This window comes from Parcubacteria group bacterium, assembly GCA_016186325.1.
In the GTDB taxonomy this organism is placed as follows: domain Bacteria; phylum Patescibacteriota; class Minisyncoccia; order UBA10092; family UBA10092; genus JACPHB01.
The window spans coordinates 1-114,455 of the sequence record JACPLW010000010.1; the positions used below are offsets into that span (position 1 = coordinate 1).

At 42.3% G+C, this 114,455-nt stretch carries 118 protein-coding genes, 13 tRNA genes and 1 pseudogene; 104 read left to right on the forward strand and 28 right to left on the reverse strand.

Features of this window, described 5'->3' with window-relative positions:
- From HYW79_02915 to HYW79_02955, 9 genes are all read left to right on the forward strand, one after another.
- Positions 1 to 1,073, forward strand: a 1,073-nt coding sequence (locus HYW79_02915; GenBank protein MBI2635472.1) for a hypothetical protein, incomplete at its 5' end; no start/stop codon positions are given.
- A gap of 472 nt (positions 1,074 to 1,545) precedes the next feature.
- Positions 1,546 to 1,632, forward strand: a tRNA-Ser gene (locus HYW79_02920).
- A gap of 59 nt (positions 1,633 to 1,691) precedes the next feature.
- A complete protein-coding gene (locus HYW79_02925) occupies positions 1,692 to 2,177 on the forward strand; it encodes a DUF4446 family protein (protein MBI2635473.1) in 486 nt (161 codons plus the stop codon).
- Between the two features lie 52 nt (positions 2,178 to 2,229).
- Positions 2,230 to 3,747 (forward strand): translation initiation factor IF-2, encoded by a 1,518-nt coding sequence (gene infB, locus HYW79_02930; GenBank protein ID MBI2635474.1) that lies wholly within the window; start codon positions 2,230 to 2,232, stop codon positions 3,745 to 3,747.
- On the forward strand, positions 3,744 to 4,091 hold the full coding sequence (gene rbfA / locus HYW79_02935; protein MBI2635475.1) for a 30S ribosome-binding factor RbfA: 348 nt from the start codon (positions 3,744 to 3,746) through the stop codon (positions 4,089 to 4,091). Before infB ends, rbfA begins: the two co-directional genes overlap by 4 nt.
- Positions 4,092 to 4,311: 220 nt before the next feature.
- A complete protein-coding gene (locus tag HYW79_02940) occupies positions 4,312 to 5,316 on the forward strand; it encodes a DHH family phosphoesterase (GenBank protein MBI2635476.1) in 1,005 nt (334 codons plus the stop codon).
- A 37-nt stretch (positions 5,317 to 5,353) separates the two neighbouring features.
- Entirely contained in the window at positions 5,354 to 6,121 is a 768-nt protein-coding gene (locus HYW79_02945) for a hypothetical protein (GenBank protein MBI2635477.1), read from the forward strand.
- Positions 6,104 to 6,176: transfer RNA gene (locus tag HYW79_02950), tRNA-Cys, on the forward strand. The genes HYW79_02945 and HYW79_02950 overlap by 18 nt, the downstream gene beginning before the upstream one ends.
- 7 nt (positions 6,177 to 6,183) lie before the next feature.
- Positions 6,184 to 6,270 (forward strand) — tRNA-Leu (locus tag HYW79_02955).
- Here HYW79_02955 and HYW79_02960 read toward each other — a convergent pair.
- A complete protein-coding gene (locus HYW79_02960) occupies positions 6,249 to 7,799 on the reverse strand; it encodes a recombinase family protein (GenBank protein MBI2635478.1) in 1,551 nt (516 codons plus the stop codon). The genes HYW79_02955 and HYW79_02960 overlap by 22 nt on opposite strands.
- Positions 7,800 to 8,182: 383 nt before the next feature.
- On the opposite strand from HYW79_02960, the gene HYW79_02965 reads away from it, so the two are divergent.
- The 3 genes from HYW79_02965 to HYW79_02975 all read left to right on the forward strand — a co-directional run bounded on the left by HYW79_02965 (position 8,183) and on the right by HYW79_02975 (position 13,303).
- Entirely contained in the window at positions 8,183 to 8,392 is a 210-nt protein-coding gene (locus HYW79_02965; GenBank protein ID MBI2635479.1) for a helix-turn-helix transcriptional regulator, read from the forward strand.
- Between the two features lie 5 nt (positions 8,393 to 8,397).
- Positions 8,398 to 12,297, forward strand: a complete 3,900-nt coding sequence (locus HYW79_02970; GenBank protein MBI2635480.1) for a hypothetical protein — start codon at positions 8,398 to 8,400, stop codon at positions 12,295 to 12,297.
- A gap of 226 nt (positions 12,298 to 12,523) precedes the next feature.
- Positions 12,524 to 13,303 (forward strand): hypothetical protein, encoded by a 780-nt coding sequence (locus HYW79_02975; GenBank protein MBI2635481.1) that lies wholly within the window; start codon positions 12,524 to 12,526, stop codon positions 13,301 to 13,303.
- 16 nt (positions 13,304 to 13,319) lie between these two features.
- On the opposite strand, the gene HYW79_02980 is transcribed toward HYW79_02975, so the two are convergent.
- Positions 13,320 to 15,938: a right-handed parallel beta-helix repeat-containing protein gene (locus HYW79_02980; GenBank protein MBI2635482.1), complete on the reverse strand. Its 2,619-nt coding sequence runs from the start codon at positions 15,936 to 15,938 to the stop codon at positions 13,320 to 13,322.
- A 99-nt stretch (positions 15,939 to 16,037) separates the two neighbouring features.
- Here HYW79_02980 and HYW79_02985 point away from each other — a divergent pair, with 99 nt between their 5' ends.
- The 13 genes from HYW79_02985 (at position 16,038) to HYW79_03045 (ending at position 27,680) form a co-directional block, all read left to right on the forward strand.
- Positions 16,038 to 19,052 (forward strand): hypothetical protein, encoded by a 3,015-nt coding sequence (locus HYW79_02985; protein MBI2635483.1) that lies wholly within the window; start codon positions 16,038 to 16,040, stop codon positions 19,050 to 19,052.
- A gap of 209 nt (positions 19,053 to 19,261) precedes the next feature.
- A complete protein-coding gene (locus HYW79_02990) occupies positions 19,262 to 19,450 on the forward strand; it encodes a peptidoglycan-binding protein (GenBank protein ID MBI2635484.1) in 189 nt (62 codons plus the stop codon).
- A gap of 164 nt (positions 19,451 to 19,614) precedes the next feature.
- On the forward strand, positions 19,615 to 20,037 hold the full coding sequence (locus HYW79_02995; GenBank protein MBI2635485.1) for a hypothetical protein: 423 nt from the start codon (positions 19,615 to 19,617) through the stop codon (positions 20,035 to 20,037).
- Positions 20,038 to 20,101: 64 nt separating this feature from the next.
- Complete coding sequence (locus HYW79_03000) at positions 20,102 to 20,755, forward strand: RlmE family RNA methyltransferase (GenBank protein MBI2635486.1); 654 nt, start codon at positions 20,102 to 20,104, stop codon at positions 20,753 to 20,755.
- A 278-nt stretch (positions 20,756 to 21,033) separates the two neighbouring features.
- A complete protein-coding gene (nusA, locus tag HYW79_03005; protein ID MBI2635487.1) occupies positions 21,034 to 22,407 on the forward strand; it encodes a transcription termination/antitermination protein NusA in 1,374 nt (457 codons plus the stop codon).
- Positions 22,408 to 22,412: 5 nt separating this feature from the next.
- Complete coding sequence (locus tag HYW79_03010) at positions 22,413 to 23,000, forward strand: ATP-dependent Clp protease proteolytic subunit (protein ID MBI2635488.1); 588 nt, start codon at positions 22,413 to 22,415, stop codon at positions 22,998 to 23,000.
- A gap of 206 nt (positions 23,001 to 23,206) precedes the next feature.
- Positions 23,207 to 23,743, forward strand: a complete 537-nt coding sequence (locus HYW79_03015; protein ID MBI2635489.1) for a class I SAM-dependent methyltransferase — start codon at positions 23,207 to 23,209, stop codon at positions 23,741 to 23,743.
- An 8-nt stretch (positions 23,744 to 23,751) separates the two neighbouring features.
- The gene (locus HYW79_03020; GenBank protein MBI2635490.1) at positions 23,752 to 25,071 is read left to right on the forward strand and encodes an extracellular solute-binding protein; all 1,320 of its coding nucleotides are present in this window, start codon (positions 23,752 to 23,754) and stop codon (positions 25,069 to 25,071) included.
- Between the two features lie 37 nt (positions 25,072 to 25,108).
- Positions 25,109 to 25,603, forward strand: a complete 495-nt coding sequence (locus HYW79_03025) for a hypothetical protein (GenBank protein ID MBI2635491.1) — start codon at positions 25,109 to 25,111, stop codon at positions 25,601 to 25,603.
- An 80-nt stretch (positions 25,604 to 25,683) separates the two neighbouring features.
- The gene (locus HYW79_03030) at positions 25,684 to 25,980 is read left to right on the forward strand and encodes a hypothetical protein (GenBank protein ID MBI2635492.1); all 297 of its coding nucleotides are present in this window, start codon (positions 25,684 to 25,686) and stop codon (positions 25,978 to 25,980) included.
- Positions 25,981 to 26,057: 77 nt separating this feature from the next.
- Positions 26,058 to 26,408: a hypothetical protein gene (locus tag HYW79_03035; protein ID MBI2635493.1), complete on the forward strand. Its 351-nt coding sequence runs from the start codon at positions 26,058 to 26,060 to the stop codon at positions 26,406 to 26,408.
- A gap of 153 nt (positions 26,409 to 26,561) precedes the next feature.
- A tRNA-Leu gene (locus HYW79_03040) sits at positions 26,562 to 26,642 on the forward strand.
- Positions 26,643 to 26,873: 231 nt separating this feature from the next.
- Positions 26,874 to 27,680, forward strand: coding sequence for a hypothetical protein (locus HYW79_03045; protein ID MBI2635494.1), 807 nt, complete (start codon positions 26,874 to 26,876; stop codon positions 27,678 to 27,680).
- A 184-nt stretch (positions 27,681 to 27,864) separates the two neighbouring features.
- On the opposite strand, the gene HYW79_03050 is transcribed toward HYW79_03045, so the two are convergent.
- The 5 genes from HYW79_03050 to HYW79_03070 all read right to left on the reverse strand — a co-directional run bounded on the left by HYW79_03050 (position 27,865) and on the right by HYW79_03070 (position 32,725).
- Positions 27,865 to 28,323: an Hsp20/alpha crystallin family protein gene (locus HYW79_03050; GenBank protein ID MBI2635495.1), complete on the reverse strand. Its 459-nt coding sequence runs from the start codon at positions 28,321 to 28,323 to the stop codon at positions 27,865 to 27,867.
- 177 nt (positions 28,324 to 28,500) lie between these two features.
- On the reverse strand, positions 28,501 to 29,265 hold the full coding sequence (locus HYW79_03055; GenBank protein MBI2635496.1) for a PrsW family intramembrane metalloprotease: 765 nt from the start codon (positions 29,263 to 29,265) through the stop codon (positions 28,501 to 28,503).
- A gap of 1 nt (position 29,266) precedes the next feature.
- The gene (locus HYW79_03060) at positions 29,267 to 31,471 is read right to left on the reverse strand and encodes a valine--tRNA ligase (protein MBI2635497.1); all 2,205 of its coding nucleotides are present in this window, start codon (positions 31,469 to 31,471) and stop codon (positions 29,267 to 29,269) included.
- The gene (gene tsaD / locus HYW79_03065; protein ID MBI2635498.1) at positions 31,468 to 32,643 is read right to left on the reverse strand and encodes a tRNA (adenosine(37)-N6)-threonylcarbamoyltransferase complex transferase subunit TsaD; all 1,176 of its coding nucleotides are present in this window, start codon (positions 32,641 to 32,643) and stop codon (positions 31,468 to 31,470) included. The genes HYW79_03060 and tsaD overlap by 4 nt, the downstream gene beginning before the upstream one ends.
- A 7-nt stretch (positions 32,644 to 32,650) precedes the next feature.
- Positions 32,651 to 32,725, reverse strand: a tRNA-Glu gene (locus HYW79_03070).
- A 149-nt stretch (positions 32,726 to 32,874) separates the two neighbouring features.
- Here HYW79_03070 and arc point away from each other — a divergent pair.
- From arc to HYW79_03090, 4 genes are all read left to right on the forward strand, one after another.
- Positions 32,875 to 34,728: a proteasome ATPase gene (gene arc / locus HYW79_03075; GenBank protein ID MBI2635499.1), complete on the forward strand. Its 1,854-nt coding sequence runs from the start codon at positions 32,875 to 32,877 to the stop codon at positions 34,726 to 34,728.
- An 89-nt stretch (positions 34,729 to 34,817) separates the two neighbouring features.
- Positions 34,818 to 36,584 carry a proteasome accessory factor PafA2 family protein gene (locus HYW79_03080; GenBank protein MBI2635500.1) on the forward strand — a complete coding sequence of 589 codons (1,767 nt, stop codon included), beginning with the start codon at positions 34,818 to 34,820 and terminating at the stop codon, positions 36,582 to 36,584.
- A 134-nt stretch (positions 36,585 to 36,718) separates the two neighbouring features.
- The gene (locus HYW79_03085; protein MBI2635501.1) at positions 36,719 to 38,215 is read left to right on the forward strand and encodes a proteasome accessory factor PafA2 family protein; all 1,497 of its coding nucleotides are present in this window, start codon (positions 36,719 to 36,721) and stop codon (positions 38,213 to 38,215) included.
- A 76-nt stretch (positions 38,216 to 38,291) separates the two neighbouring features.
- Complete coding sequence (locus tag HYW79_03090; protein MBI2635502.1) at positions 38,292 to 39,848, forward strand: glycosyltransferase family 2 protein; 1,557 nt, start codon at positions 38,292 to 38,294, stop codon at positions 39,846 to 39,848.
- Positions 39,849 to 39,854: 6 nt separating this feature from the next.
- On the opposite strand, the gene recG is transcribed toward HYW79_03090, so the two are convergent.
- The 9 genes from recG to HYW79_03135 form a co-directional block, all read right to left on the reverse strand.
- Positions 39,855 to 41,963: an ATP-dependent DNA helicase RecG gene (gene recG, locus HYW79_03095; GenBank protein MBI2635503.1), complete on the reverse strand. Its 2,109-nt coding sequence runs from the start codon at positions 41,961 to 41,963 to the stop codon at positions 39,855 to 39,857.
- 3 nt (positions 41,964 to 41,966) lie between these two features.
- A tRNA-Arg gene (locus HYW79_03100) sits at positions 41,967 to 42,038 on the reverse strand.
- A 65-nt stretch (positions 42,039 to 42,103) separates the two neighbouring features.
- Positions 42,104 to 42,682, reverse strand: a complete 579-nt coding sequence (locus HYW79_03105; protein ID MBI2635504.1) for a hypothetical protein — start codon at positions 42,680 to 42,682, stop codon at positions 42,104 to 42,106.
- A 96-nt stretch (positions 42,683 to 42,778) separates the two neighbouring features.
- Positions 42,779 to 42,865: transfer RNA gene (locus HYW79_03110), tRNA-Ser, on the reverse strand.
- Between the two features lie 86 nt (positions 42,866 to 42,951).
- Positions 42,952 to 43,191, reverse strand: a complete 240-nt coding sequence (locus HYW79_03115; protein ID MBI2635505.1) for a hypothetical protein — start codon at positions 43,189 to 43,191, stop codon at positions 42,952 to 42,954.
- Between the two features lie 137 nt (positions 43,192 to 43,328).
- Positions 43,329 to 44,255: an aspartate carbamoyltransferase gene (gene pyrB / locus HYW79_03120; protein ID MBI2635506.1), complete on the reverse strand. Its 927-nt coding sequence runs from the start codon at positions 44,253 to 44,255 to the stop codon at positions 43,329 to 43,331.
- A 727-nt stretch (positions 44,256 to 44,982) separates the two neighbouring features.
- Positions 44,983 to 45,057: transfer RNA gene (locus tag HYW79_03125), tRNA-Lys, on the reverse strand.
- A gap of 89 nt (positions 45,058 to 45,146) precedes the next feature.
- Positions 45,147 to 45,220 (reverse strand) — tRNA-Arg (locus HYW79_03130).
- Positions 45,221 to 45,431: 211 nt separating this feature from the next.
- The gene (locus HYW79_03135) at positions 45,432 to 47,009 is read right to left on the reverse strand and encodes a 2,3-bisphosphoglycerate-independent phosphoglycerate mutase (protein ID MBI2635507.1); all 1,578 of its coding nucleotides are present in this window, start codon (positions 47,007 to 47,009) and stop codon (positions 45,432 to 45,434) included.
- Between the two features lie 172 nt (positions 47,010 to 47,181).
- Between HYW79_03135 and cas2 (HYW79_03140) the strand changes: the two genes are divergently transcribed.
- From cas2 (HYW79_03140) to rplC, 12 genes are all read left to right on the forward strand, one after another.
- Complete coding sequence (gene cas2, locus HYW79_03140) at positions 47,182 to 47,751, forward strand: CRISPR-associated endonuclease Cas2 (protein ID MBI2635508.1); 570 nt, start codon at positions 47,182 to 47,184, stop codon at positions 47,749 to 47,751.
- 182 nt (positions 47,752 to 47,933) lie between these two features.
- Complete coding sequence (gene def / locus HYW79_03145) at positions 47,934 to 48,482, forward strand: peptide deformylase (GenBank protein ID MBI2635509.1); 549 nt, start codon at positions 47,934 to 47,936, stop codon at positions 48,480 to 48,482.
- Positions 48,483 to 48,607: 125 nt separating this feature from the next.
- The gene (gene rpsL / locus HYW79_03150) at positions 48,608 to 49,018 is read left to right on the forward strand and encodes a 30S ribosomal protein S12 (GenBank protein MBI2635510.1); all 411 of its coding nucleotides are present in this window, start codon (positions 48,608 to 48,610) and stop codon (positions 49,016 to 49,018) included.
- Positions 49,015 to 49,482, forward strand: a complete 468-nt coding sequence (gene rpsG, locus HYW79_03155) for a 30S ribosomal protein S7 (protein ID MBI2635511.1) — start codon at positions 49,015 to 49,017, stop codon at positions 49,480 to 49,482. The genes rpsL and rpsG overlap by 4 nt, the downstream gene beginning before the upstream one ends.
- Positions 49,476 to 51,611 (forward strand): elongation factor G, encoded by a 2,136-nt coding sequence (fusA, locus tag HYW79_03160; protein MBI2635512.1) that lies wholly within the window; start codon positions 49,476 to 49,478, stop codon positions 51,609 to 51,611. Before rpsG ends, fusA begins: the two co-directional genes overlap by 7 nt.
- A gap of 12 nt (positions 51,612 to 51,623) precedes the next feature.
- Positions 51,624 to 51,860, forward strand: a complete 237-nt coding sequence (locus tag HYW79_03165; protein MBI2635513.1) for a hypothetical protein — start codon at positions 51,624 to 51,626, stop codon at positions 51,858 to 51,860.
- A gap of 61 nt (positions 51,861 to 51,921) precedes the next feature.
- Complete coding sequence (locus HYW79_03170; protein ID MBI2635514.1) at positions 51,922 to 52,125, forward strand: hypothetical protein; 204 nt, start codon at positions 51,922 to 51,924, stop codon at positions 52,123 to 52,125.
- A gap of 96 nt (positions 52,126 to 52,221) precedes the next feature.
- Complete coding sequence (locus HYW79_03175; GenBank protein ID MBI2635515.1) at positions 52,222 to 52,398, forward strand: type II toxin-antitoxin system mRNA interferase toxin, RelE/StbE family; 177 nt, start codon at positions 52,222 to 52,224, stop codon at positions 52,396 to 52,398.
- 138 nt (positions 52,399 to 52,536) lie between these two features.
- Positions 52,537 to 53,097 carry a hypothetical protein gene (locus HYW79_03180; protein MBI2635516.1) on the forward strand — a complete coding sequence of 187 codons (561 nt, stop codon included), beginning with the start codon at positions 52,537 to 52,539 and terminating at the stop codon, positions 53,095 to 53,097.
- A gap of 285 nt (positions 53,098 to 53,382) precedes the next feature.
- A complete protein-coding gene (tuf, locus tag HYW79_03185; protein MBI2635517.1) occupies positions 53,383 to 54,576 on the forward strand; it encodes an elongation factor Tu in 1,194 nt (397 codons plus the stop codon).
- A gap of 46 nt (positions 54,577 to 54,622) precedes the next feature.
- On the forward strand, positions 54,623 to 54,949 hold the full coding sequence (gene rpsJ, locus HYW79_03190; protein ID MBI2635518.1) for a 30S ribosomal protein S10: 327 nt from the start codon (positions 54,623 to 54,625) through the stop codon (positions 54,947 to 54,949).
- An 89-nt stretch (positions 54,950 to 55,038) separates the two neighbouring features.
- The gene (rplC, locus tag HYW79_03195; GenBank protein MBI2635519.1) at positions 55,039 to 55,635 is read left to right on the forward strand and encodes a 50S ribosomal protein L3; all 597 of its coding nucleotides are present in this window, start codon (positions 55,039 to 55,041) and stop codon (positions 55,633 to 55,635) included.
- A gap of 117 nt (positions 55,636 to 55,752) precedes the next feature.
- Here the strand turns inward: rplC and HYW79_03200 are convergent, their stop codons facing one another.
- The gene (locus HYW79_03200) at positions 55,753 to 56,424 is read right to left on the reverse strand and encodes a hypothetical protein (GenBank protein MBI2635520.1); all 672 of its coding nucleotides are present in this window, start codon (positions 56,422 to 56,424) and stop codon (positions 55,753 to 55,755) included.
- A gap of 143 nt (positions 56,425 to 56,567) precedes the next feature.
- On the opposite strand from HYW79_03200, the gene rplD reads away from it, so the two are divergent.
- From rplD to HYW79_03360, 32 genes are all read left to right on the forward strand, one after another.
- Positions 56,568 to 57,203, forward strand: a complete 636-nt coding sequence (gene rplD, locus HYW79_03205) for a 50S ribosomal protein L4 (GenBank protein MBI2635521.1) — start codon at positions 56,568 to 56,570, stop codon at positions 57,201 to 57,203.
- A complete protein-coding gene (locus HYW79_03210; GenBank protein ID MBI2635522.1) occupies positions 57,187 to 57,585 on the forward strand; it encodes a 50S ribosomal protein L23 in 399 nt (132 codons plus the stop codon). Before rplD ends, HYW79_03210 begins: the two co-directional genes overlap by 17 nt.
- A 1-nt stretch (position 57,586) precedes the next feature.
- On the forward strand, positions 57,587 to 58,417 hold the full coding sequence (gene rplB, locus HYW79_03215) for a 50S ribosomal protein L2 (protein MBI2635523.1): 831 nt from the start codon (positions 57,587 to 57,589) through the stop codon (positions 58,415 to 58,417).
- 2 nt (positions 58,418 to 58,419) lie between these two features.
- A complete protein-coding gene (rpsS, locus tag HYW79_03220) occupies positions 58,420 to 58,776 on the forward strand; it encodes a 30S ribosomal protein S19 (GenBank protein ID MBI2635524.1) in 357 nt (118 codons plus the stop codon).
- 8 nt (positions 58,777 to 58,784) lie between these two features.
- Positions 58,785 to 59,339 carry a 50S ribosomal protein L22 gene (rplV, locus tag HYW79_03225; GenBank protein MBI2635525.1) on the forward strand — a complete coding sequence of 185 codons (555 nt, stop codon included), beginning with the start codon at positions 58,785 to 58,787 and terminating at the stop codon, positions 59,337 to 59,339.
- A gap of 1 nt (position 59,340) precedes the next feature.
- Entirely contained in the window at positions 59,341 to 60,042 is a 702-nt protein-coding gene (gene rpsC, locus HYW79_03230) for a 30S ribosomal protein S3 (protein MBI2635526.1), read from the forward strand.
- Between the two features lie 6 nt (positions 60,043 to 60,048).
- On the forward strand, positions 60,049 to 60,462 hold the full coding sequence (gene rplP, locus HYW79_03235) for a 50S ribosomal protein L16 (protein MBI2635527.1): 414 nt from the start codon (positions 60,049 to 60,051) through the stop codon (positions 60,460 to 60,462).
- A 5-nt stretch (positions 60,463 to 60,467) separates the two neighbouring features.
- Entirely contained in the window at positions 60,468 to 60,698 is a 231-nt protein-coding gene (rpsQ, locus tag HYW79_03240) for a 30S ribosomal protein S17 (GenBank protein ID MBI2635528.1), read from the forward strand.
- Positions 60,699 to 60,707: 9 nt separating this feature from the next.
- The gene (gene rplN, locus HYW79_03245; GenBank protein MBI2635529.1) at positions 60,708 to 61,073 is read left to right on the forward strand and encodes a 50S ribosomal protein L14; all 366 of its coding nucleotides are present in this window, start codon (positions 60,708 to 60,710) and stop codon (positions 61,071 to 61,073) included.
- 7 nt (positions 61,074 to 61,080) lie between these two features.
- The gene (locus tag HYW79_03250; protein ID MBI2635530.1) at positions 61,081 to 61,389 is read left to right on the forward strand and encodes a 50S ribosomal protein L24; all 309 of its coding nucleotides are present in this window, start codon (positions 61,081 to 61,083) and stop codon (positions 61,387 to 61,389) included.
- Positions 61,386 to 61,919 carry a 50S ribosomal protein L5 gene (rplE, locus tag HYW79_03255; protein MBI2635531.1) on the forward strand — a complete coding sequence of 178 codons (534 nt, stop codon included), beginning with the start codon at positions 61,386 to 61,388 and terminating at the stop codon, positions 61,917 to 61,919. The genes HYW79_03250 and rplE overlap by 4 nt, the downstream gene beginning before the upstream one ends.
- 22 nt (positions 61,920 to 61,941) lie before the next feature.
- On the forward strand, positions 61,942 to 62,127 hold the full coding sequence (locus HYW79_03260) for a type Z 30S ribosomal protein S14 (GenBank protein MBI2635532.1): 186 nt from the start codon (positions 61,942 to 61,944) through the stop codon (positions 62,125 to 62,127).
- The gene (gene rpsH / locus HYW79_03265; GenBank protein MBI2635533.1) at positions 62,115 to 62,501 is read left to right on the forward strand and encodes a 30S ribosomal protein S8; all 387 of its coding nucleotides are present in this window, start codon (positions 62,115 to 62,117) and stop codon (positions 62,499 to 62,501) included. The genes HYW79_03260 and rpsH overlap by 13 nt, the downstream gene beginning before the upstream one ends.
- A 55-nt stretch (positions 62,502 to 62,556) precedes the next feature.
- Positions 62,557 to 63,102, forward strand: a complete 546-nt coding sequence (gene rplF / locus HYW79_03270) for a 50S ribosomal protein L6 (protein MBI2635534.1) — start codon at positions 62,557 to 62,559, stop codon at positions 63,100 to 63,102.
- 22 nt (positions 63,103 to 63,124) lie between these two features.
- The gene (locus HYW79_03275; GenBank protein MBI2635535.1) at positions 63,125 to 63,478 is read left to right on the forward strand and encodes a 50S ribosomal protein L18; all 354 of its coding nucleotides are present in this window, start codon (positions 63,125 to 63,127) and stop codon (positions 63,476 to 63,478) included.
- A 7-nt stretch (positions 63,479 to 63,485) separates the two neighbouring features.
- The gene (gene rpsE, locus HYW79_03280; protein ID MBI2635536.1) at positions 63,486 to 63,989 is read left to right on the forward strand and encodes a 30S ribosomal protein S5; all 504 of its coding nucleotides are present in this window, start codon (positions 63,486 to 63,488) and stop codon (positions 63,987 to 63,989) included.
- A 107-nt stretch (positions 63,990 to 64,096) separates the two neighbouring features.
- Positions 64,097 to 64,537 carry an uL15 family ribosomal protein gene (locus HYW79_03285; protein ID MBI2635537.1) on the forward strand — a complete coding sequence of 147 codons (441 nt, stop codon included), beginning with the start codon at positions 64,097 to 64,099 and terminating at the stop codon, positions 64,535 to 64,537.
- On the forward strand, positions 64,534 to 65,805 hold the full coding sequence (gene secY, locus HYW79_03290) for a preprotein translocase subunit SecY (GenBank protein MBI2635538.1): 1,272 nt from the start codon (positions 64,534 to 64,536) through the stop codon (positions 65,803 to 65,805). The genes HYW79_03285 and secY overlap by 4 nt, the downstream gene beginning before the upstream one ends.
- Before the next feature lie 154 nt (positions 65,806 to 65,959).
- The gene (locus tag HYW79_03295; GenBank protein ID MBI2635539.1) at positions 65,960 to 66,586 is read left to right on the forward strand and encodes a nucleoside monophosphate kinase; all 627 of its coding nucleotides are present in this window, start codon (positions 65,960 to 65,962) and stop codon (positions 66,584 to 66,586) included.
- A gap of 164 nt (positions 66,587 to 66,750) precedes the next feature.
- Entirely contained in the window at positions 66,751 to 67,515 is a 765-nt protein-coding gene (gene map, locus HYW79_03300; protein MBI2635540.1) for a type I methionyl aminopeptidase, read from the forward strand.
- Positions 67,516 to 68,002: 487 nt separating this feature from the next.
- Positions 68,003 to 68,440, forward strand: coding sequence for a pre-16S rRNA-processing nuclease YqgF (locus HYW79_03305; GenBank protein ID MBI2635541.1), 438 nt, complete (start codon positions 68,003 to 68,005; stop codon positions 68,438 to 68,440).
- Positions 68,441 to 68,825: 385 nt separating this feature from the next.
- Positions 68,826 to 69,548, forward strand: a complete 723-nt coding sequence (locus HYW79_03310) for a glycosyltransferase family 2 protein (protein ID MBI2635542.1) — start codon at positions 68,826 to 68,828, stop codon at positions 69,546 to 69,548.
- Entirely contained in the window at positions 69,538 to 70,560 is a 1,023-nt protein-coding gene (gene galT, locus HYW79_03315; GenBank protein MBI2635543.1) for a galactose-1-phosphate uridylyltransferase, read from the forward strand. Before HYW79_03310 ends, galT begins: the two co-directional genes overlap by 11 nt.
- Entirely contained in the window at positions 70,561 to 71,208 is a 648-nt protein-coding gene (locus tag HYW79_03320; protein MBI2635544.1) for a VTT domain-containing protein, read from the forward strand.
- A gap of 10 nt (positions 71,209 to 71,218) precedes the next feature.
- Positions 71,219 to 71,971 carry a triose-phosphate isomerase gene (locus HYW79_03325; protein ID MBI2635545.1) on the forward strand — a complete coding sequence of 251 codons (753 nt, stop codon included), beginning with the start codon at positions 71,219 to 71,221 and terminating at the stop codon, positions 71,969 to 71,971.
- On the forward strand, positions 71,964 to 72,983 hold the full coding sequence (gene mltG / locus HYW79_03330; GenBank protein ID MBI2635546.1) for an endolytic transglycosylase MltG: 1,020 nt from the start codon (positions 71,964 to 71,966) through the stop codon (positions 72,981 to 72,983). Before HYW79_03325 ends, mltG begins: the two co-directional genes overlap by 8 nt.
- Positions 72,984 to 73,127: 144 nt before the next feature.
- Positions 73,128 to 73,367, forward strand: a complete 240-nt coding sequence (locus tag HYW79_03335; protein ID MBI2635547.1) for a hypothetical protein — start codon at positions 73,128 to 73,130, stop codon at positions 73,365 to 73,367.
- A gap of 407 nt (positions 73,368 to 73,774) precedes the next feature.
- Positions 73,775 to 74,209 carry a hypothetical protein gene (locus HYW79_03340; protein ID MBI2635548.1) on the forward strand — a complete coding sequence of 145 codons (435 nt, stop codon included), beginning with the start codon at positions 73,775 to 73,777 and terminating at the stop codon, positions 74,207 to 74,209.
- 169 nt (positions 74,210 to 74,378) lie between these two features.
- Positions 74,379 to 76,379 (forward strand): NAD-dependent DNA ligase LigA, encoded by a 2,001-nt coding sequence (gene ligA / locus HYW79_03345; protein MBI2635549.1) that lies wholly within the window; start codon positions 74,379 to 74,381, stop codon positions 76,377 to 76,379.
- Positions 76,380 to 76,383: 4 nt separating this feature from the next.
- Positions 76,384 to 76,683 carry an Asp-tRNA(Asn)/Glu-tRNA(Gln) amidotransferase subunit GatC gene (gatC, locus tag HYW79_03350; protein ID MBI2635550.1) on the forward strand — a complete coding sequence of 100 codons (300 nt, stop codon included), beginning with the start codon at positions 76,384 to 76,386 and terminating at the stop codon, positions 76,681 to 76,683.
- Positions 76,680 to 78,158 carry an Asp-tRNA(Asn)/Glu-tRNA(Gln) amidotransferase subunit GatA gene (gatA, locus tag HYW79_03355; protein ID MBI2635551.1) on the forward strand — a complete coding sequence of 493 codons (1,479 nt, stop codon included), beginning with the start codon at positions 76,680 to 76,682 and terminating at the stop codon, positions 78,156 to 78,158. The genes gatC and gatA overlap by 4 nt, the downstream gene beginning before the upstream one ends.
- Positions 78,151 to 78,684 carry a hypothetical protein gene (locus HYW79_03360; protein MBI2635552.1) on the forward strand — a complete coding sequence of 178 codons (534 nt, stop codon included), beginning with the start codon at positions 78,151 to 78,153 and terminating at the stop codon, positions 78,682 to 78,684. Before gatA ends, HYW79_03360 begins: the two co-directional genes overlap by 8 nt.
- A 253-nt stretch (positions 78,685 to 78,937) precedes the next feature.
- Here HYW79_03360 and HYW79_03365 read toward each other — a convergent pair whose 3' ends face one another.
- On the reverse strand, positions 78,938 to 79,240 hold the full coding sequence (locus tag HYW79_03365; protein ID MBI2635553.1) for a hypothetical protein: 303 nt from the start codon (positions 79,238 to 79,240) through the stop codon (positions 78,938 to 78,940).
- Positions 79,241 to 79,568: 328 nt separating this feature from the next.
- Here HYW79_03365 and HYW79_03370 point away from each other — a divergent pair, with 328 nt between their 5' ends.
- Complete coding sequence (locus HYW79_03370) at positions 79,569 to 79,784, forward strand: hypothetical protein (protein ID MBI2635554.1); 216 nt, start codon at positions 79,569 to 79,571, stop codon at positions 79,782 to 79,784.
- 85 nt (positions 79,785 to 79,869) lie between these two features.
- On the opposite strand, the gene HYW79_03375 is transcribed toward HYW79_03370, so the two are convergent.
- A tRNA-Asp gene (locus tag HYW79_03375) sits at positions 79,870 to 79,944 on the reverse strand.
- Between the two features lie 3 nt (positions 79,945 to 79,947).
- Positions 79,948 to 80,019 (reverse strand) — tRNA-Met (locus HYW79_03380).
- Between the two features lie 42 nt (positions 80,020 to 80,061).
- On the opposite strand from HYW79_03380, the gene HYW79_03385 reads away from it, so the two are divergent.
- Positions 80,062 to 80,135: transfer RNA gene (locus HYW79_03385), tRNA-Met, on the forward strand.
- A gap of 94 nt (positions 80,136 to 80,229) precedes the next feature.
- On the opposite strand, the gene HYW79_03390 is transcribed toward HYW79_03385, so the two are convergent.
- Entirely contained in the window at positions 80,230 to 80,379 is a 150-nt protein-coding gene (locus tag HYW79_03390) for a hypothetical protein (GenBank protein ID MBI2635555.1), read from the reverse strand.
- A 3-nt stretch (positions 80,380 to 80,382) separates the two neighbouring features.
- On the opposite strand from HYW79_03390, the gene HYW79_03395 reads away from it, so the two are divergent.
- From HYW79_03395 to rplK, 5 genes and pseudogenes are all read left to right on the forward strand, one after another.
- The gene (locus HYW79_03395; GenBank protein MBI2635556.1) at positions 80,383 to 81,549 is read left to right on the forward strand and encodes a hypothetical protein; all 1,167 of its coding nucleotides are present in this window, start codon (positions 80,383 to 80,385) and stop codon (positions 81,547 to 81,549) included.
- A 3-nt stretch (positions 81,550 to 81,552) separates the two neighbouring features.
- Positions 81,553 to 83,483 (forward strand): annotated as a pseudogene (gene gyrB, locus HYW79_03400) (DNA topoisomerase (ATP-hydrolyzing) subunit B).
- 85 nt (positions 83,484 to 83,568) lie between these two features.
- A complete protein-coding gene (gene secE / locus HYW79_03405; protein MBI2635557.1) occupies positions 83,569 to 83,763 on the forward strand; it encodes a preprotein translocase subunit SecE in 195 nt (64 codons plus the stop codon).
- Between the two features lie 21 nt (positions 83,764 to 83,784).
- Entirely contained in the window at positions 83,785 to 84,327 is a 543-nt protein-coding gene (gene nusG, locus HYW79_03410) for a transcription termination/antitermination protein NusG (protein MBI2635558.1), read from the forward strand.
- Positions 84,328 to 84,378: 51 nt separating this feature from the next.
- Positions 84,379 to 84,804 (forward strand): 50S ribosomal protein L11, encoded by a 426-nt coding sequence (gene rplK / locus HYW79_03415; GenBank protein ID MBI2635559.1) that lies wholly within the window; start codon positions 84,379 to 84,381, stop codon positions 84,802 to 84,804.
- 52 nt (positions 84,805 to 84,856) lie between these two features.
- Here the strand turns inward: rplK and HYW79_03420 are convergent, their stop codons facing one another.
- Positions 84,857 to 85,504: a transposase gene (locus HYW79_03420; protein ID MBI2635560.1), complete on the reverse strand. Its 648-nt coding sequence runs from the start codon at positions 85,502 to 85,504 to the stop codon at positions 84,857 to 84,859.
- 148 nt (positions 85,505 to 85,652) lie between these two features.
- On the opposite strand from HYW79_03420, the gene HYW79_03425 reads away from it, so the two are divergent.
- The 8 genes from HYW79_03425 (at position 85,653) to HYW79_03460 (ending at position 92,643) form a co-directional block, all read left to right on the forward strand.
- The gene (locus tag HYW79_03425) at positions 85,653 to 86,204 is read left to right on the forward strand and encodes a hypothetical protein (GenBank protein ID MBI2635561.1); all 552 of its coding nucleotides are present in this window, start codon (positions 85,653 to 85,655) and stop codon (positions 86,202 to 86,204) included.
- Positions 86,204 to 86,782 (forward strand): hypothetical protein, encoded by a 579-nt coding sequence (locus HYW79_03430; protein MBI2635562.1) that lies wholly within the window; start codon positions 86,204 to 86,206, stop codon positions 86,780 to 86,782. Before HYW79_03425 ends, HYW79_03430 begins: the two co-directional genes overlap by 1 nt.
- A 12-nt stretch (positions 86,783 to 86,794) precedes the next feature.
- Positions 86,795 to 87,436, forward strand: a complete 642-nt coding sequence (gene tmk, locus HYW79_03435) for a dTMP kinase (GenBank protein ID MBI2635563.1) — start codon at positions 86,795 to 86,797, stop codon at positions 87,434 to 87,436.
- Positions 87,426 to 88,364, forward strand: coding sequence for an FAD-dependent thymidylate synthase (gene thyX / locus HYW79_03440; protein MBI2635564.1), 939 nt, complete (start codon positions 87,426 to 87,428; stop codon positions 88,362 to 88,364). The genes tmk and thyX overlap by 11 nt, the downstream gene beginning before the upstream one ends.
- A gap of 99 nt (positions 88,365 to 88,463) precedes the next feature.
- Complete coding sequence (locus tag HYW79_03445; protein MBI2635565.1) at positions 88,464 to 89,501, forward strand: hypothetical protein; 1,038 nt, start codon at positions 88,464 to 88,466, stop codon at positions 89,499 to 89,501.
- Positions 89,495 to 90,715: a nucleoside monophosphate kinase gene (locus tag HYW79_03450; GenBank protein ID MBI2635566.1), complete on the forward strand. Its 1,221-nt coding sequence runs from the start codon at positions 89,495 to 89,497 to the stop codon at positions 90,713 to 90,715. Before HYW79_03445 ends, HYW79_03450 begins: the two co-directional genes overlap by 7 nt.
- 186 nt (positions 90,716 to 90,901) lie before the next feature.
- Positions 90,902 to 92,404 (forward strand): Asp-tRNA(Asn)/Glu-tRNA(Gln) amidotransferase subunit GatB, encoded by a 1,503-nt coding sequence (gene gatB / locus HYW79_03455; protein MBI2635567.1) that lies wholly within the window; start codon positions 90,902 to 90,904, stop codon positions 92,402 to 92,404.
- A 41-nt stretch (positions 92,405 to 92,445) separates the two neighbouring features.
- Positions 92,446 to 92,643, forward strand: coding sequence for a hypothetical protein (locus tag HYW79_03460; protein ID MBI2635568.1), 198 nt, complete (start codon positions 92,446 to 92,448; stop codon positions 92,641 to 92,643).
- Positions 92,644 to 92,660: 17 nt separating this feature from the next.
- Here the strand turns inward: HYW79_03460 and miaA are convergent, their stop codons facing one another.
- On the reverse strand, positions 92,661 to 93,734 hold the full coding sequence (miaA, locus tag HYW79_03465; GenBank protein MBI2635569.1) for a tRNA (adenosine(37)-N6)-dimethylallyltransferase MiaA: 1,074 nt from the start codon (positions 93,732 to 93,734) through the stop codon (positions 92,661 to 92,663).
- Positions 93,735 to 93,795: 61 nt separating this feature from the next.
- On the opposite strand from miaA, the gene HYW79_03470 reads away from it, so the two are divergent.
- Positions 93,796 to 93,999 (forward strand): DUF2384 domain-containing protein, encoded by a 204-nt coding sequence (locus HYW79_03470; GenBank protein MBI2635570.1) that lies wholly within the window; start codon positions 93,796 to 93,798, stop codon positions 93,997 to 93,999.
- 308 nt (positions 94,000 to 94,307) lie between these two features.
- A complete protein-coding gene (locus HYW79_03475) occupies positions 94,308 to 94,463 on the forward strand; it encodes a hypothetical protein (GenBank protein ID MBI2635571.1) in 156 nt (51 codons plus the stop codon).
- Between the two features lie 1,002 nt (positions 94,464 to 95,465).
- On the opposite strand, the gene HYW79_03480 is transcribed toward HYW79_03475, so the two are convergent.
- From HYW79_03480 to HYW79_03490, 3 genes are read right to left on the reverse strand one after another with little or no spacing between them, the layout of a single operon-like run.
- Complete coding sequence (locus tag HYW79_03480) at positions 95,466 to 95,732, reverse strand: hypothetical protein (protein ID MBI2635572.1); 267 nt, start codon at positions 95,730 to 95,732, stop codon at positions 95,466 to 95,468.
- A gap of 18 nt (positions 95,733 to 95,750) precedes the next feature.
- Entirely contained in the window at positions 95,751 to 96,965 is a 1,215-nt protein-coding gene (thrS, locus tag HYW79_03485; GenBank protein MBI2635573.1) for a threonine--tRNA ligase, read from the reverse strand.
- Between the two features lie 5 nt (positions 96,966 to 96,970).
- Positions 96,971 to 100,216: a DNA polymerase III subunit alpha gene (locus HYW79_03490; protein MBI2635574.1), complete on the reverse strand. Its 3,246-nt coding sequence runs from the start codon at positions 100,214 to 100,216 to the stop codon at positions 96,971 to 96,973.
- 205 nt (positions 100,217 to 100,421) lie between these two features.
- Here HYW79_03490 and HYW79_03495 point away from each other — a divergent pair, with 205 nt between their 5' ends.
- From HYW79_03495 to HYW79_03555, 13 genes are all read left to right on the forward strand, one after another.
- On the forward strand, positions 100,422 to 100,763 hold the full coding sequence (locus HYW79_03495) for a hypothetical protein (GenBank protein ID MBI2635575.1): 342 nt from the start codon (positions 100,422 to 100,424) through the stop codon (positions 100,761 to 100,763).
- A gap of 151 nt (positions 100,764 to 100,914) precedes the next feature.
- A complete protein-coding gene (cas2, locus tag HYW79_03500) occupies positions 100,915 to 101,463 on the forward strand; it encodes a CRISPR-associated endonuclease Cas2 (protein MBI2635576.1) in 549 nt (182 codons plus the stop codon).
- A gap of 188 nt (positions 101,464 to 101,651) precedes the next feature.
- A complete protein-coding gene (gene rpmF / locus HYW79_03505; protein ID MBI2635577.1) occupies positions 101,652 to 101,957 on the forward strand; it encodes a 50S ribosomal protein L32 in 306 nt (101 codons plus the stop codon).
- 97 nt (positions 101,958 to 102,054) lie between these two features.
- Positions 102,055 to 103,119 carry an IPT/TIG domain-containing protein gene (locus HYW79_03510; GenBank protein ID MBI2635578.1) on the forward strand — a complete coding sequence of 355 codons (1,065 nt, stop codon included), beginning with the start codon at positions 102,055 to 102,057 and terminating at the stop codon, positions 103,117 to 103,119.
- 21 nt (positions 103,120 to 103,140) lie between these two features.
- Positions 103,141 to 103,365: a hypothetical protein gene (locus HYW79_03515; protein ID MBI2635579.1), complete on the forward strand. Its 225-nt coding sequence runs from the start codon at positions 103,141 to 103,143 to the stop codon at positions 103,363 to 103,365.
- A gap of 910 nt (positions 103,366 to 104,275) precedes the next feature.
- Positions 104,276 to 105,964, forward strand: coding sequence for a fibronectin type III domain-containing protein (locus HYW79_03520; GenBank protein MBI2635580.1), 1,689 nt, complete (start codon positions 104,276 to 104,278; stop codon positions 105,962 to 105,964).
- Positions 105,874 to 106,413 (forward strand): peptidoglycan-binding protein, encoded by a 540-nt coding sequence (locus tag HYW79_03525; protein ID MBI2635581.1) that lies wholly within the window; start codon positions 105,874 to 105,876, stop codon positions 106,411 to 106,413. Before HYW79_03520 ends, HYW79_03525 begins: the two co-directional genes overlap by 91 nt.
- A gap of 27 nt (positions 106,414 to 106,440) precedes the next feature.
- The gene (locus HYW79_03530) at positions 106,441 to 106,809 is read left to right on the forward strand and encodes a hypothetical protein (protein MBI2635582.1); all 369 of its coding nucleotides are present in this window, start codon (positions 106,441 to 106,443) and stop codon (positions 106,807 to 106,809) included.
- 20 nt (positions 106,810 to 106,829) lie between these two features.
- Positions 106,830 to 107,057, forward strand: coding sequence for a hypothetical protein (locus HYW79_03535; protein MBI2635583.1), 228 nt, complete (start codon positions 106,830 to 106,832; stop codon positions 107,055 to 107,057).
- Positions 107,057 to 107,506 carry a hypothetical protein gene (locus HYW79_03540; protein MBI2635584.1) on the forward strand — a complete coding sequence of 150 codons (450 nt, stop codon included), beginning with the start codon at positions 107,057 to 107,059 and terminating at the stop codon, positions 107,504 to 107,506. Before HYW79_03535 ends, HYW79_03540 begins: the two co-directional genes overlap by 1 nt.
- A 7-nt stretch (positions 107,507 to 107,513) precedes the next feature.
- Positions 107,514 to 109,379, forward strand: a complete 1,866-nt coding sequence (locus HYW79_03545) for a DNA primase (GenBank protein MBI2635585.1) — start codon at positions 107,514 to 107,516, stop codon at positions 109,377 to 109,379.
- On the forward strand, positions 109,369 to 110,601 hold the full coding sequence (locus HYW79_03550; protein MBI2635586.1) for a sigma-70 family RNA polymerase sigma factor: 1,233 nt from the start codon (positions 109,369 to 109,371) through the stop codon (positions 110,599 to 110,601). Before HYW79_03545 ends, HYW79_03550 begins: the two co-directional genes overlap by 11 nt.
- A 975-nt stretch (positions 110,602 to 111,576) precedes the next feature.
- Positions 111,577 to 112,455, forward strand: coding sequence for a hypothetical protein (locus HYW79_03555; GenBank protein MBI2635587.1), 879 nt, complete (start codon positions 111,577 to 111,579; stop codon positions 112,453 to 112,455).
- Positions 112,456 to 112,478: 23 nt separating this feature from the next.
- On the opposite strand, the gene HYW79_03560 is transcribed toward HYW79_03555, so the two are convergent.
- A complete protein-coding gene (locus HYW79_03560; GenBank protein ID MBI2635588.1) occupies positions 112,479 to 113,051 on the reverse strand; it encodes a D-alanyl-D-alanine carboxypeptidase family protein in 573 nt (190 codons plus the stop codon).
- A 235-nt stretch (positions 113,052 to 113,286) separates the two neighbouring features.
- Between HYW79_03560 and HYW79_03565 the strand changes: the two genes are divergently transcribed.
- A tRNA-Asn gene (locus HYW79_03565) sits at positions 113,287 to 113,358 on the forward strand.
- Here HYW79_03565 and HYW79_03570 read toward each other — a convergent pair.
- Entirely contained in the window at positions 113,320 to 114,393 is a 1,074-nt protein-coding gene (locus HYW79_03570; protein MBI2635589.1) for a recombinase zinc beta ribbon domain-containing protein, read from the reverse strand. The two genes, HYW79_03565 and HYW79_03570, sit on opposite strands and share 39 nt — an antisense overlap.
- Between the last annotated feature and the right edge of the window lie 62 nt (positions 114,394 to 114,455).

Here is a 114,455-nt window from a genome sequence, read left to right on the forward strand (position 1 = left end):
CGGCCGCAAGGCATTTCACTTGTTTTGAAAAACAGTGCCGAGAAGTGGCCGGGTCAGGAGCGAATACTTGCGGTACTGGCGGACTTGTATGCGGAGCGCTCGCTACGTACTTGCCCGACCTGGTTGTGTCGCATACGCCGGAAGTAGAAACCGGCGCGTTCGAAATCGGCCGTACTGCGACGATAAGCGGGAAGATTCGGAATAACAGCACGATTCCCATAACAGTGCCTTTTGACAACGCATTCCTGATTGATCTAAACAATAACGGAACAATTGATTTGACTCTGAACGCCAAGTTCTATGTCGCGTCGCGAAAAGGCATTCCACGGATTCTTGCTTCGGCCGCCCTTCCTCCGGCAGACCTTAATTTGCCGCTTCCTCCGACGGTGGGTCAACTTGGTTCGGAAACCGAGGTAAAGGTTATCTCTGGTAATTGGAGCAACATTCCGGCCGGGACCCATCGGATTTTCCTTTGCGGCGATTCAGGCGGCGAGGTTACCGAATCCAATGAGACTAATAATTGTAGTTCATTTATCGCCGAAATTACTGCGCCACTTACCAGCGGGCCTCTGAATATCGATTCATGTTCCGCATCGCCTTCAAGCGTTGGAGCAGGGGACGAGGTATTGTGGTCGGCAACGGTCAGCGGCGGAACCGGTCAGTATGCGTTCTCTTGGTCAGGTAGCGAGCCGCTTGAGGGCAGAAATACTAACCCGGCGCTTGTGACGTATTCCGCGGCAGGTACTAAGTCGGGGTCTCTTACGGTTACTTCCGGCAGTGAAACGGCAAATCGGGGTTGCGGTACGGTGTCAGTAGTTGCTGGAATTGTGAGCTTTACTGCAAGCCCATTAAACATTGTCCCCGGCCAGTCGTCCACTCTTTCGTGGAATTCCGACGGCCTTGGCAATTGTGTTATCAATCAAGGAATAGGACCGGTTTCTTCCCCGACCGGCACCAGGATCGTGAGTCCGGAGAACACGACGACCTACACGCTTACCTGCGACGGTGCGTCTCGAAACGCGACAGTTACGGTTGGTTCTGTTCCGTCGTTTGAAGAGGTGCCGCCGGAATAAAAGCGCTCGCCATATGTCGGAATTTTTCAGCCTGCGGTGTAAACAAATCCTCCTTGGAGTTTCATAAAATGAATAAGAGGAATGCGAAATAAGCGCATTCCTCTTATTTTATTTCAACTCCTTCGTCGATTTGTAGTTACACCTCCGTCAATGAAAAATTCCGACATACGGCTCGCTTTGGTCATACGAAAACGTTATGTCAAAACATATGCGATAGCAAAAGTTTTGACATATTTTGTCATCACATCTCCGCAATAGAAAATTTTAGGAATGGCTCGCTTCGGACATAATGAAAAATTTGGGTACGCAGCTCGTTTTTCTAAGGTTGATTTTTTGCAGTAATGGTTTATTGTACAGAGTAGTTTCGGGGAGGCGAAGGCAGGTATTTTTCAGCAAGGCGCCGGCTCGTCCCGTTAGAAATGGCGGGGTGCCAGAGAGGCTGAATGGGACGGTTTCGAACCCAGCACATAACGGTGAGGTGGCCGAGTGGTTTAAGGCGCTGGTCTCGAAAACCAGTTGGGGAGAAATCCTCTCGTGAGTTCAAATCTCACCCTCACCGTTATGTGCTGGGCGAATCTCACCCCCGCCGTTTCTAACGGGATCGAGAAAAACCGTTTTATGGCTCAACTTTTTTTTCAACAATCGTTTTTTATTTTTGTTGCCGCCGGTGTTCTTGCGGTAGCCGCTCTTTTTTGGCTCGTTATCGACATAAGGATGAAGTGGAAAAGTGTTTTTGGTAAAAGCGGTTTATCCGGCCGGGCGGGTTTTACGGAAGGGAAATTGCTGGAGGATCTGTTACGGCGCGTTAAGTCCGTTGAGGGCGGCATGATTTCTTTGGAAAGCCGTGTTGTTGAACTTGAAGGGATAGGGAGGGCGAGCATTCAGAAAGCGGGGTTTCTCCGTTTCAATCCTTTTTCGAGCACCGGCGGCGACCAGAGTTTTTCGTTGGCGCTTTTGGACGGCAAGAACGATGGAGTCATTATTTCCAGCCTGTATTCGCGCGAGGGTACAAGGACATACGCGAAGGCCGTTAAGGTCGGCAGGGCGATACAGCAGCTTTCGGAAGAAGAGCGAAAAGTGTTGGAAGAAGCCCTTCGCGGTTGAATTATGAATCAGGAATTTCGTAATTCCTTATCCATGATTTTTTACTTGACATATGCAAACAGCTGTTCAAAAAGAGAAAAAAACAGATGGTCAGGAAAGGCCCCCCATTGTTGTGGTGATGGGTCATATTGATCACGGCAAGACGACGCTTCTTGATTTTATCCGTAAGGCAAAAGTTGCCGAGAAGGAAACAGGCGGAATTACCCAGCACATCGGCGCGTATGAGGCCGAGCATAAAGGTAAAAAAATAACATTTATTGACACGCCGGGGCATGAAGCTTTTGGGAAAATGCGTTCACGCGGAGCCAACGTTGCGGACATCGCGATCCTGGTTGTTTCCGCCGAAGAGGGAGTAAAGCAGCAGACAAAAGAGGCGATTGCCATCATCCAGGGTGCTGGCGTGCCTTTTGTGGTTGCCGTGAATAAAATCGATAGGCCCAATGCTGATTCGGCGCGTACCCGGAAGGATCTTGCCGAGAGCGGCATTTTGGTGGAAGAGTATGGCGGTAAAATTCCGGCCGTAGACATATCTGCAAAGACCGGGAAGAATGTTGATTCTCTTTTGGATACCGTGCTTCTTATGGCGGAGCTTGAGGAATTGCGTTGGGATCCGGCATTGTCGGCTTCCGGCGTTGTCATTGAGTCCCATACCGACCCGAGAAGCGGGAAAGCGGCGACACTCCTTTTAAAGGAGGGATTTTTGAAGCGTGGCATGTTTGTGTTAATGGGTGAGGCAGTAGCATTCGTCCGGGCGCTTGAAAATTTTCGCGGTGAGCCGGTTGACTCGGCCGTTGCCGCCATGCCTGTTGTTGTATCCGGCCTTGCCAAAGAAGCGGAGCTCGGCGACGAATTTAAGGCGTTTTCGAATAAAAGCGATGCCGAAGAATATGCAAATCTTCGAGGCGCCGATCGAGTCGGCGGTTTGAAAGAGACTCGCGCCGAAGAAGGGAAGATGATGCTCTCGATTATTCTCAAGACCGATGTAAGCGGATCGCGCGAAGCGGTCGAGCATGTGGTCGAGCGGCTGCAGTTTGAAAAAATCGGAGCGCGAATTTTAAAAAGCGAAACCGGAGATGTAAGCGAGTCCGATTTTAAGCTCGCCGGATCCGGCCCCAATGTTGTCATTGTCGGTTTCCGGGTAAAAGTTCCGCCATCACTTCGCGAGATCGCCTCTTTGCACGGGGTCACGCTTATTATCCGTGATGTGGTCTATGAGCTCGAAGACGAAATAAAGGAGGAAATGGCGAAGCGCATTCCGGCTGAGATGCAGCGCGCCGATACGGGCCGCGCTCGGATTTTGAAGTTATTCAAAAAGGAAAAAAACAGGCAGATTATCGGCGGGCTTCTCTCGGAGGGATTCGTTCGACGGGGAGCGCAGTTTGAGGTCCTTCGCAATAAGATGAAAATCGGTTCAGGAAAAATTCTCGGCCTTGAGCGCGAGAAACAATCTGCTGATGAGGTGAAAGAAGGGTTTGAATTCGGCCTTGCTGTCGAGGCAAGCATTGACATCGCCCCCGCCGACATTCTTTCGTTTTTCGAAGAGGAGAAAAAGATTCCAGCCCTTCAATGAGCAGAAGAATTGAGAAAGTAAACGAACTTTTAAAAGAGGTTATTGCCGACATTGTGTTGCGGGAGGTTCAGTTTTCCGGGGGCGCGCTGGTAACCGTTACCCGCGTGAATGCTTCATCGGATCTTCATTATGCGGATGTATTTGTAACTATTTTCGGCAAAGACCGCGAAGCGCAACGGGAGGCGCTCTTGCTTTTGAAAAAGAGCACGAGAGGAGTCCAACAGCGGTTGAACCGGAAGCTCCGGATGCGGCCGGTGCCGCGGATTTTATTTTTGACTGATGAAGAAGAGGAGAGAAGGGAAAGGGTGGAAGAGCTGCTGGCAAGAGATCGTCAGAGCGGCTAAAACCCGGATCCTAAATTTCAAATCAAGCATAGAGCAAATTGTCAATTCTCAACCAAAGCAGTGTGCATAATGCGAATCTCGCGAATGATGTATGCGAATAATGCTAAAACGATTCGCGTCATTAGCATCGGGTATTCGCATATTTCGCATTATAACAAGCAAGAAGTTAGTCATTTAAAATTGATAATTTCATGCTTCAGGTATTTTAGTTTTCTGTATAATGGACCCCCTTGCTGAAAAATTCGATGAAGCGCTTTCGCGAATTAAATCGGCGCGGCGCATTTTGCTTGCGACCCATGAAGATCCCGATGGCGACGGGCTCGGGGCGCTTCTTGCGGCATTACTTTGGTTGAAGGATATGGCCGGCGGCAAAGAAGTTGTAGCGCTAACGCGAGGAGAACTTTCTTCATCTCTTTTGTCCCTGCCGGGAATTGAGTTCTGCCGTTCAGAAACACCGGAGGGACCGTTCGACCTTTTGTTCGGTTTTGATTACGGTGATTTTAAAAGGTTGGGCCTTGACGAATGGATTTCTCGGCAGCCGCAAATTTCTACGATTACTTTTGACCATCATCCGTTGGGAAGACATGCGGGCGATCTTCTTATTGTCGATCCTGCGGCGCCCTCGACGACATCTCTTGTTTTTCGTTTTCTTTCTCATGCGAGGGCTTCAATCTCTCCGGCAATGGCGACGTGCATCCTTTTCGGTCTCGTGGTTGATACCGGAGGGTTTATGCATGCGAATACGACGGGCGAAGCCTTCTCGGTTGCCGGTGAGGTAATGAGAAAAGGAGGCGATCTTCAGCGGGCAGTCAGAGCCGCATTCCGGAAAAAAGATCCGCAAGGGCTTCGGCTTTGGGGCGAAGCGCTTTTAAGGGTTTGTCTTGATCGGGAAAGCGGGCTTGCAGTGTCCCGGGTGACGGCGGATGATTTGAAAAAGCACAAAGCCAAAAGGGAGTTGATGGTTGAGTTTTCCGGGGTGCTGAATACTATTGAAGGGGCGCGCTCGGCCGTGTTTTTGAGTCAAGATTCTGATGACGCAGAACACATAAAAGGCAGTCTCCGTTCCGAGGAATACAAAGGCGTTGATGTATCACGGCTTGCTCTTGCTTTCGGGGGCGGTGGACACAAGCTTGCTTCCGGCTTTAAAATAGAGGCAGAGTGGAAAGAAGTTGTTGCAAAGTTAATTGATGAGGCGAGGAAAGTTGCTATTAAGGATAACCATTAATGCGGGCCATTTGTTCATTAAAAATCGTGTGTTATACTTGCAGTATAAGATATTAACTCCTAAGATGGGCGTAAAATATTATGTTAATGCAAAGTTTTTTGATAATTGGTCTTCAAGAATGGCCTACGTTCTTGGCTATTGGTATGCTGACGGCAGTCTTGAGAATACGCCTTACAATCGGGGTAAATATATTCGTGTTACGAGTGCGGAGAGGCACATTATTTTTAAAATTAGGAGATGGCTTAGTTCAAAACATAATATAACCGTCGCTAGACCAACGTGGCCGAACGGAGAGAGTTGTTATGTCCTGCGAATCGGGAGCCATACATTATATGATGCTTTGACTGATCATGGTCTATATCCTAAGAAATCACTCACCATAACATTTCCGGATATTCCCAAAGATTACTTAAATGATTTCATTCGCGGATACCTAGATGGCGATGGTTGTGTTTATTTACAGCTGACCAGAGGAAAGACGAAGAAAAAAATTGTTAAAAAACTTAGTGTAATTTTTACAAGCGGCAGCAGAGTTTTTCTTCAACAGTTGAGTTCTCTTTTAAAAAGAGTTCTCGGTGTACGTCAGAATAAAATTTACAACGGGCACCGCTCTTTTCAACTAAGATATTTTACGGCCGATAGCATCTTAATATTTAAATTTTTGTATAAAGATGTGTTGCATGAGCTATATTTTAAACGAAAGGCAAAAATTTTTCTTAAGTATTTCAAATTACGTCCCTCGAAAATTGATCAAGATATTATTAATATATTAAAGCACTTGAATAGTGGCCACGTGGTGAAGTAGCAAACACAGCGGTCTGCAAAACCGCGATTCGCGGGTGCAAGTCCCGCCGTGGCCTTTGTAAAGCCCGGGTGGCGAAATCGGCATACGCGGCAGACTTAAGATCTGCTGTCCGCAAGGACGTGAGAGTTCAAGTCTCTCCCCGGGCACCAGAAGTAACTTGTTCAGAATTGACTGCTCCGCGCGGCGAGTACGCCGCGCTCCGCAGGGCAAAATCCGCTTTTGTTTTCGCCGTAAAATCCCAGAGTTCGCCCCAATTGATTGAAAGCGTTTTGTCCTTGATTTGTGGGTTAGAGCCGAGAGAACGGAAAAAGTTGCGCCAGTCGGCGTAATTTTTTGTGTGCGCCACTTTTTCCGCTTCTTTCAAGGACAAAACGAAACTCCGCAAGGGTTCGAACCGATTCTTTCCCTGTTGCCCAAAATCTCCCAAACTTTCCTCCAGCTTCGCTTTTTGACGCAGGAGAGTGTCTTTCTTCGTCAGATACAAGTCGCGCTCAATATCGCCGTCCAAGTAGAGTGACACAAGTCGGTCTAGCTTCTCCTGCGTCTCGGAAAGTTTGGATTTCAGATTTTGGGCAATTTCTCCTCTCGAAGAAATTGACTCGCTTTCCCATGTGTTTATTTGCCTTTCCATAACTTCAATTTCTTCGAGAGGAAGCGACACTGATTGAAGCAGTGATTGGAATTGAGCGACGAGTGCGTCGGCTCCAATATACGGCTGTGCGCACTTTCCCTGCTTCTTGGTGCAACGATAGTAAGTGTAGCGAGTGCCGAAACGGTTAGTGGCATATTGCGCCGTGATCATATTGCCGCACTCGCCGCACCGTGCAAACTGAACAAACGGAAAATCATATCGTTCTTTTTGTTTGCGCGGTCTCTGTTTACTTTTCAATACTTTCTGTACTGCTTCAAACAGTGTCGGGGAAAGAATCGGCTCAAAGTTTCCGTCGTGATATTCGCCATGAAATTTCACAAATCCTAAATACGCCCTGTTCGTCAGCATTTTCACGACGGAAACTTTGGCAAGTGGCGTTCCTTTCTTTTGGACAATGCCATGTTCCGCCAAAAACTCCGCTAGAGAAACAAGGGTATATTTTCCGGTGGCGTATTCTTCAAACACTCGCTTAATGACGCGAGAATTGTTAGGGTGCGGCTCTATGTTTCGCGTCTTGTAGTTGTTTATATATCCCAAAGGAGCGAGCGTTAGCCATTCTCCACGGCGGAGTTTTTGGCGGATACCGCGCTTCACATTTTCCACCAAGTTGTCAGAAAAGTATTTGCTCTGCCCGAACGCCACTTGCAACATGAATTTTCCTTGCGGAGTTGGCTCAAACCAAAATTGCGGAAAGCGCAAAGAAGTAATAGCTCCGGTGTCTACAAGGTAAATAATTTTGCCACCATCCACGCTATTACGGGCGAGACGATCCGGGTGCCATGCCAAAATGCCGAGCGGTTTTTTGCTCGTTTCAATCATTGAAAGCATTTTGGCAAATTCGTCTCGCCCGGGCTTCTTTGCGCTTTTCGCTTCCGTGAACTCACGGATTATCTCAATGCGTTCTCGCTCGGCAAATTCGCGCAATTCAAAAAGCTGTGCCTCAATAGACATTATTTGCTGGTCATCTTCCTCGGTTGATTTCCGAGCGTAGAGAACGCATTGAGTTTTTGGTTTGAGCTCTTTCATATTGTTATTGGGGCGAACTCTGGGATTTTACGGCGAAAACAAAAGCGAATTTTGCCCTGCGGAGCGCGGCGTACTCGCCGCGCGGAGCAGTCAATTCCGACAAAGTTAATTCTGGTGCTGTAATTATACACTTCGCTCGAACCTACTTTGAACGGAACTAAGGAAACCGCCCCGCCGCCTTGCTCGGGCATGGCGGAATCCGCCGCACTCTCGATCGCACGGACGGAATTTTTGGCGGCGACAAGATACTTTTCCTTGCCCAATCCTCCCTGCGCGGAAAAGATTAAGGAACTCCCTTTGTATAAATCAAAATATTTTGGTAACATTATATTGTGTTTAGGGCTTTCAATAAGTATACCACAATTTAATGTTACTAATCTATTATGGCAGAGTCAAGTAAAACAAATATAGGCAAAACAGTAAAGAAATTGAGAGAAAAGCTGGGCATATCGCAGGAAAAACTTGCGCGCCTTGCCGATGTTTCCAACAATACAGTTGTTAATATTGAAGCGGGCAAACAAGATAATCCGACTATTGATACACTCAAAAAAGTAGCGAAAGCATTGGATATTCCGGTTGAGGATTTAATTTAACTACTATGGAGGGCGAAAAATACAATTTAGCGAGAGCGCAAGATGAAGCAGAGAAACTTCGCAAGAAAGTGGAATCTGGCGAGGCATCAAATTATGGTGATGCAGAGGAAATTGCGACGATAGAAAAACTCAAAAAGATGATTCAGAATGATAATTATTTTGGGCTCGCTGATGAAATGACAGCGTTGGTTAATATTCCTATAGATCTAGATCGCTTAAAAACAGCACTGGAACAAACCGTAAAAGAGGCCATAGCTAATCAGAGTTCCGCTAGCATTGGCACCTTGGTGAAATTTATTAATAGATTTGAAATCCTTGATTTAAATTCTTCGGAAGTAACTGAACTAGCTCTCCAAGGATTTGAAAAATGCCTGTCTAAAAGGAGTGATTACGTTGCAAACTACTATTTAGATCTATTTCCATCTTTAGAGAATTATTTGAGAAATAATCCAATGCAGATTGGTAATAAGTTAAAACAAGCGGCCATTGATATTTTAATGGGAAAGAATGACGATGGCGGTCGGCTCATTGGTGTTGATGGCATATGTAAACTTATCAGGCGTATCGGCTTGCAGGCAGAAATGGCCGAAGAGCGAGATTTTGCTGATGCACTCGCCTTTTGTCTAAAAAGGGGCTTTCGGAATTATTCACACTGGGTCGTTGAGAAATTGAGGTTGTTGTCCGAAACCTTTCCTTCGGCGGTGTCTCAAATAACGCAACTACCTGATGTTTCTAAAAATTTAGGATTTGCCCTAGGGGAACAGATCTTAGAGGGCAAGAGTATTGATGAACTGAGATTATTTAATCCTTCAGGGTCGCAAATTGCAGACGCAATTCTAACTGCGATTGAAAGGAAAAGATTTTTTATCTCTCAAGAAAAAAACTATGCGAAAAATATTCTCAATAATATTCTTTCAGCAAGCAAATCGTTAGAATTACCTCAGCAAGTTTTCGAACAAGCCAGCTTGATTATATTGAAAAATATGTCTGTATCATGGTTATTGGAAAGCATATTTCCCAATTTTCCAATTCCTCAATATGTGGTTGATAAGGCGGTAAAAGAAAAGATTCTTACGTTGAGCGCCAAAGATTTTTTTGAAGTATCTGACATATCAAAATTGCCGGTCTCCGAAAGTGTTTTCAAGGATCCAATAATTGTAGAAAAGGGTTACCATTTATGGAATGATGCGATTAAAGCAGGTTCTATTAATTACGCAAATGATATCAGAATCACTTTTCATCTAAGCCCCCAGATAATAGCTGATCCAAAGGCGCAAGAGGTTATACAGAAAGAAATCGGTTCAAAATTGTCCGGTTTAAGAGGAGGCGAATTAAAAAAACTCCATGAATTTTTAGAAAACTATCCTCTACCTACGCAAGCGTTTAATCAGGCGGAAATTTTAGAGAAGGGGAAATCCGATCTCATATATTTACTATCAGAACCGAAAATTGAATTTGCAGACATTATAAATCTTGCCGAGAAATTGCATCTTGCACGGGAAATAATTTTACAAAGCGCAGATGTTGCGCTAGATCAATTATTCAATTTATACCTTGACGTAAAAAACGTAGAAACGTTCGCCAAGCGTCTAAATGATATTTTCCGAAATTTTGGAGAGTTAAGACCAAAGTTATCTAACCTCCTCAAAGAGCACTGTGTAGCTTTATTAGCCACGCAGAAAGCTATCGATTTAGCATTGAAAATCGGCGAACGCGTGGACTGGTTTGATTCAATAAAAACGAAAGTAGATCATTCGGCGGCAGGCGCTTTAAATGGAAATTTATCGGTGTATATAAAATATCTTGGTGATGAACATCTAGCCAGCATATTTCCTGCAACCCTTGCAAAGGCCGAAGAAATGATTTTTGCTAAATTAACAACAGATCAAGATTTGGCCGATTACTTCGTTGAAAATCTTGATAAATACTATCAACAGCCGTGGGTAGCGGAAAATGTTGCTAAAGCGATTCAACAGTATTCCGTAGCACAAAAATTTATCTACGCCGTTGAAAACGATCAAACAACTTGGAAAAACGAATTATGGGTTGCTGACATTTTTGCAAAAGCAGAGATTATTGTTGAGGAACATCAGAAACAGTTTCAACAAGATGACGATGGGCAACAGGATGAATACGGATATAGTCATGGCAATGAAGGGTTTAGCGAATCTGATCCATTTGAAAATCATCCGTGGCGTTTTGGTAGACAACAAGTTCGTATGGCTTCCGCTCTTTCTGATGTTATTGATGGGAAACTTACAGCTATTCGGGGATTGGAAGAAGAATTAAAAAAATACGGAGTCTATTCACAAGAAATTCAAGAGTCGCTTGCCGAAGTTCATGAAAAGATTAATCAAGCATATCGAGAGTTTTTAAGTTCGGTCCGCTTGAATCCAAATATCAAAGACGAGGATAAACAGGCATTACTCAATCCAGAGTCAAGCTCTGTTAAGATAACCTCATTACTCAATAATATCCGCTCGTTTATTGCTAGGTATTTTGTACAGAGTATTGAAGGAGACGTTGCGAGGCTTTCAGAAATTGGAAACTTAAGTAGCGATTTGGATCGTATTTTAGCAGAAGGATTTAGACGATATATTAAAATTCATGAAGTTGATGTTCCACTCTATGACAAACTTTACGAAGAATTTGATAATTTACGAGAGACGGGACGATATCCGCTTGAAGTATATCTAGGTCGCGATGGAATTTACGCTTGGGTTGGCAGACGAACTCAAGATGTCGCGCGCCGCCGTAAAATGGGTCTTGAGGAAAGAAAACAACTCAAAGCAATGGGTGAAGTTATTGAAATTCATCCGCTATATACTGTATACCCACGCTACTTCCGCGATAATTTGAATTATGAAACTAAACGACAATTTTTGGAACAGGAAGGAATCAGTCCCGACGCTGACCCGCTTTTCTATGACACCGGCTATACTGGCACCATTCCCGAACAAATTATGCGAGTGATGGATTTTAGCGATGAAGATATCGAGCAGAGAATCCGCCTGCTTTCTGCCCCTTCTGTTCATCGTCGTGTCAAAGGTATTTCCGAGAATGCTCGGTCAGAAATTATTGAATATATTGAACACAATGCAAAAATTGAGGAGGTTGCCGAAGGGCTTATCATTGATGAAAAAACTGGCAAGATTCGCCACATTGCTAAACCCACGAATCCCGAAGAACAGTTTTACTTCATGATGGTTAAACAAGCTATTGGACGGCATTACTGGCTGAAGGAGCAATTGCACCATGAACCATCCGGGAATATCAATCTCGATTCAGAACATTACACAATTCGCATTCGGCAAGACTATGCGAAACTCTTACCTCCAGAATTTCTTCGTGATCCCAAAGTCTTTTTCACCCAACATAGCGAATTATTGAAGGGAAGTAAGGGGAAGGGGAAGTACCCAGATGAGGAAGTTGTACTCTTTATGCTCAGCGATGGCACCGAAATTGTCGCTAAGCGCGTAGAGCTTCGCAAAGCAAAAGAGGCGCGAAAAGAATTTTCTATTTTAATTGCCGCCAAAAAAGCCGGACTACCAACTGCCGAGCCCGTTGGTTTTCTTTCCGGTAAAGAAAAAGACGATGGTAATTATCTCTTGATGAAAAAACTGGAAGGCCGATCTGGTAGAAAGTTTGAAAAAGAATTAATACAATCAGGAAAATATTCTGACGAACAAATTAAATCCATCATGCGCGTTGTCGCAGAGAAAAATAAAGAGATGGCAGACCTATTCCGGACAACACTTAAGATTGATAAGCGATGGAGAATCAAAGACACGATTATTGAATTTAATGAAGAAACCGGAGAAGTTGAGAGTGTTGTCCCAATTGACTGGGAGCGAGCGCAAAACTATAATCCAAGCACACCGAAAGAGATAGACGAAATCGCATAAGCCCTCCAAAAATTCCGTCCGTCCGATCGAGAGTGTGGCGGAAGGGGGGGTGGGGGGGGGGAATTCCGCCATGCCCGAGCAAGGCGGCGGGGCGGTTTCCTTAGTTCCGTTCAAAGTAGGTTCGAGCGAAGTGTATAATTACAGCACCACGTAGGAAATTGTAAGTTCGAAAGGTTCACGAGTTGGCGGTTTCGCATTTTCTTTAGGGGTAAGATTTTTTAATTATATGAGTCAGAAGAGATTTGTAAATATTGCAATAATTATCGGAGTAATTGTTATCGCTGGAATAATCGGGTATTTTGTTTTGAGCCAACAAACAACGACCCCGCCAGTATCGACTCCTGCCTCAACAGTTTCGTTAGGGCAAGAGTTCACTTTAAAAAAAGGTGAAACTGCTCGCGTGAAAGGTTTGAATGTTTTTTTGGAGGTAAAAGATTTCATATATTCTCCATGTCCGGAAGATTCTCAGTGTGTATGGAGCGGACTTGCCGTAGTTTACGAACTTACCGTTGACGGAAAAGTTTACGGTAGTTCATTTGATAATCCGCCCCACGAAGCTCCATATGATGTTTTTGTTAAGAAAACCGATTACAAAACTTACGCTACTTTCATAATCAACACTCCGCAAGTTAGTTGCGTTAGCCGAAGCGGGGTATCACAAGACGAGTGCTGGCGCGAATTGTCAAAAAGATTTAGCGATCAAAATTACTGCAGCAAAATCCAAAATCTTCTCACCAAAGATGCTTGTTTCGAAGATTTAGCAGAACAACTAAGCAACAATAATCTGTGCCAAAGTGTTACATCTCCAAAACATTACTGCCAGTACTTAAAATTGGTTTCGCAAAATGCTTTAGCGCAATGCGACAGCATAATTATTTTCCACTGGCGTGTTAGTTGCTTCAAAGAAATTACCAAGAAAACCGGTCAAGGAATAAATGCCTGCGACGTTTTGGAACCTAGCAAAGCGATAATTTGCAGGGAAGCAATTTCCGGACCGGATTACTAGAATTTGCTGCCAAGGACTACCACAACATAAAGTCCTGTACTTTATTACCGATGTCGTACAGGATCTCTTGGAATACATCTAGCGGGGCGGAGACAATACCGGCAATGAGGTTAAGGACGGATGAACCAGACGCGGACGCGGGTGGAATTACAGTAATTTGCAACGTATGCTGCTGCAAAACTTCGTTGTTGGGGTCCAATGCTCTTAATCTTGCTCTGACGATTTGTTGTTGACCGGTTGTGTTTTCAAATTCAACAGTCTGAATTCCGCTCGTCTTTATGACCTGCCCCTTGTTGCACAGGTCTGTGCCGGCTGTTTTTATGCCGTTCGGACAAACATATCTGAGCTGCACTTTTTCATATTGATTAACGGAGTGGAATACCGCGATATTTTCACCGGGCGCTCCTCTGGTATCGGGAATGTAGAGAGATAACATTGGAGTGTCGCTCGGACCTACTCGCATGATTTTACCCGCCCGTTCAGCAACTCCGGTTGCAGAAATTCTGACTCTCGAACGCTGTCCTACCCCGCTTGTTCGTTCCGGAGCATATTGGAGCGTAAGCGGTATTAGATTTGCCGCCGTACTGACATCAACCGTAATGGTGAACTCCCTGCCTTCTCCTCCGTCTCGAAGCAGCATCTCTGGAATTTCGATAACTGCCGATTCCGGGCCAGTTTCCGCCACTTTTTGGCCACGGTGCCATACAGCTATTTTTTCTACAACCTGTTTTTCCGTTTCGTTAAGACGGAGAGCAATTTTGCTTAACATAATATCCTCGCCTCTGGCTGAAACCTGTATTCCGGCTATCGGTACGTTTTTTGCGCCGGCAGGAATAGTAAGAGCGCGAGGAGGCGAAGTGACTGCTTCCACCTGCATCGTGCCGGGCTCTAAAATAGTTTTTGAAACGGTTACTTGTATCTCATTGCTTTTTCTATTTTCGATTGATACATAAACCTGATATTTTCCCGGTATCGTGACAGTGGGGATAGTGAATCTTATAGTTTTACCGTCAGGAGAAATATCATTTGGTGTCAGAGAATTGCCGTTAAACACTACCGTTGATCCGGTCTCAAAGCCGGAACCTGACAACGTTAATTCCGAACCGGCGTATGCAGGTGAAGGCGAAGCTCCCGAGATGGTAATTGGAGTCGTGGTTGCGAGGTCAGAGGTTAACCACGGCTGGAAGGAAAATGTTCCCGACCCTGTCCCGCTGCAGTTTGTGGAAGCATTATAGAGTTTGCCGCCTGTCCCTTGGGGATTTGAAGGATGCGCCGGTCCGCTTGCGTTTCCCCACCAGTTGGACCGGACATCCAGCGCGGTGTTGTAACACAGGCGTATCGCGGTGCCATTTGCCGTGAAGGAGTTATTTTTAATAGTGGGAGTATTGTAGGCGTTATCAAGACGGATTGCATCCTTGAATCCATTTAACCTGTTATTTCGTAGCGCGGCTTTCGAGTTCATGGGAGGAGACCAGTATTGGCTGCCGTGGAACCAAAATCCAATCGTGACCCAAGAGATACCGTTAAAAATATTATTTTCAGCGGTCACCGTCCCGCCACGAAGCATCACGGCAACTGAACTTGCTAGATAAGCAACTTCTCCCTCAAAAACTCCATCATTACTTGTTGTATTATTGGTGATTGCGCCTGTGAAACCCCTATTTCCGTAAATCCAGATTCCAGCTTGACAATTAGTTAAGGTGTTGTTTTCGATCTTATACCAATCGGCATCGGGGGGAACATTGATATTTGAAAAACTGATGCATCGCGCCCGAATCGGGTCTCTGTCGGTAGGGAATGTTCGATACCCAAAACCCTGTATGGTATTGCCGGAGATATTGGCTAGGGCGTTGTACTCGACATCAATTCCTGTCTGGCCGTTCTTGATAAAAGTTTGCCCTTCAACTACCGTGCCGGGATTGGTAATCCGTGATGGCCCTGCGCCGATGATTTCGTTATTGGAAATAATGGCTTTGTTTCCCGCGCCTTCAACTCTTATTCCTTTGCCCCCAAAGTCCAAGATCCTGTTATCTTTGATGGTCGCATCTGCCGTGGCCCCTGTCCTGTCGCCTATCCGGAGTGCCGTGCCTCCTCTGCCGTCTGTTAACCCCGGTCCCTTAATGATGTTGCCTTCGATTTGCGCCCGCCCTCCCAAGTGTATGTAAATTGCGGCTGTTAGGGTGGTAAAATCTCCCTCAATTTTTAACTTTTTCAACGTCGCTACCCCTCCCGTTTCTCTAATCTCTACGATCGCCGGGCGGGAGATGCCCGTCGGGCGGCGCAGGATTGTCGTGTTGACGTTTGCTCCCTCAATCGCAACGACTTTATTGAGTAGTACGTATTCATTATACGCGCCGGGCGCTACCAAAATTGTTTGTCCCCTGGAAGCGGCATCAATAGCCCCCTGTATAGTTCGATACGTCGTCCCATCGTTGCAAAGCGGCGTCGCCGGAGTGGAGTCCGGGCAACTTCCGTTCACATTTAACGAAGTTACCTGGGCGTCGGCTTTTGAGAAAAGGAAAAGAATGCTTGAGAAACATGCGATGAAAAAAAGGCTAGCCGAGACATATTGCGTTAAGCCAAGTTCGGTGCGTAATTTCTTGATATTTTCCCTAATTACTTTTTCACTTGTCATGCCTGTGTACTATTAATAGTAAAATGAGATTATTACCCTTATTACCATACTATAAAATACTATAAAATAAAATAAATTTAATCAAATTTGGTGTAGTATTTGCTGTGGACAATAAAATGTCCTTCTTTATGGTATATTTTTAGCATAAGAAAAATGAGAAATTTTTTGCTTCTTTCAACGCTGTTTTTTGCCCTAGGCATCTTTTCTGCCCCGCTCTATTCCTCTGCCCAGGAACTTATTAAAAACAACAGCTTTGAGACGGTGATCGGTACTCGTTCCGACGGCAAGGGCCATAACTTTTCGGACTGGGTCGAATCGCCCCAAACCGGCCGAACGGACGCTACAAGCGACGCGCAAAGCGGCGCGCGGGCGATAAAAATTACCGATGGGACGAGCACGAATCCTGTCGTGCGGCAGGCAGTGACGCTCGCTCCGCTTACTTCTTATATTCTTGAGTGGTTCGGAAAGACCAGTGCGGCAGGTACGCTTGACACGGGTATCTCCTACACGATAGGCGGCGACAACTACTTTCTTCAGGATTCCGCAGACGCCTCAACTTGGAATACGACCGTAAATGCAATTCTCGATGCCTTAAGAATTGTTTCCTCGCCTTCTTGGGTCAAAAGAACACTGAGCTTTACGACGCCGAATTTTTCGGGAAGTTACACATTCCACTTCCGCTCTATCGGTGGGAATGGAACATACGGAATTCTCGATTCCGTTTCTCTCATCAAACAGAGTACAGCCCCAGTTTTCTCCTCTGTCTCCGTCACGAACGTGACTGATTCTTCTGTCCGGGTAACCTGGACCACTAATATCCCCGCCTCATCGCAAGTTGAGTGGGGATATACGACAGATTACGGGTTCAGAACCTCATTCGACGGGACACTTTCCACATCGCACACCGTAACCGTTACGAATCTACCGCCGAATGTTCCGCTGAATCTCCGGGCGATCTCGAAAGTCGGAAGCGGGCCGGAGGGGAAGAGCACGAGTCAGACCTTTCGGACGCAGCGGGCGTACATTTGCGGTGACGGCGTATGTTCGACGAGTAAAGGAGAGAACGAACTCGTATGCGGAAGGGATTGCCGAACTGCGAATAGCTGCACAAAAAATCTAGTCGGCGCTTATGGCGTTGGGACGGATCCGGAAGGACCTCCCGGGCCTTCCTCCACTGCTCGCCTTGCACATGAGCTTGGTGTCCGATTCGCAATGACACGTGCCGATGATCTTGGAATTGACGCGGAAAATTATGACATAGGTGCTCTCATGAGCGTCGTAAGATTCATCATCAAGATGCAGGTCCGGTCAAATATCAGCGCGACAGATAGAACAATCCCCGTAGAATCGGTCGCGCGGGGAGCGACGCCTGCAGAATTGTTTTCTTTTCGTCCCCTGTCTCTGCCCGCAGAGTTCAGCATCGAATGGGAAGAAGTTCGCTGCGCCGGATTTACCAATGCGCCGGTAAGCAGCTTTACCGATTGTGAACGAGGTATAAACGGAACCTACGCGAAATCGCACACAGAAAAGACGGTCATATTGCCCCATAAAGAATTGGAGGATTTTATGCGGGAAAATGCGAATGGGGGCCAGATCGGGTACTACGCAAAAGACGATAGTCCGCATGGACCATATATGGCTGCCTCCCAGAAAATGTACGCGATCATCAAGCGGTTCGATAATAAGCCAGTTTTTTCGGGACACGGCACGGGAGCAGTATGTAATAACAACTTACGGAACAACACCGGACATGGGATGTTCGACGGTATTGCTACCTATATTTATCCGGGAAGCAATGCTTTTGACGATGACGCAAGGTGCGGACATGAGGACCGAACGACTGCTACCCAGTTCGTACTGGACCAGTACCAATCACTCTTCCAGCAAAAACTTGGCTATATGCCTCCGGTCATCGGCATCTATCAAGGCTTTGCACGAGGAAATGACTATTTGATGCCGTCGCTTGCACAGATGAAACAACAAATTGATACATATTTTACTCGTGGAGCAAACGCGATTGGATTCTTTACTATTTATCGAGCGAGAGAAGGACATGAGAATCCCTACAATAACTCCTCGATCCGCGAGATGGTGCGGGAGGCAAATAAGTACGCCGTCCAGAAATTCTGTCCCGCTTCGAGCGTTGTCGTGCCCCAAATTCTTTCTCCGCAAGCGGGACAGGCAGTCTCCACACCTGTTCAGCTTCGTTTCAAGCCGAGCGGAACATTTGGTTCGTACAAGTGCGAAGTGAAATTGAACGATACGCCCAAAAACGTCGTAAGCGCTCAGAATAACGTCGTCTCCGAAGTAAATATCGCGACATCGGAGACCGGAAATTCCGCAATCATCGTCCGCTGTTGGAATGGCTCGGCGCAGAATGAATCGAGAGTCTCTTTCCAAATCAGCGGATCTACTATAACCCCCGTCATTTCCTCCATCTCCGCCTCTTCGATCAGCTCCACAACCGCATCGATAAACTGGACGACCAATAAGCCCGCCACTTCAATAATCGAATACGGAACTTCCGTCTCCTACGGAAAAACCATCTCAAGCTCCGTTTTGGTGAACGCGCATTCTCTCCCCCTCATCGGCCTCCTTCCGAACACCCTCTACCACTACCGGGTAAAGTCCAGAGATGCTTCCGGCAATGAAGCCGTCTCCCCGAACTATACCTTCCAGACTTTAGCCGGAACAACAGCAGACACCACCCCTCCCCAAATATCTGATATAAACGCCGCAGTCTCCACCTCTTCCGTTACCGTAACCTGGACGACGAATGAGTTTGCGGACTCGAAGGCGGAGTACGGACTGTCCGCTGTTTACGGCTTCCTCGTTTCTTCTCTTACCCTCACATCCTCCCACTCTCTCGTTCTTCCAAATCTCTCTCCAGACACCCTCTATCACTACCGGGTAAAGTCCAAAGACGCGTCAGGAAATGAATCCCAATCTTCGAACAATACCATCCGTACTGTTTCCGACACCCCAGGGAGTTGCACTCCAAGCTCAATCAACAACGGAACAGTCTCTCCCTATCCCTCCTGCGTGTATATCAGGGAGGAGGGAATCCGCCACCGCCTCCTCCACAACCCCCGACTCCCAATCTCGATGCAGTAAGGCTTGAAATCCTATCCGTCCAGAGAGCGGTTCTTGAAATAGCCGTACTCTCCCGGACAAATCCCCGTGATCCAACTTTGGCCTCCCGCATTGCGGAAGCGAGAACGAGAATCCAGGCGATTCTGGTTCAGCTTGCGTCTCTGACTCCATCCCAGGCCCGGTTCACGAGAAACCTCTTTGTGGGATCGAGTGGAGCGGATGTGAAGCTCTTGCAGGAGATCTTGATACGGGAGGGAGTCTACTCGGGATCCGCAACCGGATACTTCGGAAGCTTAACGAGAGAGGGAGTTAAGGCCTTCCAGAGGAAATACGGTATTGTCTTTTCAGGAGACGAGCGAACAACAGGATATGGCATGGCGGGACCGAGAACGAGGCAGAAATTGGAGGAGAGGAGGTAGAGAAGATTTTTCATGAATCGAGAACGCGCTTGAGGCGCGTTCTTGCTTGGGAGTTGTAGGGCGAGTCTACGGCGGCGCTTTCTTTTAACGGAGATTGACAAGAATTCGAAAAATGAGTAGTTTATGGTAAAGAAAAATTTTAGTTCTTTAACAAGGAGGTTGAAATGGCAAAAAGCAAGAATAAGCGCGGGCCTCCGTTAAGCGGTGATCATTTAGTTGATTGGCATTTTCGGCTGATACTGGATGCTATTCACAGGCAAATGGTTTCGGTTAAAAAGAAAAAGATTTTAACCAATCCGGATCATAAAGATCCTCAAAAAAGACGCGAGACTCTTTATGGTCTTTATGACTACGAAACAAAAGAAGTTTTTATTAGCGCGTCAAAGTGCAAACATCCGACAAAAATGAGCATGGTCAGAGCTTTAATTCATGAAATTTATCACAAAATAACTCCCGATGTTTTGGAAAAAAGGGTTTACCGAATTGAAAATATTCTAATGATAAGATTTACCGATGAACAAAAAAGATATTTAAAAAAGTTTATACCCAGACATGAAGTTAAAAAGGGGCCTACACCCAAAGAATAAAATAAATCCCGCCCTTCGATAAACTCAGGGCGGGGTTATTATTTTTTTGATATACTACAACAATATGATTTACATCCCTCTTGATAAATGGGCCCTGCGGGCTCAAAAAGAAGGCTATGTTGCCCGTTCGGCTTATAAACTGCTTGACATTGACCGCCGTTTTCACATATTTAAAAAAGGCGACTCGGTTTTAGATTTGGGGTGTTCTCCCGGAAGCTTCGTTCAGGTGGCAGCGGAAAAAATTGGTTCGAAAGGATTTATTGTCGGAGTTGATACCGAACCGCTTAAGGTAAATCCCCGCACTAAAAATTTGAGAGTGGGGGCGCGCTTTCTTTTTATAAAGAAAGATGTCTACGACAGTGACTTGATTGTCAAAATAAAAGAGATAGCAACTAAGAAGTTTGATGTCGTTTTATCTGATCTCTCGCCAAAAACTTCCGGCCAAAAGGATATTGACCAATGGAAATCCCATGAATTGGCTTTGAGGGTTTTAGATATTGTAAAAACGGAATTAAAAGAAAATGGCAGAGCTGTTATAAAAATTTTTGAAGGTCCGGATACGCCGGAAATTATTAAGCTCTGCAAAGAAATTTTTAAAAGTGTCGTCTTAATAAAGCCGGAAGCGTCGACCAAGGGAAGTAAGGAGGCATATATTGTAGCTATTGACCCCGTTAGAAGTCCGACAAGTCGGCAGACGCCGTCGGCGTCTTACTTCTAACGGGGTTGACAAAAGATAAAAGGTATAATAGACTCCTAAGTGGAGTTCAGCTCCGACGCTTTCGGTCGGAGCTCCGACCTTTGACGCATTTGGTCAAAGCGTCGGAGTAATGACCTTTGGTCCGCCGGTGCGCGGGCTTTAATTTAATCCCCCACCCTTTCTTGATTCGCTTTCAATAATTCCAAGCATATGAAAAAAATAAAGTCCAAAATTTCAGCAAATAAATTTAAGCCTTTTATAAAGGTCGCAAACTTTAATTTATCAAGAAAGGGTGGGGGATGGATTTAAAACAATTTGCTTCGGCTTTAAACCAGATTTCGGAGGAAAAGGGCATTTCACCGGAAAAGGTTATTGAAACTATTGAGATGGCTTTGGCCGCAGCTTATAAAAAAGAATACGGCGAAAAAGGCCAGATTGTCCGCGCCAAATTTGATTCCAAAACCGGCGACGTAACATTTTCGCAAATAAAGATCGTGGTTGATGAGTCAATGCTTAAACCGGAGGAGGAAGGCGAGGAGTCGGAATCTTCCTTCGCTCCCGCCTATGCCGAGGCCTCGGCGGGCAAGGAATCTGTGGAGGGCGAGAAGAAAATCCGTTTCAATTCCGAGCGGCACATCATGCTTGATGAGGCGAAAAAAATCAAAAAGGATGTTGCCGTCAGAGATGAGTTGGAGTTTGTGCTGGAAGCCCATGAAGATTTCGGCCGCATTGCCGCTCAAACCGCCAAACAAGTAATCATTCAAAGAATTCGTGAAGCGGAAAGAGAAGCGATTTGGAATGAATATAAAGACAAAGAAGGCGAACTGGTAAGCGGCATTGTTCAGCGCGTTGAACTTCGCAACATTTTCATTGATTTGGGCAAAACGCTGGCTATTTTGCCGCGCGAAGAACAGGTTTTGGGAGAAAAATATAACATTGGCGTCAGAATGAAATTCTTCCTTTTATCGGTAAGCTCCGATCCCAAGGGTCCGGGCATTGTTTTGTCGCGTTCGCATCCAAAAATGATTTCTCGCCTTTTTGAACTTGAAGTTCCGGAAATTGTGGCAGGAACAGTTGAGATAAAATCAATCGCCCGAGAAGCCGGTAATCGGACTAAGATTGCCGTAGCGTCAAGCGAAGAAGGTATTGATCCGGTGGGCTCTTGCGTCGGCCAGAAAGGTACGAGGGTATCTGCCGTGATTTCTGAAATCGGCAGTGAAAAAATAGATATTATTGAATGGTCGGAAGATCCGGAAGTCTTTGTCGGCAATGCCATGTCGCCGGCTAAAGTTACTAAAACCGAAGTTATGCCGCGCCGCCATACGGCCAGGGTTTTTGTCCCGGAAGACCAAATATCTTTGGCTATCGGCAAGGCCGGACAAAATGTGAGATTAGCCGCCAAGCTTACCGGCTGGAAAATAGATGTAGCGGGCGCGACACTTACCGCGGCCGGAATTAAAGAAGGCGCCGCCCTTAGTGACTTGAAAGGTGTCGGAGAAAAAACTGCCGAGGTCTTGCGCGAGGCCGGCCTTAATACTCCCGAAGACATTGGTAGTTCTACGATTGAAGATTTGACTAAGATTGAAGGTATCGGAGAAAAGACGGCGGAAAAAATAATGGAATCAGCCAAAAAATTATTGGAAGATAAAAATTCAGCGGAAACAAAGTCATAAGCCCTATGGATACCCTAATACCATTCGTAATTGAAAAGTCGGGCGGCGCCGAACGCGCTTACGATATTTATTCCCGTCTTTTGAAAGAAAGAATAATTTTTCTTACCGGGCCGATTAACGATGCTGTTGCCAACACGGTTATTGCCCAGTTGATTTATCTTGATAATGAAGACTCCAAAAAAGATATTTATCTTTACATTAATAGCCCCGGGGGAATAGTAACGTCGGCTTTGGCGATTTATGACACGATGCAGTTTATCAAGCCGGATGTGGCCACGATTTGCGTCGGCATGGCGGCGAGCGGCGCCGCTCTTATACTTAGCGGCGGGAAACACGACAAAAGATTCGCTTTACCAAACGCCGAAATACTGCTTCATCAAGTTATGGGAGGCGCGCAAGGGCAGGCGGTTGAAATGGAAATTGCCGCGCGCCAAATTATTAAAGTTAAAAACCGTATCAACCAGATTTTAGCCAAACACACCGGCCAGCCGCTTAAAAAAATAGAAAAAGACACCGATCGGGATTTTTACATGACGCCGGAAGAAGCCAAATCCTACGGCGTAATTGATAAAATAATAAAAACGGTAAAATAAAAAAACAATAAAAATACTTTCCGAAGCTTATGAAAGCGTTTTAGTACGGTTTCACCCCGCAGTTGCGGGGTGAATAAAATACTTTCATCGGACAGCGAGTCCCGCGCTGGCGGGACGAGCGCGCGAGGAAAGTATTTTTATTGTTTTTTTATTTAATATTTAATTGTGGATAGTTTATTTTGCGGTTTTGTCATATAATTATCAGTATGCTTGATAAGGAATTTTTAAATGTTGATAAAGTAATTAACCAGTTTGATATTGAATCGAATGCGATTATTGCCGATTTTGGCGCGGGGCACGGATTTTTTACCATTGCTTTTGGAAAGATTGCGGCGCCTTCCGGCCAGGTTTTTGCCGTAGACGTTTTACCACAGGCGCTTGAGGCTGTAAAATCAAAGGCACGGCTTGAGGGGCTTTTTAATATAAAAACAATACACGCCAATTTGGAGAAGCCGAACGGTTCGACATTAGAAGGTGAAAGCTGTGATTTTGTTTTTATTGCCAATGTTTTGTTTCAGGTTCCGGATAAGCCAATGCTTTTAAATGAAGCGCGTCGGATTTTAAAGCCTGACGGTCGGCTGGCTGTTATTGAATGGAAGCCGTTCACTTCAGTCGGGCCAAAGAAAGAATATCGCTTAACCGAAGAAGACTTAAGGCAAATAATTTTGGCGGCCGGTTTTAATGAGATTAAAACAATTGATGCCGGCAGTCATCATTATGGGTTTATATTTAAAAAGATATAAGCAATTTTATGAATATAGGTAACTACCAAATAACCAGGGGCCAAATAGTGATTTTCGGTGCGGTTTTTATTATTGTCATCCTTCTTATTTTAGGGTTTATTGTCGGCTCAAAGCCGCCGGCACAGCAGGTAGTAAATCTGGAATTTTGGGGCCTATACGATGACGGCTATTCCATTTGGCAGCCGTTTTTTGATGCCTATCGCAGAGAAGGTAGTGCCAATGTTTTTATCAATTACACCAAAATGAATCCCGATACTTACGAACGTGATTTAATTGAGGCCCTGGCTAGCGGCAAGGCGCCCGATATTATAGCGTTTCATTCTTCCTGGCTTCCCAAGCATGGGAATAAGGTTTCTCCTGTTCCAGAGACTCTAATGACGCTAAGGCAGTTCCAAGAAACGTTTCCCGATGTTGCCGTTACGAACTTTATTTCTAAAAATCAGATTTATGCCATTCCGGTCTGGACCGACGTTTTAACAATGTTTTACAATAAAGATTTATTTAATACTGCGGTAATTGGCACGCCGCCCAAAACATGGGATGAGTTTATAAAAGTAATACAAAAACTTTCTGTAAAAGATAAATTCGGCAATTTTACAAAATCCGGAGCGGCACTCGGTACCGCGGATAATGTAAATAACGCCGCCGATATTTTAAGTTTGCTGATGCTTCAAATCGGCGCCAAGATGGTAAGCGACGATGGGCAAGGAGCGACTTTTGACCAGAGCGTTACGGTTAACGGTAATTTATTTCTTCCGGGAGAATCGGCGTTAAGATTTTATACCGATTTTGCTAATCCAAAATCCAGCGCCTACTCTTGGAATGACAAAATGCCGGATTCTTTTGAAGCTTTTATCACCGGGAAAACCGCCATTATTTTTGACTACGCGGTTAATATGCCGGAAATAAAAAAGAGGGCGCCGAATTTGCGCTTGGGCATAGCAGCAATGCCTCAGCCGGCCAATGCTTCAAGGGATGTTAATTACGCCAGCTACTGGGGCTATGCCGTGCCGCTGGCCTCAAAAAATTCTCAAGCCGCTTGGCAATTTCTCCTTTATTTGACCAGGAAAGATATAAATCAGTCATTTTCAAACGCAGTTCTGCGGCCGGCTTCAAGAAGAGATGTAATAAGCGAAGAACAAACATCCGCTGATTTGGGCATTTTTGCCGAAGAAATTCTTTCGGCAGTCAGCTGGTATCAAGTTGACCCAATGGCAATTAAAAAAATCTTTAAAGATATGATAGATGCCGTTGTATTGAGCGGCGATAAGCCAGCCGATGCCTTAAGAGACGCGGCGAGCAAGGTAACGTTTTTGATGAGGAGGTAGTGCAAATTTCTAATTTCTAATTTCTAAACAAATCCCAATGTCTAAATTGAAAAATCTAAAATTGTTTGCCGTTCTTTTTCTTTTTGCCATCGCGATAGCTGTGCCGGCGCAGGCGCAGGTTATCGGTAATCTTGATTTTCTCAAGGGTATTGTGCCTTGTGGGACTTCTTATACTGGCAATACTCCATGTACGGTTTGCCATTTTTACAAACTGCTTCAGAATATCATCAACTTCATGCTTTATGTAACGGCGTCGCTTGTCACGCTGATGGCGGTTTATATCGCTTTTCTTTTCCTTTTTTCCGGAGGGTCGCCATCAAAAATTACGGATGCTAAAAGCAAGTTATGGCTTCTCGTTTGGGGCACCGTTGTTGTTTTGGGTTCCTGGCTATTGATAAATACCGTTTTAAACTTTGTGGTTAATCCGCAGGTGTTTCCCATGCCCTGGAATCAAATTAGTTGTGAGATTAGCCAATTACCAAGTAGAGAAAACTTTGTGTCGCCATTGCCTGTTAATAACTATTACTTGTAATTATCCAGATAGTGTGCTATAATGGACCCTATAGACATATGAAGCGGATTCTTATTTCATTCTTTTTGTTTTTTTACTTTATGGTTGCTATCGTTACGGTATCGGCTCAAACAATTAGTATTCCCAATCCTCTGGTATCCGGCGACATCCCGACTTTAATTGATAAAATCGCCTCCTGGCTTTTGGGAATAGGGACGGTCTTGGCGACTATCGTGATTTTATGGGCGGCCTTTCTCTTTATGACTTCCGGCGGGAACAAAGACAAGGTGACTCAAGCCAGACAGACATTGTGGTACGCGGTAATCGGCCTTACGGTTTTACTTTTAGCTAAAGGCGCGACACTGTTTATTCAAAATACTTTAAGCGGTAATTTCTAACCCATTCGACAAGCTCGGGGTTATACTGTAAAATCGAAGTATAAATTAAAAAATTATTAAAATTAAAGTAATATATTATGAAAGAAAAATTTTTTAAGGGAGCGATCGTTGGCGTCGGTTTGGGCATGGCTTTATTGCCGTTTCTAGCGTTAGCAGCTACAGTGCTGCCGGGACCGATTATAACCAACCCCACACAGATTTCTGTATTGATTCAAAAAATTCTTAGTTGGATAGCCGGTATTATAATGGTGATTGCCGTGATTATGCTGCTTTTTTCGGCAATTTTGTACTTAACGGCCGGTGGCAGCGAAGATAGAGTTGGAAAAGCCAAAAGCTATTTGCTTTACGCTATTGTTGGCATTGTGGTGGCGCTTCTCACTTTCTCGGTTCAGCCATTTATTACTGCTGTTTTAGAGGGAAGGTTTTAATCAAGGCAGACAAAAACCAACCCCGCCCCGAGCTTTGTCGAGGGGCGGGGTTTTGTTATCCCCATTTTGTCCCCAAAACTATTGATGTCGGACATCAATAGTTTTGGTGGGTTTACAAAACAGCAGAAAATGGTATAATTTTACTCTAAATATGCGCCCGTGGTGAAATGGCAGACACGCTAGCTTTAGGAGCTAGTGCCGAAAGGCGTAGAGGTTCAAATCCTCTCGGGCGCACTTTCATCGTCTCGTTGCCTGTATAGAGAAATGGAACTTTTTGTTGGTGAAAAATTAAATCTTCTGAAAAAGAAACAGGTTTTGAGGTGGTTGAAGAGAGGTTCTAATTAGCTATTGCAAAACCAAATTTGTTATGGGACATTAGAATAAGTTTGGGCTCTTTTGAAAATCAAGAAAGGATAAGGGATGTGGATAATAATTCTCATTCTGTTACTTTTGGGAGGTTGTACGGTGGGTAAAACTCAGGACCTTTTTGAGGGAGAGTTTGTGATCAAATCCGATGGTATCTATACCTATGCTCATTATTACGGACGCCCGGAAAGTAAACGAAGCGTCGTAATCGTAGGCATGAACCACGGCGGCGATAAGGAATACTTTGAGCAAATAGTAAAGCTTCTTGCAGATGTAGAGATTGTGTTGTATGAGGGTTTACCGCCCGAACAAGAAGAAACAGCTGAGGAAATTGAAAAAGAGGAACAGGAAGATTTGCTGAATCTTGCGAGTGAAGATGTAGACGAGGCATTCTATGCTGCTATAAGGAGTTATTTCCGAAAAGCCCATAAGTTTTTACGGCTAGTTGGGGAGGGCAGTGCCTTTGATTATTCAAAGACCGGTTGGGAGTCTGGAGATGCGGAGTTTTTCGTGAGACTGAAAAATGATGAAAAATTGCAGAAATTTATGGCGGAACGCAGGAATGATCTTGCTCAGTTAACACCAGAGCGGAAAAGAGAAGTGGTAGAATTTGTCAGGAAAGCTTTGAAAAGCATTGAGAGTGGGCAGTTCACAAAAAAGGATTTTGGTGATGGCTTTGTTTTTTTCTGGTCTGATCAGAAACTCGCGAGCATATTCCTTGATGCGCTTGGCAAACCACGCGACGAGATTGTAATGGAACATTTTGACAGGATCATAAGCGAGAAAAATCCACACACCATTGGAATTAAGTTTGGAGCGGCACACATCGCTTATCAAAGGAAGTTGTTAGAACAGCACGGATACATCCTGAAGCGTTCGGTCGAACTAAAAAACATTGCTTTTTGAGAACGGCACTGCCCGTTCTTTTCTTTTTTATGAATGAGCTTTATGTATGTAGTGCGCATCCCGCCATAGCGGGACGCCGCAAGGCATGGGAGTTCAAATCTCCCCCCGAGCACAAAATAAGAATAACCCCGCAGCTCCGACGCATACTGGTCGGAGCCCCGACTACAACGTCGGGGCTGCGGGGTTATTCTTCATGGTGTTTTATTTCTATCTTTTTGGTTTTGGTTCTTTCTGATTTCGGGAGTTTTATAGTGAGTACGCCGTTTTTCAGAGTAGCAATTGATTTATCGGTTTGAACGTCAACCGGCAGAATTATTGAACGGGAAAACGGTCCCCAATAACATTCCTGATAAAAATAATCATCTTTGATTACAGACTCCTCTATTTCCCGCCGACCGCGAACGGTCACCATATCATTAGTAATAGCAATGTCTAAATTTTCCGGTTTGACTCCGGCAATGGTGGACTTTATTACAATATCGGCGGGCGTCTGATAAACATCAATAGAGAGCTGTCCCTCTGTTTCGCCCGATTCCCAATTATTGATTTTTTCCATCTCTTCTTTTTCTTTCATAATTTTCTTTTCGTTTTGGCCGTTATCAGAGGCATTTATCGGACCGATTAATTTTTCTAAAAAAGACATAATGCTAAAAGTTTCTCTCGCTTTGCGAGATCTGGCGAAGCCAGATAAATCCTAATTCCTAATTTCTAAACTAATTATACTTTCTGTTCGGCCGCCGCGTCAACCCCGTTAGAAGTTTATTTTCAAAAACATTAAATATTTTAATGTTTTATCAGTTTTAACTGAATCAACTCTATTTTAATTATCTGTTAGATTTCTAACGGGGTCAACTGTTATTTGTTGATAAGTTTTATAGTGCTTGAGGCGATGGAAAAGATAGATAACTAAAGCCGCGGCACCGCCCAAGGTAATACCGGTTAAAAATACGCGCAAAAAATCATTCTCATTAGTTATGAGAAAATTGTAAATGCCATGAAGAATTACAGCACTAAAGAGTCCAACAAGAATTAAGCGCGCGTCTTTTTTTACGAAATAATAGACAGCGAAAAAGTATCCCGCAATCCCGGATGCCAAGCCGTGCAATGCTACGGCACTTATAAATCGTAAAGATACAAAATTAAGGGTTTCGCTTACGTAGCCGGGCGTGCCAAGCGGTATGTATGAAAAAATAGCAAAAACATTTTCTATTGCCGCAAAGCCTAAAGCGGCGGTAATGACGTAAATCATGCCATCAACCGGCTCGTCTAAAATCGGATTTTTGTTTAAAGCAAGATGAACCGCGCCGTATTTTGACGCCTCTTCTACTAGCGGCGCGATAAAAATCAAAAGCAGGATGCTTTCTATAGCAGGCAACAACTCAAAGTAACCGAAAAATCTCGACAGAACCATTTCAAGAAAAATTACAAGCGGCGCCAAAGCGACGCCCATTAAAAATATTGTAAAAAGCCAATATCGCGGCTCCGGGTGGTCGTCTTCCCTAAGATAAAAAAGTAGCCAAATCAAACTGGGAAGAACGGCTAGAATTATCGTTGGTATTAATGCGGACGGTTCTTGATTAAGCATTTTATTTCGGCCATTCTTCAATCATAATCGGTTTTCCCCGACGCTTTCGGTCGGGGCTCCGACCCCCGCTTTGCGGGGCGTCGGAGTTATTCAATATTCCCCAAATTTCTTCGGTTAAAAAAGGAAGAAAGGGGTGGAGCAGTTTCAATAAATCTTCGTGGACTTTTATAAGGACTTCTTGAGTTTGCTGTCTTGCTTTTTCATCGGCAAGCTCCGACGCTTTGGTCGGAGCTCCGACTTCTTCAGAACGTCGGAGCTGTTTTTTTGCGGTTTCAATATAAATATCGGCGTATTCGTGCCAGAAAAAATCGTAAAGTTTATGAAGTGCCTGTCCAAACTCGTACTTTTCTATCCTGTTGCCGACTTCAACAATTGTTTTTTTGAGACCACTTAAAATTTTCTTATCCGCTTCAGTTAAATTTTGATTTTTGCTTGCCCGCCGAAGCCTTGGCGTAGGCGGGATTTTTGAATTCACGTTTTGTTTTACAAAACGCGTGGCGTTCCATATCTTATTACAGAATTTTTTGCCGGTTAACATCGCATCTTCATTAAACCGAATGTCCTGACTGCCGAGATTTTGGTACATCATACCGAAGCGAGTAGCGTCAGCACCGTATTTTTCAATTAAATCAATCGGGTCAACACCGGTACCTCGAGATTTAGACATTATTTTACCTTCTTTATTAAGAACCGTAGCGTGAATGTGTGTGGTGTTAAAAGGTGATTGGCCTGTAAATTCCAATCCTGAAAAAATCATTTTGGCAATCCAAATATCTCGAATATCTCTTGCTGAAGTAATAAAGTCGGTAGGATGGTATTTTTTAAGGTCGTTTGTTTTGTTGGGCCAGCCAAGTGTCGCAAAAGGCCAAAGCGCCGAAGAAAACCAAGTATCCAAAACATCGGTTTCTCCCTCTAAAGGAATTTTGTGACCCCACCAAAGTTGGCGGGAAATATTCCAGTCCCTTTCATTTTTAAGGCGATTTAATAAAACTTTCTCCCATTTTTGCGGGTGAATAATTGTTTTTTTCTTTTTTATTGCGTCAATTGCCAGTTTGGCAAGCTTTTCCATTTTCAAAAACCATTGCTCGGACGGCAGAGGTTCAATGACCGAGTTACAGCGGTCGCAGCGGGCGATATTGTGCTCGTAATCTTCTATTTTTTCAATTAACCCGATGGCTTCAAGGTCTTTAACTATTTGTTCGCGCGCTTCAGTCACTTTCATTCCCTTATAGCGCAAGCCGGCGTTCTCGTTCATTCGGCCGTGTTCATCAATTATAGTGATTGAAGGTAAGTTATGACGTTCCGCGATTTCAAAATCCGTTATATCGTGCGCCGGCGTAACCTTAATAATGCCGGTTCCAAATTCCGGGTCCACAGATTTATCTGCTATTACCTTTATTTTAATTTTTTTGGTTTTAGCCGGCTGATTATTCGGCAAATCGTTGTCTATAGATTCTATCTCCAAATCTTTTCCCCAGTATTTTTTGTAACGTTTGTCATTAGGGTGTACCGCTAAGGCAGTGTCGCCAAGTTTAGTTTCCGGTCTAGTCGTGGCGAGGGTGAGCGGTCCGTATTTGATAAAATAAAGTTTTGCGTGCTCCGGTATGTAGTCAACCTCTAGATCAGAGATTCCCGTGGCGCAGCGGACGCACCAATTAATAACGCGCTTGCCGCGATAAATCCAACCTTTTTTATAATAATGATTAAATGCTTCCACGACGGCTTTGGAGTAATCAGAATCCATAGTATATCTGGTTCGTGACCAGTCCGAGGATATGCCCAGCAATTTTAATTGGTCAAAAATAATATTGCCGTATTTTTCTTTCCACTCTTTAACTTTCTCAACAAATTTTTCCTGGCCTAGATCTTGGCGGCGCAAACCTTCTTTGCGAAGTTCTTTTTCAACAACATTTTGGGCAGAAATGCCGGCGTGGTCTATGCCCGGAAGCCAGAGCGTTTTAAAGCCCTTCATTCTTTTCATTCTCACCAAAATATCAACCTCGGTATTTTCCAAGACGTGGCCCATATGGAGCGAGCCGGTGATATTTGGCGGCGCCATCATCACCGAAAATTTCTTTTTTCTTTTTACGGCTTGCCCCGAAGAAGGCGGCGGCAGTTTATCAGGATTAAAAAAGCCCGATTCTTCCCAGAGCCGGTAAATTTTATCTTCAACTTCTTTTGGGTTATACGGAGAATCAAAGTTCATAGCCTAAGGTTAGCATCTGCGACTATTTTTTTCCATGAATCTTTTTGCGGTTTTTTCTTGAGATAATTAAAATAGCCGGCGGCGGCAATCATCGCGGCATTGTCGGTGGTGTAAGACAAATCGGGAACAAGCAACGGGATTTTATAGGATGCGATTTTTTTCGCCATTTCTTCGCGCAGTTTTCTATTGGCGGACACGCCGCCGGCAATCATTACTGATTTTGGATTGAAATTTTTCACCGCTTTAAGCGTTTTAGCGATTAAAACATCAACTATCGCATTCTGAACTTCAAAAGCCAAAGTCGGTCTGATTTTAGAAATCGGATATTTTTTTATCAAATCATTATACAGATACAAAACTGCGGTTTTAAGTCCTGAAAAAGAAAAGTTATGATTATCAGAATTTATCATCGGCCGAGGGAGTTTAATTTCGAATTTAGAATTTCGAATTTCGAATTTGTTTGTGATTTGTGATTTGTGATTTGTGATTTTTGATGCTTCGGTGGCGATAGCGGGACCGCCGGGGTATCCGAGGCCTAGAAGACGCGCCGTTTTATCAAAAGCCTCTCCGGCCGCGTCGTCAAGTGTTTGGCCTACAATTTTATATTGGCCGTAGTTTCTCATTAAAACCAGCTCAGTGTGCCCGCCGGAAACGATAAGAATTAACGCGGGAAATTCAATTTTTTTTGAGATTTGTCTCCCTTCGGTAGATCCCCCGTAGGGGGAAGATTTGTCTCCCTTCGGGAGATCCCCCGTAGGGGGAAGATTTGAGATTTTTCCAATTGGCGGCAGCCAATTGGAATAGATGTGTCCCTCGATATGATTGACGCCTATAATAGGTTTTTGCCACCTATAAGCTGGGGCCCTAGCGAAATTGACTCCGATTAAAAGCGACGGCACTAGTCCCGGTCCCCGCGTTACCGCAATCAGGTCAACTTTCTCACTATTGATGTCGGACATCGATAATGCGGCGTTGATTGTGGGGCCGATTTTTTCAAGATGGGCACGACTAGCGAGATTGGGAACGACTCCCCCGAATTTCTTGTGAATCGCCACCTGGGAATAGGAAACATTTGATAAAACTGAAAAATAAGGGTTATCAAATCCTCCCTTTGCTTCTATAATCGCCGCGGCAGTGTCGTCGCATGAAGTTTCAATCCCTAGGATATGCATACATTTGTAGCGCCAGCGGGATTTGAACCCGCGTACTCAGCTTGAAAAGCTGATGTCCTGGACCAGGCTAGACGATGGCGCCATTCCGTCTATTTTATCGGATTTTTTTAATTTTGACAAATTGCTTTTTTAAAATTATTATGTGTAAGTGCAGTTGACGCCGGTGTATTTTTATGTAATGATTTCTGGTACTTTGACGGCTCTTTTACAACCTGAAAAGAGGGGAGCAAAATGCCTGAAGAACTTGACCGATCTGATGGGCCGATTAATGTGGAGCAACTCTTATTAGAGCTTCGCGATATTAACCTAAAAATTCCCCATGTTAAGCCGACAGAAATTCAAGAGCAGCTTCGTGAGTCGGCGAAAAAATTGCGCGCGAAGTTAGAAGAGCTTTTTAAGAGAATTGAAAACGATCATGAAAGGCGAGTTCATCTTACGCAGGCTTTAGAGAGGGCTTCGGCTGAAATTGAAAGACTTACGGCTCCGCCCCTTCCTTATGGTTATGTGGATCGCATTCACGATGATGGCACGATTGATGTTTTTATTAACAAGGATAATAGAAGGCGCGTTAATGTCTCTCCAGAAGTTAATGTTAAAGAATTGAAAACCGGTCAGCGGGCGCTCTTAAGTAATATAAACTACACCATTTTAGAAATTGATGAGGAATGGGAAAAGATTGGAGAAGAAGGCAAGGTCTCTGCTCTTCTAGGTGAAGACATAGTGAGAGTGGTCACTCATCTTGATGAAGTTCATGATGTAATCTTAGCCGCGCCTTTGAGAGAACAAAAAATTCGCGAAGGCGATTCCCTTCTCATTTTTGGAAATTTTGCTTTTGCTAAGTTACCCAAAGCAGAAACCGATGAGCTTCTGCTTGAAAAAGTGCCCGAAATTGGTTTCGCCCAAATCGGCGGCTTGAAAAATCAGGTTGAAATACTGCTTGAGGCCATTGAATATCCGGCGCTTTATCCGGAATTGTTCGCGCTTCATAAGCTCAAGCCGACTAAGGGCGTCTTGCTTTACGGGCCTCCCGGTTGCGGCAAAACACTTTTGGCCAAAGCCGTGGCTAACTTATTGGCGCAGAAGACGCGTAAGAAAATAGGCGATGCAAATATCTGTGCTTATTTCATCAATATTAAAGGTCCGGAACTTCTTAATAAGTGGGTTGGCGAAACAGAGAGAAAAATCCGCGAAGTATTCCAGCGTGCCAGAGAAAAGGCGGTAGAAGGCTCCCCCGTTATTATCTTTTTTGACGAATTTGATTCTCTTTTCAGAACCCGCGGTTCGGGGATTTCTTCCGATATTGAGTCAACTGTCGTGCCACAGTTTTTATCCATGTTGGATGGCGCTGAGGAGCTTAATAATGTCATTGTTATAGGCGCCTCCAATAGGCAAGACCTAATTGATCCAGCGATACTGCGCCCCGGCCGTTTTGATATCAAGATTAAGGTTGACCGGCCTGATGAACTTGGCGCCAAAGAAATTCTTGGAATTTATGTTACTCCCGATTTGCCTTGGGGCGAAGATTCCGAAGGCAAGTCGTATGTTGGCCAGAAATTTCATTCGGTTGTTAACCGTTTGCATGGCAATAAACCATATAGCGTTGATTTAAGTACGCCGGAACTAGTAGTTGAACACATGATCAAGGTTATTGTTGAATATTTGTATTATGTCGGTCCGCCGATTGCTTGGACTGACAGGCGCGGCAACCAGCATGAATACAACACCGAATGCATTGAAATTACTTGGGCCGATGGAGAAAGGAAAATGTTATATGTTAAGGATATTTTGGTTTCCGGTGCCATGATTGAAAGCATCGTAAATCGCGTTAAGAAAATAGCCATTAAACGCGCCGTCACTGGTAAAGGAGGCATTAAAATGGTTGATTTTTATACGGCCATAAGAGACGAAATCAAAGAAAGCAGTGACTTGCCGAATACCAATAATCCTGATGATTGGGCCAAGATCATCGGCCAGCGTTCGGAGAGCGGCCAGCGGATTGTTAATGTCCGCCCCATTATTGGGACACAGAGGGTGGCTAGTTCCCGGAGTACAGAACATGTTGTTACTACCGGCCAATATTTGTAATAAAGTAAACATCCGCGCAAATTGCGCGGATATTTTATTTCTGATACCATGTTTTAAGTGATTTGTACTTTTAAAAGAGGAGAAATCAAATGCAGGTCCTTGTTTCAGATATCGACTATTATGATGGCTACGGAGATTTTTCAGACCTTTTTTATCGATGTTTGCCCAGACGCCGTTTTAACCGGATACGCTATGAGCTTCCTATGGTTTTTGGAAGCGAAACAGAATTTGGTTTGACATACAGCAGGGTACTCGATAAAGAAAAGGCAAAATTTTTTCCGGTAGATTCTCCGGAGACAGTTTTTCTCCATATTATTAAGAAAGTTGCCGAAAAAACAAAAGCCTTTGCGCGCGATCCGGCATCGCCATGGTTAAGAAACGGACTAAATCATTTTGATCGGATCAGCATTGGTAAAATAACCGAAGCGGCGATTTCAGACGATATTTCCTGTCTTCCCGTTAAGCTTAAAAAAGCAGTTGAAAGAACAGGACTATCGGCTAAAGATTTTTATTTGGGAGAAACAGGAATATTTTTAGAAGAAGGCAGCCGTCTTTACATCGACGGTCCGCATTTAGAATCGTCTATCAGTGAATGCCGGGAACCGGGCGAAGTAGTTTGTCATGAAAAAGCAATGGAGAATATTATTACCGGAGTTTTACCTGAACTGGAAAATGAGATCGGTCGTGAAATTGTTATTCTTAAGGATAATACCGATAGGCACGGCAACAGTTATGGCTGTCATACAAACTATCTGCTTATGCTGGAATTTTTCAATCGGCTTTACGTAAAAAACGAATGGAGCGATGCTTGGTTAAGTTTTATTACCTCCGGCATAATTGTTACCGGCAGCGGTAAGGTCGGCTATGAATGCTATAGCGAGCCGTGCGACTACCAAATTTCTCAAAGAGCCGATCATTTTATGAGAATTTTAGGCAGCGGTACGATGTATTTTCGTCCGCTTATCAACTTTAGAGACGAACCGTTGGCCGACAGAGCGAAATACGGCCGTTTTCATGTAATTTTAGATGATTCCAATATGGCCGAATGGTCCATTTATCTTAAAATTGGCACTAAAGCGCTGGTTTTAAATATGCTTCAGCATCAATTTTTCGAAGGTGGAAAAACTATCAAGTATAAAGAGCTTTTTATAGATAATCCGATTGAATCTCTAAAATTCATTTCCAGGGATTTGACGTGTAAGAAGAAAGTCCTGTTAGCGGACGGCAGTGAAAAATCAGCTCTTGAAATTCAAGAGGAATGGCTAAGTATTGTTGAAGATTTTTATTCAGGTTCTGATTCTTATCCTTTTTGGATTTCGGATGTTATAGCAAAATGGAAATTAACTCTACGGTGGATTAGAGATGATGATGACAATCTTGATTCGGTTTTGGACTGGCGGATTAAACTTTCCCTCATCAAAGGTATAAAAGAAAAATATGCCAAAAGAGGAATAACTCTTGATTGGCGAGATGGTCGGATTAAAGATTTAGACTGCCTTTACCATAGTTTGGGTCCCAAAGGTCTTTACAATTGCGCTTTAAAAGCGGGTCACATTGAAAGAATTGTAACAGATGAACAAATTGAAATAGCTAAAACTGAGCCACCCGAAAACACCAGAGCATGGCTGCGCGGCCGGTTTATAAGGCACTTTTTGCCACATCTTGTCGATGCCAGCTGGGAGCTCCTGTCTTTTTATATTAAAATCGGTGATTTTGAAACATTGGTGTCGCTTAAGATGGACCCGCTCTGCAGTACGCGCCATAAGGTGGGCGAGTTGTTTACAGAAACAGACAGTTATGAAAGTTTTTGCAAGAGGTTTCTTTCCATGTATTTAAGTGGTAGGAGTCTTTTTTAAAGTTTTAAACCCCTTCGTTTCGAAGGGGTTTTACGTATAAAAACCAGGATATGGCAATTTTCTTAAAGCTACGTTAAGATATAAAAAGTCATTTTTATTCTTTAACAACTTATTAAGATAGGAATGAGAGTGCTATGAGAGATCGAGTCATGGGAGGCGAAATCGAATGGCTTGGTAACTTTAGGCCCAATCCTAACTGCCGATGGCAGGAAGCCGGGAACCTGTTTGAATCAATTAAAGCATTTCTTTGCAAAAAATATAGTATTAACAATTCTGGAGAGTTATTTCTTCCAAACGGCTCTCGTTTTTACCATGAGTCAACGGGTAATCATATTGAGACCACGACCCCCGAATGTGGAAGCGCAAGAGATGTCTTAAAATACGAAAAATGGCAAGAGCGCTTTATGTGCCGACTTTCAAAAGAACTGAAGGACAGTCTGGGAGAATTCGTGTTTCAAAAAAAGAACAGCAGTGATAATTTAGCCGATACCCGCGGCTCTCATGAGAGTTATTTGTCCGATAAAATGTTTAGTGATTTACTGAGTTCTGCTCAAGCAAGATTATATTCTATGCCCCCCACTATGGACCCGCGGCTTAATTATCTTATTCTGTTTTTAATAACACGTCAGATTTTTACCGGTAGCGGCGGCGGCATTTTAAGCTGCCAAGACAACAGTCGCAACGATTATGTAATTTCTCCTAGGGCTTATTTCATTGAGACGATTTTTAGCTCTTCATCAACCAGCTCGCGGCCGATTATTCACATTCGCAAAGAAGCGTTAGCCGATGACTCCAAATATTGGCGCAATCATTTTATTTTAGGCGATGCTAATATGGCCGACCTTTCAATCTTTCTTAAATTCGGAACGACAAGCGCCGTTTTGGAGATGATCGAGGAAGGTTTTTACGATAAGACATTGAATATGTTTGATCCTCGTGAAGCTGCCAATCTATTTAAAAAAATCTCCGGCGATTTAACCCTGCGAAACGTGCCAATTCGTTTGGTGGGTGGCGGAGATGAAGGTGTTATAGGAATCCAAAAACGATTCTGCCAAGATTTCAAAAGATACCTCGGCTATTCCGGTCAAGGCGGAGAAAAATTAGAAATTGCGCAAAGATGGTGGGAGATTTTGGAATGCCTGCAAGGGGACGATGAAAAAGTTTATCGGGAGTTAGATTACAAGATTAAGTTTAGGCTTTTAAATGACTATATGACGGCAAGGGGTCTTTCTCTTTCTGATAACAAGGTTAGGATGCTCGATCTTGACTACCACAGTTCGGATCCGAAAAAAAGCTTTTATTACTTGTTAAAGAATCGTCCGAGTTCTAAATTTGAAAGTTTGGTGAGTGAAAGTAAAATTTTGGAAAGAGGGGGCCTACCTCCAAATACCAGGGCTAAGTTAAGAGCTCAAATTCAATTGCTTCTTGAAGAATTAGACATGTCTTATAGTTTAAATTGGGATTTGGTGTCGTTCAAACCCATTGGTTCAGATGTACCTGAAAGAAAATTACACTTACCAGAACCGCGCGTTTCATCATTTGACGGTCTAAATTTTGAAAAAAACTATGATGCCATAGATTATCTAAACTCTTTAAAGCCCGGCGCTATTAAAATTCGTAAAGCCCCCTAGGGCTTTTATTTTTTAAACTTCCAGCCTTCATGTTTAGCGGTTTTTGTGATATAAAGAACGCATCATATAGAGGATTATGGGTAAACATTATTTAAATATCGGACAGGCTTCTGAAATAACCGATTCAAAAGATCGGCGTTTTTACCGTTTTTTGGAAATTCTTCCCGGCCTACTTTCTTGGAGCACTATTTTTTTAGTCATTTTTCTTTCTTGGGCCGAGCCTTTTCTTGTCGCCATTTTCATAATTTTTTTTGACGTTTATTGGCTTTTAAAGACAATTTTCCTTTCTCTTCACATGAGAGTCGCTTTTAACAAGATGAAAGAAAACTTAAAGAGAAATTGGCAAAATGAATTGGAAACCGTTCCGGTAGGTTCCGAGGTTCTATCGGGAACGAGTTGGCGCAATATTTATCACCTTGTGATTTTGCCGATGTATAAAGAACCGCTGGAAGTAGTGCGCGCCAGTTTTTTAAGCTTGGCAAAAATTAATTATCCGCTTAGCAAAGTTATTGTTGTTTTGGCGATTGAAGAGCGCGGCGGCGAACCGGCTTTAACGGTAGCGCGTGAAATTGAAAAAGAATTTGGAGGCGCGTTTTTTAAATTTTTGGTATCCGTTCATCCTAAAGATATTACCGGCGAAGTTGCGGGAAAAGGGTCTAACGATTTCTGGGCTATTAGGGCGGTTAAAAATAAAATTATTGACACACTTAACATTTCTTACGAAAGAATTATTGTTTCTGTTTTTGACGCCGACACTATCACTCATCCCGAATTTTTTGGCCGCCTTGCTTATGCGTATTTGTCTTGTAAAAAGCCGCTTCGCTCCTCGTTTCAGCCGATTCCGCTTTTTATAAACAATATTTGGCAGGCGCCGGCTTTCTCAAGAATTTTTGCTTTTTCAACGACTTTTTGGCAGATGATTCAGCAATCACGGCCGGAACGGCTTATAACTTTTTCTTCCCAGTCAATAGGTTTTAAGCCTCTTAGCGAGATCGGTTTTTGGCAAACCAACGTGGTGAGCGAGGACTCAAGAATTTTCTGGCAATGTTTGTTAAATTTTGACGGCGATTGGCAAACGGTGCCGTTGTTTTTTCCGGTTTATATGGATGCCAATATCGGAAATACTTTTTGGCAAACCATAAAAAACCAATATAAACAAATTCAACGCTGGGCTTACGGCGTTGAAAATAAACCCTATTTTCTATTTGGTTTTTCTAAAAATAAAAAAATTGAAAGAAAGAAAAAATGGCTTCTTAGTTTTATCATGGTTGAAAGCGCCCATTCTCTTGCTACCAATTCTTTGATTATTTTCATGCTCGGATGGCTGCCGACGGTAATTGGAGGCGGTCGTTTTTCACAAACGCTTCTTTCTTATAATCTTCCTTATATCACTCGCCTTATAATGACTTTAGCAATGGTCGGTTTAGTTTTTACTGCCATTATAGCCACAAATCTTCTTCCGCCAAAACCGCCGCATTACGGTCGGTTCAAGTGGTTTTTGATGATTGCCCAATGGTTTCTTTTTCCGATAAACATGATTGTTTTCGGTTCCATACCCGCTCTTGACGCCCAAACGCGATTAATGTTTGGAAAATATTTAGGTTTCTGGAGCACGCCAAAATCGATAAACTAGAATTTTCTACTCCAAGTGGATTCTGTTTTTAAATTCCGAAAGTCGCGACGCAAGAAGCGGATATTTTTTTAGCGCCGGGTCGTTGTTTAAAAGCGTTTTTGCCGCTTCCCGTGTTTCTTCTATAAGTTTTAAATCCGTCAATGATGACATTGCCAGATCCGGCAAACCAGATTGGCGGACGCCAGAAAAATCGCCCGGACCACGAATTTCCAAGTCTTTTTCGGCAAGTTCAAAACCGCTTTTGGCCGATTCAAGGGCCTTTAAACGCGCGCCGGTTTTACCGGAAGTCGAGTCGGTTAGAAGAAAACAATAGGATTGATGTTTGTCCCGGCCGACCCGGCCCCTGAATTGATAAAGAGAGGCCAGACCGAACCTGTCGGCGCCCTCAATCATCATTACGGTGGCATTTGGAACATCAATGCCCACTTCGACAACCGAAGTGGCCACGAGAATATCTAAATCTTTATTTAAAAAATCAAGCATTATTTTTTCTTTTTCCTTAGCTTTCAATCGGCCATGAATAAGCCCGATTTTGAATTCAGAAAATATTTCTTTTTTCAATCTTTCGTATTCTTTGATCGCTGCCCTAACCTCTATTCCTTCGGGAGATCTTTTTGACAGCTTTTCCGATTCTTCTATAAGAGGACAAATTATAAATCCCTGGTGCCCTTTCTTTATTTCGGATTTGATAATTTCATAAGTTTCCGCTCGTTGTGAGGGCGTGACGATCTTAGTAATAATATTTTTTCGCCCCTTCGGCATTTCTTTTATTAAAGACAAATCCAAATCGCCCCAAATGGTAAGGCCTAAGGTTCTAGGGATTGGCGTTGCCGTCATGGAAAGCAGGTGCGGCACCGGTATTTCACGGCGCGTCAGCGCGGCGCGCTGGTTAACTCCAAAGCGATGCTGTTCATCTATAATGACTAACGCCAGATTTTTAAATTTTACATTTTTTTGGATTAACGAATGAGTACCGATTATTATGGGAATTTCGCCACCCGCCACTTTTTTTATAAATTCTTTTTTGGTAATTTCTCCGTTTGAAATTTTGGCTTCGTTTGAAGTTAAAAGACCTGATTCAATTTTAAATTGCTTTAAAAGCGGAGATATTTTTTCAAAATGTTGGCGACTTAGAATCTCGGTCGGTGCCATAATGGCAGTTTGATAGTTGTTTAAGGCGACTAGATAGGCCGATATTGTTGCGACAACGGTTTTGCCGCTTCCAACGTCGCCCTCCAGTAGCCGGTTCATTGGCGACGGCATTGCTATATCCTGTATTATTTGCCAAGCGGATTTTTTTTGGTCGCCGGTCAATTTATAAGGAAGAGAATCGACAAATTCTTTAGTTAATTTTTCATCAAATTTTATTTTTGGCGCAGTTTGTTTTTGCAGTTTTGACCTTTCGAGTCCCATAAAAAGCTGTAAGACGAAAAGCTCTTCAAATGCAAATCTTCTTTTTGCCAATTCGGCTTTTTCAATCGTCTGCGGAAAATGGATTTGAGAAAAGGCGTAGCTTAAATCGGGAAGGCGATAGGCTTTTTTTATTTCACCGGGAATAACATCTGGGATTTGGCCGGCAAATTTAAGAAGCGGCTTTATGCCTAGTCTTAACCAGCGGGAAGTGATGCCGTAGGTCTCGGGGTAAACAGGAACCAATCGTCCGGTATGAAGAGTTTCTTCTTTGTTGTATGAATTTTCGCCGTGGCTCGTGATTTCATAGGCCGGATTGGAAAAACAAAGATGATTTTTATTTAAAACCACTTTGCCGGAAAGATTAAGCGTGTATCCTGGTTTTAGTTGGTTTATTAAATACGGTTGATTAAACCAGACTGACTTAATGGCACCGCTTTCGTTTTCAACGACGGCTTCCGTAATGATTATGTTTCTTCGAAAAATCCTGATATTTTTAGCGCTTAAAATTACCCCGTGTATTGTCGCTTTGGTATTGGGTTTGATATTGGATATGGAAACAAAATCAGAAAAATCTTCATAGCGATAAGGGAAGTGATATAAAAAATCGCTAGCCTTTTTTATATTAAGTTTGGCGAATTTTTTAGCCGCAGCCGGCCCGAAGTATTTAATGTTTTGAATCGGGACATCAAGAATTGATGGCATATGTCCCCTCGGTAGGAATCGAACCTACATTGCAAGATCCGCAATCTTGCGTCCTGTCCATTGAACGACGAGGGGAGGATAATAAATAATAACTGCTCAATAAGCAGCTATATTTTACCACATTTTTTAAATTTTCGCTACTAAAAAAGCTTTTTTCTCAACAAGTCAATAAACGATTCATTTTCCTCGGTTTCTTCCAGATATCTGTTGAGAATTTTTCTTATGTACGTTTCATCGTTATTATAAAAGGGGATGATAAGAAGCGGCGTCAAATGTTTTTTAAAGTGAAAGGCAATTTCCCTTTCGTGAGTAGAGCTCTCTTCTTGGGAACTAAAGTCTTGTCCAGTTTGTTGCTCAAGTCTAGCAGGAAAAATCCAGAAGGATTCAAAATTTTCATATGGATAAAACTTACTGTCGATGTGAAGTCCTTGACTATCCAAACGGAAATCAATCAGCTCGCGCTTTTTATTTTTAATGGCGTATATAATAAAAGCCGCTAAAGCGATGATGATAATAAGAAGATAGTTTTTTAGGATAATCGAAAAAACAACGAGCGCCAAAGCCAGAATTCCTAAAGCCCAAAACCACTCTGAAGCTTTTGGCATATGGTCGGGTTCTTCAATCTGCCAGTTTATCCCGCCAAAGGCGGGGTCTACTTCTTCCGATGTGTTTTCATCGCGTATTTTTAGTTTTATTGTTTCATCTGGTGCGGGTATCATTTTAATGAATAAATATAGTTCATAGTTGCGAAGGTCACCTTCGCAACCTACTGGCGGACTTTGTCACGCCGTAGGTTCGCTTCGGCGAACCGAAGGCGGAAGCGGGAGGATTCGAACCTCCGATACTCTTTCGAGTATACCGCATTTCGAGTGCGGCCCATTCAACCACTCTGGCACGCTTCCTTAATAATACTAATGTTATTATTTTAAACCTAATTTTGCCAAATTAAAATCCCGATAGCAATTCGGGATTTGTTCCTTGTTTCTAATTAGAAGAATCTTTCGTTATAGATTTTGATGCATTCCACAGAACAACAGGGATGATAATCTCGGCGAAGTTCGTCGCTGTTAACTTGACGGTCGCAAATCTTGCAATGATAATGGGGGAGCTTGTAATCACAATCTTCTTCATCACATTTCATCGGGACTAGGCCTCTGTCAAAATCTTGACTAAGTGCCGGACCGGCATCTTCATTAAGATTGCGACTATCACTACCACATTCATCCATTATCCACTCCTTCGTGTGGTTGTTTTTTTTTAAAAGACCCAAAAGCACTAATTACAATTTTTTTATCATACTATATTTTCAGATGTCAAATTTTTGCGTAGCGTCTTGGAAATAGAAAGATGTGGCGGCGCACTCTTTTATTCTAAAAACAAAAGATTTAACAGTGCCATGCGAATATACAATCCATTTCGAGCTTGGCGAAAATATGCGGCGCGCTTATCGTCATCGACTTCTCGGCTAATTTCGTTGACTCTCGGCAATGGATGCATAATAACGGCTCGCTTGTTAAGTTTACTAAGCATTTTTTTATTCAAAACAAATGAATTTTTCACTCGTTCATAAAGCCTCGCCGATGAAAATCGTTCTTTCTGAATTCGCGTCATGTACAAGACATTGATTTTTGGAAGAATACTTTCCAAGTTATCAGATTCAGAAAACTTTATTTTTCGCGAATTCAAGAAAGATTTATATTTTTGGGGTAATCTCAACTCTCGTGGCGCGACTAAGAATATTTCAACATTATTACAAATCGAAAGAAGATAAATGAGCGAGTGAATTGTTCTGCCGTAGAGCAGATCGCCAACCATGCCAATTTTAAGATTATCAATACTGCCGAGTTCTTTTTTAATGGTGTATAAATCAAGAAGTGCTTGGGTGGGATGTTCGCCATCGCCATCTCCTGCATTGATAATAGGTACAGAAGAAACTTTTGCAGCTCGCTCGGCCGCTTCGGATTCGTGGTGGCGAAGGACAATCATGTCGGAATACCCAGCAATAATTCGCACGCTATCCTCCAGCGTTTCTCCTTTGATGGCCGAAGAAAAATGTTCCGCGCTCTCGGTAGAAATTACTTGACCGCCCAGCTTGAGCATAGCGGACTCGAAAGAAAACCGAGTGCGAGTACTCGGTTCGTAGAAAACACAAGAGAGGATTTTGTTCTGCAAGAGTTTCGGAGTTTTACCTTTGAGGTCTGCTTTTTCAAATTTATCTGCTCTTCTGAAAATATCTACGAGCACTCTTTTATTCAAAAATTGTTGCGTGCTTAAGATATGTCTAAAGCTCATATGATTAAAAAATTTTCTTCCTCGCTATAACTATAACACAATTTCCTAAATGGTGCAGTATTCTTGAATTAGTCCGAACCCTCTTTCGCTAAAGCTACAGATGGGCGCGGCGCATTTCGCCCGCCGAAGTTTTAACGAAAGCGGATGACAATTTTCCGCCTACGCTCTTCGAGCTACGGCGGACAAGCAAGTTTTTCTTTGGCGGCAAATTCTTTGTTCTTTGAATTATGAAAAAAAATGGCTCCGCGCGTTAGCTAGGAGCCATGTTGAGCGAGTTGTACTCGCTTGACTGCTGCGAAGTGACATTAAGAAGGTTTGTTCAACCATGCTCGGAAGCGGACTACAAACCATCCGCCTAGCATAACAATGGTGAGCAGATACAGAGCAACAGATCCGGTCGGTGGATCGTTGTATGCCCCGAAATACTTTCCGTTGATTACGGCGACAATTAAGCCGCCGACCCACAAAAACGAGCTTCTTTTCATTTGCCCACCCTCATTTAAAGGTACGGTTTGATTTCACTCTAGCACTACGCTGAAGGTTCAATCTAATATAGCATACCCACTATGAAAAGTCAAGGTTTGTGCGAAAATAATAAAATAGTCCTATTTAGACCATTTTCTTAAATCCTTATGAAAAATTTTTCTTCCCCCAAAATTAAAATATGGTTCCCTCCTTCGTCCTTCGACTTGCTCAGGACTACGGACGGGCAAGCGAGCCGATGTCTTGGTGCACCCGGAAGGATTCGAACCTTCGACCTTCTCCTTAAGAGGGAGCAGCTCTACCACTGAGCTACGGGTGCGTAATTTAACTTTTGCGTTCTCGGAGGGATTCGAACCTCCAATAATCCCGCCAAGGCGGGATCGTGATACTCGCCCGCCCAAACTTTTGCGCGCCCTGAGGGATTCGAACCCCCGACCCCTTGTTCCGAAGACAAGTGCTCTAATCCGCTGAGCTAAGGGCGCAAAAGTTTGGGCGGGTCAATTTCACCACGAGGACAAAAACCTGTTGCCGCAGGTGACCGTTCTGTCCAACTCCGACGCTTCTAGGTCGGAGCTCCGACTTTTTACTTAGAACGTCGGAGTTGAGCTACGGGCGCATTAAAATAGATTTATAAAATAACACAAAATTGCTTAAAAGTAAATATCCACACTCACCAATGAGTGTGGATATAAATTATCTCTTCCAAAGTCTTAACAAGCTTTTTCCGGTCATTTCCGGAGGTTGTTTTAATTCCATTAACTCTAAGATCGTCGGCGTCACATCGGCCAAAATGCCATCTACCCCAATTTTTCCAAGCTCAACCTCTTCCGGTGTTTTTTCCCGGTTAAAATCATTGGCGATAAGGTAAAAAGGCACTGGGCTGTCAGTGTGTTCCGTATGCGGCTGGCCAGTTAAAAGGTCAATCATCTCGTCGGCATTGCCATGGTCGGAAGTAATTATAAGTACGGCGTTGGTTTTCAGCGATTCAGCCATCAGTTGGCCCATCTCTTTGTCTAAAATCTCAATAGCGGAAACCGCGGCCTTAAAACTTCCGGTATGGGCAATCATATCGGCATTGGCGTAATTGACAACGATAAAATCATATTTTTTTGAATTTATGGATTCAATAATTTTTTCCGTAATTTCTTCGGCCGCCATTGCCTGGTTTTCTTCAAAATTACTGTCGCGCATTGTCGGAATAATTATTCTGTCTTCCTTTGGGAAAGGATTTTCAATCCCGCCATTAAAAAAATAAGTTATATGCGCGTATTTTTCTGTTTCCGCGATATGAATTTGGGCTTTACCGGCATCGGAAATCATTTTTGCCAAAGAATTTTCAATTTTTAGCGGTTCAAACAAAACATGGATAGGGAGGCTTTCTTCATAGCGGGTCATTGTGGCAAAATAGAGGTTATTTATTTTATCTCTTACAAACTTATTGAAATTTTCTTCTACAAAAGCGCGAGTTAATTGCCGGGCGCTGTCTTCTCTAAAATCTAAATAGATAACGGCATCGCCGTCTTTAATCAATCCATCATTTTCTGAAGAAGGCCCGGCGATTACTTTCGGTTCAATAAATTCATCGGTCAGGCCCTTATCGTAATCCGATTGAAGAGCGCTTTTTGTATCGCTGTAAATCTCGCCCGAGGCTTCGGTTAAGAGGCGATACGCTTTTTCGGTTTTGTCCCAGCTGTTGTCTCTATCCATCGCAAAGTGGCGGCCGATTAAATTCACGATTTTTGCAAAAGGATATTCCTGCGCTATTTTGTTTTGCACTTTTTCATAAAAATTCAGCGCTTCTTTGGGTGGCGAATCGCGGCCGTCGGTAAATGCGTGGATAAAGACTTTTTCTAAGTTTTCCTTTTTGGCGAATTCTAAAAGAGCGTAAAGATGATCGATGTAGCTATGAACATTGCCGCTGCCGATAAGGCCCATGATATGGAAAGCCGAATTGTTTTTTCTGATATGTTCAACCGCGCCAAGAAGCGCCGGATTTGCGTAAAAAGAGCCGTCGCGAATGGCGAAAATAATGCGCGGCAGATACTGGTAGACAATTCTTCCGGAACCAAGATTCAAGTGGCCGACTTCGGAATTACCTTCTTCGCCCCACGGCTGGCCAACGGCGATTCCCGATGCCTGAAGATTAGTCACCCTAAAATTTTTTTCAATAAAATCAAAGTTTGGTTTACGGGCTTTAAAAATAGCGTTAGCCGCGTTTTCCGGCCCCCGCCCGTATCCGTCTAAAATTACTAAAATAACCGGTTTGTACATATGAACATATAATACAATTTTTAATTAATAATTTCTAATTTTTGTATGATTAAATTATTCTTATCTGTTATATTATCTTAATTCTTTATCCGCATTCATGTCCTCGAGGCATCTTGTGCGGATAAAACTTTTAGTATATTATTTAGTATAATATTTTATTTATGATTTTAATATGATCTTAAAAGGGAAATCATTGACTAGGGAAATATTATTTGTGGTTGCCGTTAGTCCAATTTTGCTTTCTGCCCTATTTGCTCCCAACGCAGTTCAGCTTTTAAAGCCGTTGATTAAATGGCGTAAAAATTGGGATAAGATTGATTATAAACGAATCCATGAAGCAGTACGGAGACTAAACAATAAAAGATTAGTAAGATTAACGGAAAAAGGCGATAAGTTATTTATAGAAATTACCGACAGCGGTAAACGATTAGTTAAAAACTTTGATTATGATAATTTAGAACTGCCCAAACTAAAAGAATGGGACAAAAAATGGCGGTTGGTGGTCTTTGACATTCCCAATAAAAAGAAAAAAGAAAGGCGCGCTTTTTCCAGAAAATTAAAAGATATTGGTTTTTATCCTCTGCAGGAAAGCGTATTTATTTATCCTTATGATTGCCGCGATGAAATGGATTTTATTTGCGAATTTTTATCAATCGGCCGTTATATAAATTATTGTATTGTTGAATCTTTAGATAAAAGAGAAGGAGATCTGCGCCGAATCTTTGATTTAGAGCTTTCTTAAAGTACTGGGCGCAAAAAGTATTTTGAAAAGTTGTTTATCCGCATATGTGTCCTCGAGGTCAGATATGCGGATAACTTAAAGATGATTTAAATTTAAAAACGTTTTTTAATATATAAACTTGCTAAATTCTAATTGGCGGGATATTCTGAATTTAGAATGAACGGCAGAGAGGAGAAATTGTCATGAAAAGATTACCGCGCACACAATTTGGAAATCCCATACTAAGAAAAAGGGCCAAAACAGTTTCTCCAAAGCTGTTCGGTAGTCGTTCTTTGAAACAGCTTATTAAAGAAATGTTTTTTACCATGCGGCACGTAGGTGGAGTTGGTCTTGCGGCTCCACAGATTGGGAAACCTCTTCAACTCGCAGTCATTGAGATCAAGAAAACACCGATACGACCAGAAGTTGTACCTTTAGCACCAACTGTGATTATCAATCCGGAGATCCTTACAGTTTCAAAAGAAAAAATCAACGACTGGGAAGGTTGTTTAAGCTTACCGAATGTCCGCGGCCTAGTACCTAGACATAAAGGAGTAACCATAAAATACTTTGATCAATCCGGCGAAAGACGCATTGTGAAACTTCATGGATTTCAAGCGAGAGTTTTCCAACACGAAATTGATCATCTTGATGGCACGGTATACGTAGACAGGATGCAAGACATGCAAAGCCTTATGACCTCCGGAGAATTCAAGAGGCGCATTCTTAGTAAGGGGCTTAAGAGCAAGTAAAATAAATTATTATAGCGTTGTTACTTTTCCTCTGTTATGGGAGAATCGACAGCGCTTTTATTTTTAAACACCTTTCTTTTTTAATCATTGACAAAATGTTTGGATACGGTTAAATTATGGAGGTTATGCCGACTATTCATCAACTAATAAAAAAACCGAGGCGACCGAAGAAAAGCAAGACCAAATCTCCGGCTTTGCAGTATTATTTTAATTCCATAAAAAATCGGCCGGTATTTTCATCTTCTCCTTTTAAACGCGGCGTTTGCGTTAAGGTTTTTACTACAACTCCAAAAAAACCAAACTCGGCTTTGCGGAAAGTGGCCAGAGTCCGCCTAACCAACGGCAAAGAAGTAACGGCCTATATCGGCGGCGAGGGCCACAGTCTGCAGGAACACTCGGTGGTTGTTATTCGAGGAGGCCGCGTTAAGGATCTCCCCGGCGTTCGGTATCACATTGTGCGAGGCATTTTGGATTTTGCCGGAGTAGAAGGAAGAAAGCAGGAGCGAAGCAAATACGGGGTGAAAAAACCAAAATGAGGCGAAAAACAAAAATAAAAAGATATATTATTCCCGATGAGCGATATAATAACCCGGTTGTTTCCAAACTGGTGAATTATGTTATGCGGAACGGTAAAAAATCGGTTGCTCAAAAAGTTGTCTATACTTCGTTTGACATAATAAAAGAAAAAACAAAAGCCAATCCGATTGAAATTTTTGACAGAGCGATGAGAAACATTACGCCCTCAATTGAGGTAAAATCGCGCCGGGTAGGCGGCGCCAATTATCAAGTGCCCCAGCCGGTACGCAATGAAAGAAAAGTTCAACTGGCTTTTAGGTGGCTTCTTCTTGCCGCAAAATCAAAAAAGGGAAAACCTATGGCCGAAAAACTGGCCGAAGAATTAATGCTTGCTTCAAACAACGAAGGATCGGCAATAAGAAAGAAGCTGGATACCCATAGGATGGCTGAAGCAAACAGGGCATTCGCGCATTTTTCATGGTAGAAAAAAAAATATTTCCAATAGAAAAAGTCCGCAATATCGGTATTATTGCTCATATTGACGCCGGAAAAACCACCGTTTCCGAGCGTATTTTGTTTTACACCGGCATTTCTCACAAAATCGGCGAGGTTCATGAAGGGGCGGCTGTTATGGATTGGATGGAACAGGAAAGAGAACGGGGCATTACTATTACGGCAGCGGCCACAACGACTTTTTGGACCCCGACTCTTTTATTGAAAGAACCCACCTCCGCCGAAGCTGCGGCGGGCAAGGAAAACGAACACCGCATTAACATTATTGATACTCCCGGGCACATTGATTTTACCGTTGAAGTTCAGCGTTCACTTAGGGTTTTGGATGGCGCCGTTGTAGTGTTTGACGGCGTTGCCGGCGTTGAACCGCAGTCAGAAACCGTTTGGCGCCAAGCCGATAAATACGGCGTGCCAAGAATTTGCCTTATAAATAAATTGGACCGGACGGGCGCGTCTTTTGAAAAAAGTTTGGCATCAATTCACGAGCGTCTGACATTGAATGCCGTTCCGGTAAATTTGCCGAACGGACTTGAAGAAAAATTTGAGGGCGTCATTGATCTTATTGAAGAGAAGGCCGTTCGTTTTTTGGGCGAACATGGCGAAAAAGTTGAGTATTTTGATATTCCGGAGAGTCTTAAAAAACAAGCGGTTGAAGCCAGAAAAAGCTTGATAGAAAAAACCGTCGAAACCGACGACGAATTGATGGCAAAATATTTGGAAGGACAGGCGATTTCTAAAGACGAAATTAGAAAAGCAATAAGAAAGGCGGTCATTGGGAATAAAATTATTCCGGTTTTTTGCGGCTCGGCCTTAAAAAATAAAGGCATTCAGCTTGTGCTTGACGGCGTTGTAGAGTATTTGCCCAGTCCAGCAGATCTTCCCCCCACTAAAGGCATTGAACCAAAAACCGGCGCTGAAATTTTACGCGAACCGAAAAATGATGAACCGTTTACGGCGCTGGCTTTTAAAATTGCAAGCGATCCTTACGTCGGCTCGCTTACTTATTTTCGCGTTTACTCGGGGAAGCTTTCAAAAGGTTCTTATGTTTTAAACTCATCCAAGGATTACAAAGAGCGAGTCAGCCGGATTTTGCTGATGCATGCTAACGATCGGGAGGAAGTTGAGGAAATAAAAGCCGGTGAAATCGGCGCCATTGTCGGATTAAAAAACACCACCACAGGCGATACGCTTTGCGACGAAGAACATCCGATTATTTTGGAAAAAATTGTTTTCCCGGAACCGGTCATTTCCCAAAAGATAGAACCAAAAACTAAAGCCGACCAGGAAAGAATGGGTCTGGCTATGAAACGTTTGTCTGAAGAAGATCCGACTTTCAGGATTAAGTCAGATTCCGAAACCGGTGAAACCATAATTTCGGGCATGGGTGAACTTCATCTGGAAATTATTGTTGATCGGATGAAAAGAGAATTTAAAGTTGAGGCCAACATTGGTCGGCCGCAAGTTGCTTACAAAGAGACAGTCAGAAAAGCGGCCGAAGCTGAAGGTAAATATATTCGGCAATCGGGCGGCCGCGGCCAATACGGCCATGTTTGGTTGAGAGTTGAGCCTGCCGACCGGGGGAGCGGTTTTGAATTTATTGATGAAATCAAAGGCGGCGTTATTCCGCAGGAATTCATTCCGGCGGTTGAAAAAGGCATACGCGAAGCCATGGAAAAGGGCGTTAAAGGCGGATTTCCGATGGTTGACATGAAGGCGGCTCTTTATGACGGTTCTTATCACGATGTTGACTCTTCTGAAGCAGCTTTTAAAATTGCCGCCTCAATTGCTTTTCAGGAAGCCGCAAGACGCGCTACTGTAGTATTTCTTGAGCCGATTATGAAAGTTGAAGTGGTAACTCCGGAACAGTTTTTTGGCGATGTCACCGGCGACCTAAATTCCAAGCGTGGTAAAATTGAACAAATGTCGGAAAGAGCAATGCTAAAAGTAATTGATGCCAAGGTGCCGCTTTCTGAAATGTTCGGCTACGCCACCAAGCTTCGCTCAATGAGCCAAGGTCGCGCGAGTTATACTATGGAGTTTGATCACTATGAAGAAGTTCCAAATAATGTCGCGGAATTGATTGTTGCGGGTAAAAAGTAGTTAATAACAAACATGTACGAAACAATAAAAAAATTTTTAGAAGAAGGAGGGAAATGTCTTTTGATTGAAGACGGAAAGCCGATTGGCGTTGTTTTGACGATGGAAGAATACGAAAAACTTCAACCTTCGCCGAAAAAAGATGAGGTTGCGGCCTCGACCGAAACGGCGGTGAATATGGATGAACTTGATTTTGCGTCGCCCGATGATATTACGCTTGAAGATTTAGGGTTAGATGAAATATCGGAATAAAGATTAAGTCGGGCTATTTTTTACTTTTGCAAAAATTTTTTGCTTTTGGTATATTTACAACGTGTCCACTAAAACATTAGAAAGAGTAAAAGCGGAAATCAAAAGAGAGCTCATGCAAGAGTTTGTTTTACCAATTCTACGAGAGGTTAAAGATGCCGAAGGGGAATACAAAGAAGCCTTTATAAGGCAAGTGTTGAAGATGGCGAAAGAAAAGCCCAGTTATGTCTACGACCCTAAGACTTTTTTAGGCCAAATTAAGAAATAATAATTTAGATGCATCGGCTTATTTTCGGCAAGGCATTTCTTGATTCTTCCAAAAAGTTAGATGAAATCATTAAGCCCAAGCTAAAATCTAGTTTGGATTTTTTTATCACTAAACCCATTTCACTCATCTTTACACACTAAGCCGCTTACCGGAAAACTTTCCGGTTTTTATTCTTTCAGATTAAGCAGAGATTATAGGGTTATTTTTAAAATTATTTCTTCTGAAGAAATTTACTTAATAAGAGTTGGCCATCGTAGGGATATTTATAGATAGAATTTTATTTTTGTAAAATATAGTTTATAACTATGTGTGAACATTACCGCGGTCTATTGACTAATTTTGGTTTTTAGTGCTATAATTTAGCAGGCTTAAAAACCATAAAATCACAAAGATCAAAGGAGGAGCGAAAATATGGGAAGAATCCCTGTAGAGCTCAAAGATCAACGTGATAAACTTATAACTAAAGTTTTAGCAGAAAGAAATGGTCATAATCTTTCGGAAATAGCCAGAAAGCTTTCTGGCCACCCTCTTTTTTCTGGATCAAAAAACTATAAGGTTATTTACCAATATATTCTGCGTTTAGCATATCAGAACGAGGCTACTGGCGAGGGCCAAAGGTCGTCGCTAAAGTCAACTCCCAACACGCCTAGCCAATCGCGTTTTGAACAAGTGGTCAACCGTGTTTCTTTACATCTTCCGGTTGGAACTGCAGATCAAATTGCACGACTTCTTAGAGTGCTTCGCGCTGAATTTTCCTTGTTGGAGCAAGAAGCACTTAAAGCAAAACAACTTGAATTGGAAGTGTGTAATCTTAAGAGTCATCGCTGTATGGATGTTGACACGACGCTCCGTGAAGAAAATGAGCGTCTCAAAGAAAGAATTGCATTTCTTGAACGTCGGGTAGAGGCGCTCTCGCGTCTGACAACCCCGAAGATCGATAATGATAAACACCTAGCAATTGCGGGTAGGTAATAATAGATCCGCAAATTAATCCAGGAGAGCCGCATAATTGCGGCTCTTTAATATACTTATAACAATAGAGTTATCTTGATAACACGGAAAAATACAGAGCTTTTTATAAAATAAACAGTTGACAGATTTGGCTGTATTGACTAAAATGGGATTTGCGTGTTAAAAATATAAAGCTAATGTATGGCGACCCCAGTTCTAATTTTACTGGAATAGCTTAAAAAATTTTATTATTAGTAATCTAAATTTATCCTCCTTCGCATAAAGCTACGGAGGACAAGTAAAAATATGGCAGAAAAATTTGAACGAACAAAGCCCCATCTTAATGTCGGAACCATCGGCCACGTTGACCATGGCAAAACCACTTTAACGGCGGCTATTACCAAGATTCTTCATATGAAGGGCTTGGCGAAAAAAGCGGAGTCGGTTGACGATATTGATAAAGCGCCCGAGGAAAAAGCGCGCGGCATTACGATTCAGTTGCATCACTCCGAGTATGAATCAGAAAAGCGCCACTATGCGCACATCGACGCTCCAGGCCATGCCGATTACATCAAAAACATGATTACCGGCGCGGCGCAGATGGATGGCGCCATTCTCGTTGTTGCCGCGACCGACGGTCCGATGCCCCAAACAAGAGAACATATTCTTTTGGCGCGCCAGGTTGGCGTTCCGTCTTTGGTGGTTTTCTTGAACAAGGTTGATATGGTTTCCGATCCGGAACTGGTAGATTTGGTTGAAGCTGAAATTCGCGAACTTTTAACTAAATACGGATTTCCCGGCGATAAAGTGCCGGTAATCCGCGGTTCGGCTCTTAAGGCGCTTGAAGCTAAATCTCCTGATGACGAAGCGGCTAAACCAATTCTTGAGTTAGTTCAAGCGCTTGATGATTTTATTCCCGAGCCGGTTCGCGAAATCGAAAAACCGTTTCTTATGCCGATTGAAGACATCTTTTCAATTGAAGGCCGCGGTACGGTTGTGACCGGCCGGATTGAAAGGGGCATGGTTAAACTTAACGATGAAGTTGATATAATCGGCTTAAGACCGAATCAAAAAACAATCATTACCGGTATTGAAATGTTTAATAAGTCGCTTGACGAAGGCCGCGCGGGCGATAATGCCGGCATTCTTATCCGTGGTCTTAAGAAAGAAGACGTTGAACGCGGCCAGGTTTTAGCCAAACCAGGTTCGGTAACACCGCACACAGAGTTTGACGCGGAAGTTTATATTCTTACTAAAGAAGAGGGCGGCCGGCATACTCCATTTTTTACGAACTACAAGCCGCAGTTTTATATCAGAACTACCGATGTTACCGGCGAAGTTGTTTTGGCTCCCGGAGTAGAGATGGTTATGCCCGGCGATACCGTAAAATTCTCCGTTAAATTAATTGCTCCCGTGGCTCTGGAAGAACAGCAACGATTCGCTATTAGAGAGGGCGGTAAAACAGTCGGCGCCGGTGTTGTGACGAAAGTCAATAAATAATTATTTCCGGTTAGTTCTCTGTTCTTAGTTCTTAAAAACAAATTAAATGGCTAAAGAAAAAGAAGAAATAAAACAAAGAATAAGAATCAGAATCAAGGCCTACGATAACAAAATTATTGATTCTTCGGCAAAACAAATTGTAGAAACGGCTCAGCGCCAAGGCGCTCGGGTTTTGGGGCCGATTCCCTTGCCAACAGAAACAAAAAAATATACCGTAAATTCTTCCACTTTTGTCCATAAGAACAGCCGCGATCAATACGAGATGAGGGTTCATAAAAGACTGATAGATATTTTCAGTCCTACCGCAAAAACTATTGACGCTTTGACCAGCCTTAATCTTCCGGCCGGAGTTGATATAGAAATAAAAATGTAAGGGCTTTCTCAAAAAACTCCGAGCCCGATGAGGGTTCGGAGTTTTTTGTCAGAAAACCTTATCCCGCCATGGCGGGATTAAAAAATTTTATGAAGTTTATATTAGGAAAAAAAATCGGGATGACTCAAGTTTATAAGGGAAACAACATTGTCCCCGTAACTTTAATAGAAAGCGGGTCTAATTTTGTTACTCAAGTCAGGACAAGAGATAAAGATGGTTATTCAGCTGTTCAATTGGGTTTTGGTGGAGCAAAAAAAACCAATAAACCAAGATTAGGCCATCTTAAAAATCTTCCCCAGTTAAAACATTTGAAAGAATTTAGAGTTGATTCCACCGAACTTAAAACAGGTGATGAAATAGATGTCTCTAATTTAAATGCCGGAGAGAAAGTAACGGTAGTAGCAATTTCAAAAGGCAAGGGATTTCAGGGTGTTGTTAAAAGGCATGGATTTCATGGCGGGCCAAAAAGCCACGGTCAAAAAGACCGCCATCGCGCTCCCGGCTCTATTGGCGCATCGTGGCCCCAGCATGTCATAAAGGGAATGAGAATGGCGGGCCGGACGGGCGGCGATAAAATAACCGTTAAAAATGTGGAAATTGTTGAAATTGATAAAGAAAATAATATTATTGCTCTTAAGGGGGCGGTGCCGGGAAGGCGGGGGACTTTAGTTATGATAAAAAGTTAACCCGCTCTGAAAATAAATATTAGTTCTCTAAACAAAAATTAAAAATGAACAGCCCCCGCGTTGCGCGGGGGCCGACTCCGCACGATTGCGGGGTCTTAAGAAAGAACGGTTGGTTGTCTAGTAGCTGGGAGGTGTGGCGATCCACCGATCGAAACAGACGGTGCCGGTGGATCGCTGTTCGCACACCTGGGCTACGTAGCCCATACTTGGTGTCGAGCGGTGGTAGCCGCCGTAACTGTAGCCGCCACCGTTTCCGCTCAACGAGATGTTGAAGTTGAGCTGGGAGAGACTGATGGCTCGCTTGGGAGCCGGCGCCGGCGCGAAGGGTGCCTGGATCTCTTCCGGCCTGGGGGCCGGCGGAGAAAACATCGGCGGCAGGGTTGCCGCCGGCGCCGCAGGCCGCGGCGCGCAGAAGTAGTCGTCGGCCTTTGAGCACATCGTTGCCGGCGGCTGAACCGGCGTCGGGACGACCGCGGAAGGAGCCGGCGCACAGCAGCAGCACGTCGCTGCCGTGGTAGGCGCAGGTGCCGTGGGGACGACTGCCGGCGCCGGCGCAGCTGGCGCAGGCGCTGTCGGCGACACCTTCTTCGGAGCGGCGGCGGGCACCTTCTTCGCGGCCGGCTTGGCCGCGGGCTGAACCGCCTTCGAAGGCGGCGGCAGAACCACTCGCACGGCCTCGTGCCGCACGATGGCCGGGCCGTAGCCCGACAAGTTGAGCGCGATTAGAAGGCCGAGCGCGCCGAGCGCCATGAACAGAAAGTTCAGAACCCATCGCTTTGTCATCGTCATCCCTCCTTAGGGATTTCGGATGTTACGGTTTAGAACGTTTTTTATTGACCACTTCGACTCAGCTCAGGGTCAATCCTGAGCTTGTTGAACGGATTGACAAACAACTTACTTTTGTACTAACATTGTATCATATTTTTTAAGTTATGTCAAGGGTTAAAGTCTATAATCAAGAAGGAAAAGAAATAGCCGAAATAAAGCTTAATGAAGCCATTTTTGGGTTGCATTGGAACGCCGACTTGGTTCACCAAGCGGTAAGAGTTGCAATGGCTAATAAAAGGCAGGTTGTGGCCTCAACTAAGGATAGGAGCGAAGTTAGGGGCGGCGGACGCAAGCCATGGAGGCAAAAAGGCACCGGTCGGGCTCGTCACGGTTCAACTCGTTCCCCTTTATGGAAGGGCGGTGGCATTACTTTCGGACCGACAATCGAAAGAAACTTCAAATTAAAAATTAACAAGAAAATGGCGCGTAAAGCGTTTTTAACAGCCCTTTCGGCCAAAGCAAGAGACAATGAGATTTTGATTTTTGATGATTTGAAAATTCTATCGTTAAAGACGAAAGAAATGGCAAAGATTATGGCTAATTTCCCGCAAATAAAAAAAGGACTTTTGGTCTTATTTGAGAAAAACGATATGCTTAAAAATGCCAGCCGCAATTTATTAAAACTTGAAGTCGTTAATATAGATAATCTTAATATTTTTAATGTTTTAAAGCATCGGCATCTTATTTTTACAAAGCCCGCCATTGAGTATTTAAATAAAAAATATGACGCTCCTAAATAAATTATTCAAAACTAAAGACAAGGTAAAACCCTCCGTCGCCTCGGCGCCTGTTTCAGCCGTTCAACTTCCTGCTAAGGTTGACCCCGCCCTTAAGCTTAAGGGCGGGGTTGATGTAAAATCTAAGATTCTATTGCCCCATACTACGGAGAAAGCTCTAAACGGACAGAAATTTAACCAATACGTTTTTAAAGTTTCAACTGCCGCCAATAAAATTATGATTGCTAATGAAGTTAAAAGAACCTATAACGCCAATGTTGCCGGAGTGAATATTATTAATGTCTTAAGAAAAGCCAGGCGAGTAGGAAAAACAGTCGGCTTTAAAAAGGGTTACAAAAAAGCTATTGTCACTTTAGCGAAAGGACAGACAATAGAACTAAAATAAAATGGGAATAAAAATTTACAAACCAACATCAGAAGGAAAGCGCGGCATGACCGGCGTTGATTTTTCCGTTTTAACGGAAACTGAACCGGAAAAAAGTTTAACTTTGGGGAAATCAAAAACTTCGGCTCGCAACAATCGCGGACGAATTACCGTGCGGCATCAGGGCGGCGGGCACAAAAAACTTTACCGTATGCTGGATTTTAAACAGGATAAGTATAATATTCCGGCTCGGGTTGCTTCAATTGAATACGACCCTTATCGTACGGCCTTTATCTCTCTTGTCATTTACAAAGACGGTGAAAAAAGGTATATTTTAGCGCCGCGGGATATTAATGTTAACGATACGATTATTACCTCGGAAAACGCTCCTCTTAAAATTGGCAATCGCTTAATGCTTAAAAATATTCCGGTCGGCATTTTTGTTCATAATGCAGAGCTTTTTCCCGGCAAAGGAGGCCAAATCGGCCGATCAGCCGGAAATGCAATTCAGGTAATGGCGCAGGAGGGCGATTATACTCACTTGCTTTTGCCTTCTACGGAAATAAGAAGAGTTCCTAACACCGGGTATGCCTCAATCGGCGCGCTTTCAAACAGCGAGTGGAACACAATCACAATTGGCAAGGCCGGCCGTTCCCGCTGGCTTGGCGTTAGGCCGACGGTAAGAGCTTCGGCGATGAATCCTCGCGACCATAAATACGGCGGAGGCGAAGGGCGTGCTTTAAGGGGCACGAAACGGCCAAAAACGAAATGGGGCAAGATTACCGGCGGAAGGAAAACCAGAAAGAAAAACAGGCAGTCAAATAAATTTATTGTAAGTAAAAGGAAAAGATAAATATGAGCAGATCAATTAAAAAAGGTCCCTGGATAGATCCTAAATTGCTCAAGAAAATGAGCAAAGTAAGATCCGGTGATAAGACGGTTATTAAAACATGGTCGCGAGATTCCGTAATTTCGCCAGAAATGCTCGGTTTTACTTTCGGCGTTCATAACGGCAAAGTCCACGTGCCGGTGACTATTATAGAGGAAATGGTTGGCCATCGCTTGGGCGAGTTTTCCTTAACCAGAAAATTTGTCAGACACGGCGGAAGGGTACAGCGGGAGCTTGAACAAAAAGAAGCGGCCGGCGCCGCCACGGGCGAGCCTCGCCCTGGAGAGCGGGAAGCGGTAAAAGCGTCCGCAACAGTTAAGTAACAAAATTCATGCAGTATAAATTTCATCTAAATAAACTAAGAATGGCGCCAAGAAAAACTAGATTGATTGCGAATCTTATTAAAAGAATGCCGGTAACGCAGGCGGAAGCGCAATTGCAGTTTCAAAAAAGAAGGGCGGCCCTGCCAATTTTAAAATTGCTTAAATCGGGCGTGGCTTCAGCCGTCCATAATTTTAATTTATCGCCGGAAAATTTGTATGTTTTAAACATTTTTGTTGATGAGGGGCCGATGCTTAAGAGATTTGGGCCAAGAGCATTCGGCAGAGCTGGCGCCATTCATAAGAAAACTAGTCGAATTACTCTGATTTTGGAAGAAAGAATTATGGCGGGCGCCAAAAAGAGAGCAAAGATTATTAAGGAAATCAAATCGGAAAAGGAGGCGGTAAAAGAAGTGTCGAAATCTCGACGCTTTGGAAAAGTTGGGGCTCCGACCCGCTCCGCCGAAGCTCCAGCGAGGCGAGCCGAAGCATCGGAGGAAATTAAGCCGACTCGGAAAACCGAAAGTTTTACTAGGAGAATATTTAGAAGAAAGGTAATCGGATAATATGGGAAACAAAATTCATCCATTAAATTTTAGGCTCGGAATAATCCAAAACTGGCAGTCAAGATGGTTAAATAAAAAATATCTTCGTTACTTTCTTGAAGAAGATCTTAGAATTCGCGAATCTTTATCAAAACAGTATAACCGATTGGGCCTGGGGATTGTAGAAATAGAAAGATCCGGCGACAACATCTCGGTAATTTTAAATACGGCTAAACCCGGTATTATTATCGGAAGAGGCGGAACCGGCCTGACAGATTTGAAGAAGAAGCTGGAAGCAATAGTAAAAAAACTACGCGATAAAAAACACTACGGCACGGGAAAATGGGATCTAAAGCTTTTGGTCAATGAAATAAAAAAACCGGAAAGCGAAGCAAAAGTTGTCGCGCAGAATATAGCCAATGATCTTGAAAGGCGGATGCCTTTCCGCCGGGTGATTAAAAGCGCCTTAGAAAAGATGATGGCGCAAAAAGACGTTATGGGAGCAAAAATTCTTTTAAATGGCCGGCTTGATGGAAATGAAATGGCGCGCCGTGAATGGCTGGCTAAAGGGAAGGTTCCTCTTCAAACATTAAGGGCAAACATTGACTATGCTTTTGACGAGGCTCTTACCGTTTACGGGAAAATCGGCGTTAAAGTCTGGGTTTACAAAGGCGAAGTGTTTTCCACCGAAAGCGGATCCGCCCGTGGCGGAGAAAGACACTAAACGAATATGTTTACACCAAAAAAAGTAAAACATAGAAAATGGCATAAGGGACGAAGAAGATTTTCCGGCGTTGAAACCCGGGGCACCTTGCTTGCCTTTGGCGGTTATGGCTTAAAAGCGCAGGGTCGCGCTTGGATAACTGCTCGCCAGATTGAAGCCGCGCGCCGGGCGATGACGCGCTATATTGAGAGGGGCGGCAAAATTTGGATTAGGATTTTTCCCGACAAACCGATTACCAGAAAAGGCGCGGAAACGCCGATGGGCGGAGGCAAGGGCGGCGTTGAATATTATGTAGTGCCGATAAAACCGGGACGAATTCTTTTTGAAATAGACGGCGTATCGAAAGACTTGGCGCGGGAAGCAATGAAACGGGCGGCTTATAAATTGCCGATTAAAACCAAATTTATCAGCAAGGAATAAAACATATGGCAAAAATATTTAAAGGAATAATTATTTCTGACAAAATGAACAAGACAGTAGTCGTTAAAGTTAGTGACTACAAGAAACATCCGCGATACGGTAAGTTCTACAAGTCCGATAAAAAATACAAAGCTCATGATGAGACAGGAGAGTTTCATGTCGGCGATAAGGTTGTCATTAAAGAAACTAGGCCGATTTCAAAAGATAAGCATTTTGTAGTTTTAAAAAAATTGTAAACGAAGCACATGATACAACCCAGAACAATTTTAAAAGTAGCAGATAACAGCGGTGCCAAAACAATCCGGGTTTTTCATGTTGTCGGCGGAACGAGAAGAAGATACGCCCAGTTAGGCGATCTTGTGGTGGCTTCGGTCCAGGTAGCTGAACCGCGAAAAATGGTGAAGAAAAAGGATGTTGTAAAGGCAGTAATTATAAGGCAGAAAAAGGCTTATAGAAGAAAAGATGGAAGTTACATCCGCTTTGATGATAACGCCGCAGTTATTGTTGACGGCTTCGAACCAAAGGGCGGACGTATTTTTGGGCCCGTTGCAAGGGAGCTCCGTGAAAGAGGTTATATAAAATTAATTTCTTTAGCGTCCGAAGTGCTATAAAACACGTATGCGTATAAAAAAAGGCGATAATATAATAGTGATTAGCGGTAAGGATAAGGGAAAGCAGGGGAAAGTAATAAAAGTCCTATCTAAGGAAGGGAAAATTATTGTTGAGAATGTAAATATGAAGAAAAAACACCAGCGACCTAAAACCGGCGGAAAGAAAGGCGAGAAAATTGAAGTACCTCGCGCTCTTTCAACTTCTTCCGTAATGCTCTTATGCAAAAGTTGCGGCAAACCAACACGCATTGGTTATAACCTTTCTTCTGACGGAAGAAAAACAAGAATTTGTAAAAAGTGCCGTCTTGAAACATGAAACAAACAGAAAATAAAAATAAAATAATTCTGTTTCTGAAAAAAGAACTGAATGCGAAAAATCCTATGGCGCTTCCCAGAGTTGAGAAGGTTATTATTAATATTGGCCTAGGCCGAGCGCTAAAAGATGAAAAGTTCCTTGAAGTCGTTATGCGCGACCTCGCTTTGATTACCGGCCAGAAACCAAAGAGCACCTTGGCCAAAAAATCAATTGCTAACTTTAAAACCAGAAAGGGAATGGTTATCGGCGCCATGGTAACGTTAAGGGGACCGAAAATGTATGATTTTATGAGCCGCCTGGTTAATATGGCGTTACCGAGGACTCATGATTTTCGAGGCATAAACGCCAAATCTCTTGATACAAAAGGCAACTTGACAATTGGAGTAAAAGAACATATTGTTTTTCCAGAAATATCCGGAGAAGAGGTGCGCAATATTTTTGGTTTTGAAATAACCATAGCGGTCAAAGCTAAAAATAAAGAAGAAGCCCTGGCTTTATATAAGGCCATCGGATTTCCGATTAAAACGTAAAACATTAGGTTTCAAGAAGCGTATGCCCAAGAAATCACAAATAGCCAGAGCAATTAAAAAACCGAAATTCTCGACGCGCATTATTAGGCGATGTTTTAGGTGCGGCAGGCGGCGCGGCTATATGAGGGACTTTGGCCTTTGCCGGATTTGCTTTAGAGAAACAGCAAGGAAGGGAGAAATTCCCGGACTTAAAAAATCATCATGGTAGATCCAATCGCGGACATGTTAACGAGAATAAGAAACGCTCAAAAAGCCGGACATAAAGCGGTTGTTATTCCTTTATCGGGTTTGAAATTTGAAATTGCCAAAATTTTAAAAAAGGAAAATTATGTGGAAGACTTTAAAAAATCCGGTAAAGGCAACAAGAAAGTTTTAGAAATTAATTTGAAATATCCGGCGGCTATTAGCGAGATAAAAAAAATAAGCAAACCGGGCCTTCGTATTTACGTTGGAGCAAAAGAAATAAAGAATGTTAAAAATGGTTTTGGCATTTCAATTATTTCCACTTCAAAAGGTTTAATGACAAGTAAAGAAGCCAGAAATTCTCATTTGGGCGGAGAAATTTTACTGGAAGTTTTATAATCCTTCGACACTACTCAGGATTATAGTTCGACTCTGCTCACCATAAAAAAATCACATGTCAAAAATAGGAAAAAAAATAATAGAAATTCCAACCGATGTAAGCGTGGTTGTTGAAGGAAAAGTCGTTAAGGCCAAAGGTCGCAAGGGCGAGTTGGAATTTACTTTACCGCGAGAAATCGAGGCATCTTTAAAAGATAATCAACTTACTATTGTTGTGGCTGTTGATTCCAAAAGAACGCCGGCATTATGGGGAACGGCTAGGGCAGTAATTTCTAATATGATTTTCGGGGTTCATAACGGTTTTGAGAAAAAACTTGAGATTGAAGGCGTGGGTTATAAAGCTCAAATGCAGGGTAAGGATTTGATTTTAAGTTTAGGATTTTCCCACCCTATTGTCTTTAAGGCTCCCGAAGGCGTTACGATAAGCGTTGAGAAAAACAGTATCGTGGTCAGCGGGCCTTCAATTGAATCGGTCGGACAAACCGCTGCCAACATCCGGGCACTTAAAAAGCCCGAACCGTATAAAGGCAAGGGCATTCGTTATGTTGGCGAGATTATAAGGCGCAAGGCCGGAAAGAAAGTTGCCGGCACGACTGCCTAATTTTAAATTTAGAATTAATCAGATGGCAAAACAAACAAAACAATTAAAAAGAGAAATAAGGCACAGAAGAGTACGTGCTAGGATTTTCGGTACTAAAGATAGACCTCGCCTTTCCGTTTTTAAGTCTAATAACCATTTCTTTGTTCAACTTGTAGATGACGACAATGGCAGGACGATTGTTTCCACTTCCGATCATCAGGTTAAAATCAAGTCTAAAAACAAAAAAACAGTTGCTTTTGAGGTGGGTAAAATTATTGGAAAAAAGGCCAAAGAAAAAGGAATTAGCAACATTGTTTTTGATCGCGGCGGATATAAGTTCCACGGCGCAATTTTTGAATTAGCTAAAGGCGTAAGAGAATCGGGATTAATATTTTAAATAGACTATGGCAGAGAAACAAAAAAATTATAGAACTCGAGACAAAACCACCGGTCGTGCAGGTTTTAAGAGAGAAAAATCCGAATTTGAACAAAAGGTTATTGATATTAGAAGAGTTACTCGTGTTGTGGCCGGAGGCAAACGGTTTCGCTTTCGGGCAACCGTAGTTTTGGGTGATCACAAGGGGCGGGTAGGCGTCGGTGTTGATAAAGGGACCGACACTTCCGAATCTATTGAGAAAGCGGCGAGATCGGCCAAGAAAAATTTAATTACGGTTTCAATTAAAAATGGCACCATTTCCCATGAAACAATAGGAAGGTTTTCAAGCGCCGTCGTGCTTTTAAAACCGGCCAAAGCCGGAAGAGGTATTATTGCCGGCGGGCCGGTTAGAATTATCGCGAGTCTTTCGGGGATTAGTAGTATTTCATCAAAGATTCTTGGAACGACTACCAATAAGCTGAATAATGCCAGGGCTACAATAGAGGCGTTAAGGAAACTAAAATCAAGATAAATTTCTAATTTCTAATTTTTAATAAATTTCTAATGACTTAATTTTTAAACATTAAAACATTAAATCATTTAATAAAAATTGAAAATTAGAAATTGAAAATTATTATTATGCAACTACACAATATAAAACCAAAAAACAAATTAAAAAAACCCAGAAGAATAGCCAGAGGAGGCAAAAGAGGCGGTTATTCGGGTCGCGGCATTAAGGGCCAGAAATCCAGAGCCGGTGCCGGAATTAGGCCGGCTATTCGCGATGTAATGATGAGGTTTCCAAAACAGCGCGGCCGCGCTAAGCACTCCTTTAAGAGTATATTTCTAAAACCGGTCGTTTTAAATCTATTTGACATTGATAAAAAATTTAAAGACGGAGAAATTGTCAACCCGGTCAGTCTTGTTGGTAAAAAATTAGTTTATAAAATAAGCGGTCGGTTTCCAAAGATTAAGATTTTGGGTACAGGTGAAATTTCTAAAAGATTAAATTTTCAAGAAGTTTTATTGTCGTCATCGGCGCGTGATAAAGTTAAGAAAGCGGGAGGCACCATAAAATGATAGAAAAAATCGTACAAATTTTTAAAATAAAAGATTTAAGAAACCGCATACTTTTTGTTTTATCGCTTCTTGTTGTTTTTCGCCTTATGGCTACTATTCCCGTTCCGGGCGTTGATGTTTTGCGTTTGAGGGAATTTTTTGAAGGAAATCAGTTTTTCGGATTGCTCAACATCTTTTCCGGCGGCGCTCTATCCAACCTTTCAATTGTGATGCTCGGCGTTGGTCCCTTTATCACCGCTTCAATTATTATGCAGCTTTTGACTATGCTTATCCCGGCCTTGAAAGAACTATATAATGAAGAAGGAGAAATGGGCCGTCAAAAATTCAATCAATACACGCGATATTTATCCGTTCCTTTGGCCGTTCTTCAGGGTTATGGCCTTCTGGTTCTCTTAAAGAACCAACAAATTATCGCAAGCGGAAATTCTCTTATGTTTTTTTCGTCGGTTTTTGTAGTCACGGCCGGTTCAATATTTTTAATGTGGCTTGGCGAACTTATAACCGAAAAAAAAGTCGGAAACGGCATTTCACTTATGATTTTTGCCGGTATTGTCGCCAGTTTGCCTGTTGATTTAAAGCAGACGTTAGCAACTTTTGATCCTTCACAGGTTCCTACTTATCTTGCTTTTATTTTAGTATCAATTGTTGTTATTGCCGGAGTAGTGGTAGTTACCGAAGGGGAAAGGCCGATTCCGGTGGCTTATGCCAAGAGAGTGCGCGGTAACAGAGTTTATGGCGGCTCTATGGCGCATTTGCCTTTGAGGGTAAATCAAGCCGGCGTTATTCCCATTATTTTTGCCCTTTCAATTTTACTTTTCCCACAGCTAATTGCCCAGATCTTATCGGGTTTTAATATTGCTTGGATAAGAGAGCTATCTCTTCTTCTTGTTGGTTTTCTTAATAACCAGGCGGTTTACGGTTCATTTTATTTTATTTTGGTAATTTTGTTCACTTATTTTTATACTGCCGTTACTTTTGATCCCGGCCAGATTTCTCAAAATCTTCAAAAACAAGGCGGATTTATTCCTGGAATAAGGCCGGGCGGTTCTACTGCCGGATATTTAAAACATATCTTAAATCGGGTAGTTTTAATTGGCGCCATCTTTTTAGGAGTTATCGCGGTCTTGCCTATTTCGGTCCAATATTTTACCGGCATAACGACTTTAACGGTCGGCGGCACTTCGCTTTTAATTGTTGTTTCGGTGGTTCTTGAAACAATGAAGCAGGTTAGGTCGCAGCTTGTAATGAGAGAATATGAAAGTTTTTAATAATGATTTTATATTTTATTCTCTTGCTTTCCTCGTCCCGCCCCAGCGAGCGGGACTCGGGGATTCGCGCTCGCTCGTCCCGCCAAGGCGGGACACCATGCCCGCTTCGCGCTCATAACCCGCTCGAGAATAAAATATAAAATCATTATCTGTAATGGGTATATCTAAAAAATTAATTGCAATTATTTTACTTGGAAGGCCGGGTTCCGGCAAAGACACTCAAGCCAAACTTTTAGCAAAAAAGTTCGGCTTGGTTCATCTTATTTCAAGCAAACTCATTGAAGAATCTTTAAAATCTAAAGCAAAAATTATTAAACGCGATAGCAGGGCTTACAATGTGGAAAAAGAGCGCCGTATTCAAAAAAGCGGTTATTTAAATACCTCTGCTTTTGTGGCAGCTCTGGTAAAAGACGAAATTAAAAAAATCGCGCAGAAAGGTTTTGGATTGGTAATGAGCGGTTCTCCCAGAACTTTAAGAGAGTTTAAAGAAGAGGCGCCGATGCTTTTAAAACTTTACGGTAAAAATAATATTTATTTTTTTCATATTATAATCAGTCCGAATGAGGTTTATATAAGGAATCTGAAACGCCACCGCAAAGATTTGCCCGAACTTGATTCAAGGAAAATAATTAAAAAACGGCTTGAAGTTTACAGTCGCGACACCCTTCCGCTTATCAAGTATTTGAAATCTCAAAAAAGAGTCGCGGATATAAACGGCGAACAGTCAATAATGAAAATTCATTTGGATATTTTGAAAGTTTTAATGCCGAAAGTAAAATAAAAAATAGTAAATTTATTTTCTGAAGCTTATGAAGCCATTTTAGCATGGTTACCCGCTAAGCGGGGATAAAATGAGCTTCATCGGACAGTGAGTCCCGCGCTGGCGGGACGAACGCGCGAAGAAAATAATTTTACTATTTTTTATTAAATATCTAAAATAATAGGATGATAACAATCAAAACAAAAGAAGAAATAGAAGTTTTAAAAGAAGGCGGGAAAATTTTGGCCGAGGTTTTAAGAGAACTGGCGAAACTTGCTAAACCCAGTGTTAGCACGGGCTTTTTGGATAAAAAAGCCCAAGAGATGATTTTAGCTCGAGGCGGAGAACCGGCTTTTTTAAATTATCATCCGAATTTTATGGACAGGCCCTATCCGGCCGCCCTTTGTGCTTCGCTTAATGAAGTGGTGGTTCACGGCTTGCCTAGTGAAAAAAACATTTTAAAAGAAGGCGATATTTTAAAACTAGATCTTGGCATCAAATACAAAAATCTTTTTACCGACGCGGCTATTACGGTTGGAATAGGGGAACTTATGGAAGAAAAGCAAAAACTCATTGATGTTACCAAACGAGCGCTGGGGCTGGCAATAAACGAAGTGAAACCGGGAAATCATATTGGCGATATTGGATTTGCGATTGAAAATTACGTTGAAAGCAATGGTTTTTATGTTATAGAAATTTTGGTCGGCCATGGCGTCGGCCATGCCATTCATGAAGAGCCAAATGTTCCTAATTACGGAAAAAAAGGCCAGGGGCCAGAGCTGAGAGCAGGCATGGTTATAGCAATTGAACCGATGGTCGCATTAAAAGGTAAAGATGTTAAATTATCCAAAGACGGTTTCGGCTACGAGACGCTCGGTGGCTCTCTTTCCGCCCATTTTGAACATTCGGTGGCGGTTACAGAGGAGGGAAACATAGTTTTGACACGGTAAAATGGCTTTTTGAAGCCAAATATATGTTGATGTCGCCAATATCTATTGCTTTGCAATACAATGTGTGTTATAATTTTATTAGTTTAGAGAAACAGGGCAAGGAGGAACTTCACATGGAGTGGTTTATCAGGTTCTGCAGTTGGTTTTATGGCTTCCCTTTTTGGAAGCCATGTCCGGTGTGCGGGAACAGAAGGCGTTATCTTGTTCTCGCAGAGTCATGCGATTCATTTGCACTTTTCTCTCGCTGCAAGAACTGTGCGCGCGTGATCATCAATGTATCGAAAAAAAAAATTGTAAAAGATTAAAGATAAGTATGGGGACATGTGTGAAAGCAATTTCGCCATGTCCCAATTTTTATATAAAAGTTCATTTTCTGTATTTCAGTACTCATCAGTGTATCATAAGCTTCCTATAGGTAAGTTGTGATGCGAGATATAAGATATAAAAATAGTAGAAAATAATATTTTGATATGATATTTATAATGTAATGAAGATTTTAGCTATTGATTACGGGAAAAAATGGATTGGGCTGGCGATTTCTGACGATGGGCGCCGGCTGGCTTTTGCTTATAAAACCTTGGAAAATAATTCCAAAACTTTTTCTGTTTTAAATGAAATAATAAAAAAAGAAGAAATTTATAAAATAGTTATTGGCTTGCCTTTGAATAAAGAGATGAAACCGACGCAACAAACAACTGAAACGGAAAACTGGGCGCAAGAACTTATTAAAAAAGTTGCAACTCCGACGCCTTTGGGTCGGAGCCCCGACCGGAACTCCGACGGTACCGTCGGAGAAAGCGTCGGGGTTGATTTTGAAAATGAAATTTTTACAAGCAAGGCGGCGGATAAACTCGGAGTAAAAAACCAGCACGCCGCCGCCGCCGCAATTTTTCTTCAGGATTATTTGGATAGAAATAACAAATAAATTATTAAAATTTAATATCTTTGTTCTCACGCTTTTCTCGGTTGCCCCAGCGAGGCAACCGAGAGGATTCGCCCTCGCTCTGTCCCGCAAAGCGGGACAACCGTGCCCGCTCGGGCTCATAACCCCGCTTTGAAAACAAAGATATTAAATTTTAATAAAAGAATTAAGTCCGCCTGTATCATTTCGAGGAACTCTCGGAGCTCTGCGAGCTGGTATTGCCAGAAATTTATTTCTGGCAATTTTGGTCTCGCCGCAGGCGAGTCGCAGAGCGAGAGTGAATGCGCTTCGCCGCTGGAGCGAAGCGACATGTTTCCGAGAAATGATATAGGCGGACAAAAGAATAATAATGGATTTCAATATAAAAATCTGATAGAATAAACTGACAATGTCCAAACATCTTTCGGTTATTATTCCCGCCTATAATGAGGAGCATCGCATAAAAACCACGCTGGAAGCGGTTTTTAATTATTTTTCACGCCAGGATTATTCTTGGGAAGTTATTATTATTTCCGATGGAAGCAAAGACAGGACGGCGGAAGTTGTCGTAGAATTTATCAGCAACAAACCGGAGTTTCGTTTAATCGCCAATACGCAAAATCATGGAAAGGGTTACGTAGTTAGGCAAGGAATGCTTGAAGCCGAAGGCGATTTTCGACTTTTTACCGACGCCGATAATTCAACGTCAATAGAGCAGATTGAAAAATTTTGGCCGTATTTAAACGATGGCTATGATATCGTCATCGGATCAATTGAAGTTTCCGGCGCTCAAATTAATGAACAGGCCCAATGGTACCGGCGTATTATGGGTAAATATTCCAAATATCTAATCCGAATTGTAGCGGGTCTTTGGAGTATTCATGATACCCAGAGAGGCTTTAAATGCTTTACCGCGCTTGCGGCGCGTGATATATTTTCTAGGACAAAAATTGACCGTTTCGGGTTTGATATTGAAGTATTGGCGCTCGCGAAAAGACTGGGCTATGTAATTAAGGAAATACCGGTTGTTTGGGATAACCCCGCGGATTCTAAAGTCAATTTTAAAAGTTATTTCGAGGTGTTAAAAGATTTATTTAAAATTAGATTTTATCTTTGGTTTAATGCCTACTAAATCAAAAAAATATAAAAAGGAAATGCCGGAATTGCGCCAGGACATTGTTTCCGGCGATTGGATACTGGTAGCTCCGGCAAGGGCGCGCCGCCCCGAATTTGTTGTTAAAAAAACCGAAGAGCGCCAACTACCGAAAGGCGAGTGCCCATTTGACGATCCTCAAAAATTCGGCAACAAGCCGCCAGTTTTGGTTTATCAAAATAAAACCGGCACCGACTGGTTTTTACAGGTAATACCCAATAAATATCCGGCGGTTGAATCAGGCAGTTGCGGTCCTGCCAAAAAAACCGGAGTTTACAGCGTACGCGAAGGCCGGGGCGCCCACGAAGTGATTATTCTTCGCGATCATAATAAACATATCAGCGAATATAAAAAAGAAGATTTAAAATTATTATTTAACGCTTATAAAGACAGATATAAAACACTTAGTAACGACAAATGCATTGAATATATTTCAATTTTTCACAACTACGGTAAAGAAGCCGGCGCTTCCGTTCCGCATACTCATTCCCAGATTTTGGCATTGCCGATTGTGCCGCCGGATATTTCAAGAAGCATTCGGGGTTCGCATGATTTTTTTCATCAGCATAATAAATGCGTCCATTGTTTTATGATTGAATACGAATTAAAAGACAAAAAATGGATTGTTTTTGAAAATAAAAGCGCGGTTGTTTTGGCTCCCTTTGCTTCGCGTTCTAATTTTGAATTGAGAATTTTTCCGAAAAAACATGAAGCGTTTTTTGAACGCGTTGACGGTGACGGCGGAGAACTCTTAGACATAGCCGAAGCGCTTCACGAGGCGCTTGTTAAAATTCATAAAAATCTTAAAAATCCATCATTTAACTTTTTTCTTCATACGGCTCCCACCATTAAAAATTTAGATTACAACCATTACCATTGGCATTTGGAAATTCTGCCCAAAACCTCGGTTTTCGGGGGCTTTGATATCGGTACCGGGGTTGATATTATTACGGTGGCGCCGGAAACAGCCGCTAAGATTTTTAGAAAATAAATGGAATTATTTTTTGGTTTTGATCTTGTCACATTCATCAAGGGGGCGGGCTATCTTGGTCTTTTAGGAATTATTTTTGCCGAATCCGGGCTTCTTATCGGCTTTTTTCTTCCGGGCGATTCCTTGCTTTTTACCGCTGGATTTTTGGCGTCGCAAGGTTATTTCAATATTATCATCCTTATAATCTTATGTTTTATAGGGGCGGTCTTAGGCGATAGTTTTGGTTACGCTTTCGGTAAAAAAACTGGGCCGAAATTATTCAAAAGGGAAGATTCGCTGATATTTAAAAAAAGCCATCTTGAAAGAGCCAGGATATTTTATGAAACACACGGCGGAAAAACTATCATTTTAGCCCGGTTTATGCCGGTAATCAGAACATTTGCTCCGATTATTGCCGGCGTTGGAGTTATGAGATATTCTGTTTTTTTGTTTTATAATGTCATTGGGGCGGCCTTATGGGCCGTGGGATTGCCGCTAATCGGTTATTTTTTGGGTAATGCCATACCCGATGTTGATAAGTATATAATACCAATTGTTATTATGATTATTATTGCTTCTATTGCTCCGCCAATAGTACATATATTGAAAAGCGAAGAACATAGAAAAGAAATAAAAAAATATTTAAATAATGTATTAGGTAAAAAATAAATCTAAAAATGTGAACAACAAAATAATAATTGCCAATTGGAAAATGAACCCCTCTTCTCAAGAAGAAGCCATTCGATTGGTTAGGGGTATTTTAGCTAAAACGCTTCCGAAAGACGCTGAACTTGTAATTGCGCCGCCGTTTACATATCTCGATGCGGTAAAAAAACTAATCGGAAAAGAAGTTAAGCTCTGCGCCCAAGATCTCGCTTGGGCGCAACGCGGCGCTTATACCGGCGAAATTTCCGGATTAATGCTTAAGAATCTCGGATGCGAATACGTGATTATAGGGCATTCGGAAAGGCGTTATAAAATCGGAGAGACCGACGAAGTGGTTAATGCAAAATTGAAAGCCGCTTTAAGTGCCGGGTTAAAACCTGTTTTAGCTGTCGGAGAGAAGGAACAGGGTGAAGATATAATAAAGACTCTTTCCGGCCAGCTAAAAAACTCATTAAATGGAATTGAGGCGGGAGATCTTGACCGTTTAGTCATTGCTTATGAGCCAGTCTGGGCTATAGGCACCGGAGTGCCCGATACGCCGGATCACGCGCTTTCCGCAGCGCTTTTAATAAGAAAAATAATTACCGGCATATACAGTTCCGATTGGGCAAGCGATCTTCCTATACTTTATGGCGGATCGGTTACAGCGGAAAATGCCCATGAATACATCGGGCAGACCGGCATAAATGGCGCGCTGATTGGAAGCGCTTCTTTAGAGCTTGAGAATTTTTTAAAAATCATTAAATCAGCGGAAGCCAATGGGTAGAATTATTTTTTATACCGGTTTAGTAATAGCGGCATTTTTTTTGATTTTTGTTTTTATTTTTTGGTGGCAGATAAGAACGCCTCTTGACTCTTCCGGGGAAATTTTAATTTTTAAGGTTGAAAAAGGGGATTCGGCCAAAACTGTCGCTGTAAATCTTAAAAAATCCGAGCTTATCAAAAGTTCTTTTGTCTTTCGTCTTTATGTTTTTTTATCGCTTGGCCAGTATAGTTTAAAACCCGGCGAATATGAGATTTCTCCTAAGATGCCGATTCGGGATATTGCCGATACCATGGTTTTGGGAGGTGTTAATGAGGTTTTGCTGACAATTCCCGAAGGTTTCAGTTTAAAACAAATTGAAGATCGGCTTGTCGCGGCAAAACTTGCCAAGCCTGGCGAGATTGTCTCCCTTCGGGAGATCCCCCATAGGGGGATAAATTCCCAATTTACCGAAAACATTCCCCCAATACTTTCCGGTAAACCAAAATATGCTTCTTTAGAAGGATATTTATTTCCCGATACTTACCGTTTTTTCAAGGACGCTTCGTTGTCGGATATTGTAAGTAAAATGGTAGCAAATTTGGATTCTAAAATTACTCCGAACTTAAAAACTGCCATGGCTGATTCCGGCCGCAACACTTACGAAATTCTTACAGTAGCTTCTCTTATTGAAAAAGAAGTAAAAAGCGATGCCGACATGGAAGTTGTTTCCGGAATTTTATGGAAGAGGCTTAGAGCCGGCATTCCGCTTCAAGTCGATGCTACCTTAATTTATATTACTGGCCGGCGCGATATATACGAATCTGACAAAAAGATTAATTCTCCGTATAATACCTACTTTTATCGGGGATTGCCTAAGGGGCCGATTGCCAGCCCCGGGTTAAGCGCGATTAAAGCCGCCGTTTTTCCAAAAACCAGCCCTTATCTGTATTATCTCTCGGCTAAAGACGGTAAAACAATTTTTTCAATAACGCTCGACGAGCATAATCGCAACAAGGCGATTTACTTGAAATAACTACTATTGATTCTGAGAATCAATAGTAGGCGCGCTTAAATGAGTCATATTTTTGTAGCTATAGCGAATATTGACATTTAAGTAATAACTTGTTACCATTTTATGGTAAAAAGAGAGACTTTCTGACAAACAGGAGAGGAAGAAATGCAGGTTGTCGTGGAGGTTGATGACGAATTAATGTCTAATTTAAAGAAGCTTTCTGGTTTTCACAATGACCATTTGCTCTTTCAATTTTGCCTAAAAGTTGGCGAGCGTGTTCTTAAGACGCTTGCACGAGGCGATACTGTATTAATTGAAGTGGCAAATGGGAAGCGGCGATGTGTTGAAATAGATTTTAAGAATCTGCTTACTCAGTATGATACTAATGATGAAAAGAGGAGATAGTTAGTAGGAATGGCGCTGACAAATTTAACAACACCGAGCCTGAAAGGGCTCGGTGGTTTTTGTTTTTACCCTCCTTCACCCACACTTCGCTAAAGCTTCGGAAAATAATTTATTTATTTTTTTAGTTCAAGGACAAATAAATTAACTAAATATGGCTTTTGAAAGCCATATTTAGTTACTATTAAGAACTATTGCTTTTTTATTTAAATTATGGTATAATTAAATTAGTAAAAATAAGCTCCTTATTAATATCACAAAGTGATTGTTCTAAGTATTACTGCAAGACAAAAGACAAATTATTAGCTTGGTACCGTGTAGTATTTAGAACCATCGCTTTGTGAAACCATAAACGCCAAAACCCAAGTCGCCGCTCTAAGCGGCAAGGAGGAGAAGAAATGAAGATTGATGTGACCTATGTCATCACCGTCGTTGACCTTGGCGAAGATGATGGACTAGATGGTCGCTTCGTCGTTAAGGGTTTGCCAACCAGACATATTTCAATGTTCTGGAAAAAGGTTATGAGTATTCGAGCTTGCTTTCCTAGGCCGCCAAAGAAAGGCGCGCGTGAGGATGGCCGTCTACGTATCGATTTTCTTATTCCATATGATTACGAGGAATTCTTGATAGCCAATGAGAAGATTCTTAGAATCATCAAGCGTCTTATGCCGGACGCGAAGGTTCACTATCGTCAGCTTAGTTGTTCTGGCTTTCATATGGCTGACGAAGATTATGATCCATATTATGATCTAGATGACGAGATGCTTCTCGTTGGGGCTTTTACTGAAGAGGAGCGAGATTGCCTACCGCGCTATCAGCGAGCCGAAATTCTCGGTATCCGGTGACGGTAATACCAATCAAGCTTAACAACACCGAGTTCGAAAGGGCTCGGTGGTTTTTGTTTTTACCCTCCTTCGTCCACACTTCGCTAAAGCTTCAAGTGGCACAATAAGGCTTCGGACGGGCAAGTAATGGCAAAAAGCGGGAAAATCTGATATATTCATAACAGATTTTATGGCAAAAAAAGACCTAACCAAAATTGAAGTTAAGGAAAGAATTGAGAAACTGAAAAAAGCGATAAACCGTTATCGTTATTCGCGGCTGGTTTTGAATAAAGAGTTGATTTCGCCCGAAGCCGAAGATACTCTAAAAAAAGAGCTTTTTGATTTGGAGGAGAGGTTTCCGGAACTGATTACGCCGGATTCGCCGACCCAGAGGGTCGGCGGCAAAGCGCTAAAAAAATTTCCTAAAGTCCGGCATTCGACGCGAATGCTTTCATTTAATGATGCGTTTTCTGAAGATGACATGCAGGATTGGCTTACGCGAAATTTAAAGCTTTTACCGAATGATGCCAAGCTAGATTTTTACTGCGAACTTAAGCTTGACGGCTTGGCAATAAGCATGGTTTATGAAAATGATATTTTAAAAACCGGTGCTACGCGAGGTGATGGGATTACCGGTGAAGATGTGACGGCGAATTTAAAAACCATAGAAGCCATCCCGCTTCAAGGCGAAGTGTTTTTGAATAAAAAAGATTTTGAAGCGCTCAATAAAAAACAAGCAAAAATGGGACTACCGCTTTACGCTAATCCCAGAAATGTCGCCGCCGGTTCGATTCGCCAACTTGATCCAAAAATAACGGCATCGCGCCGTCTGGATTCATTCGCCTATTCTTTAAAAACGGATTTGGGCCAAAAAACCCATGAAGAAGAACACCTAATTCTACATTCTTTGGGTTTTAGAACTAATCCAAACAATAAGTACGTTGAAAATCTTAACGATGTTTTTAAATTTAAAGAATATTGGGAGAAACATCGGGAAAAACTGCCTCTTGAAATTGACGGCGTTGTTGCGATAATTAACTCCGAGGAAATTTTTAAGCGGCTTGGCGTTGTCGGTAAAACGCCGCGCGGAGCGATTGCCTATAAGTTTTCTCCTAAAGAATCGGAAACTACGGTTCTAAATATAATTGTTCAAATAGGGCGAACGGGGGTTTTGACGCCAGTGGCGATCTTAAAACCCGTCCAAATCGGCGGTACAACGGTTAGCCGGGCTACGCTTCACAATGAAGATGAAATAAAACGACTGGGACTTAAAATAGGCGATACGGTTATTGTTAGCAGGGCCGGAGATGTTATTCCGGATGTGAATAAGGTGCTAAAGGAGATGCGTACCGGCAAAGAAAAAGAATTCCATTTCCCAAAAGTTTTTTGCGGCCAAAAGGTTGTAAGAGTTTCAGGCGAAGCGGCGCATAAAGTTCTTCATCCGGAGAAGTGCGAACTGGTAAACCGCCGGCGGCTTTACTATTTTACTTCCAAAGCTGCTTTTAATATTGACGGTGTCGGCCCAAAAATAATTGATGCCATGTTAGACAACAATTTAATTTCTGATGCCGCCGATTTATTTGAACTTGAAGCCGGCGATCTCGTGCCGCTTGAGCGCTTTGCCGAAAAATCGGCTCAAAATGTTGTTGATTCCATTAAAAATAGTAAAACAGTTGATTTGTTTAAATTTATTTATGCTCTTGGTATAGAACATATTGGTGAGGAAACGGCAGTTGATATTGGTAAAAAAATGGCGAGTCACAACGCCATAAACCGGCCACAAGACATTATTGACATCGCCTCTAAAATAAATATTGGTGATTGGCAAAAAATTCCCAATATAGGGCCCAAAGTCGCCGAAAGCGTTTTTGAATATTTTTCCAAAAAGGAAAATAGAAAATTTTTAGAAAAACTTGATGAAGCGGAAGTAAAAATAATTTCTCCGAAAATTACAAAGATTTTTCAAAAATTAAGTGGCAAAACTTTTGTTTTAACCGGTGGACTAGAAACCTTGACTCGCGACGAGGCAAAAGACAAAATAAGGGCACTGGGCGGCGATGTTTCTTCATCAGTTAGCAAAGAAACGGATTATGTGGTTGCCGGCTCCGAACCCGGCGAAAAATACGAAAAAGCAAAAAAATTGGGTGTTAAAATAATAAATGAAAAAGAATTTATAAAAATGTTAAAATAAAGCTATGGCGCTTACCAAAAAAGAAGTTGAAAAAATAGCCGAACTGGCCCGATTAGGGATAAGCGAAGAAGAAAAAGAAAAATTCGCCGAGGATTTATCTTTGGTTTTAAGTTACGTTGATAAGCTGTCGGAAGTGAATGTTGAAAAAGTTGAGCCGGTGACCGGCGGCACGAGTTTGGAAAGTATTGTCCGAAAAGATGACGAGTCAAAAGATATTGCAGGTGATGAAATGAAAGTGGATATTTTAAATGCTGCGCCGGACAAAGAAAACGGCTATTTCAAAGTGCCTTCAATACTTAAATGAATTTAAAAGAACTTACCATAAAACAAACGCATGAACTTCTGCAAAATCAAGAAGCAAGTTCGGTTGAATTGACGAAAGAATTTCTTAAAAATATTAAGGAAAAAGATGGCGATATTCATGCCTTTTTATCATTAACAGAAGAAACAGCTTTAGAAACAGCTAAGAAGGTTGACGATAGAATTTCAAAAGGAGAACCGATTGAAATGCTCGCCGGAATTCCGGCGGCGATAAAAGATAATATTTGCATTCGAGGCGGAAAAACTACCGCCGCTTCGAAAATTCTTGAAAATTATATCGCGCCTTATGATGCGACCGTTATTAAAAAACTGAAAGAAGAAGAGGCGGTATTTATTGGTAAAACAAACTTAGATGAATTTGCCATGGGTTCTTCAACCGAAAATTCCGGATTCGGACCGACAAAAAACCCGGTTGATACAGACAGAGTTCCCGGAGGTTCTTCCGGCGGTTCGGTGGCGGCGGTTAAGGCCGGCTTTTCTGTTTACGCCTTGGGTTCTGATACCGGCGGCTCCATTCGCCAGCCGGCCAGTTTTTGCGGCGTCGTCGGTTTCAAGCCGACTTACGGCGCCGTTTCTCGGCACGGTCTTATCGCTTTGGCCTCCTCGCTTGACCAGATTGGCCCGATTACTAAAAATGTTGAAGATGCCGCGATTGTTTTTGAAACGATACGCGGCGGCGATGAACTTGATTCAACCAGTTCGCCTAATGATTGGCAGGATTTTAATAATTCAATTCCGGATATTGAAGAACTGAAAATCGGGGTGCCGCGCGAATATTTTACTCACGGTTTAGATAAAGAAATCGAGAAAAATATCAGGGGTGTTATTTCTAAATTAGAAAAAGAAGGCGCTAAAATAGAAGAAATATCTTTGCCTTACAGCGATTTCGCGTTGGCAGCCTATTATATTATTATGCCGGCCGAAGCTTCGGCGAATCTAGCGAGATACGACGGAATGAAATACGGACTTTCCACTATCCAAATACCAAATACTAAATACCAGATACAAAATTTGTCCGATGTTTATCTAGATACAAGAGGAAAAGGTTTTGGTGCCGAAGTAAGAAGAAGAATCATGCTTGGAACATATATTTTATCTCATGGTTATTACGACGCTTATTACAAAAGAGCTCAAAAAGTGAGGCGGCTTATTAAAAACGAATTTGACCATGTTTTTAATCCGTCGGCCGACGGAGTTGATGTTATTTTAACGCCAACCTCGCCGACAACGGCTTTTAAATTCGGGGAAAAAACTCAAGACCCATTATCTATGTATTTGGCGGATATTTATACCGTTTCGGTTAATTTGGCGGGCGTTCCGGCAATTTCGTTGCCTTCGGGCGAAGTAAACGGCCTTCCTGTAGGATTACAGCTTATCGGCAAAAATTTTGAAGATGTAAAATTGCTTAGAATCGCAAAACTTATTGAAACAATTATTAACGAAAAATCTCATGTCTGATCAAGTTTTATATATAATAAACTATTTAAGCTCATATATTGTTTGGATTAGCGGTACTTCAGCTGTTTCTAATTTAAAATGGCTTGGTGGAGCGCTGTCTTTAATTTTCATCGGTCTCATAGCGCTTCTGATTATGAAGCTTCAGATTATAGACGGTTTATTTAAAACCGCGGGTAATTTTTTATTAACCAACGCTTTTCCTAAAAGGCATCTTAATAAATCCTGGCAAAAAATTCTGGCGCGGCTTAATAAAAACGACGAGGCTAATTTACGGCTGGCCTTAATTGAAGCCGATAACATATTTGACGATTTGTTAAAACAAATGCGGCTTCCCGGCGAATCAATGGCCGACAGGTTAAAGTACATTGATTCTTCACAGGTTTCTAACATTGACGAAATTTGGCGCGCTCATAAGCTAAGAAACGTCATTGTTCACAATGCCGAATATCCAGTTACCAGAAATGAAATGGAATTCGGAGTCGGCGCTTATCAGAGAGCATTAAAAGAATTAGAGTTTATTGATTAGAAAACACTTCTTACAATCTACGCACTTTATGCCGATCGGAAATAACTGCGTAGATTTTTTATGACTTTTTTGAATTTTTTAAGTTTAATTAGCGGGGAGCAGTGGACAACGTTAGAATCTGTTTTTAGACTATTACTGTTAAGTTGTTTATACCAAAACTATCACTTAACACCTTTCTTATAAAATGAAAAAGCGGGCGAGATTATCGCACCGCTTGTTATGTGTTCTTTTTTCTTATAAATCAAGAAGCCATTTACCAGTATTTTGGGGAATACTTTACTTCATCTGGAATCGGGTTTACAAATACCCGTTCAACTGCCCGATAGAAAAACCACAGAGGCCACAAAGGAACTGCCCAACGCCTAATTTGTATAAATATTAATGTTCTGTTCAGAAAGTCGCGATGCGCTTTAATTGTCTCAACATTTTTAGCAAATGCCAGCTCATCATCGCATCGGTTTATTTCTCGTTGCGTCATCCAACGCGAATGCAGTCTTCTAACCGTCCTGGTAGCTTGAGATGCATTAAACACACAATCAAGCCAAGGATCGTACATACCCATGTCGACCTCCGTTTGAATTTTTAATGTACATTATCAGATTGAGCCCCAGCCATCTGCTATAATGGCAGGCGCCAATTGGATAAGTATATACCATATAATAAAAATCCTGTCAAATCTGCGGGCCGGACGGGATTTGAACCCGCGATCTCTGTCGTGACAGGGCAGCGCTTTGAACCGCATAACCAGAAATGAAATGGAATTCGGAGTCGGCGCTTATCAGAGAGCGTTAAAAGAACTGGAGTTTATTGATTGACATATTTATTTAGTGTTTGTTATTATACTTTTCACTACAATTTTTATTATGCCCTGAGGGAGTCGGGAAATGGCAGCAGGCGAGATATTTGAAAATCTAAAAGAATTCTCATCTAAAGAAAATAAAGTAGTTTTTAAAAATCCATTCTTTCTGTTCAGAGGCGAATCAAAAGATGAAGCACCGGAAGAAGTTCTTATTACAACACATGCTATCGAAGGAAATTACGGCGAGGTTGTAAGTGCTAATGACGTGGCTACTTTTATAGCCGATCTATTGAATAGATAGAGCTTGGAAAAATAAAAAAAATTAAGCGCATCCAATAAATAACTATATTTATTGGATTTTTTATTGATTGTGAGAATCTTTTGTGCGCGGGCGACCGGATTCGAACCGGCGATCTCCTCCTTGACAAGGAGGCGCTTTAAGCCAACTAAGCTACGCCCGCAAATGCCGATGGCAGGAATCGAACCTGCGACGTTCGCTTTATGAGGGCGACGTTCTACCACTGAACTACATCGGCTTTTAATTTGACCATTCTACCAGAATTAACGTATAATTTCAACGCGGGGTAGAGCAGTCTGGTAGCTCGCGAGGCTCATAACCTTGAGGTCGTTGGTTCAAATCCAACCCCCGCAACACTTCGACTCGCTTCGCTCGCTCAGTGCAGGCAAGTTGCTTTTTTCGTAAAAATTTGATAAAATAAGCGCATGCTTTTAGGCACAAGACACGCTTATTTAATAGCCCTTATTTTTTCAAGCGTTCTGGCCTGGTCTTCTTTTTTTGGCATTGTTTTTTTTACCAATCCCGCCGATGCCGGTGTTCTCGGAGTTTTGACCTTGTATGTTAGTCTTGGCATCGGATTGGGCAGTTTCGGACTCATTATATGGCAACTGATAAATCGGAAGAAAAATTAATAGAAGATTTACAAAAACGTCACGATCCAGAGGCCGAAAGGCTAAAGCGTTTTCTTGCTATGCCAGACTTGACGCGCACTTCAGAAGGTCCGCTGGCGGATCTTGCGCGGCGTATTGTTAATTTGCCGCGTTTTAGCGAATTTAATAATTTAAACATACCGGAGATTGTTCCGTATGATATAAGTTTTGATCTCTTCAATTTTCCCCCCAACCACCCGGCTAGAAATCCTTCTGACACCTACTTTGTTGATGAAAATCATGTTTTGCGGACTCACACTACGGTAATGTGGTATTATCATCTGAACCTTGCCGAAGTAAAGAGTAAAATTAAAAAAGGCGAATCCGTTGGCGCATTGGCGTACGGCAAGGTTTACCGTAAAGACGAAATAGATAGGGAGCACATGAACGTATTCCATCAGATAGACGGATGGTATTTATGTCGCAAGGAAAATCATGTTATAACAATAGATGATCTTCAAGAAGTTTTAGTGGAAATAGCGCGCGCAATCTTCGGGCAGGATATTAAGTATCGTTTTAATGTCGACAATTTTCCGTATACGGATCCTTCAATTGAGATGGAGGTCCAGATTAGAGAGCGGTCCTTCGACAAGCTCAGGATCCCGAGCAAAGTCGAGGGATGGATAGAAGTTTTAGGCGCCGGAGTTGTAAGAGAGGCTGTTCTAAAAAACCTAGGCATTGATCCGGAAGAATATAATGGCTGGGCGTTTGGGTTCGGTCTTGAACGATTAGCCATTACCAGCATGGACTTGCCCGACATTCGCCTTTTATGGTCTCAAGACGAAAGAGTTAAAAGGCAATTGAAATTAGGGAATAAATATATAGAGGTTTCCAAATTTCCGCCTATTACCCGCGATATCTCATTTGTAGTCGACAAAAATTTCGTTCCCAACAACTATTTTGATTTGATAAGAGATCTTGGCGGCGATTTAGTGGAAGAGGTGCGGCTTTTAGACAAATACAGCAACTCCGAAAAGTTCGGACATGATAAGCTAAGCTATACATACCGTATTATCTACAGAAGCAATGACAGAACTCTTTTATCGAGCGAAGTAGATGAAGTTCAGAAAAAAATCTATAGCGAAACTGCCAAACAATTTAACGCGGAATTAAGATAAATCATGAAACACGCAACACGCAACAAAGAATCAAATTATACCGCCAAAGATATTTATGTTTTGGAGGGGCTTGAGCCGGTCAGAAAGCGCCCCGGAATGTATATCGGCTCAACCGGCGTTGATGGTTTGCATCACTTAATTTGGGAAGTCATTGATAATTCCATTGACGAAGCGATGGCCGGATATGCCAAAAACATTGAGGTTGTCATTCTTGAGGATAGTAAAGTAAAGGTGGTTGATGACGGGCGGGGCATTCCGGTTGAAATGCATAAACAAACAAAAAAATCGGCTCTTAAACTGTAATGACGACGCTTCATGCCGGGGGCAAATTCGGCGGGGAATCATATAAAGTGTCCGGCGGCTTACATGGTGTTGGCATTTCGGTGGTTAACGCCTTATCGCGGTATCTTCGTGCCGAGATTTGCCGTGACGGCAGTATCTGGTCGCAGGAATACGAAAGAGGTGTTGCTAAAACGGCAGTTAAAAAAACCGGAACCTGTAAAAAAACCGGTACGACAATCATTTTTGACCCCGATCCGGAAATATTCAAAGAAATCAGATTTGATACAAAACGAATTTTGGACCATCTGCGCGAACAGGCGTATTTGACTAAGGGGGTGAAAATTGTTTTTAGAGACGAAAGAGCGGATTTTTATTTTCATTACGGTTTTTATTTCGAAGGCGGGATTATTTCTTTCGTTAAATATCTGGTAAGAGGAGAAAAACCGATTCATGATAATATTTTTTACGCTTCGAAAACTTTTGACACTATTTTAGTTGAGGTTGCATTTCAATACACGGAAGATATCCAGTCGGGGGAATCAAGTTTTGCCAATAATATTCATACTGGAGAAGGCGGCATGCATCTTACGGGTTTTCGAACAGCCCTAACGAGGACTTTAAACGATTACGCAAGAAAAAACGGTTATATTAAAGAATCGGAAGAAAATCTGACCGGCGACGACGTTAGAGAAGGGTTATCCTTAGTTTTAAGCATCAAGCTTAGAGAGCCGCAGTTTGAAGGGCAAACCAAGGCTCGTTTAGGAAATCCCGAAGCCAGAACTGCGGTTGAAGCTGTTATAGGCGAAACTTTAGGCGAATGGCTTGAAAAAAATCCGACCGATGCGAGAAAGATCTTGGAAAAAACCATTTTGGCGTCTAAGGCCAGAAAGGCCGCCAAAGCGGCTCGGGAGACGGTGTTACGCAAGGGTATTTTAGAAGGCCTGGCTTTGCCGGGAAAATTAGCCGATTGTTCAAGCAATGACCCGGCCGAATCCGAAATTTTTATTGTTGAAGGAGACAGCGCCGGCGGTAGCGCCAAACAGGGTCGCGACAGAAAATTTCAGGCAATATTACCGTTAAAGGGTAAGATTCTAAATGTTGAAAGGGCAAGAATTGACAAAATTCTGGCGTTTAAAGAAATTAGGGCGCTGGTTATCGCTCTTGGCACGGCTGTTGCCGAGGAATTTAATATAAACAACCTGCGATATCACCGGGTCATAATAATGACCGATGCCGATGTTGACGGCGCCCATATCAGAACCCTGCTGCTCACGCTTTTTTTCCGTTTTTTACCGGAACTTATCAATCGGGGCTACGTTTACATTGCCCAGCCGCCGCTTTATAAAGTTTCAAGCGGCAAGCGCGCGGAATACGCTTATACCGATGAGGATAAAGAGGAAATTTTAAGCGATTTTAGGAAAGAAAAAATGTTAAATCCTAATATCCAACGTTACAAGGGTTTGGGTGAGATGGATCCGGAACAATTGTGGGAAACTACTATGGATCCGCAAAACAGGATCATGAAACAGATAACTGTTGAGGATGCCGAAAAAGCCAATAAAATTTTTGATATCCTTATGGGCGAAGAAGTAGCACCTCGAAAGCGCTTCATCCAAATGCATGCCAAGACAGTGAAGAATTTGGATATTTGACCCCGCTAAGATAGATTTGACATCATTAAATCTGTTTGTTATGATAGTATCAAAGGCCCGAGGGCTTTTTAAAAATACCTAATTTATGGGCTATTTAGAAAAAACAAAAACATATTTTAAAGAAGTTAGGGTTGAAATGAACAAGGTCAATTGGCCGACGAAGACTGAAACCATTAACTATACCTTAGTGGTTATTGGCGTTTCGGTTGCAGTCGCGGCTTATCTTGGCTCTCTGGATTTTATTTTTACTTCTGTTTTGAACTTTTTCTTATTTAAGTAATGCGGGCATTTTTAGAAAAATATGGCAAAACAACAAGCACAAGGCAGAAACTGGTATGTTCTTCATACTTACTCCGGTTATGAAGACGCCGTGGCGCGCAATTTGAAGCAGAGAATTGAATCCCTGGACATGCAGGATAAAATTTTTAATGTTTTGGTGCCCAAGGAAAAAAAGATTAAAATCAAAAACGGCAAACGACGCGTCACTGAAGAAAAAATTTATCCGGGCTATGTGATTGTAGAAATGATTGTTACCGACGATTCCTGGTATGTAGTAAGAAACACGCCTCGGGTAACCGGGTTTATCGGATCGGGGACAACGCCAATTGCGATTTCAAAAGAAGAAATGCTGGAGCTTCAAAAGCGGATGGGATCGACTGAATCAAAATATAAAATTGAATTTTCTATCGGCGACCCGGTGAAAATCGTTGACGGGCCGTTTAAAGATTTTGACGGCAAAGTGAGCGATATTGACGAAGAGCGGGGCAAGGTTAAAGTTATGATCTCGATGTTCGGCCGCGAAACAGCGGTGGAGCTTGACTCGCTGCAGATTAAAAAATTATAAAAGGTGGGCTACCCCGCAGTTGCGGGGTGCTCATAAATTTTAGCTAAATTTATGGCAAAGAAAATTAAAACAATTATAAAAATACAAATTCCGGCTGGAGCGGCAACACCGGCTCCGCCGGTAGGCACGGCTTTGGGTCCGCAAGGCATTAATATAGGAGAATTTGTCAGTAAGTTCAACGCGGCTACTAAAGAAATGGCCGGAGATATTATTCCCGTTGAGTTAACCGTCTACGAAGATCGGACTTACGATATGAAATTTAAAACTTCGCCTGCGGCGGCACTGCTTAAAAAAGCCGCGGGTATTGAGAAGGGAAGTAGCAATCCGAAAAAAGACAAGGTTGGCAAAGTAACAATGGCGCAAATTCGCGAAATCGCCGAAAAGAAACTGGTTGATTTGAATGCCAATAATATTGAAGCCGCGGAAAAAATCATAATGGGCACCGCTCGGTCCATGGGAATTGAAGTTGTAAAATAAAAAATAGCATTACTTGGTGACGCCGTCACCAAGTGGGTACATCTGACAATCATTAGCTCTCCACTAAAAGATGTTCCATATCTTTTCTTTCGAGCATTATCTTTAAGGCATCTTCCGCGAAATCTTTATATTCCGCGATGGTTTTAAATTGTGAAATGATAATTTCTTTACCGCAAAGTTCTCTTCCATTTTTATCTTTTTTCTTCTTCATATACTCCTCCCAACTCGACTTGGAGACGCCGTCACCAAGTCGATGGACACGATTATTAAGATTCACATATGCGCTTACGTTCAGAAGATATTCGTTGGAGTCAACATGAACTGCTTTAAATGGACCTTGGAATAAAGAACCGGAACGCTGACATTTTACATTGAAATATCTAGCATACCCAAGACATAATCTATGCATAAATTTTTCTATTCCTTTATCGGCGATTTGTCTCATTAAGAAGTGGTAATGATTTGGATTGAGGCAATAGCATACAAATTCCACTAACTTGGTGACGCCGTCACCAAGTTGAGATTCGCGCTTCCTAAATGAATTTTCAAATATACTTCCTATCGGTTCAACGGTATTGAACTCCTCCATACTTTGCAAGAATCTGGCATAATCTCGTGCGTCCATGAAAATTTGGCGTTTATCCACGCCTCGGCCGAAAATATGATAATACTCATCATTTACTAGTAATACTTTTCTCATACATCTTATTATACCACTTGGTGACGCCGTCACCAAGTATTTTTTCACCATAAATTTCTAACGGGGTCAATATTGTTTTTAAAAAATATCTAAGTTAGAGTTTAAAAACTTTATTGATCTTTTAAAATTTAAAAAAGAGGAACTCCAAGTGAACGCTAGACCGCCGAGATTAACTGTTGATGAATATTTTGATTTGATCGCTTTAATTTTTGCTTGCCGCGGCACTTGCGATCGTTTGCGGACCGCGACCGTTATAAGAGATAATGATAATATTTTAATTGCTGGCGGGTATAACGGCGCAATATCTGGGTTGCCTCATTGCGATGACATTGGCCATCTTATTGTTGAAAATCACTGCATAAGAACTAATCATGGCGAAGAAAACGCGCTCTTAAATTGTATTGATTTATCTCGGATTGAAAATGGCGTGGCTACTATTATCGGTAATCCATGTTTCCCGTGCGCGCGAAAAGTATTAAGCAAAGATATTAAAAGATTGCGATACATCGGAACATACGATAATTCTTTAGGGTTTGAACACGTTAAAGAATTGTGCGAACAAAAAAGCGTTGTTATAGAGTTTATTGATATTAGAGATGTTTTGGAAACTCTCCAAAAGGCCATTTATTTTCTTCAGGGACCCGGCGGTCCATTCCGTAATATGGAAAAAATTATGTTAAAATTGGAAGAGAAAGAGTAATGGCGGAACTCTATCTCGCTATAATTGGCCATACAGCTACCGGAAAAGAAAGTACCTACATCGCTGCTAAAGAAGCGCTTGCCGGTAAATTAACCGTATCCATTCATCATTTTTCCGATCCGCTTAGCGAGGCTTTGGATCTATTTTGCCTTGAAAAATCTCGGCCTAACCAGCAACTGCTTTCTACAATTCTGCGGCAAGCATTTGGTGAAAATATGCTGGGCAATATAATTTTTAAGCGGGTTTTGGCCGATCCGGCGGATATTGTATTTTTAGACGGTGTTCGCAGACCAAAAGATGTTGAGATGTTGAAAAATCTGCCAAATAGTTTTTTGGGGTATGTTTACGCGCCACCTGAAGAGGCATATAAAAGACTAGTTTTAAGAAACGACCGGCCGGGCGACGCCGAAAAAACTTGGGAACAATTTTTAGCCGAGCAGTCGGCCGAAACCGAAAGCTTAATTGATACATTAAGACCGTTAGCGGATTTTACACTAGATAACCATATGCACGATCCAGAGTTTAAATTTCTTCGCACCCAAGTTGTGAGTTTAATATATGATGAATTCGATCTATAGAGGAGGGAACGGATGTCGCATAAATATCCAGGGAAACTGATTCTTTTTGAAGGTTGTGAAGGTGCCGGTAAATCCACATTGATAGAGATTCTAGGCAATATTTTAAGAACAAAAGTCGGCAACGTGGTTGAAACCAGAGAACCTCGAGGACGCGCTCGCGATATTCTGTTAAATCCCAATCATCCTTTAACGCCCCAAGAAGAATTGACGATTTTTATTGACGGCAGGGCAGCGCATTTTTCCGAAATAGTTATCCCCGCTCTTAAGCTGGGGTACGTTGTTCTTTGTGATCGTTCAACTTACTCCACTATTGCTTATCAACATTACGGCAGGGGCCTTGATCTTGACGATATTCTTATCAGAGACGCCAAAGCTCGGCAGAACGTCGGATTTGACCTTATAATTCTTCTGGATATTAACCCGGAAATTGGTTTGCAGCGCAAGAAGCCGGAAACCAGGTTTGAACTGGAAACGATAAATTTTCACCACTGCGTTCGCAATGGCTATTTAGAACTAGCGGAAAATGATCCCGACGGCAATTGGGTGATTATTGACGCAACCAAGAACCCCGATGTTGTTTTCTTGGAGGCGCTTGAAGCTATATTGAAATTATTATCAAAAAGTACCGGCAACCGGAGGCAAGATGAAAGCTGAAGAGCTTTTTGAAATATTAGGCGGAAATTTTTATATCGATAGTTTCGGCCGGAAATGGCCTCGATTTACGCCGGAAGTTTTTAGGACCTCCGGAAAAGGCATTAAGTATTTAAAAGAAGCAGGACTTGTTGCAAGCGCAAGAACCATAACCGTTGAAGTTGAAGCATTACGGCCTTTTCTTGCCGGTTTTGACGCAGAATACGCTTTTGAGCAGTATGCTGACGACCCTGATTGGCTAAATGAAACTGAAGCAATTACAAAAAGGGCCGGCCAGTCCTGTTACGCTAGCTATGGCACTGGTCGCTCTAAAAATACCAAAGAAGAATGCGAACAGTATCTTGAAAATATAAAAAGTCAGAAACATGGCAGCGTTATTGAACATCCGAATGTCACTTTATTTATGTATGGCGTCAGTCGTTCGTTAACTCACGAACTCGTGAGACATAGAATGGTTGACGGTCCTTCCCAATTATCACAACGATACGTTGACGGAAGAATTTTAAGATTTGTTGAGCGTCCGGAATATCAGGAATATGCGCCGCTTCACAATTCTTTTGAAAGTTGGGTTGAGATGGCAGAAGAGGAATACGAAAATAGGCGGCAGCTTTTAAAAGTCCACTTCACCAAAAACTATCCTGAATTTAGTAAAATGAGCGCTACTGACAAGCGTAAAGCCCAAAATCAAGCGGCGCGCGCTTGTTTGCCAAATGAAACAGAAACTCATATTTATTTGACTGCTAACCTGCGATCCTGGCGCTTCATTGATGAATTGCGCTCTTCCGAATATGCGGAAGTGGAAATTAGAAAATTAGCTATTAAGACATTCTTGTGTTTGTATTTTATTGCTCCCAATATTTTCAGCGATTACGAAATTAAAAAACTTTCAGACGGAACTTTTACTCTTGAGACAGAATACAAAAAAGTTTAGCTTAATTTCAACCCCGCAGCTGCGGGGTTGTTTTTTTATCAAAATAGTGATATTAATAGGCAAAAGTTAATTTGTTCATTTACAACAAGGAGAGTGAAAATGGAACTGGTCTTTACTTCGGGAATTTCGGGTTGCGATCGGAAAAGGTATTGCGGAGATTTTGTTAAGTATGGCAATAGTCGCGGCAAGAAAATAGAGGTTTTTGATATTGGCCGCATGATGATTCAACAAGCCTATGATATCGGGTATCCGATAAATCTTAAAAACATTCTTCATGCCGATAAGGCTTTCCTTGCGGCTTTACGCTCCGCCATATTTACAAAAATCGGCAATGAAATCAGATCGCGGCTATTCAGTTACGATGCCGTGATTATTAATATGCATAACTGGTTGTTCGGAAAAGAGCTTTTTTGGCTGACTTCCGACAGATTTCTTGATAACTTTCTAAATGAATTTCCGGCTGACATATATATTACTTTTGTTGATGATTTCCGGCATATTTATAATCGCCTAAGCCAAAGAGAGCAGTGGGATAGCGAAAGACTTACTTATACTAAAATTCTTTATTGGCAGAATATTGAAGTTGAGTTTACTCGAGGGCTAGCGAACACGAGATATAAACCATTTTTTGCGTTGGCTACCGGCCAGCCTGCCTGGACTCTGTATAAACTTATTTTCCATCCAGAAGTTGAAACTGTATATGTAAAGATGCCAATATCCCATTTCAGAGCGCCGGAAAAACGCGAAATTATAGATAACTTCATTAAAGAGTTAGACAAGCCATTTAATGTTTTTAGCCCATTAGCCGTTGAAATTGTCGGTGTAACTCCGATTAATCAGTTTGATGACGAAGAAATACGAACTATTGATCATCATGTTGTAAATCGAGATTTGGATTGGTTTGTGGAACAATGCGATTTGGGTATTAATATCTGGCCGGAAGTAGTGCCTTCGCCGGGCGTTGACCACGAAACTCATCGCAGTTATATCAGAACAAAAGAAGAGTGGACGGTTTATCTTGGCAAAGAAAGAAGCCCCTTTATATCTTTTTTCAACACCGGCTTTTTTAGGAGTACAGAAGAATTTTTTGAATTCGTTTACAAGAAATATCCAGAGAGGAAAAACTTGTCATGGTAACCTGTTATCGTTCCGGCCCGATTGAGCGCGATCCGGCAGCGGCTTTTCACGGTAAAAATAAGGTGGACGATGTTTTGCGCGAATTGGATATAAAAATTATCGGCGATACTTTTGAGATTTTAAAATCCTGCGGCCAGCCGCAGGACGTTTACGGGCCAAAAATGAAAAAACTTCGCGATCAAGGCAGTTTTTACGATTACTGTAAAGAAGAGTCGCTTTTGGTTAAGAGTTTAAAAAGCGCCAGGGAAGCTGATTTTGTAATTTCAAGGCCGGCACCAGAATCAACTGGCGGCACTACAAGCGAAACCGTAATGACATGTATGCGAGGAGTTCCCAAACTCGTTATTATAGGGCCGCACTGCGAAGGAATTTTAGATAATGACTCCACTTTCATGATACGAATGCTTACCGATTGGTACAGTTTGGTTTTTAACTCCGAGAAAGATGTTATAGATTTTATCAGAAAACACATTCGGGCTTTCAAAGAAGGTCGCGATAGCATTAGGTGGCTTTTTAAGCGTATTAAAACTATTAACCCATATGTTAATGACCGTCAAAAACCGCTTTGGGATGATAATTTTGAAGGCAAAACCGTTATTATTCAAGGTCGGCCCGGAGCCGGAAAAGACACTCAGGGGCGCTTACTTCAGGACTTATGCGGATTCAAATTCTTTGGAAGCGGTTTTGAACTAAGGCGCCTTTCGTCAAAATTTCCGGTTATGGGCGAAAGTCTGGGTAAGGGGAATCTGGCCCCCGAAATCGTTATAAATTACTTGATGACCTCAAGCTTGATAAGACTGGAAAAATTTGAACCGATAGTTTTTACGGGCACGCCTAAAAAAATAGGAGAGGCTAAAGGACTTGTAGAGATTCTTGATCTTTTAAAGCGCAAGCCGAAGATCATCGTAATTGACATTGACGATAAATTGGCGCATGAACGGATCCTTCTCCGTCGCAACTGCAATAGTTGCGATATGTCATTTTGCAGTAAGGAACTAGTTGAACGGCCAATTTGTCCGAACTGCGGAGACCGGCTTACGGCTCGCGCGGAGAATATGAGCGATGAAGCGATTAGTAAAATTTTTAAGTGGTATAAAACAGATGTTGAAGCGGTCATTAGATTTTTTGAAAAACTGGGTCTTGCCTACCATGTTGATGGCCACCGGAATAAAGAAGAAATTTTTAATGATATTCTGGAAATTTTGAAAAGTTAACCCCGCAGTTGCGGGGTTTTTTTATTAGAAAATTTGTGGTATTTTAGAATAATGAGCGTCCGCCTTCTCCGCCAGCTGGCGGATTCGGCGAGATGCTCATAAATTCGGTTGCTTTAGCAACCGTCCCGCAATTGCGGGATGAAAGCTAAAGCTTTCACTAAAATTTAGAATAAATTTTAGAAATTTATGGCACAATATGAATCTGTTATAGGTTTAGAAATACACGCGGAGCTCAAAACTAAAACCAAGATGTTTTGCGCTTCAAAAAATGATCCGGATGAAAAACATCCTAATATTAATATTTGTCCGATTTGCACCGGCCAGCCAGGGACTCTTCCGGTTATAAATAAGGAAGCGGTAAACCATGTAATCAGAGTCGGATTAGCACTTGAAAGTAAAATTTCAGAAATTACCAAGTGGGACCGGAAAAATTATTTTTACCCCGACCTTCCAAAAGGGTATCAGATTTCCCAATACGATGAACCTATTTGTCTTCTAGGAAAATTGAAAATTCCCGGTTTTGATAAGGAAATAAAGATAACACGCGTACATCTTGAAGAAGATACCGGAAGACTTATTCACTTTAGCCATGTTGGCCATTCGCTTGTTGATTTTAACCGTGCCGGCGTGCCTTTGATGGAACTAGTCACCGAACCCGACTTGAGGTCAGGTGAAGAAGCAAGCGTTTTCGCACGGGAACTTCAGTTGATTTTAAGATATTTGGGAGTTTCCGATGCCAACATGGAAAAAGGACAACTACGAGTCGAAGCGAATATTTCGCTTCGACCGGAAATCCCAAATCCCAAATCTCAAATCCAAAACAAACTAGGAACCAAGGTAGAGGTTAAAAATTTGAATTCTTTTAAAGCCGTACGCGATGCCATTGATTTTGAAATAAAACGCCAAACCGAAATTCTTAAAGATGGGAAAAAAGTTGTTCAAGAAACTCGCGGCTGGAGTGAATCTAAAGGAGAAACTTTTTCCCAGCGGATCAAAGAAGAGTCCCACGACTACCGTTATTTTCCGGAGCCCGATTTACCGCCTTTAAAAATAGATTTTGAAATGGTTGATAAATTTAGGTCGGCTTTGCCGGAATTGCCTTCTGATAAACGCAGTCGTTTTAGTGAAGCATATGGCCTGACCGGCAGCCAAATAGATATTCTGGTTGCTGACGAAAAACTTGCCGGATTTTTTGAAAATGTTATAAGCGAATTTTTAAATTGGGATAAAGAGGGGCCCAATCCTCATTTCATAGAAAACGAGAAACAAGAACTTTTTAGTCTTTCGGCTAATTACCTTTTGAGCGACTTTCTGGGCCTGTTAAATGAAGCCTCGGCCGACATTGATGACATAAGAATTAATCCGGAAAATTTTGCCGAGTGGGTCTGGTTGATTCACAGGCATGTTATTACTTCGCGAGTTGCCAAAGATGTTTTGAAGGAAATGTGGGCTACGGGCAAAGATCCTTCATTAATTATTAAAGAGAAAGATTTGCTTCAAGTTCAGGATGCGGGCGAACTTGAAAAAATTGCGCAAAAAATTATTGATGAAAATTCAGAAGCGGTTTCCGATTATAAAAAAGGAAAAATTGCTTCATTACAATTTTTAGTCGGCCAAATAATGCGGGAAACAAGAGGAAGGGCCGATCCGGAAGTAACTTCGGGTATATTGAAAAGAATTTTAAAATAGTTTATAATTAAAGTATTATTAAAAAATAAAGGGAAAACAAAATGGATATTGAATCAAAGGGAGGAAAATTTAAATTAACTCCGGAAGAGCAAAAACAACACGAAGAAGTTTTAAGGCGCCAAAGAATTTTGCAGGAACTTGAAGGTGAAAAAGCGCGCCGACTGCTGGAAGAGGAACTTAACGCTTTAACTCCGGAAGAACAAGAAGCGGCTCGGAAAGAAATAGAGAAAACAAAATAATCAAGTGCGGTTTTCGGTTATTTTAAGAAATTTTTAATCAACCTTTCCGCTTCATTTTGATTTTTAATCCAATGAATTCTTTTGCCTGCCCCGTACCGCATTTGTTCTGGTGCGGGGTCTTTTTTCCCGCCCCGGAGGGGCGAGGTCTCGCTTTGGGCGGAAAACCAGGTCATTTGCCGTTTGGCGTAGTTTCTTGTATTTTTTTTGATTAAGTTTATCGTCTCATTAAGCATGATTTTTTTATTTACCCCGCCTTTCAGCTGAATGGCGGGGTTTAAATAATCTATAATTTCACGGTAACCAATAGCGTCAAAACTTTGTTGCTTTTTGCCGTATTTTTTAATTAAATTTTTAACTTCGTCAACGAGCCCTTCTTTTACCATCAAATCAACCCTTTTATTTATTCGTCTGTCTAAAATATTTTTTGGCCATTTAATTCCTATTTCAATGAAATCAAAGGGCGGGTTTCCTGATTTGCGCTGGGCGGAAAATGGTTTTTTAGTTTTAATTGCAATTTCTAAAGCTCTGATGATTCTTCGAGGGTTATTTGGGTCAATAATGTACGCGGCTTCGGGGTCTAATTTTATGAGTTTCTCAAAAAGATATTTTAGTCCGTATTTTTCACTTTCTTTTTCCAGTTTCTTTCTCAATTTTAGATCAGGCGCGACCTCCGGAATAATTAGATTATCTATTAACGCTTTAATATAAAGCCCGGTGCCGCCGACAAGAATCGGGAGCTTTTTCCTTTTTATGATTTCATCTATCACTTGTATGGCGTCGCGCTTATATTCCGCAACCGTATAATTTTCGTCCGGATTTTTTATATCAATAAGATGATGAGGAACTTGTTTAGAAATTACCTGCCCGCCGAAGCCTTGGCGCAGGCGGGGAAATTTGAAATTGGAAATTCCCGAAGTTTTTTGAACTTCGGGTTTAGCCGTTCCAATATCCATTCCGCGATAAATCTGCCGCGAGTCGGCGGACACAATTTCGCCATTGAATTTTCGAGCCATCTTTATTGCTAGCGCACTTTTTCCTGACGCCGTAGGCCCGACAACAACGATTATTTTAGGTTTTCTTAACTTATACACAATAGATTGACACAAGCTTCTAATTATTCTAATCTTTATTGAACTTACCCTCGGGAGGGGAATGATGACAGTCAGGGAGCAGCGCAGAATCCGTGTTATTGAAGCAATGGGTAATATGATTAGTGTTGAGAACCGTGAGAAATTTTTCCGGTCTCCTCATCCTCTTTTTGACAACCGTTATCCTGAAAGTATGCTTGATTCTGAAGAAGAAACGCAACTTCTTATTAAAAATCTTCTCGCGGCAGAGTCGGGCGGATTTGTCTAAAGTAGACAATTATACGCGTACTCACAAGACAATACTTGTGAGTTTTTTTATTTTCTATTTATAATTAATCATCCGCTTTTTCAATAACCAACCGCAGGGATTTCTTTGGTCCGCGGACCTGTCCGCCAAAGCCTTGGCGTCGGCGGAAGCTTTTAGCGTAGGCGACTCCTTATTTTAAGACATTTTGCATTTATAGACCTGCCTAGTCGACTAAAATGTTGAAAATGCCACGGGGCATCTGCTATTGACATTATGATACTTTCTATGCTAACATACTGATAATTCCGCACAAAAACAAGGAGGTAGACATGAAATCAGTAATGTCTTGCGTTTTTGGATCTTCTCTCGGCGTCATGATTTCGGTGATCAGTCCCTACACCATTACGAACTGGCAGTGGTGGGCAGCTCTTCTGCCCGTGATGGTCATCGGCGTCATCTACGCCAATGTGCCGCCGAGAAAGTAGTCTGTTCTCTTTCCATGGATTTAGGTCAGCGCAATTGCGACTGGCCATTTTTTATCCTCTACGCCCCGTGACACCTTTGTTTTTTCAATACTGTCCCAAATATAGAAAATGTCATGAGCATCAAAAACTTGACAAATGCCACTATACTATGCTACAATATGGGTAGTTTCGGACAAGTTCAAGCTTCTTGAAAGGAGACAGGGAAATGATTCTCGATGATGTGAAGGGGCAGTCCCTTCGAACCCATCTCGTGGAATTCCACGCACAGAATCCTGCGGATGTAGCGGAAAAGGACGAGAGAACGCTCGACATGTTCCATTTCATACAGCACGAACGTATGCATCTGGGATGGTTAGTCAAGAATGGTACTCGTCCTCACGCGCACCGCGGTATGCACTAGAACACCGCGGTATCCGCCACAGGAGCCAGGCCCGGCGATAATCTCAACGGGCCTTTTTTCTTTACAATTATCTCTCATGACACCTCTACTTTTTCAATAACCAACCGCAGGGATTTTGCTTATTTTAAGCCGTTTTTTCATCATTCACATTGCCGGATTTGTCGATTTATAGAAAATGTCATGCGGAATAAAAACTTGACAAGTACCATACTTTCATGCTACACTTTACAACAGAATTCAGAACCTGCAATCAACCTTTTAAGGAGGTGCCTAATGGTAAGGTTCCACTGTCCCGAATGCGGCCGTTTCGCGAACAAGCAGTATGTGAAGGAGAACGGCTACTGCGAAGCATGCGACTACGATGGATACCGCGAATTGCTAGCGGAGGAAGCTGAGCTTGATCCGACAGGACCTGCTTACGCTGTCCTCACCGGCGACGAGTCGCAACTGCGCAGAGGGTATCGCTAATCCAACACAGTGCTGAGTGCCACTCTAAACCACTCTTTTTTCTTTGCCAAAATTTGTCCCTTACGCCCCGTGACATCTCTTATATTTCATCTGCCGATCGAAATGTCATGCGGAATTTTTATTCGTATCGCGTCTTAAAGATATACTCCTGTAGTCGGTTCTTCTTCTTTTTTTTCGTCAAGATCCAGTTTTTTCTCAAGATCACGCTGGCGTTTCCATAATTCTGAAAGACGATCCGGGGGAAGGTTAATATCTTTTAGGGCATCTCTTGTTTCTTGGAGCTGCCGCATAAGATCTTCGCTATTTTTACCCGTATCGGCATTTTGGTCAAAAGGAATTTCTTCAATCCCTTCGCCTCTCGGAAAGATTCTTCCGCGAAATCTCTTTTCTTGATTATCCATAATATTAAATTTAATTAATTATAATAAAATACTTTTTTTGATTTCCGATAAAATTTTTTCTTTGAATTTTTCTAAATTTTGTGCGCCCAAGTTACCTTTTCCGCGCTCGCGCACGGCGACAGTGTCGGATTTTTCTTCTTTGTCGCCGACTATTAGAATATAGGGAATTTTTTCAAGTTCGGCTTCGCGGATTTTTTTACCAATGGTCTCGTTATCGTTATTTAATTCAACCCTAATACCAACAGTTTTTAAATCATTAAATATTTTCTCAGCGTATTTTTCATTTCTTTCGGTTAAATTTAAAACCTTAACCTGAACCGGCGAAAGCCACGTGGGAAAGGCGCCCTGATAATTCTCAACTAAAATTCCGATAAATCTCTCAAACGAACCGAAAACGGCGCGATGTATCACTACAGGTTTTTCTTTCTTTCCTTCTTGATTTACGAAACTTAAATTAAATTTTTCTGCCATGTTAAAATCAATCTGAATGGTGCCGAGTTGCCACGCGCGACCAAGCGAATCATTAACATGCACCTCAATTTTAGGTCCGTAAAAGGCGCCTTCTTTCGGCTGGAGTTCGTATTTTATTTTATTTTTCTTTAAGGCCTGTGCCAGCGCATCTTCAGCTTTATCCCATAATTTTTTATCACCCATTGCTTTATCGGGGCGGGTGGCGAGGTAATAACCGGTTTTAAATCCGAAAATTTTGTAAAAATTATTTATCAGTTTAATTAAATTATCTATCTCATCAATCATTTGATTTTGCCTTACGTAAATATGGGCATCATCCATTGTTATTTGCCTTACCCTGAATAAGCCGTTTAATACCCCGGAAAGCTCTTTTCGATGGAGCCGGCCGATTTCGGAAAATCGTAGCGGCAAATCGCGCCAACTTTTTATTTTTGAAGCATAAATAATGGCGCTTTCCGGGCAGTTCATTGGTTTTAAGACAAAGGTCTGGTCATCAACTTTCAGCGTAAACATTAAGTCTTTGTAAAACTTAAAATGACCCGACTTTTCAAATAAATCTTTTCGGATCATAATCGGAGTGGAAATTTCCTGATAGTTGGCTTTATCAAGCGCCTCGCGAATGATTTTTTCAAGCTCCCTAAAAATTACCATTCCCTTGGGATGCCAAAATACCGCGCCCGGCGCGATTTCGTGGAAGGAGTACAAATCCAATTGAGTGCCCAGTTCTTGATGACTTAACAATTTTTTTGTTTCTTTTTCCATGAATTTTAGATTTTTAATTCTTGGACATCTTCGCAAATAACAGAAATATTCCCGTTTCTGTCTGATACCTTGCCCCCAACCATAATTATTTTGTCTTCAGCCCAGATTTCCGGATTTTTTTCCAGGATATCGGGGAAAACGACCACCTCTATCTTATTAGCCCAATCTTCAAGTTTTGTAAAGAGCATCAGCCGGCCGTTTTTGGTTACAAATTTTTGGATGCCGGAAATTAAGCCGCCGATGGTAATTTTTTGTCCGACAAGATTTGATTTAACTTTTTGGATTAAAATTGATTTCCGTTCCATTAATTCTTTATATTCCTGCATAGGATGTTCGGAGATGTAAAGGCCTAAAAATTCTTTTTCCCAGGCCAATTTTTCTTTTTTTGTCGCCGGTTCGGCGTCAATCATTTTAAGCGGTGGAAGAATTGAGTAAGAGTCAAAAAGTCCGACCTGCGAAGAATTATTATTTCTGGTAACATCCTTTGAATAGCGCAAAAGCTCTTCAATGTTGGTTAGAAGGAGTTTCCGCTCATTCCAAGCGTCAAACGCTCCGCATTTTATAAGAGCTTCTATAGATTTTTTATTTAAATCATTTTGCGGCATTCTTTCAAGAAAATTTTGAGTATTAAGAAATGCGCCGATTGATTTTTTTTCCGCAATAACGCGTTCTATGGCTTTTTTGCTGAGGTTTTTTATTGCCGAAAGGCCGAATCTAATTTTGGCTTGTCCCGCCAGTGGCGGGAGTTTTTCGTCTTTTATCAGCGTGAAGTCCTCCAAACTTTCATTAATGTCCGGCGGCAGGATTTCAATTTCCATTTTCTTGCATTCATTTATCAAAACGGCAATTCTGTCCAAATCAAAACTTTCAGCATTTAAAAGCGATGTCATAAATTCAGCCGGATATTTTACTTTAAGATAAGCCGTTTGGTAGGAGAGCAGGGCGTAACAAGCGGCGTGAGAGCGATTAAAGCCGTAACGGGCGAAGGGCTCAATAAAGTGCCAAATTTTTTCTGCTACTATATTATTTATTCCGTTACCGATTAAACCTTTTATGAATTTTTCCGATTGTTCATCAAGAAGCTTTTTAATTTTTTTACCGACAGCTTTTCTTAATATATCGGCTTCGCCAATAGTAAAACCTGCCAATTGGTTTGCAATTTTTAAAACTTGCTCCTGATAAATTGCAACGCCGTGCGTGCTTTTTAAAATTGGCTCCAGCCCCGGATGCAGATAGGTTACCTTCTCTTTTCCGTTTTTTCTTGCTATGTACGTTGGAATAAATTCCATCGGGCCGGGACGGAAAGCCGCGACCATAACAATAATATCTTCAAGTTCCGTCGGCTTTAGTTCCTTAAGATACCGGCGCATGCCATTTGATTCAAGCTGGAAAACACCGATCGTGTCGGCGCGCTGAAGCAATTCGAAGACCTTTCGGTCGTCTAAAGGAATATTGTAAATATCTAACTTCTCTCCATAATTTTTTAAAATCAGTTCAAGAGTTTTTTCAATTACAGTTAGATTTCTCAGCCCTAAGATATCCATTCTTAATAAGCCCAGGGCATCAACAGAACGCATTTCATATTGAGTTACCAGTGACTGTTCTTCGCTTTTCTTCCCAGATGATTTCGTGGCCCACTGCGTTGGCATATAATCAGTAATTGGATTTTTGGTGATAACGATGCTACAAGCATGGGTGGATGCATGGCGCGCTACACCTTCCAATTTTTTTGCCGTCTGGATCAGTTGTCTGGTTTGGAGGTCGGTATCTACCGCTTGTTTAAGCTCCGCGACGTTTTCTAATGATTTTTCAAGCCAGCCGGTTTTCATTCCTTGCGTAGGGTTAAAGGGTATTAATTTTGCGATTCTATCACAAAAACCGTAACCAAATCCCAGGGCTCTGCCGGCGTCACGTATAGCGGCGCGAGCTGTCATTGTTCCAAAAGTAATGACCTGTGCTACGTGTTCACGGCCGTATTTTTTTGAAATATATTCCAAAACTTCGCCGCGCCTGTGGTCGGCAAAGTCAAGGTCTATATCGGGCGGCGCGACGCGATCAGGATTTAAAAACCTTTCAAAGAGCAGATTATATTTTATCGGGTCAATCTTAGTGATGCCGATAAGATACGAGATCAGCGAGCCGGCAGCAGAACCCCGGCCCGGCCCTACGGCAATTTCTTGATTTTTAGCGAAGTTGACAATATCCCAAACAATCAGAATGTAGGAGGCGAATCCTGTTTTTGTGATGACATTTAATTCAAACCGAAAGCGATCCGCCAGTTCTTTCGGCGCCTGTTCCGGCAAGTCAAAACCAAATCTGGTTTTCAGGCCGTCAAGCGCCAGTTTTCCCAAATATTCCTCGGCTGTTACGCCTTCGGGCAATTCAAAATAAGGAAATTGCGATTTTCCCAGCTCAAATTCAAAATTAACGGATTCGGCGATTTTTTGAGTATTAGCTACGGCTTCGGGGTTATCTTTAAAAAAATCAGTCATTTCCTCGATGGATTTCAGGGACAAATTACATCCTTTTACTGACAGACGATTAGGGTCGGAAACTTTATTGCCGGTACCAATTGCCAGAAGCACGTCATGATAATCCTCATCTTCTTTTGATATATAATGAACGTCATTTGTCGCCGCCAGTGGAATTTCCAGTTTTTTGGAAAGCTCTGTTGTTTTTAAAAAGATATCCGGGTTTTTATTATCGGCAAAAAAATGCTGTTGAATTTCAATAAAAAAATTATTTTTGCCGAAAATATCTTGATATTCTAAGGCAGCGTTTTCCGCTTTTTCAATTTGGTTCGCCGTTAAGAATTGAGAAATTTCCGAGTTCCGGCAGCCGGAAAGGCAAATTAGGCCGTCGGCATACTGGCGAAGCAAATTTTTATCAACCCGCGGTTTATAATAGAAACCATCAAGATTAGCCTTGGTTATAAGTTGAACCAAATTTTTATAACCTATTTTGTTTTTTACAAGAACCGTCAAGTGAAATCGTTTGTTATGGTTGCCCGGCGCTTTATCTCTCATATCGCCGCTAGCCACATAAATTTCACAGCCGATAATCGGCTTGATACCCGCTTTTGTAGCTTTCTGAAAAAATTCAACGGCGCCGTAAAGCGTCCCATGATCGGTTAAAGCGAGCGAATCCATTCCCAGTTCTTTGGCGCGGTTTATCAGTTCATCAATTTTAGCCATGCCGTCGAGCAAACTATAGTGGCTATGAACATGGAGATGGGTGAATTTTTGATTCATATAACACGCAACACGTAACACGTAACATAAATTAATGTTTTATGTTTCGCGTTATATGTTTCATGAAATCATTTTATCATTAAAAATTTTTTCCACAAAATTTTTAAAAAATATTTTAAATTTGAGAAACATTGCAATCTTTTATCTCGTTATATTACAGTAAGATCAGTTGTATGGGTAGTTCTTTGTAAATTAGGAGGACAAAATGGACGAAATTTGGAGTATGATTTTTAATTTTGGGTTAAGTAATAATAATCCAAACTATCCCCGGGTGATAAAATTTATAGCCAAAGATGATAATGAAGCAAAACAGAAAATCTTAAATATTTGCAAAAAAATTGTTTCTAGGATGCGTCAGTCCAAATGGGAATATTTTATAATTCAAGCAATGCCGTATCTGAAATCAGATGAGGGCCTTGATGGTAATAGAATGATTAGAGTAAAACCAAAATATTCTAACAGAAGAATTTTAATAATAAAAAATCCGGATAAAGTTCTGGTTCAGGGATATGGTTCGGAAGCTCTTGAGAAACTTGACAGAGATTAGTAATACCTTTTAAAAGTACCTCTTTTGGGCTGGGTGCTTTTTATTTTTTATTCACCAAAAATATTTTTTATTCAAATTTTTAAAATCACGGCAAAAATTGACGATCGTCGCCAAGTGCTGTAATCTTGTTAAAGATTTACACAAAATTTATATGAGAAGTCTTTTCAAAAGAAAAATCTTGTTTACTCTCGCAGCCGGAGTTGCTCTTGGTTTGTATCGTTCGCCGCAGCAATATTTTAAAATTATAGGCGATGTTCCCAAAGAATGGCGAAAAATGAAAAGAAGTTATCTTAGAGATTGCATTCGCGAGTTTCATCACGATAAGTTAATTGATTTTAAAGAAAGTTCTAATGGAATATGTCGGATTATACTAACAGAAAAAGGAAAGAAAAAAGTTATTGCTTTTGATTTAGACAATATGGCAGTTAAGAAACCGGCTTTTTGGGATAAAAAATGGCGAGTAGTTACTTTTGATGTTCCAGAATCCAAAAGGCCGGCTCGAAATGCCTTGCGTGATAAGCTTAGCGACCTTGGTTTTTATTCCTTACAGAAAAGTGTTTTTGTTTATCCGTATAATTGCTTAGACGAGATTGAGTTTATTGCGGAAATTTTTCAAGTTAGACCGTATGTTAGATTTTTTGAGGCCACCAAGATTACGAATGAATCAGAACTCAAATTACATTTTGAAAATATTCTGTGAAATTTTAAAAGCGGGGGAGTAATCTAAAAATTTATTATCTGACAAAAATCTGACAAAAAAATTAAATTACGGCATAAATTAACGATCGTCTTATAATGCCGTGATTTTATTATTAGCAGATTACGTCTTATGACGATATTTTGTTATATTTGCCGTGAAAATTATTTTGTGTTAGCATAATTTCCACTATGGGTGGAGTTCAACCAAAAAGGCATACAAGCGGCAAAAGGAACCGGAGACGGTCTCATTTGGCTTTGACAAAAACGTCTCTTTTTACTTGCGCCAAATGCGATAAAGTGGTTCTTCCTCACCACATTTGCGCTTATTGCGGTTTCTATAACGGCAAAGAAGTAATTGATGTTTTGGCAAAACTTGATAAAAAACAGAAGAAAAAACGGCTAAAGGAAGAGGCGGCAGCTCACGCGGCACATGGGAAACATCCTTCGGGCGAAAAAACGCCGGAATTGAGTCCCGAAGAGTTATCCAAAAAGTAATAAGTTGTGGATAAGAGGTTTTGTTTGCGGGGCATTTTGTGGTAAATATAAAGCATTAGATATTTCGAATATTTATTATTAAAAAATGAATTCAAATATGAGTGAAAAAATTAGAAATATTATTACAGCAGTTTTGTGTCTTGCGTTTGCTGTTCCTGCTATGGCCCAGACTAATTCGCCATCCATAACTTCCTTACAGCCAGCTTCAGGTCCGGTAGGGACACAAGTGACGGTTATGGGGACGGGTTTTACTTCCACCGATAATACCGTGAAATTTGGAGTTGGTTACATTAAAAATATTGTGTCAAACGGCACAACTATTATCTTTATGGTTCCCGAGGGTTTGGATCTTTGTCTACCAAGCGGAGGTCCTTGTCCAGGTGCATTCCCAAGAGTCTCGCCGGGTAATTACAACATATCCTTGGTTAACGCCAATGGCACGAGTAATGCAGTTTTGTTTACAGTCACGGCAACAAAAGAAGATGAGGCTTACCGAAAAAAAATAGAAGATAGTGCCAATTGCGGCACGAAGCCTGGAGCTCCGGGGAATTGGATTTGCAAGGATGGCGGGTGGAAAATCGAACAATTAGACGTAAAAGCCAAAAGGGCTGAATTAAACAATAAAATAAAAGATGAGCGCGAAGCGGCTAAAAAGCGCATTGAAACCGTACGGGAAGAAGCCAAAAAAGCAACTGAAACGCGCCGTGAAGAGTTAAAAAATAAGATCGGTAAATTGCAGGACGAAAAAAAGAAACAAGCCGCCACACGGCTTAACGAACAAATGGCGCGCCTAAATACTCAGTGGACCAACCATTTTAATAATGTGCTCGATCAACTTTCCGAGATTCTTCTTAAAGTGGAATTAAGAGCCGGTAAAGCAGAGACCAATGGCAAAGATGTTGTTGCCGTAAAAACAGCAATCCAAAACGCCAAAAATGCCATCGCTACTGCCCGTACAGCAGTAGAGGCGCAAGCAAAGAAAACCTATATTGCCACATTTAGCTCTGAAACGGATCTCAATGCGGCATTTAAGACTGTAAGAGAACAGCTTCGCAAAGATCTTTTCGGTCTTCGCGACGGCGTAATGAAAAGCGCCCGCGAAGCGGTAAAGAACGCACTTCAGGCGCTAAAGGGCGTTCCAAAAGTGGACGAGGAAAAATAAAATTAGTCTCTATTCAAAATTATGAACACATCAAAAACTTGGATTTGGATTATAATCGCGATCGTTGCGCTGGCCCTTGTCTGGGCTGTCTGGCAGTATGGTTTTTTAGACCGATTATTACCAACTACGCTACAGATTTCTGATAATGATACTACCGCCGAAATTGATAAAGATTTAAACGCAGTTGATATCGGCAATCCGGATCAGGATCTAAAGAATTTAGATACCGATTTAAATCAACTTTAAGATCGTAATTTAAAATTTGAGATTAAGAACTATATATAAAAAGATTGTATTTTTCTTCATCATAACGGCTTTGTTTGTATTGGGTTCTGTTAACGGTGTCAACGCTGTTTCCCCGGCGATTTCCGCTATTACGTTATCTGGTATCAGCACTTCTACCGCCACTATTTCCTGGACTACCGGCACGGAAGCTTATTATGTGTATTACAGTTATGATCCCAATGGAGACCTGGTGCGTTACGAGAGATCCGGCAATTACAAAGTATGGCACTTGACCGCTCGGCCAGGAGCGAGATCAATGGAATTCGGCGCTGATAACAAGTTATATATTGGCACATGCGGTTCGGGACAACTCCTCCAGCTCGACCCACAATCCGAGAATTTAAAGGATTTGGGGAAAATCGATGACGCAAATTGTATCATGTCGCTTTCCCGAGGGCCGGACGATTTCGTCTATGGCGGCACCTATCCGGGATTAGGTAGGCCGGGGAAACTCTTTCGAATCGATACCAGCGGCAACGTGGAAATTCTGGGAACTCTCGATCCAAATGAGGCGTATAATGCTTGGGTTGTTGCCACACCTGATGGCTGGGTTTACAACGGCATTGGAGTCGTCAAATCCAACGTAGTTGCCTATAACCCCAGGACCAAAGAGTTCCGCAATCTCATGCCCGATTCTGAGCGCGTGCAGGGAGCTACACGTGTTTTTCGGGCAGTTGATAACAACGCTTACGCCGAAAACAACAAGAAATATTACCGACTGCTGAACGGTACTGCGACACTAATTGACAAGTCTCCGGCGATGATGCCGCGGGACCAGTGGAGCGACGGAACCAAGGCAAATGTTCCTCCATATCCAGGTAACACACTCCCAGTATTTCTCACCACAACGGGACCGGACGGAAAGATCTATATGAGTGGATCGGGCCCAGAATATATAGCCCGCTTTGATCCTGCGACAGGCCAGACCACAAAATTAGGTATCATCCCTAGTGGAGGCGAGGCATATTCAATGATTGCGGCATACGGAAAGCTATTCATCGCTTCCTATCCGCATGCAATCCTGCATATTTATGATCCAACAAAACCTTTCAACCCTTCGCCAAGACTGACGAAAACCGACAACCCGGCGTATTACGGATCTACCGCGCCGAATCAAGACAGGCCTCGCGCGATGGTCAAAGGCAATGACGGTAGAATTTATATGGCTAATCATCCAACCTACGGTTATTTGGGTGGCGCGATTTCATGGTACGATCCAGTTAATGACAGTGTTGGTTCAGTTCCGACGCCGGTCCCAAACCAGTCGCTCTGGAGTCTCGCAAGTTTGCCCGACGGTACGATTGCAATTGGGACAGACATAGATGGCGGTCCAGGGACTGTTCCTACCGCCACGCAGACAAAGCTTTGTGTTTGGAATTATAACGACCCGACTCGGTGTCAGTGGGAAGGCGCTCCGCTACAGCCGGGTAATACTGGCATAAAGTCTCTCGCCTTAGGTGGCGATAATCTCCTCTACGGCGCCGGGGGAAAACAGGTGTTTGCCTTTAATCCGGCCACGCGCACCATATTGGCCACAACTACTTTTCCGCAAGGGGGGGTTCTTCATCGCGCTGGTCTAATGACTTTGGCTGACGGTCGCGTGGTGGCACTTACAGCCAGTTCCGCAACGTTCGTTAAATATAATAGTTCCACTACGGGTGGAACCTGGACTTTTAAGACTTTTGCGAAGGGCACTCTTACATCAGGCGGAGCCATTCTAGGCGATTATCTGTATGCCGCGTCTGGCAAAGCCTTAGTTCGGGTTCGTATCCCGTCCGCTACAGCAACTACGGTGGCCAATTTTGAGAAAGTCGGTAGTGTTATCGGACTAGGTATAGTACAAGGGGGATCGATGGTGGCGCCTGGTCCAGGCGGCCAAGCAGATTCGCAAGTCGAATATGGTCTCACGACTGCCTACGGCCTTTCAACACCGATTGCGCCAACGCTTGTTTCGGCGCACTCAATAAGTCTCACCAATCTTACCCTCGACACCCTCTACCACTATCGCGTCAAATCCAGAGATGCCTCCGGTAATCTCGCAACTTCTGAGGACGCGACTTTCCGTACCGCACAGCTGTCTACCATTGATACCACTCCTCCCCAGATCTCCAATGTGAATGCCTCGGCCTCCGTTTCTTCAATTACCGTAACCTGGCAGACGAATGAACAAACTGACTCCAAGGTAGAATATGGAACAAGTGCAACTTATGGGTCGGCCGTCTCTACTACAACCCTATGGACTTCCCACTCTCTCGTTCTTCCAAATCTCTCTCCAGACACCCTTTACCACTACCGGGTAAAGTCCAAAGACGCGTCAGGAAATGAATCCCAATCTTCGAACAATACCATCCGTACTGTTTCCGACACCCCAGGGAGTTGCACTCCAAGCTCAATCAACAACGGAACAGTCTCTCCCTATCCCTCCTGCTCTCCTGCAACTCTGGATACAGAATGGAAGGCAGTGTCTGTGTGGTTACTAGCACCGGCGGTGGCGGCGGTGGCGGCAGCGGAGGCGGTGGCGGTGGCGGTGGCGGCAGCACTGGTGGTGGAGGTAGTGTAACTGTTTCTTCTGCTACCATAGAACGTTTGGCAACTAATATTCTATCAGCGCAAAAGGCCCTGCTTGATTTGGCTATTATCAAAAAGACCTCTCCAAACGATCCGTCAATTCCCGGAAAGCTCGCCGAAATCCAGAAAGCTATTCTGGAGATTACCCAAGAACTTCAGCAAATTTTATCATCAGCTTCAACGTCTGGACTGTTTTCTTTTTCCATCAATCTCTCTTTAGGGTCTTACAATAACGATGTTCACGAACTTCAAAGAATTCTCGCTCGAGAGAAATTCTATTTTGGCTCTATCACCGGATACTTCGGTCCTGTTACTCGCGCTGCGGTTATACGCTTTCAGCGGTATTTTGGCATTTTGCCTGGTAATCAAATCACTCCCGGTTTAGGGTTGGTAGGGCCTTTAACCAGAATGAAGCTAAACGAACTCTTACAGAAGCCATGAATAATTTTTACGGTAGTTGGTTTTACTATGGAAAAAAGTTTTAAGATGGTAAAATTGCTTTTACGGCTCGGCCTTGCTTTTGTGTTTTTCTATGTGGCGATTTTCTCTTTTTTAAACCCCAACGATTGGATAGGATTTTTTCCATTGTTTTTAAGAGATATTATCGCCGAAAATTCGCTTCTTTTATTTTTCAGTATTTATGAACTCGCTTTGGGTTTTTGGCTTATTTCCGGAAAATATAGTTTTTTATCCGGCCTAGTTTCAGCAGCCACTCTTTTGGGCATTATCGTTTTTAATCTCGGCGCTTTTGACATTGTTTTCCGCGATGTCGGATTATTTTTTGCCGCTTTAGCATTAATGCTTCTTAGCCGTCCCAACCGATTGCCGGTGTTATAAAAATCTGATAAAATCTTCTCATGGAGCATGAAGAAAACAAAACCCCTTTAAATCCGGAAGAGGAGACTTTAATAATTGTTCGTAAACTTTGGCGGGCAGAAAAATGGCGCCGTTTCTGGACAATTTTCAGGTATATAGCTTATATCGGTATTATTTTTGGCGCCTTCTATTTTCTGACTCCATACATCGAACGATTGCGCGACACAATCCCGCCGGAATTACAAAATATTCTGGAAAAATTACAATGATGAAAAAAAGATTATTAATTATAGCAGGCATTATTCTTCTGGCGGGCATCGGCGCGCTCGTTTTTTATTTTTATAAAACTTCGCAAAATAATCCGGCCTCAGTGGTGCGCCAAGATGATTTTATTCAAAATACTTTTCAAGCGCCGGCTGTTTCTGGCAACGTAGTCAATTCCGGCATCGCCGGCAATATAGTTTTACTTGGCGGCGGACCATATGAATATGAAGCGTCTTTAGATATCTTTAAAGTTGACGATTTGTCAAAACCTTTCATTTCAGTACGTTCGGATTCCAGTGGGGCTTTCCAAATTCCCCTGCGTCCCGGTTCTTATATTTTAAAGCCGATAGATCCCGATGGCGATATCGCCTCTGTTAAAACGAGTTATTCCTTTACGATAGGCAGCGGCCAATGGCTGCAAGTGAGAGTTGAGTACAATTCCATCAGCGAATAACAAGTCCATGAACGACAACGTGCAACAAATAAAAGAGCGTCTGAATATAGTGGATGTTTTGTCCGGCTATATTCGGCTGATAAAAGCCGGCGTTAATTACAAGGCTCTTTGTCCGTTTCATAACGAGAAAACTCCGTCATTTATGGTTAGCCCTTCGCGTCAAAGCTGGCACTGTTTCGGGGGTTGCGGCGAAGGGGGCGATATTTTTACGTTTATAGAAAAGATAGAGGGCGTTGAATTTGTTGAGGCCTTAAAAATTTTGGCGGAAAAAGCAGGAGTAATTTTAGAACATGTTGATCCCAAGTTGCGCACCGAAAAAGACCGTATGTATGAAATTTGCGAAAAAGCCGCACAATTTTTTACGCAAAAACTTGGTAATCCTAATGCCAATGTAATAAGCGATTATTTGCACAAAAGAGGACTGGTAGATAAAACTATTGATGAATGGCGGCTCGGCTATGCGCCCGACTCTTGGGATTCGCTTTTATCTTTTTTAAAAGCTAAGGGCTATAAAGAACCGGAAATTGAAAAAACCGGCTTAATTATCCAAATACAAAATACTAAATACCAGATACCAAGATGGCATGATCGTTTTAGAAATCGCTTAATGTTCCCAATTTTTGACGCGAACGGACGGGTTGTGGCTTTTTCCGGCCGGCTAATGTCAGAAATTATTACTTCTCAAACCGAAAGAGCCGACAGCGGCAAATATGTTAATTCTCCGGAGACGGTTTTATATAGCAAGAGCCGCGCTCTTTATGGTTTAGATCGTGCCAAAACAGAGATCAGAAAAAATAACAAAGTTGTTTTGGTAGAAGGCCAAATGGATATACTTTTGTCGTTCCAAGACGGAGTGAGGAATATTGTTGCCACCTCGGGGACGGCTTTAACCGAAGATCACCTAATGATTTTGAAGAGATTGACCGAAAATTTAGTTTTAGCCTTTGATATGGATGATGCCGGATTTAAAGCAACAAAGCGCGGCATAGAAATGGCCCAAAGCAACGGATTTAATATTTCGGTTTTAGAACTTGAACCCGGTAAAGATCCGGCGGATTTTGTAAAAGAACGTCCGGGAGAACTAATAAAAATACTTCAAAACGCCCGGCCCATAATGTCTTATTATTTTAATCAGGTTTTCCAAAAATTCGATATAAATAAAATCGATGGAAAAAAAATCGTTGCGATTACGCTGCTTTCGGAAATTAAGCGCCTTCCGTCGGCCATTGAACGTTCCGGCTGGATTAGGGAATTGTCGTTAAAATTGGGCGTTTCCGAACGCGATCTTGAAGAGGAAATGTCTAAAATAGAATCGCAGAAAACAGATAACTTTCAGCGTTTATCTGCGTCAAATCCGCATGAATCCGCGCTTGTAAAAACCAGAAAAGAAATTTTGAGCGAAAGGCTTTTGGCGTTATTATTAAAAGCTCCGGAATCAGTTAAAGAAGCTGTAAAAATAGCGTCGGTGTTGCCGCCTTCTGATTTTGAGATTTTATCCGCCTTCTCCGTCAAATCGGCTGACACGACGAACTTTTCGGATGTACGGTCGGCTCTGCGAAGTGATTTAAGGCCGCGGCTGGATTTTTTGTATTTGGCGGGCGACTTTGAGGTTGAAAAAAGCGGTCCGGATTTTAATCCAACAAATGAAATAAAGCGTTTAATAAACGACATTGAGAAGGAGCATTACAAAGAGATGCTTGGTAAAATAGAGATTGCGATTAAAAAAAATGAAAGCCTCTCAACGATTAGCGGTTCGACAGAGCTCGCCATGAAAAATAACGGCCGGGCCTTTCTGGACGGTAAAAATTTAGAAACTTTGACCAAAGAATTCCAAAATATTTCGAATAAACTTTATCAACTAAATGAAAAATAAAAAGGCAAAAAAATTTAAGCCGAAAAAAAAATTCGGCAAGGCTGCCAAAAAAGAGGTAAAAACCAAAAAAAGAGCGGCCAAAAAAACGCCTCGAAAAAAGGCTAAAAAAGAAGCACCGGCGGCAAAACTTACTAAAAAAGAACGAATTTTTGAAGAACGAGTTAAATCTATAATCAGCCGCAGCCGCCACAGAGGTTTTATTACCGAGGCGGAAATTATTAAATTTTTTCCCGATGTTGAAAGGGATATCGCTGAATTAGAGCGTCTTTACGACCGACTCGACGATGCGAATATAAAAGTTGAAGAAAGCCATGAATTTTTGGTTAAAACCGATGAAGAGCCTAGCGAAGAAGAAATTAATCACGCTTTAAACATTACGGCGGATGATACTATTGTTTCCGATTCGGTCCAGATGTATTTAAGAGAAATCGGTAAAACGCCTCTCTTGAAAGGCGAAGAAGAAAAAGAATTGGCTAAAAAAAATGAAAAAGGGGATATGGAGGCCCGTAACCATTTAATGCAGGCGAATTTGCGTTTGGTAGTGTCGATTGCCAAGCGTTATGTCGGCCGAAGTCCCAACTTAACTTTATTGGATCTTATTCAGGAGGGGAACATGGGTTTAGCCAGAGCCGTTGATAAATTTGATTATAGAAGAGGTTTTAAATTCTCAACTTATGCTACTTGGTGGATTAGGCAAGCTATTACCCGCGCTTTGGCCGATCAGTCTCGAACTATCCGAATTCCGGTTCACATGGTTGAAACAATTTCAAAATATACCCAAATAAAACGCCGGTTGCTTCAAGATTTAGGGCGCGAGCCTGTACCGGAAGAGATTGCCATAGAAATGGGCATTGATATTGAGAAGGTGCGCCACATAATAAAAATTTCTCAAGATACAATTTCTTTTGAAGCGCCGGTAGGCGATAACGACGAGGATTCGTCACTCGGTGATTTTATTGAAGATGAAAAAAGCCAGACACCGGCTCAAGCGGCGGCGTTGCGTTTGCTGGGAGATCAAATAAAGGAAATTATCAGCGACTTATCTCCGCGGGAACAAAAAATTCTCAAAATGCGTTTCGGACTCGAAGACGGCGTTACCCATACCCTTGAGGAAGTCGGCAATGAGTTCGGCGTTACCAGAGAGCGTATCCGCCAGATAGAATTTAAAGCGCTTGAGAAAATCCGAGAACATCATAATTTAAAAAAATTGGAAGGTTATTAAAAATAATTTACAATTTACAATTTTCAATTTATAATTAAATTTATAAACTATAAAAAATTTATGAAAAAATATATATTAATTTTTAGCGCGTTTGTGCTTTTAATGCCTTTTTTAGCATTGGCTCAATCCGATAATCTCACAGAGTCGAAGATTACTTTTGAAGACCTTGATGTAACTGATCCCGGGATTCTTCCCACGAGCAATTTTTATTTTTTTAAGGAACTTGTGCGCGGATTTCAACGGGCGGTTACTTTTAATGCCGTAAGCCGCGCCGAACTGGAACTTAAAATTGTAAATGAAAAAGCCGCCGAGCTTAAAAAAGTTTCAGAAAACGACGAGGCCCTCAAAGGCCTCGAAAAAGCCGTTACCAACTATAAAGAAAGTACCGATCGCCTAAGAACTCGTTTTGAAGCGCTTAAAGAAACAAGTGAAAGCCCCAATGTTGACAAGCTTTTGGATAAATTAACCGATAGGGTTTTAAAGCACAGCCAGCTTTTTGAAGAATTGAAGGCAAAAAACGAAGAACTTAAAGATAAGATTGAAGATGCTAAAGGAAATCTGGAAGAAATCACAACCAACGCGCTAGAACGTCTTGATAGGGCGGAAAATTTAAAAGAACGTTTAGAGAAAACAGTTGAGATGCAAAGAGAAAAGGCCTCTAAAGAAATAAGGGCGCTTGAAGTTTTTGGAAAACTTGAAGAAAGAGCTAAAAGCGATGAGTTGCGCCAGAGACTTTCGGAAGTAAAAAACGGGTTGGTTGAAAAAATTGAAATTCGTTTTAGTGGCGCCGCGAGTTCAACTATTTCCCAGATATTGGAAAATTTGCCGGTAACCGCCGCCAGCCGTCTTAAAACTTTAGAGGAATTAAAAGAAAAAACCGCGGAGTCTGCGCTTAGGAAAAGCATTGATAATGTAAGGGTAAAAGTTGAAAGTGAAGCTGGGGAGAATAGGATTGGCAAGGAAGACGCGGAAAAAATGATAAAATCGGCAGAAGGAATGATAAACGATCTGAAGGCGCGGCTTGAATCCGGAAAATATAATATCATTCCCGAGTCGGTTAAATCATTGCTTGAACGCGCCGGCAACAATTTAATTAACGCCAATACCGCTTTTAAGTCCGAAAAATATGGTGAAGCTTTCGGGCAGGCTAGCGCGGCTGTGACTGGCGCCAAAAATGCCATCGCCCAGCTTTCTGGGGCAAATAGTGTTTTGCCTGATAAGGCATACCGTAAAAAACTTGAGGATTTGGAAAAATGCGGCATAAAGCCGGGGGCTCCCGGAAATTGGGTTTGTAAAGACGGCGGATGGAAATTGGAGCCCGAAGAATTATTTTGTGCGCAAGTCTACGAGCCGGTTTGCGGAGTTGACGGAAAAACCTACGGCAATGCTTGCGAAGCTAGGGTTGCCGGAGTTGCGGTTAAATCAAGGGGCGAGTGTCTGATAAGCGGAACGGATGAAGCATATCGTAAAAAGCTTGAAGATTTGGAAAAATGCGGCATAAAGCCGGGGGCTCCCGGAAATTGGGTTTGTAAAGACGGCGGATGGAAGCTTATGCCGGAGGAAACAAGCGCCGCTGCTCCTAAAACTTGGACGGTTGAACACGCTAATAATCGATTTACCCCGAGAGAATTGAAAATCAAAAAAGGCGATACGGTAACGTGGGTTAACAAAAGCGGCATCTTAACATGGCCGGCTTCGGCAATGCATCCTACTCATCAGGTTTATCCCGGGTTTGATGCTTTAAAGGGTTTGGGCAAAGAAGAAAGTTATTCATTTAAATTTGATAGAGTCGGTTCTTGGAAATACCATGATCACTTGAACCCTTCCAGTACCGGAGTTGTGGTAGTCGAATAATAAAAAAATAAATCGGTATCTTCTCAACGGAGATACCGATTAAAAACCATTATGTGAAATACTTCCTGGTGGAATTCTTCGGTTGCCTCAATCAACCCTTTCCTTTCGAGAACTATTAGGTGATTTCTCATCCATGCAAGTTCTCTGTAAGACATATCTTTTTTTGCTATATCAATTGTTGCTCCAGTCAGGTGAGACGATTGTTGCGAACCCGCTTTGGCTGATGCCGCATTTCTATTTCTCTTCTGTAATTCTTCTTGGTACTCCACCGTTCTGACAGCGGAGTTAACCTGGATTTGCTTTCCGAATCTAGTTTCGTAGTTCTCGCCGAGATCAACAAGAAACTGTAGAACCCACGGTCGGCAATATCGATACTTTTTTGGCAACCTGTCATCGACTATAACGCCTTTACTAATCGGGAGAGGGACAAGCAGTCCGCTCTTTTTGAAGGTTCCAAGCTGCTTCTCGGTCAAGCGAGACAGGTTTTCTAGATCTGCCTGCTTGTTTTGGCGCTCTATAGCGTCAGAAGATCCCCTAAGTTCATTCGCAACCGTATTGGTCAGGAAAAACATAGAGAAAACAAGAACAATCGCCATTTTTTCCACGCTTCGCCTCTCTTGCCGCCGCAGTAAATGATACTTAAAAAGATTTTGGTTTTTATTATCAACATTGTACCATAAAATTTTGGTAATTATTACTCATATTGTCCCCATCCTTATTTTAACGCCTATTTATCCTATTCCCGCCATCAGAACTTGGCAACTTGGGGTTCAATCTCAATAGATTTTCCAACTTGATTTTCCAAAAAAATAATGTAAAATTACTTAATATTCCGACATAGCTCAACGGTAGAGCAACTCCCTGTTAAGGAGTGGGTTCCTGGTTCGAATCCAGGTGTCGGAGCATTGATTGAGATCGGGCAAGAGATTGCTCGATTTCTGTTTTATTCATTGGGTTTTTTGCGGTTCGAACCTTCGCGATTACTTGGTTGGACACGAGTGAGACGGTTTTCATGGGCACAAGCGTATTTTCTAAGGAAATACTTAACTTTTTGTCCATAAGTAAGAGGTTCGAACCGAGGGTGGAGAGAATCTCTTTTTTCTTCTCCCATGGGCCGGTTTTAAATTTCAGCATGGCATGCTCCACGAACTCAAAGGCTTCATTGGCAAATTTAATCCGCTTGTCTATCTGATCGCCGGTATCGTTCAGAAGCTCCTCAAGGCGCTTCTTTTCTTTCTGGGCGTCCTCCATCCGCCTTTGGAAATCTTCTTTGCCGAGTTCCTCCCGGGCCCGCATATCAATAAGGCCGTCAATCACCGCCACGCAATCCTTGTAATCCTTTTGCAGATTCGTTAAGACAGCGCTGGTGTTGACCGAATCTTTGGCGTTTTGCTCGCGCATCCACTTCATGCCAAAGTCGTGAACCTCTTGCGAGATGTCGAGCTGATCCAGTAAAGAGATAATCTGCCCTTCCAGATCGTTTTGCTGAACAACGCTTTGGACGCATTTCGGACCGCGCTTTCTTTTCGTGCAGTGATAGTAGGTATAGTGGTGCACATTGCCGTTTTTCTGACGCTTGGTTTTGTGCTCGGCCGTTATCATACATCCGCACTCTCCGCATCGGATCATGCCGGTAAAGGCGAAAGCATGAATGTGCGGCCTTTCGTTTTCGGCTCCGCCGAGCATCTCCTGCACTTTCCTGAATTCTTCTTCGGTAACCATCGGCTTGTGCCGGCCCCTGAACCAGTTGCCTGACTTTCTTGGAAATTCAAACATGCCGTAATAGAAAGGGTCACGGAACATCACATAGGCCGCGCTGTAGGCCATGGGCTTCCCGCCAATGCGTTTATGTTTTGGCGTTAAGTATCCCAGTTTATTGTTGGCGATGTCCACCACTTTCGGCACCCGGTAAACGCCGGTGAGCATGAGGCGCCACATCTCTTTTACAATCGGGAATCGCACCGAATCCTCTTTAATGCGCTTATTTCCTTTCTCGGCAT

Bases quoted from the DNA above. Each gene is read 5' to 3' on its own strand.
- HYW79_02925 (MBI2635473.1), top strand. From the start codon at position 1,692: ATGGCTCAACTTTTTTTTCAACAATCGTTTTTTATTTTTGTTGCCGCC.
- gatA (MBI2635551.1), top strand. From the start codon at position 76,680: ATGAATTTAAAAGAACTTACCATAAAACAAACGCATGAACTTCTGCAA.
- HYW79_03050 (MBI2635495.1), bottom strand. From the start codon at position 28,323: ATGTCTTTTTTAGAAAAATTAATCGGTCCGATAAATGCCTCTGATAAC.
- HYW79_03365 (MBI2635553.1), bottom strand. From the start codon at position 79,240: ATGTACGATCCTTGGCTTGATTGTGTGTTTAATGCATCTCAAGCTACC.
- rplD (MBI2635521.1), top strand. From the start codon at position 56,568: ATGTCAAGGGTTAAAGTCTATAATCAAGAAGGAAAAGAAATAGCCGAA.
- HYW79_02975 (MBI2635481.1), top strand. From the start codon at position 12,524: ATGAGTCAGAAGAGATTTGTAAATATTGCAATAATTATCGGAGTAATT.
- cas2 (MBI2635576.1), top strand. From the start codon at position 100,915: ATGAGAAGTCTTTTCAAAAGAAAAATCTTGTTTACTCTCGCAGCCGGA.
- pyrB (MBI2635506.1), bottom strand. From the start codon at position 44,255: ATGAGCTTTAGACATATCTTAAGCACGCAACAATTTTTGAATAAAAGA.
- HYW79_03360 (MBI2635552.1), top strand. From the start codon at position 78,151: ATGTCTGATCAAGTTTTATATATAATAAACTATTTAAGCTCATATATT.
- HYW79_03025 (MBI2635491.1), top strand. From the start codon at position 25,109: ATGTCTAAATTGAAAAATCTAAAATTGTTTGCCGTTCTTTTTCTTTTT.
- tuf (MBI2635517.1), top strand. From the start codon at position 53,383: ATGGCAGAAAAATTTGAACGAACAAAGCCCCATCTTAATGTCGGAACC.
- nusG (MBI2635558.1), top strand. From the start codon at position 83,785: ATGGCAAAACAACAAGCACAAGGCAGAAACTGGTATGTTCTTCATACT.
- HYW79_03480 (MBI2635572.1), bottom strand. From the start codon at position 95,732: ATGGATAATCAAGAAAAGAGATTTCGCGGAAGAATCTTTCCGAGAGGC.
- HYW79_03420 (MBI2635560.1), bottom strand. From the start codon at position 85,504: ATGAGAAAAGTATTACTAGTAAATGATGAGTATTATCATATTTTCGGC.
- HYW79_03370 (MBI2635554.1), top strand. From the start codon at position 79,569: ATGGCAGCAGGCGAGATATTTGAAAATCTAAAAGAATTCTCATCTAAA.
- HYW79_03000 (MBI2635486.1), top strand. From the start codon at position 20,102: ATGATTTACATCCCTCTTGATAAATGGGCCCTGCGGGCTCAAAAAGAA.
- HYW79_02965 (MBI2635479.1), top strand. From the start codon at position 8,183: ATGGCAGAGTCAAGTAAAACAAATATAGGCAAAACAGTAAAGAAATTG.
- HYW79_03020 (MBI2635490.1), top strand. From the start codon at position 23,752: ATGAATATAGGTAACTACCAAATAACCAGGGGCCAAATAGTGATTTTC.
- HYW79_03060 (MBI2635497.1), bottom strand. From the start codon at position 31,471: ATGAACTTTGATTCTCCGTATAACCCAAAAGAAGTTGAAGATAAAATT.
- HYW79_03570 (MBI2635589.1), bottom strand. From the start codon at position 114,393: ATGTGGCGCCTCATGCTCACCGGCGTTTACCGGGTGCCGAAAGTGGTG.
- rplB (MBI2635523.1), top strand. From the start codon at position 57,587: ATGGGAATAAAAATTTACAAACCAACATCAGAAGGAAAGCGCGGCATG.
- HYW79_03305 (MBI2635541.1), top strand. From the start codon at position 68,003: ATGAAGATTTTAGCTATTGATTACGGGAAAAAATGGATTGGGCTGGCG.
- secE (MBI2635557.1), top strand. From the start codon at position 83,569: ATGGGCTATTTAGAAAAAACAAAAACATATTTTAAAGAAGTTAGGGTT.
- HYW79_03335 (MBI2635547.1), top strand. From the start codon at position 73,128: ATGCAGGTTGTCGTGGAGGTTGATGACGAATTAATGTCTAATTTAAAG.
- HYW79_03510 (MBI2635578.1), top strand. From the start codon at position 102,055: ATGAGTGAAAAAATTAGAAATATTATTACAGCAGTTTTGTGTCTTGCG.
- rpsG (MBI2635511.1), top strand. From the start codon at position 49,015: ATGAGGCGAAAAACAAAAATAAAAAGATATATTATTCCCGATGAGCGA.
- HYW79_03540 (MBI2635584.1), top strand. From the start codon at position 107,057: ATGAAAAAAAGATTATTAATTATAGCAGGCATTATTCTTCTGGCGGGC.
- HYW79_03090 (MBI2635502.1), top strand. From the start codon at position 38,292: ATGGGTAAACATTATTTAAATATCGGACAGGCTTCTGAAATAACCGAT.
- def (MBI2635509.1), top strand. From the start codon at position 47,934: ATGAAAAGATTACCGCGCACACAATTTGGAAATCCCATACTAAGAAAA.
- HYW79_03560 (MBI2635588.1), bottom strand. From the start codon at position 113,051: ATGGCGATTGTTCTTGTTTTCTCTATGTTTTTCCTGACCAATACGGTT.
- ligA (MBI2635549.1), top strand. From the start codon at position 74,379: ATGGCAAAAAAAGACCTAACCAAAATTGAAGTTAAGGAAAGAATTGAG.
- HYW79_03035 (MBI2635493.1), top strand. From the start codon at position 26,058: ATGAAAGAAAAATTTTTTAAGGGAGCGATCGTTGGCGTCGGTTTGGGC.
- HYW79_03310 (MBI2635542.1), top strand. From the start codon at position 68,826: ATGTCCAAACATCTTTCGGTTATTATTCCCGCCTATAATGAGGAGCAT.
- rpsS (MBI2635524.1), top strand. From the start codon at position 58,420: ATGAGCAGATCAATTAAAAAAGGTCCCTGGATAGATCCTAAATTGCTC.
- HYW79_03250 (MBI2635530.1), top strand. From the start codon at position 61,081: ATGCGTATAAAAAAAGGCGATAATATAATAGTGATTAGCGGTAAGGAT.
- HYW79_03430 (MBI2635562.1), top strand. From the start codon at position 86,204: ATGGCGGAACTCTATCTCGCTATAATTGGCCATACAGCTACCGGAAAA.
- HYW79_03015 (MBI2635489.1), top strand. From the start codon at position 23,207: ATGCTTGATAAGGAATTTTTAAATGTTGATAAAGTAATTAACCAGTTT.
- nusA (MBI2635487.1), top strand. From the start codon at position 21,034: ATGGATTTAAAACAATTTGCTTCGGCTTTAAACCAGATTTCGGAGGAA.
- rplV (MBI2635525.1), top strand. From the start codon at position 58,785: ATGCAGTATAAATTTCATCTAAATAAACTAAGAATGGCGCCAAGAAAA.
- rplE (MBI2635531.1), top strand. From the start codon at position 61,386: ATGAAACAAACAGAAAATAAAAATAAAATAATTCTGTTTCTGAAAAAA.
- cas2 (MBI2635508.1), top strand. From the start codon at position 47,182: ATGATCTTAAAAGGGAAATCATTGACTAGGGAAATATTATTTGTGGTT.
- gatC (MBI2635550.1), top strand. From the start codon at position 76,384: ATGGCGCTTACCAAAAAAGAAGTTGAAAAAATAGCCGAACTGGCCCGA.
- infB (MBI2635474.1), top strand. From the start codon at position 2,230: ATGCAAACAGCTGTTCAAAAAGAGAAAAAAACAGATGGTCAGGAAAGG.
- map (MBI2635540.1), top strand. From the start codon at position 66,751: ATGATAACAATCAAAACAAAAGAAGAAATAGAAGTTTTAAAAGAAGGC.
- HYW79_03200 (MBI2635520.1), bottom strand. From the start codon at position 56,424: ATGACGATGACAAAGCGATGGGTTCTGAACTTTCTGTTCATGGCGCTC.
- HYW79_03495 (MBI2635575.1), top strand. From the start codon at position 100,422: ATGGACGAAATTTGGAGTATGATTTTTAATTTTGGGTTAAGTAATAAT.
- thyX (MBI2635564.1), top strand. From the start codon at position 87,426: ATGAAAGCTGAAGAGCTTTTTGAAATATTAGGCGGAAATTTTTATATC.
- HYW79_03445 (MBI2635565.1), top strand. From the start codon at position 88,464: ATGGAACTGGTCTTTACTTCGGGAATTTCGGGTTGCGATCGGAAAAGG.
- HYW79_03260 (MBI2635532.1), top strand. From the start codon at position 61,942: ATGCCCAAGAAATCACAAATAGCCAGAGCAATTAAAAAACCGAAATTC.
- tmk (MBI2635563.1), top strand. From the start codon at position 86,795: ATGTCGCATAAATATCCAGGGAAACTGATTCTTTTTGAAGGTTGTGAA.
- HYW79_03520 (MBI2635580.1), top strand. From the start codon at position 104,276: ATGAGTGGATCGGGCCCAGAATATATAGCCCGCTTTGATCCTGCGACA.
- arc (MBI2635499.1), top strand. From the start codon at position 32,875: ATGCCTGAAGAACTTGACCGATCTGATGGGCCGATTAATGTGGAGCAA.
- HYW79_03210 (MBI2635522.1), top strand. From the start codon at position 57,187: ATGACGCTCCTAAATAAATTATTCAAAACTAAAGACAAGGTAAAACCC.
- HYW79_03055 (MBI2635496.1), bottom strand. From the start codon at position 29,265: ATGCTTAATCAAGAACCGTCCGCATTAATACCAACGATAATTCTAGCC.
- recG (MBI2635503.1), bottom strand. From the start codon at position 41,963: ATGCCATCAATTCTTGATGTCCCGATTCAAAACATTAAATACTTCGGG.
- HYW79_02980 (MBI2635482.1), bottom strand. From the start codon at position 15,938: ATGACAAGTGAAAAAGTAATTAGGGAAAATATCAAGAAATTACGCACC.
- HYW79_03080 (MBI2635500.1), top strand. From the start codon at position 34,818: ATGCAGGTCCTTGTTTCAGATATCGACTATTATGATGGCTACGGAGAT.
- HYW79_03030 (MBI2635492.1), top strand. From the start codon at position 25,684: ATGGTTGCTATCGTTACGGTATCGGCTCAAACAATTAGTATTCCCAAT.
- rpsQ (MBI2635528.1), top strand. From the start codon at position 60,468: ATGGCAAAAATATTTAAAGGAATAATTATTTCTGACAAAATGAACAAG.
- HYW79_03105 (MBI2635504.1), bottom strand. From the start codon at position 42,682: ATGATACCCGCACCAGATGAAACAATAAAACTAAAAATACGCGATGAA.
- HYW79_03180 (MBI2635516.1), top strand. From the start codon at position 52,537: ATGGGAAGAATCCCTGTAGAGCTCAAAGATCAACGTGATAAACTTATA.
- HYW79_03275 (MBI2635535.1), top strand. From the start codon at position 63,125: ATGGCAAAACAAACAAAACAATTAAAAAGAGAAATAAGGCACAGAAGA.
- HYW79_03010 (MBI2635488.1), top strand. From the start codon at position 22,413: ATGGATACCCTAATACCATTCGTAATTGAAAAGTCGGGCGGCGCCGAA.
- HYW79_02960 (MBI2635478.1), bottom strand. From the start codon at position 7,799: ATGAAAGAGCTCAAACCAAAAACTCAATGCGTTCTCTACGCTCGGAAA.
- rplC (MBI2635519.1), top strand. From the start codon at position 55,039: ATGAAGTTTATATTAGGAAAAAAAATCGGGATGACTCAAGTTTATAAG.
- galT (MBI2635543.1), top strand. From the start codon at position 69,538: ATGCCTACTAAATCAAAAAAATATAAAAAGGAAATGCCGGAATTGCGC.
- HYW79_03320 (MBI2635544.1), top strand. From the start codon at position 70,561: ATGGAATTATTTTTTGGTTTTGATCTTGTCACATTCATCAAGGGGGCG.
- mltG (MBI2635546.1), top strand. From the start codon at position 71,964: ATGGGTAGAATTATTTTTTATACCGGTTTAGTAATAGCGGCATTTTTT.
- rpsL (MBI2635510.1), top strand. From the start codon at position 48,608: ATGCCGACTATTCATCAACTAATAAAAAAACCGAGGCGACCGAAGAAA.
- HYW79_03515 (MBI2635579.1), top strand. From the start codon at position 103,141: ATGAACACATCAAAAACTTGGATTTGGATTATAATCGCGATCGTTGCG.
- HYW79_03285 (MBI2635537.1), top strand. From the start codon at position 64,097: ATGCAACTACACAATATAAAACCAAAAAACAAATTAAAAAAACCCAGA.
- HYW79_03460 (MBI2635568.1), top strand. From the start codon at position 92,446: ATGGATATTGAATCAAAGGGAGGAAAATTTAAATTAACTCCGGAAGAG.
- HYW79_03115 (MBI2635505.1), bottom strand. From the start codon at position 43,191: ATGGATGAATGTGGTAGTGATAGTCGCAATCTTAATGAAGATGCCGGT.
- HYW79_03535 (MBI2635583.1), top strand. From the start codon at position 106,830: ATGGAGCATGAAGAAAACAAAACCCCTTTAAATCCGGAAGAGGAGACT.
- HYW79_03165 (MBI2635513.1), top strand. From the start codon at position 51,624: ATGTACGAAACAATAAAAAAATTTTTAGAAGAAGGAGGGAAATGTCTT.
- rbfA (MBI2635475.1), top strand. From the start codon at position 3,744: ATGAGCAGAAGAATTGAGAAAGTAAACGAACTTTTAAAAGAGGTTATT.
- rpsJ (MBI2635518.1), top strand. From the start codon at position 54,623: ATGGCTAAAGAAAAAGAAGAAATAAAACAAAGAATAAGAATCAGAATC.
- secY (MBI2635538.1), top strand. From the start codon at position 64,534: ATGATAGAAAAAATCGTACAAATTTTTAAAATAAAAGATTTAAGAAAC.
- HYW79_03490 (MBI2635574.1), bottom strand. From the start codon at position 100,216: ATGAATCAAAAATTCACCCATCTCCATGTTCATAGCCACTATAGTTTG.
- HYW79_03550 (MBI2635586.1), top strand. From the start codon at position 109,369: ATGAAAAATAAAAAGGCAAAAAAATTTAAGCCGAAAAAAAAATTCGGC.
- HYW79_03450 (MBI2635566.1), top strand. From the start codon at position 89,495: ATGGTAACCTGTTATCGTTCCGGCCCGATTGAGCGCGATCCGGCAGCG.
- HYW79_02940 (MBI2635476.1), top strand. From the start codon at position 4,312: ATGGACCCCCTTGCTGAAAAATTCGATGAAGCGCTTTCGCGAATTAAA.
- rplF (MBI2635534.1), top strand. From the start codon at position 62,557: ATGTCAAAAATAGGAAAAAAAATAATAGAAATTCCAACCGATGTAAGC.
- rpmF (MBI2635577.1), top strand. From the start codon at position 101,652: ATGGGTGGAGTTCAACCAAAAAGGCATACAAGCGGCAAAAGGAACCGG.
- HYW79_03085 (MBI2635501.1), top strand. From the start codon at position 36,719: ATGAGAGATCGAGTCATGGGAGGCGAAATCGAATGGCTTGGTAACTTT.
- fusA (MBI2635512.1), top strand. From the start codon at position 49,476: ATGGTAGAAAAAAAAATATTTCCAATAGAAAAAGTCCGCAATATCGGT.
- rplN (MBI2635529.1), top strand. From the start codon at position 60,708: ATGATACAACCCAGAACAATTTTAAAAGTAGCAGATAACAGCGGTGCC.
- HYW79_03530 (MBI2635582.1), top strand. From the start codon at position 106,441: ATGGAAAAAAGTTTTAAGATGGTAAAATTGCTTTTACGGCTCGGCCTT.
- tsaD (MBI2635498.1), bottom strand. From the start codon at position 32,643: ATGCATATCCTAGGGATTGAAACTTCATGCGACGACACTGCCGCGGCG.
- HYW79_02995 (MBI2635485.1), top strand. From the start codon at position 19,615: ATGGCAAAAAGCAAGAATAAGCGCGGGCCTCCGTTAAGCGGTGATCAT.
- HYW79_03475 (MBI2635571.1), top strand. From the start codon at position 94,308: ATGAAATCAGTAATGTCTTGCGTTTTTGGATCTTCTCTCGGCGTCATG.
- HYW79_03395 (MBI2635556.1), top strand. From the start codon at position 80,383: ATGGCAACTGATAAATCGGAAGAAAAATTAATAGAAGATTTACAAAAA.
- HYW79_02970 (MBI2635480.1), top strand. From the start codon at position 8,398: ATGGAGGGCGAAAAATACAATTTAGCGAGAGCGCAAGATGAAGCAGAG.
- thrS (MBI2635573.1), bottom strand. From the start codon at position 96,965: ATGGAAAAAGAAACAAAAAAATTGTTAAGTCATCAAGAACTGGGCACT.
- rpsC (MBI2635526.1), top strand. From the start codon at position 59,341: ATGGGAAACAAAATTCATCCATTAAATTTTAGGCTCGGAATAATCCAA.
- gatB (MBI2635567.1), top strand. From the start codon at position 90,902: ATGGCACAATATGAATCTGTTATAGGTTTAGAAATACACGCGGAGCTC.
- rplP (MBI2635527.1), top strand. From the start codon at position 60,049: ATGTTTACACCAAAAAAAGTAAAACATAGAAAATGGCATAAGGGACGA.
- HYW79_03295 (MBI2635539.1), top strand. From the start codon at position 65,960: ATGGGTATATCTAAAAAATTAATTGCAATTATTTTACTTGGAAGGCCG.
- HYW79_03555 (MBI2635587.1), top strand. From the start codon at position 111,577: ATGATAAAATCGGCAGAAGGAATGATAAACGATCTGAAGGCGCGGCTT.
- HYW79_03545 (MBI2635585.1), top strand. From the start codon at position 107,514: ATGAACGACAACGTGCAACAAATAAAAGAGCGTCTGAATATAGTGGAT.
- HYW79_03470 (MBI2635570.1), top strand. From the start codon at position 93,796: ATGATGACAGTCAGGGAGCAGCGCAGAATCCGTGTTATTGAAGCAATG.
- rpsE (MBI2635536.1), top strand. From the start codon at position 63,486: ATGGCAGAGAAACAAAAAAATTATAGAACTCGAGACAAAACCACCGGT.
- rplK (MBI2635559.1), top strand. From the start codon at position 84,379: ATGGCAAAGAAAATTAAAACAATTATAAAAATACAAATTCCGGCTGGA.
- HYW79_03390 (MBI2635555.1), bottom strand. From the start codon at position 80,379: ATGAGTCCGAAACTGCCCAATCCGATGCCAAGACTAACATACAAGGTC.
- HYW79_03135 (MBI2635507.1), bottom strand. From the start codon at position 47,009: ATGTACAAACCGGTTATTTTAGTAATTTTAGACGGATACGGGCGGGGG.